The following is a 114889-nucleotide window of genomic DNA, read 5'->3' on the forward strand; positions in this document are numbered from 1 at the left end:
CACTCGTGCTTGAGTCCCACGCTCTCTCACATCACTCGTGCTTGAGTCCCACGTACTCTCACATCACTCGTGCTTGAGTCCCACGCTCTCTCACATCACTCGTGCTTGAGTCCCACGTACTCTCACATCACTCGTGCTTGAGTCCCACGCTCTCTCACAATCCGGCAACAATAAGCGTTCCCTCTCTCACTTCGCGTGAGTTCGGACGTCAAAAGGGGCACCATGTGGGGACAACGCCAAGCAGGGGGATGCGTCATGAATTCGGTCCGGAAGATGGCCGCGACCATCGCGGCAGCCGCCGTGGTGAGTGGCACGAGTATGGTCACGGCATGCGCGCCCCAACCAGCCGACGTCGGGCTTCTAACCGCCGACGGCGTGACCCGGGCTTCGGTCCACACGGCGGACTACTCTGCACAGCTTGAAGCCTTCAATGCCTCTGCACGCAAGCTCGGCACCACCTTGCTCGCCGATGGCGGCGACTCCTCCAATGGAAACGTCGTGTCGTCGCCGGCAAGCCTGTTGATCGCGTTGAGCATGCTCCGCGCAGGTGCCTCGGGTGCCACGGCTGCAGAGATGGACTCAACTCTGGGGTTGCCCGCCGAAGGGCGCGACGAAGCGATGAACGCGCTGCTCGCCTCCCTGGAAAAGTTCGACGGCGACCCCGGTTCGGTGGACGAGGACGACCCGCCGCGCAAACCGGTGATGCATGCTGCCAATGGGCTGTTCATTGATAAAGGCGTCCCCACCGGCGAGGACTTTCTGGCTACGCTCGCCAAACACTTCGGCACGGGGGTGTACCCGGTGAATTTCAAGGATGAGGCCGTCACCAAGCCGACCATCGACCGCTGGGTCAGCAGGAACACCGGGGGTCGGATCAAGGAAGCGCCCGCACCATACGACTCCGACAACACGTTCAGCCTGCTCAACGCTCTCTACTTCGCCGCCGCCTGGCAAGAACCCTTCGACGCGAGCGACACCTGGGACGCCCCCTTTACCAAGGCCAGCGGTGAGGTGATCAACACTCCAACCATGCACTCATCCGTCACCATGGCCTACGCGGAAGCTCCCGGATGGAAAGCTGTGGACTTGCCGTACGCCGAGGGCTTCGTGATGCGGCTGGTATTGCCCGACGGCGGTGCGTCGGGTTCCGATGGGCCGGCTGCGGTTTCTGCGGAGGTGCTGGGTGAGGTGGCGGGCGGATTGAGCAGCGCCCCTTTGGATATGGTCCACCTGCAGCTGCCCAAGTGGGACCACAAGACCACGTTCGACCTGCGAAAGGTCTTCGAAACACTTGGACTCAACCAGATGCTGGCCACGGACAAGGACTTCAACGACATCCAGCCGGACATGAAAATGACACAGGCTGCGCAGGCCGCCAACATCACGGTGGCGGAGAAGGGCACGGTCGCCTCAGCAGTGACGCAGTTGAACGCAGCGGCTTCGAGCGCCCTGATTCCGGAACGGGAGCTGATCCTCGACCGCCCGTTCCACTACCAGATTGTGCACGTCGAGACGGGAATGCCGCTGTTCACAGGCTGGGTGGCTGACCCGCGCTAGCGGACCAACCGCTGCACCAGCACCGCCGCGGCTTCGACAACACCGTCGGCCTCGCGCTTGGTGGCGCTGAGGGCTACTTCCTGCCCTGCCACGGTGACGATGTCCGTGATGACAGCCACCGTGAGCCTGCCAAGGGTGTCGTCGCTGGCACCCAGGAGCACGGTATTTTGCCGGACCCACTCGCGTCCGCGCTCGCGTCGCAGTACCTCGAAGCCCGGGGGAGTGTCGCCTTCAATGAACACCCGCTCCAGATCACGGTGCTTCCAGGTGTAGTCGAAGTAGCTGCGGCTGCCTACGTTGAACAGGGCCAGGGGGTCGTTCTCGCCGTTTTTGCGGGCTTTGGCCACGGCCGCGGCCACCAGGCGCTCGTGTTCGTTTTGATAGTCGTCCCACAGTGCCAGGAAGAGTTCTGTCTTGCCGCCGAAGTGGTGATAGAGGCTGCCTACGCTGGATCCAGCGCGGGCCACGATGTCCGAGATGCTCGCGCCGGTGAAGCCATGCTCGACGAATACATCGCTGGCCGCATCCAGCAGGTTGCGTTGGGTTGCCGCGGTGCGGGTCCATTTCCAGGAGCCGGCATGGCTGGCTACTTCGGAAGTCTTACGGACCACGCTTGGGCTCCCTTCGCGGCAGGACGTAGATCGGAGTGTCGGACGGCTATTTTTTGGAATCCTACCTCCCAAGGAATCCAGATAGCCAACAACAAGCCTTGACTGGCTCATGAAACGCAGGAAATAATTCTGGAAGTCTGTTCTAGAAATACGTATTGCGGCATGTATCCGAATGCTGCGATTTTTGACGTCGAACGCCCCGAAACCCGGGTGCCGTTTTCACCGTCGGGCCGCAACTGGTTGAATCGCTGTATAGCGCCAACTGGTCGCAGCCAAACAAGCCAGAGAGGAACGCGGCCTGATGTCCGTTTCAAGCAAGTCGTCCGGGATCACGTCGAACAGGTGGTTCAAACCCGTCGTCGTCACCGCAGGAGCTTTGGTGGTGGCACTGATTCTTGTGCTCGTTGCGCAATGGCTCCGGACCCTCCAGCCGGTCAAGCAATTCCTGACGGACTACCCCGGGCACTCGGCCGTTCCCGAGGGCACTCCTACCGGCTTCCCCGCGTGGCTCGGCTGGCAGCACTTCCTCAACATGTTCTTCATCGTCCTGATCATCCGTTCGGGATGGCAGGTGCGGACCACCACCCGCCCGGCGGCCAACTGGACGCGGAACAACAAGGGCTTCATCAAGACCAAGAACCCGCCTACCAAGATCAGCCTGGACCTTTGGTTCCACCTGACGCTTGACGTGCTCTGGGTCTTGAACGGCATCATCTTCATCGTGTTGCTCTTCGCCACCGGGCAGTGGTTGAGGATCGTGCCGACCAGCTGGGACGTCTTCCCCAACGCAATTTCGGCCGGCCTGCAGTACGCCTCGCTGAACTGGCCCGTCGAAAACGGCTGGAACAACTACAACAGCCTGCAGCTCCTCACCTACTTCATCACGGTCTTCATCGCGGCCCCGCTGGCCATCATCACGGGCCTTCGGATGTCCGGGGCATGGCCAAAGAAGGCCGCGATCAACAAGTTCTATCCCATTGAACTTGCCCGCAAGATCCACTTCCCGGTGATGATCTACTTCGTCGCGTTCGTGATCGTCCACGTCACCCTGGTGCTGGCGACAGGCGCACTGAGGAACCTCAACCACATGTACGCGGCCAATGACGACAACAACAGCTGGTGGGGCTTTGGGATCTTCGCAGCTTCCATCGTCTTCACGGCAGCCGCCTGGTTTTTGGCCCGTCCACTGTTCCTGCGCCCCATCGCCTCGCTCATGGGCAAGGTCTCCCGCTAAGCCGCACGCAAAAACAGCCGCCTCGGAAGTGTTTCCGGGGCGGCTGTTTTTTTGCGTGACGCAGAGGCTAGGACAGAGCCCCGCCCTGCCACAGCGCATCAAAGGGAGCCCCGGAGGACACGCGGTTCTTGATACCCGCGGTCACGAACGCCTTCGCCGTACGGGCTGCTTCAAGCGGCGTGGCACCCTTGGCCAATTCGGCGGTCACAGCCGCAGCAAGGGAGCAACCGGCTCCGGACACGGCAACCTCGCCCACCTTCGGGGCACGCAGGACTTCCAGCGTCTCGCCGTCGTAGTAAACGTCGACGGCGTCGGGGCCTTCCAGCCGAACCCCGCCTTTGGCGAGGACTGCTGCGCCGCTGATCTCGTGGATGCGGATGGCGGCGGCCTTGAGCGTCTCTTCGTCAGTAATGGTGAGGCCGGACAGCGACTCGGCTTCGAAGTGGTTCGGAGTGACGAAGGTGGCCAGTGGCAGGATCTGCGCCTTCAACGCCTGGTCCGTGTCCAGGGCGTGGCCTGGTTCTTGTCCCTTGCAGATGAGGACCGGGTCCAGCACCACGTGCTTGAAGGATCCGTCGGTCAGTGCCTTCTCCACGGTGCTGATGGTTGCCGGGCTTCCGAGCATACCGATCTTCACGGTGTCCAACACCGACGGTGCGCCGGAAGCGGCACCATAGGCCGCCGTCGTGGCTTCCAGCTGGTCTGCAATGACTTGCTGGTCCACCGGCACAAAGCGGTGGTTCCAGTTGTCCTGTGGGTTGAAGGAGACGATGCAGGTGAGGTTCGCGATGCCGAACACTCCGAGCTCCTGGAAGGTCTTGAGGTCCGCCTGCGCGCCGGCGCCTCCGGTCGCTTCGGAGCCGGCGATGGTCAGGGCAATGGCAGGGGCAACGGCTGAAGTCATGTCTTCATTTTGGCAGTTGCTCCTGTTTGACTCCTAAACGGGGCTAGCCGTGCAGCGCCCGGTAGGCAGCCTGTGCAGCCGGGTGCAACGGGACGCCGGCGGTGTTAATCAGTGTTTCTGGGCTGAGGAACTGCACGCCCGTGCTGGACTTCGGCACCAGATCCTGGGCTTGTTCCACCAGGAGTTCCACGGTTTGCCGGACAACGTGATCGGCCAGGTCCCTGCGGCACAAGAGCAGGTTGGCCACGCCGACGGTCCACACGGCGGGCGCGTTGCCGTAGCTGTTCGCGGGGATGAGGACGCGGTCGTAGAAGAAGCCCGATTGCGCCCGGGTTGCCGGGATGAACTCTGAAAGGTCGAGGAGACGGACGCCTATTTCCTCCGCTGCCGCAGCGATGGGCGCTGTCGGGACGCCGCCTGACTGGATCATCACGTCAATGGAACCCTCCCGCAAGGAGGCCAGGGCTTGGTTCAGCCCTAAGTTGGCTTGCTTCAGTGCCCGTTCCGGCCCGGCCGTTTCAGGAGAGAGCCCTGCGGCAGCAATGATGCGCCCGGCCGTGAGAGTGGTTCCCGAGCCCACCTCACCCACGCCCGCAGTCTTCCCGGCGAGGTCAGCGAAGGTTCGGATTCCGCTGTCTTCCCGAACGATGCAGTGGACATAGTTCTGGTACACCTTTCCCAAGGCCACCAACTGGCTTTCACCCTGGCCGGGAGCTGCTTGGGCTGCTGCGTCGGCCAGCGCGACGGCGAGCGTGGCCCCTCCGGACAAGACCCGCTGAATGTTCTCGAGGCTTCCGCCGGTGGTCAGCGCAACTGACCTTTCAGCGACCCCTTCCCGCTGCAGCAAGTCGGCGAGCAGGCTGGCGAACTCAAGGTAGAAGCCGCCCGATTCGCCGCCGGCAACGGTGAGTTCCTGAGGGCGTTCCTCTGTGGTGCAGCCTGCTGTTGAAGCGAGCAGGCTGCCGCCCAAGCCAAGCGCTACGGCTGTCTGGAGGACACTTCGCCGCGAGACTTTGAGGGGTTCAGGCATGCGTGTCCTCCTCCGGTTTCACGAACTCGAGGCGTGCCGTCAGGCCATGGGGCTCGCGGGATTCCAGGACCAGCCTCGCGCCATTTGCTTCTGCCAGCCGCTCCACGATGGTCATCCCCAGCCCGTTGCCGGCAATACTGCTGTGCTGCGGCGCCCGCCAGAACCTGGTGGTGGACGCGGCGAGCTGCTCGGCCGGGAGGCCCGGGCCGTCGTCGGAAATCACGACGGCGGTGCCTCCTTGCGTCTGCAGGGTCGCCACCGTGATGGTGGCCCCCGGCGCGTATTTGATGGCGTTGGCGAGGAGTTCGCCCACCATGTGCGCGAGTTCGTCGGGATCGCAGACGATCCGGCTTTCTGACGCAGGGCTCTCCAACGTGAGCTCTGACCCGGCACGGTGAGCGGCCGGCGTCGCCCGTTCAACCTCGCCCTGCAGAATTGGGTAAGGGTCGATGACGGCCAACCGTTGGTGTTCCGCTGCTTTTTCAGCCCGGGCAGACCCCTCAAAGGCGCGATGTTCCGCCGTCGCGAGCTTCAGCACGCCGTCGAGCATTTCTTCCACCCGCTCAAGTTCCGCCACGACGCCGGCGGCCGCATCCTTTTCCGGCTCCGAACGCAAGGCGAGTTGGAGCAGATCGATTCGCAGTCGCAGGGCACCAACAGGGTTCCGGAGTTGATGTGATGTGTCGGCGATGAGTCGGCGCTGCGACTCCATACTCTCGGTCACCGTATCCGCCATGGCGGTGAAGGATCGGCTTAATTCCCGCAGTTCCGGCGGTCCTGCATCGGGAAGCTGGCTGGTTTTCCCCGTGGCTTCGAGCTCGTGGACTGCTTTGCTGAGCCGGTGGACCGGGCGCAAGACCCACGCCGTGATGCGCGACGCCGCCACGAGCAGCAGCATGCCCAGCGCAACCGCAGCAAGCCCCACCACCAGCCACCGTTCCCGCAGCTTCTGCCGGGCTGAGTCGAGGTTGACTTCCACAACTACTTCGCCGAGCACCTGGCTGGCCGTGCCGAAGGACCTGGAGATGAAGTCGTTGCCGGTACCGAATGCCCGGATGGGGTTCAGGGTGGTGTCGCTCAGGTTGAGGCTTGCCCGGTTGAGGGCGTCCTTGACCTCCGAATGGCCCTCGCTTAAACCGCCGGAGCGGAGGGTTTCTTGCTGGAGGCGGATCAGGATTCCTTCGCCATAAAGCTCGGAATAGCGGTCCATTTCCCGCTGTAGTTGGGTGGTGTTGCTGTCCTCCGCTGCGTCGCTGGCCAGCTGCGCGAAGCGGTTGAGGGCTGCCACACGGTTGATCTGCAGTTCCTGGGTGAGCTCCCGGCTGGCTGATGTGAGGATCACGCTGGACACCGTCACCACAATAATGACCACCAGCAGGCTCAGGATGCCGAGGACCCGGACTTTCACGGTTGCTCTACGCGGTAACCGACGCCCCGGACGTTGATGATGAACCCGGGGAGCTGAAGCTTGGACCTCAGTCCGGTCAGGTGAACGTCCAAGGACCGTGAATGAGCCAGGAACGCATCGCCCCAGAGTGCGTCCAGGATCTGCTCGCGGGTAACCACGGAGCCGGCGTTCCTGACGAGGAGGCCCAGGAGATCGAACTCCGTTGCCGTGAGGGCCAGTTGTCGTTCGCCGACGACGGCAACGCGACGGTGGAGGTCTACCTCGAGTTCTCCGAGGACGATGTTGTGCGGTGCTTCCTGGCCCGATCGGTGAGTCCTCCGAGTGACAGCTTCGATTCTGGCGAGCAATTCCACGAGCTTCACGGGTTTGACCAGGTAGTCGTCCGCCCCCGACCGGAGGCCCAGCACCACGCTGCGCTCGTCGTCGCGTGCCGTCAGGATCAGGATCGGGATTTGGGTGACCTGCCGGAGTTTCCGCAGGACGTCCAAGCCATCCATATCGGGGAGCCCAAGGTCCAGAAGGATCACCTCGTGCTGCCTGTGCGCCAGCAACGCATCCTCGCCGCGGGACACCCGGGTGTGCTTATGCCCGGCAGAGGCGACGGCAGCGCTCAAGGCCGACGCCATGGCGTCGTCGTCCTCGACGATGAGCACGTGCACTGTCAGGGTCCTTTGTCTTGCTGGGCTGATTGGCGGGTCTGTTCCGCTACTAGAGCTTAACGTTGTGAGGCCCGCTCTGCGCCCTTCAGAGTATCCAAAGGGGGCAGAGCGGGCCTCACAAGGCAGCCAGGTTAGGCGTTGACGAGGTCCTTCTTGTCGTCGTCGTCCTTCGCAGCGCCCTTGGCCGCGCCCTTGGCCGCGAAGGCGTTGCCCTGCTCCGCGTCCAAGTGCGTGGGCTTTTTGTTTTTCAGCGCGAAGATGTAGACCAGCAGCGAGATGAAGATCGCGGCGGTGACGTAGGTGAAGAACATGTCCACCTGGCCCGACTTCTGCAGCGCTGCACCAATCAGCGGAACCGTGCCGCCGAACAGCGAGTTGGCAATCGCGTAACCCAGGCCGACGCCAAGGGCGCGGATGGATGCCGGGAACAGTTCAGCCTTCACCAACGCGTTGATGGACGTGTAGCCACCCACCATCAGCAGTCCACCAAACATCAGCAGGAACGCCACGAACGGATCCTTGGTTCCAGCAAGCGTGGAGAGCAGCGGCCACGTGAACAGCACACCGGTCACACCAAACCAGATCAACAACGGTTTCCGGCCGATCTTGTCAGAGAGCATGCCGTATACCGGCTGCAGAAGCATGAAGATGAACAACGCCCAGAAGTTGATGACGGAGGTATCTGTCTTGGCGATGCCGGAAGTATCGTTCATGAACTTCAGGATGAAGTTGGTGTAGGTGTAGAACGCAACGGTGCCGCCGAGGGTGATACCGATGCAGATCAGCAACGGCTTCCAGTGCTTGGTGAGCAGGAGCTTCATGGTGCCAGGCTGTGCCTCGCCCTCAACCTTGACGTGGGCTGCGCGGAGCTGATCGGAAGACAGGGTCTCTTCCATGGAGCGGCGAAGCCAAAGGACAACCAGCGCAGCGGCACCACCCAGAGCGAACGGAATCCGCCAGCCCCATGCGGTCAGGTCTTCCTTGCTCATGGTGTTCTGCAGGATCACCAGAACCAGCAGGGCCAGCATCTGCCCGCCAATCAGCGTGACGTACTGGAAACTGGAGAAGAAACCACGTCGTTTGGCCGTTGCAGCCTCGGACATGTAGGTGGCACTTGTTCCGTACTCGCCGCCCACCGAGAATCCTTGGATCATGCGGATAAACACCAGCAGAATCAGCGCCCACAGGCCGATGACGTCCTGCGTTGGCAGAATCGCTATTGCGAAGGATCCGGCTGACATCATGGTCACACTCAATGTCAGTGCAGCCTTGCGGCCCTTGCGGTCCGCATAACGGCCAAAGAACCAACTGCCGATGGGACGCATGAGGAACGACGTCGAGAAGACGGCCATCGCCTCAAGGCCTGCCTGCAGGTCGTCCGAGGAGTTGAAGAAGTGCGACTGAAAATATGCAGCGAAAACCGTATAGACGTAGAGATCGAACCACTCCACGAGGTTGCCTGCGGAGCCTTTGAGGATGTTGCTCACGGCTTTACGAGTCTGGGCGGCTTCGCTCAGAGGTGCAGCTTGTTGGGTGCTCATCAATGAACCTTCCTGGACGGCAGCGTTTTGCAGCGGCCGTGTCTTGCATGAGTTCGTTCTGTCCATGAAGCTGGTGCTCATGGCGTCCTTGCGCATGGCTCTTCGTTGACTAAGAAAGGCCCTCCGGGGTGAAGAGGACATGTTCCAAACTATGGGTGATGCACGGCACAGCCCTAGCTCGCGGGGGATTTCCTAACACTTCCTTAGGTTTCGGCCGGTACGGCTGGTATCACGGGTGCCGGGTGAGGTTCGACGGCGGTTGGGACCGGAGGGCGGTTGGGACCGGACGGCGGGGCGAAGCGTTAGCTGGCGCGTCCGGACGCACGCTCTCTCACTTCCCTCGGGCTTGAGCGTGTCGCTCGCTCACATCCCTCGGGTTTCCAACGGATGCTCTTTCACTTCCCTCGGGTTTCCGACGGACGCTCTTTCACTTCCCTCGGGTTTCCGACGGACGCTCTTTCACTTCCCTCGGGTTTCCGACGGACGCTCTTTCACCACCCTCGGGTTTGGCTGGCATTGGTCTTGGGCGTGACCCAAGTCTTCGATGAGTCAGGGGCAAACTCCATGGTGAGCGAGCCCGCGTGGCCGAGACCGGGAGCAGACGTTTAGCGAAGAAAAGATGACGGCCCATCCTGGTACTTGGATGCCCATGAGGTGCAAAATGTCACGTGCGCTACGGCGATTCCCGCAGTCAGTCCACTGCCGCTGGGTACCACCCGGCCCTTGGATCCGTATCGCCAGCCTCCCGACGGGCTCCGCGTCGCCAAAGAGTGCTTATCCTCGTCACTCCATGGTGCCTGGCTCACGGTTTTCCATCTGGGTAGTGAAGGAGCATCCGGTTGAAGGGGCGATTATGTGAGCAAGCGTCCGGCTGAAGAGGCCATCATGTGAGAGAGGGATTGATTCGTACCAGTTTCCAGATGGCTATGCGACCAACGCCGGCTGCGACGGCTATGGACAGTGGGAACAGAAGTGGACCAGTCGGGGAGAGTCCGCCAAACGGCGCACACATGAGCAAAGCCCCGGTAAAAAAGCGGCAATGTGAAGCCACTGATTCCGGACTCGACGCAGGGCAAAACCGAGAAGTGACCCCACGGCGGCACCAATGACCCAGACCGGGAGCAGACTGTAAACGAAGAAAATGATGGCCCATCCTGGTGCTTGGATGCCCCATAAGGCGCAGAATGTCAGGTGCGCCACGGCGATTCCCACAGCCAGTCCCTTGCCGCCGAGCACCACCCGGTCCTTGGGTCCGTATCGCCAGCCTTCCGACGGGCTCCGCGTCGCCAGCGCGAATTCCTCCTTGTCTGACCAGGGTTCCTGACTCATGAATACCTCCGGGGGATGTGAGAGACGGTTCGCTTGAAGGGGCGGGGATGTGAGAGATGGTTCGCTTGAAGGGGCGGGGATGTGAGAGATGGTTCGCTTGAAGGGGCGGTTATGTGAGAGAGCGTGGGCGGTTCGCGAGCTGGTTGAGGGCGCCGGCAAGGCAGGGGTAATCAAACGCGAAGCCCGCGTCGAGGAGCTTTCGGGGCTCAACCCAGCGGCTCTTCAGCACCAGCTCGGTCTGGGTCCGGATGAGGACCGCGCCGGCTTCGAGCAGCCAGGCCGGCGTTGGGATGCCGAACGGGACATTCGTGCTTTGCCGAACCAGTGACATCAGTTCCCGGTTGTCCACGGGATAGGGCGACGCTGCGTTCACCGGGCCGGTCAGCTCCGTACGCTCGTGGACGAACAGGACAACACGGAACAGGTCCTCCACATGGATCCAGCTGAACTTCTGCGTGCCAGGACCCATGTGTCCGCCCAAGCCAAACCGGGCGAGATTCCGGAAGGGACCCATGACGCCACCGGCCCCCAACACGATCGCAATGCGCAGCGGCACCTTCCGCGTTGCCGGAACAACAGCCGCCGCCAACTCATCCTCCCAGGCACGGGCCACGTCCACGGAGAACCCGCTGCCCAGCTCACCAGAGGCCTCAGATTGTGGGTGATCTTCGGCGTGCCGGTAGATGGTTCCAGTACTCGAGTTGATCCAGGTCTGGGGCGGTTCGGAGCAGCGCGCCACAGCCCTGCCCAACGCACGCGTGGTCAGAACCCGGGAGTCCACGATCTCCCGCCTGTGCCGCTCGTTGTAACGGCAATTCACCGATCGTCCGGCAAGGTTCACCAGCAGTTCGGCGCCGTCCAGCGCTGTGGTAATGGCGCCGTCGTCGTTCCAGTGGGCGTCAGCCGACGCGTCCCGCCCAACGGTCCGGACCTGCCAGCCTTCAGCAATAAACCGTTGCGTGAAGTAGCTGCCGATGAAACCAGTCGCGCCGGCGATCACCACGGTCCGCGGCTTCACGAGTCCTCCTTGACGTTGCGGACGAGTCCCAGGACGTCGTCGAAGACTTTGCTGACTCCTGGAATCTTCGCGAGCGACAGGCCGCGAGCCACGAGTGGGGCGGCGCCGTCGATCAATTTTCGCGTGCGGCGCTGGCCCTCGGATTGGTCGTAAACCCAGAACAGTGCGACGCCCATGTAGGCCAGCCACAGCAGTTCGGGCAGGTCGCCGCGTAGCTTTTTGGCGACGGCGGGGGAGGAGCCTTCGACGGCGGACCGGAAGATCGCGAGCGAGGCCTCGCGGGCGGCGGTGGACGCCTCGCCGAATGGATTGACGGGCGACGTCGGCCGGATCGCCGTCGCGATGAAGTCGGAACCGAACTGGTGGTACGGCGCCATGACATCGATGCCGGTGTGGAGCACAGCCTTGAGGCGGCTTGCGAGATCCTGAACGCCGTCGAGTGCCTTGGCAGCGACGACTGCGTGCTCGTCCTGGACTTGGATGTACAGCTCCTGGACGAGCTCGTCCTTGGAAGCGAAGTAGTAGTAGGCATTGCCGACCGAGACGCCGGCTTCCTGTGCGATGGCGCGCATGGTGGTCTTCTCGAAGCCGACTTCGCGGAACATCTTCAGTGCGACGTCGGCCACGAGTTGCCGGGTCTGCTCGCTCTTTGCTGCCATGGGCTGCTCCTGGCTTAAGTTTTGAACGTGTTCAAAAGGGAGTATGACACGTTTTCTGAACATGTTCAAAAAGCGGGAGGTGAGAGAGGGACGGCCGGAAGCACGTGGGAGGTGAGAGAGGGAGGGCCGGAAGCACGTGGGAGGTGAGAGAGGGAGGGCCGGAAGCGCGCGGGATGTGAGAGAGGGAGGGCCGGAAGCACGTGGGATGTGGGAGAGCGTTGGGTTCAAGCCCGAGGGATGTGAGAGAGCATTGGGGTGGAGGAGTGGGAGAATGGAACCGGTGCCGGGCCACATGCCCCACCAAACACAGTGCTAATACAGCGGGGCGTCTCACGGAGAAGCGCCTGCGCGAACCACTACGAAATGGATGACCCATGCCCTCGCCCTCAGGCTCCAGTACTTTGAGCAAGCCCGCCCCGCGCTTCGCTTCGATCGGCTCCCCGTATTTCGGCATCATGCTGGCCATCATGGCCGTGGTGCTGATCCTGTCCAACATAGGCGCTTCCAAGGGCGTCGCACTCGGGCCAATCCTGACTGACGGCGGGTTCTTCCTGTTCCCCATCGCTTACATCCTGGGCGACGTGATGAGCGAGGTGTACGGCTTCAAGGTGGCGCGCAAGGCCATCATCACCTCGTTTGCACTCTCGGTCTTTGCCTCTCTCTGCTACTGGATCATCATCGTGCTGCCCGGTTTCAATGACGACTACAGCACCGCCAAGCAGGCAGCCATCGAGGGCGCCCTTGGACCCGTGCCGCTGATCGTCCTTGGTTCACTCCTTGCCTTCCTGGCAGGTCAGACCATCAACTCGTGGATCCTTGTGAAGATGAAGGCCCGCACCGGCGAGAAGTCCCTATGGGCACGCCTGATGGGCTCGTCAGTGGTGGGCGAATTCGTGGACACCCTGATCTTCTGCAGCATCGCCGCATCCGTCATCGGCATCACGGACTTCGGCTCGTTCCTGAACTACGCCCTGGTTGGCTTCGTCTACAAGACCGCCGTGGAGTTCCTGTTCGTCCCCGTCACTGTGCTGGTGGTGGGCTGGATCAAGAAGCGCGAGCCCAGCTACGGGGTAGCCGCAGCCTAGGCGCGGCGCCGAGTTCGCTGGAACCGTGTGAGTTCGCCGGAAGCTTCCGCACGCGCACGCACCCTTCCGGCGATCTCGGCGCCTACGAGTAGTACCGGCCCAGCGTCTCCGCCTTGAACTCGAAGAAATCCCCGGATTCGATGGCCAAGCGGGCGTCGTCCACCATCTTCACCACGAAGCGCTCATTGTGGATGGAGATCAGGGTGGCAGAGAGCATTTCCTTGGCCTTGAACAAGTGATGGATGTAAGCCCGCGAGTAGTTCACACAGGTGTAGCAGTCGCAGCCGTCCTGCAAGGGTCCGAAGTCCGTCTTGTACTTAGCCCCGGACAGGTTGAACCGGCCAAACGGCGTGTAGAACGCGGAGTTTCGGGCAACCCGGGTGGGCGAGACACAGTCGAAGGTGTCGGCGCCGTTCTCGATGGCCGTGAAGATGTCGTCCGGCTCGGAGATACCCAGGAGGTGCCGCGGCTTGTTCTCGGGCAGCTCCTCGTTGCACCAGCGCACGATGGTGCCCAGGTTTTCCTTTTCCAGTGCACCGCCGATCCCGTAACCGTCAAAGGGCATGGCACCGAGATCCTGGCACGCCTTGCGCCGCAGGTCCTCATACTGCGCACCCTGGATCACGCCGAACAATGCCTGGTAGGGTTTGCCCACGCGGGAAGAAGTCAATGACGCGTGTTCCTCCAAGCACCGCAGCGCCCACAGCCGCGTGCGCTCCAGCGACTCCTCCTGGTAGGCCCGGGAGTTTTGCAGCGTGGTGAGCTCGTCGAAGGCGAACATGATGTCCGCGCCGATCTGGTGCTGGACCTGCATGGAGATCTCGGGGGAGAATCGGTGCCGGTCCCCGTTCAGGTGCGATTTGAACCAAACTCCGTCGTCATCAATGTGCGCCAGCCGTTCCTTGCCCGGGGCCACTGCGTCATCCGGTCCGGAGCTGTCCACGTTCTTCATGTCGATGACCTTCTTGAACCCAGAGCCCAGGCTCATTACCTGGAATCCGCCGGAATCGGTGAAGGTAGGTCCAGACCAGTTCATGAACGCGCCCAGCCCGCCTGCGGCATCCAGGATCTCCGGCCCCGGCTGCAGGTAGAGGTGGTACGCGTTGGCCAGCACAGCCTGCGCACCGAGGTCGGCGATGGACTCGGGCAGCACTGCTTTCACTGTGGCTTTGGTCCCGACGGCGATGAACGCGGGCGTCTGGATAGTTCCGTGCGGTGTGGTGATGGTTCCGGTGCGGCCCAGGAATGCGCCGCCGTTGGCGTCCACTTGGGCGTCCGACGGCGAGCACGTTTCAGTCAGGCGCTTGCCTACCGAAAAGGAAAAATCCGCTTGTCGGGAAGTCAGCCCGGGCAAATCAGGCAGGAGGGGAGTAGGGGAAGACACAGACGCGGAAGCAGAAACGGAAGCTGGCACGCTACCAAGTGTGCCAGCTTTACCGCGGGTAACCCGCGGAACGGGCCCTACGACCCGTAGTTCTCAGCCTTCCAGTTGTCCCACGAGGACCGGATGTCCGCCAGCGTGTGGGCCCCCAAATCGTAAGTGGACGCAATCACCATGGACCCGCCGTCGGGCCTTTTCTCCGGAATGGGCAGTTGCTCGGCGACGATCAGGAGTCCGTCCCCGTGCTCGGCGTAGCTGTGGACGGTAAGGCCAACCTGGTGCCGGCTCTTGAACCAGACCTTGCCGGAGATCTTCTCGCCCGTTGCAAGCGTGAGCGAGTATTCCTCCCCAACGGGCGGCAAATCCCCGAGTCCCAGCTTTTCAATCGCCGGTCCGCCCTTGCCCGGAAGCGAAATGAAATGCGTCCGGCGGTGCCCATGTGGGTGGCGTTCCAAGGCGAAGCGCAGCTGATGCAGGAATGTGAGCCAGCCCTGGGTGATGTCCTCGTCCCATTCAGCCCACTCGGAATTGTGGTCCAGGGCCGCCCTGGTGACCCGCACTTCCGTCCCGCCGGAGACAGGATGGAGCTCAAAGACATCGCCGCCATTGACGGTCAGGCTCGTATGATCGGGCCCCTCCACAACATCGGTGTTGAAATAGATCTGTTTGATTTCGTCGGTGAGATCGTCGGCTTCCCAGCCGTGCCATTGAGCCACCAGCGACGGTTCACGCAGCATTGTCCAAACCTGCTGCGCGTCGGCATTAATCACAACGCTCAGATTGTTCGTCATGGCCCCGAATCTACCGCCGTTGGCGCCCACATAACAGGTCTTGAAATACCCGAATCGGCCGGTCCCGGAATCTAGGCCCGCACTGACTCGAGTTCGTTGCTGATCCGCCGGGCCAACTCGTCTTCGCCGATGGTCTTGGAGCCGCCGTGGGCGCGCAGGAACATGAGCGCTTCAAGCCGCAGGAACCGCCAATCACGTTCGGCTTCGTGGTTGCCGCTGTCGATCGCGCGGAAGATTTCCTTGTCGTACAGGTTGGGTTCGTTGAGCGAGCGCTGGCGGACCCGGGCGTTGATCCGGGCCTTGAACGGGTCCTCTTCCTGGGACTCGGGAGCGCGCAGCAGTTTCTCGTAGACCGCGGCCCGTTCGGCTTGTCCGGCTTCGCGGCAGATGAAACTGGACAACGCCAGCGCCCGCTCGATGGACGCCCACCGGTCCAGGTTCCCGTCGAAGGGGAGCACGTTGAGCAAGTCAGCAACTGCCAGGGCATGATCCGGATCGCGCAGCACAATGCAGAGGTCGAACGCCAGGTTGCTGAGATCCCGGAGGCAGCTGCCGGACTTCGTGTTGATGCCCTTCGCCAGGCGGTCAGCCAGGACCTGCACACCGTTTTTGCCCTTGTGGTTCGCCGCAGCGGCGCTCACGACGGCCTCCGGGGTGCCATCCGGTTCGGGGATCAGGGCCAACTCTTCGGCGCTGGGGCGGGTGTACGCCGGGGGCGTTTCCGGGCGGGGAGGCACGACGACGGCGGGTTCGGTGGGAGCGCTGGCGTTGGCTTCTGCGGAGGTACTGGAGTCGCTTGGGTCTGGAGTGCTGTCCTCGGTGGTGCTTTCTTCCGAATTGACCGCGGGAGCGTCCGCGCCGGAGCCGGCCGGAACTCCGTCGCCCACGGGAACACTGGACCCGACAGCGATCCGCACCGTGCCGCCGTCGACCATTGTCACCAACAGCAACGCGGCAACGCCGTAATCGTCCTTCTGCACCTCGATGCCGGCGATTTCAGCGGCTGGCCCGTCGCCGGGTGGATAGACAAAATCTCCGGGCCGCAGGTCCCCAGCCTGCTTTTCTTTGTACTGCTGTGTGGCTGGGCTGTGAGTCATCGGAAGTCCTTTGGTTCTCTTGGGGTCCGCCGTCCAGTCTACAAAGGGCGGCTGGTGCAGGTGCGGGGACCCGCTAGAGAACGATGCCCGAAAAAGCCAGCGCCTGGCGCACGAGGTTCCCGCGTCCGCCGTCGAATTCCTGCTGGACGTTCTCGCCCAGCACCTCTTGCGGCGTCATCCACGTGAGTTCCAGTGCGTCCTGGCGAGGTTCGCATTCACCGGTCACCGGGATAACGTAAGCCAGCGAGACTGCATGCTGGCGGTCATCCGTAAAGCCGGTTTGGGAGGGGGCCGGGAAGTATTCGGCCACGGTGAAGGGAACGGGGCTGATGGGCAGCTGCGGAAAAGCCAAGGGGCCGAGGTCTTTTTCCATGTGCCGCAGGAGGGCTGCGCGGATGGTCTCGCGGTAGAGGACGCGGCCGGAGACGAGGTAGCGGACCATGTTGCCGTCGGCGTCGCCCTGAAGGAGCGTGCCCACCTCATTCACATAACCGAGCGGATCGAGCCTGACCGGAACAGCCTCCACGTAGACCATCGGAAGTCGGCCGCGGGCTTCGAAGAGGTCTTCATCTGAAAGCCAGCCTGGATACGGGTCGGGTGTACGTACGCTCATGGTTAAGTTCTACCCCATCCCCAGCCGAACTTCCTTGGTGGCGTTCCGGTGGCTGCGAGGTTACGCTCTCGGCGGTATTAGAGCGCCAGAATGGATTCGAGCGGCTCCCGGGATGCTATGCGGGCAAGGATTTTTCCAGGGATGTCATCAACCGGCCCTTCTCGTTCGCAGCCGCCAAGGGCTAACTGGCGTGTGCGGCCGGCGTCAGCTGTTCCGGTGCTTTCTCTACAACAATCGATGCCGGCGCCGCTCCGCCCGCAGCATCCGGGTTGGCGACGTACAGGACATCGTCGCTGATTCTGGCCTCTATCTTCGCCGCAGTGAGCCGGTGCAACAACGGTTCCAGCCCGCCGTCGTACTCGAAGGAGAGATCCCCGTTGGCGCTGTCCGCGCCGTGGATCGCCCGCAGGATGCCGCCGTTCTTGGCGGTGAACGTGGCTGATTCGTCGTCTTCCGAGCGCGGCCGGGCGCCGATATTCCGCAGATCGTTGGCCGCGAGGCCCACGAAGGGGCTGGTCCAGTTGCCTACTATGGCCAGCGCTGGGTCGGCCTCCGTGGACGTGGCCCAGGTGCCATCCGCTGCCTTGGTCGCAGGGAACGCGAAGAACTCGAAACCGTCCTCGGCAGAGATCCGCACGGTGGGTCCGTCCTGGGTCTCGTTCCAGTCTGCCTGGGTGCCGTCTGCCTCGGTGCGGCGCGCAAATTCCGCCAGGTTCCCCACCTCCACACCGAAAATCGTCGAGCCGTCCAACGGATGACCGTGCTCCACGAAGCCCACCGCGAGGCGACCCGAACCGGCGTCGAACTCCCACCATCCGTCATCGTCCACGGTCTTCACCAGCCCCAGCGCTTGGAGGAGAGTGGACCACTGATCGGTGCGCGACGTGTAGTGGGTGGGGCGGGCTCGCAGCATGGGTCCTCCTGGGCTGGGTAGTCACTTCCCAGCCTATGCCGCGTGGCCTTGCCTGGGGCCGCCCGTTACGCAGCAGAATAGGCTCATGCCCATTGAGCTTCCGGAACTCCTTCTCAAAGACGGCGCCGCGTGGCGTGACTGGCTCTCGGCGCACGCTGCCGAGAGTCCGGGAGTGTGGCTGATCCTGCACAAGAAAGGCGGCACGGTCACGGAGTTGGACTACGACGCAGCCCTGGATGAGGCACTGTGCTTCGGCTGGATCGATGGTCAAGCGAAGAGCCGCGACGACGAAAGCTACATGCAGCGCATGACGCCGCGGGGCCGCAAAAGCATCTGGTCAGCCAGGAACGTGGGCCACGTTGCCAGATTGGAATCCGAGGGCAAGATGACGGACGCCGGACGTGCCGCCGTCGAAGCCGCCAAGGCTGATGGCCGCTGGGAAGCTGCCTATGCAGGTCCCGCGGACTCCGTGGTTCCGGACGATCTGGCTGCAGCCATCGCCGCGGTGCCGGAAGCGCAGGCGATGTTCGAGGTCCTGACCTCCCAAAACCGCTTCGCGTTGATCCACCGCATCAACGGGGTGAAACGTGCAGAGACCCGGGCCCGCAAGATTGCCGGGTTCGTGGAGATGCTCGCCCGGCACGAAACGCCGTATCCGCAGAAGAAGCGCCCGGCTGCCAGCGGCGGTTAGAGCGTGGCCGCAGCTTCCAGAGTCATCCAGGCTTGAAGCTGCGTGGAAAGTTCGACGGCGGCGCCCACCGGATACGTCTCGGCCGCCGGCCGCAGGGGATTAGGCGAGAAAATGAGCGCCGGGGCTTCGGTGGGGGCTTTGGCGCGCCCTGGTTCCGGCGCCTCACGACGCGTCAGCCAGAACGCGCCGGCCGTAGCGTGAACCAAGGCCCGGGCAGTGTCCCGCACCGGTGCTGGCAACCGTTGGTCCCGCGCGGCAAGTGCGAGGTAGCGGACCAGGATGCCGGTGAAAAGTCCGCCGTCGCCGGTGCCGTCGCCATGGATGACACGTGTTCCGGGGACCGTCAGTTCACGTGACACCGACTCAACCAGCCGCGCAGCACGATCCAGGTTCTCCTGGCCACCAAGTTCCAGCAAGGCGCCAAGGATTGGACCTTGGTTGTAGGTGTAGACGGCCTCCTCGAGGACGGTCTCGCCATTGCGGATGCGAAGTCCATCCAAGTAGACACCCCGTTGCGGGTCGAAGAGCCTGCTGTTGAGCCACGTCACCAGCGACTGCGCCCGTTCCCTGTGCCCAGTCCGCGCAAAGTAGAGCGCTACGGGAGCTGTAGCAGGGGTGTTCTTGAAGTCCCGTTGGGTGCTCCAAAACGTTCCGCCGCCCAGATCGTCTGTGGAGGCCGAGTGGAACTGCAGGGTCAGCTTCTTGCGGACGTACGCATTGCGCCGACGACCCGGTTTCCTGGTTTCCTCCGCCAGCTTCTCCAGCCGGTGCGTGGAGAGGGCGAGCCACGCCATGTCGTCATAGAAGTGGTTCTCGAACCTCAGCAGATTCCGTAACCGGATGGTGGTGACCAGCCGTGAAGCGAGCCTGCCCGCACTGGGGCGGGAGACGCCGTCGAACTTTGTTGTCGTGGCCAGCTCACGGCGGCCGGCGTCCACCAGGCAATCGACATACTGCGCCTGCCACCAGTAATGCCAGGGACCAAAGACGCTGCCGAGAGTGGTGGCAGGAAGGCTGACCGCCCCGATGTGCGTGCCGGGAAGGAAAAGCAGGCGCCGGCCGAAGGTCCGCGTCACTGATCGGGCGGCCTGGTTGGCGCGCCTTGCCCACTCGTTCTGGTCAGGGAGGGGGAGCGGCTGGTCGGCAGCGAAAGCGTCGGCGGGCATGGCCCCAGCCTACCGAGGGTGCGCTGGCCCACAATTCCAGTTAACATGCATTAACGGATTTTGGGTCTGCATCAAGGAGGATGAATGGACATCGAGGGCACGGTCGCGCTGATTACCGGTGGGGCATCAGGGCTGGGGGCCGCCACTGCGAGGCGGTTGTTCGAGGCCGGAGCGTCGGTGGTCCTGGTGGACCTGCCGCAGTCCGCAGGGGATACGTACGCCGCAGAACTGAACGCCTTGGGTGCAGGTTCTGGTCCCAGGGCGGTTTTTGTCCCCGCGGACGTCACCAATGAAGCGCAGGTTCAGGCTGCCGTCGATGCTGCAACAGCCCTTGGCCCGCTGCGGATCGTCGTTAACTGCGCAGGCATTGCCACACCCGGCAAGGTGCTGGGACGCGACGGCGTGCTGCCCCTGGAAACGTTCAACAAAGTCATCCAGATCAACCTCGTGGGAACCTTCAACGTGATCCGGCTCGCAGCCGCAGCCATGGTTGAAACGGAGCCGGTTTCCACCGAACTGGGCGGGCCCGAGCGCGGCGTCATCATCAACACCGCATCCGTGGCAGCGTTCGAAGGGCAGATCGGACAGCCCGCCTATGCTGCCTCGAAAGGTGCCGTGGCGGCCATGACCCTGCCATTGGCCCGCGAACTCGCGCGTTCTCTGATCAGGGTGACCACCATAGCGCCCGGCATCTTTGAAACACCCATGATGGCCGGTCTTCCGCAAGCGGCACAGGATTCCCTGGGCCAGCAGGTCCCGCATCCAGCGCGGCTGGGCCGTGCGGCCGAATACGCACAATTGGCCGCGCACATCGTGGAGAACGCCATGCTGAACGGTGAAACCATCCGGCTGGACGGCGCCATCCGCATGGGAATCAAATGATGGGCGACTACAGCGGCGGCGCGGATTCCCCGTCTTCCGGGACGGTGCCTCCGGGCTCCGCAAGTGTGATGGCTTCCTCGGTGGCGGGGTTGCCCACCGCGGACTTCTTCGACTTCGAGTCGCTGCTCAGCGTCCAGGAACAGCGGAAACTCAACGAACTCCGGGCCTTCCTTGCCTCGGAAATCGCCCCCTACGCCGGGCAGTGGTGGGAAAAGGCCGAGTTCCCGGAGCACATCCTGCCGAAGCTCGCGGCGCTACGGCTCAGTGCGCCGGCCCAACGGGGGTACACGCACCTGTTCGCTGGCCTGGTGATCGCTGAAATGACCCGGGTGGATACCTCGATCGCCACGTTCTTCATGGTCCATCACGATCTCTTCGTTGAGTCGTTGTACGACTTCGGGAGCGACTCACAACAGGACCGCTACCTCGACGACGCCTCAAACCTGCGCACCACCGGCGCCTTCGCGCTCACCGAGCCGAACCATGGGTCCGATGTGGCAGGTGGCATGGAGACCACGGCGCGCAGGGTCCAACGGGAAGCCTCCGACGGCGGTGACTACTGGGTGGTCAACGGCGCCAAACGCTGGATTGGCAACGGGACGTTCTGCGACTACATGTTGGTGTGGGCCAAAGACGAAGCCGACGGAGCTATCCGCGCTTTTATCGTTGACGCTTCCCTGCCTGGCATCACCCGCAGCCGCATTGAAAACAAGATCGCGCTGCGGACGGTGCAGAACGCCGACATCCGGTTCGTGGACGTCAAAGTCGCCGAATCGGATCGCTTCGCCGGGATCAGCAGCTTCTCCGACACCAACCATCTGCTGCGAGGCTCCCGGATCATGGTTGCCTGGCAAGCCGTAGGCCAGCAATTGGCGGCGTTTGACGTTGCCCGACAGTACGCCGTCGAGCGGATGCAGTTCGGGAAGCCGCTCGCCAAATTCCAACTCATCCAACAACACCTGGTAGACATGCTGGGAAACGCTGTAGCCAGCATGGGGATGATGGTGAGGATCGCCCAGCTGCAGGAAGACATCTCCACGGATGCCCAAGGCATTCGGCATGGCGGAGCCGACATGGCCCAGGTGGCCCTCGCCAAGGCCTACTGCAGCGCCCGGATGCGGGAGACAGTGGCTATGGGCCGGTCCATTCTGGGCGGAAACGGAATTGTCACCGACTACCGGATCGCCAATATCTTCGCCGACGCCGAAGCCATCTACACCTATGAGGGCTCCTACGAGATCAATTCGTTGATCGTTGGCCGCGCAGTGACGGGGGTTTCAGCAATCACCTAGCCGGGGTGGCCTTGGCGGTCCGTAATTTAGTCTTGGGGGAGTTTCTCGCCGGCTTCCACGCGTACATCGATCGAATTGCCCCGCACCGGCATGGGGCATGTGCCGTACGGGGTGAAGGCGCTGGGGTAGTTGATGCTGCGGTTGAAGTCGATCACAACGGACCCGTCCGGGCGGGGGCGGGGAATGAAGACTTTTCGCCATTCGTCCGTGGTGGCGCCGTTGGTCTCATCGTGGAAGGTCACATTGAGGGCGCCCAGCTTCTCTTCCTCTGCGTGGAGCCGGATTTCATGGGGGACGCCCGGTACCCGGAAAACGACCTCTCCTACTGAGCGATGGACCCCGTCCACCAAAGGATTAGCCGTGCCGATGGGAACATCGCGAGGCTCCCCGTACGCTTCGAAACGTCCTTGGATGACCCACTCGGGGTTGTAGTCGTAGCTGGGAACGCCTTGGAACTCCGTGAGAACGGGAGAGCTGTTGTCCCGGGTGCGGATGGCGTACTTGTCCGCACGCATGGCAAGTTCCACCACAACTTGTTTACCGTCGACGCCACCGTACTGAACCCACATCAGTGACTCTTCATCCTGCAGGACTGCGCTCACTGTCCCGTCCACGGGCCCGCCGGTCTGGACGAACGTGAGGCCATCCGCTGCGCTCGCCGAAAGAAAAGCGGTAGAACCGTCAGTTGACCAGAGGCCAGGGGCGAGTTCCACCTCGGCCGGGTCCGACTCCAGCCACTGGAACGAGGTCAGGGTCAGCCAGCCGTGCTCGGTTGCCAGCGCCGTGTGCCGGCCTGCGCGGAACCGCTCCCAACGGGCCAGCTGGGCATCGGTTGCTGTGGTGGGCGAGCTCATGGGTCTCCTCGGCTTGTCTAAGCGGCACGTGGCGTGATTGCACTTTCCTCAACTATGCGCCGGGCGAGGGCATTCCCTGAATTCGAGTCGATGCCGCGGGCGCAGCTGCATTGGAACGGCTCGCGCTGGCCCCCAACCCATGCCAGCGCGAGCCGAGATTGAAGAACCGGCTGATGGGCTGGACATCAGATGCCCCGCCCATCAGTCGATCCCGCCCTCAGCAGGCCTTGTTAGTGCGACCTGCGGCCGGACCGGCGTGATCCCGCGAAGGCGAGCAACGATCCGACAGCCAGGAGCGCGGCCGCTACGAACGCGAATGCCACTCCCTGCGTGCCCGTGTTTGCCAGCGGTTCCGCAGGCTCCTCTGCCGCAGGCTCCGACGGGTTTTCCGTGGGCGCCACAACCAGGGGTTCGGTGGTCACGACAATCGGCTCATCCGTTTCAGTGGGCATGGACGTGGCGGTGGGAGTGGTGGTGCTGGGGCTTGGTGTGGGTGTTGCGGTGGTGGTGCTTGGGCTTGGTGTGGGTGTTGCGGTGGTGGTGCTGGGGCTTGGTGTGGGTGTTGCGGTGGTGGTGCTTGGGCTTGGTGTGGGTGTTGCGGTGGTGGTGCTTGGGCTTGGTGTGGGTGTTGCGGTGGTGGTGCTTGGGCTTGGTGTGGGTGTTGCGGTGGGCGTGGGGGTTGCGGTCGCCGGCGGCGTGGGCAGGGGTGTGCCGTTGCCTGTGCCACTTCCGCTGCTCCGGCGGGTCTGGGCCGCCACAGGTGTTTCCTGCCCCGAGATTGTGACAGTTCCGCTGTTCTCGTAGACGTTCAATGCAGCATCGGTCACGTAGGTCACAACGTAGAGCTCCACATGAAGACCTTCGGGAAGGCCAGTCCAGCTCGCCGTGAGTTTCTGCGGAGTGCAGTCGAGGGTTGCAGGGTACTGCTCGTTGGCATAAGGCTCGGTGATGTTCCCGTCGTCGTTCAAGACGCGTCCAACGCGGGGTGTGACCCGGCTGCAGTCGATCTCCATGCCTGCAGCCGGGGTATCGGTAACCACTACATCGTTGGTCTTCGCAGCCATCGGCGGCATGTAGAAGATCGACTCAAGAACTGTCTGGGCGGGATCAACCCACCACATGGCCTTGCCTGCTTCTGTCGGGAGGGACGGACCGCACTCCGACGTGCAAGGCTGAACAGCCACTGGTACGCGCAGCACTGTGGAGCCGACATTAAAGCTCAGTTCTTCAATTTCGCTGTCACCGGGATCAACCGAGTACTGGGTGCTGAAGGAACACGTTCCTCCGACATTGAGGGGCTGTTCTGCCACAAAGTCCGTCAGAGTGAAAACCACCAGGCCTGAGTCGTTTGCCATTGCGGTGGCCACTGTTTCGCCGTCAGGATTCTGCAGATCAAATTCTGTGACGCCAAACCACCGCAGTTGCGGGGGCAGCTGGATGCTGAAGGTGTCACCTGGCCGGGAGTTGTCCGGCACGGACCATTCACACGTCAAATCCACTTGGTCCCACTGACTGGAAACTACTGATTCCGTCCTCAGGGTGATTTCCGCGTCCGTCAGCTCTGCAGCGTTGGCGGGCAAGGCAGACAGGCCCAGCCCCAGGACGGCCATGACAACCGCCAGAAGTGCGGCCACCAATGACGCGGTTTTTAGATGGATCTGATTTTTCATGTGCTGGATAATCCTTAGAATCCGTGGTGAGATGCTCCGTCAGTAGATGAGTGTTGGGCCATGGTGGTTCGTGACGGCGTCAAACGGGAGCCGGCCTACTTTGTTTCGCAGGATGAATCCTGAGCTGCTGTTGCCGTGGCGGCGGACACTGCTGCAGCAGCAGAAGACAGCGGGTAGAACCGCAGCCGAGCAGGGCCCAGGGTGCCATCCCCCAGAGCTTCCAGCGCGGCTTTGCACTCCACCAGCCTGCACAGGTTGCTTTCACTGAAAGGGAACAGCACATGCACGGCGGAGTTTTGGTACATGGCCATCGCTCCGGTGCCATGCAGTTGCCCTTTAACGGCTTCTCCCAGCCGGGCCAAGAGGGTCCAGCAATGGCTCCGGCTGTCTCGAGGCCCGGCGATGGAGATAATGGCCATGGCATGCGCGGCCTGGCAATCGGGCCCGGTCCCCATTGATGAGACTTCATGGATCCGTCTCTGGAAGTGTGCTTGCGTAGCCAGTCCTGTGTAGACATCCGTGCACGAGATCGGCGGTGCCGTTTCCGCAACCTCGGCCCAGCCTTCCGCCACTGACTGCAGGGCATCGACGTCCAGCGTCCTCTCCGCGGCTGAAAAGAGTGCCCGGAAATCAGTCATGGTCTCACCGATACCCACGCCATTCCTGGCCCGCGCGGCGCCGAGCGATTTTGCTGCAGGTGCCGGAACGGATGCGCTGTCCGCCAGTGAGGTGACGACGGTCCGGACTTCGGGCAAGAACCAGTCGGCATGGAATCGCCACCCTGTCTGGTAACTGGTGGTCTGCCATCTACGCAGCAAAAGGTGCCGCGAGAACGTGCACTCTGCGAATGATTTTGTCCGGAACGATGTCATATCCGAAGAGTGTGCGGAGAAGCCGTTTCGTGACGAAGCGGACGGCAAAAATCGTTGCTAAAGACAGTGTATAAACCGCGTCACGTCTTGCCGCCTACCCCCACTCAATAGATATGGGCAGAATTACTTACGGTTTGGGGGTGCCTTAGATGGCACGAAGGTCACAAGTGGACAGTCAAGTGGACGTCGATGTCGACGTCGATAGCGACGCACACCTCATTGGAATGGTCCGTGCCGGTGAGATGTCCGCATTCGACGGGCTCTATGCGCGCCACGTTTCCATCGCCTCCGCCGTAGCCAAGCGCAACGTGGACAATCCGAGCGATGCCGAGGACGTAGTTGCTGAGGCGTTCCAGTCCGTGTTGCAAAGCCTGGTGGCAGGGAAAGGACCGGATACCTTCTTCCGGGCGTACTTGTTGTCCACGGTAACCCGGCTGTCCCACCAACGGAATCGAAAAGCCGGCAAGGTACTGCCAAGCAGTGACGAGTCTGTCCTGGACCAAACGCTGGCCGAATCCGATTCAGCAGTCAGCGCCTTCGAATCACAAACAGTGGCCAAAGCGTTCCGTGCCCTGCCGGAACGGTGGCAGGCTGTCCTGTGGTACCTGGACGTTGAGCGCATGAAGCCGGCGGCCGTCGCTCCTATTCTTGGGCTGTCTGCCAACGCGGTTTCCGCACTGGCGCTCCGAGCACGTGAGGGGCTGAGGCGGCATTACCTTCAATTCCACATCGCAGATCAGCCTGATGATGGGTGTGCTGCGTTCGTCACGAAACTGGGTAACTACATCCGGGGCGGACTCTCCACTGCTACGGAGCGCAAAGTTCGCGAGCATCTGAACGGCTGCTCCAAATGCACTGCAGCCCTTGCAGAACTGAAGGACGTCGAAAACAGCATGAGGGTGGTACTTCTTCCGCTGGTGACGGGTATCCCAGTGGCTGCGTGGGCGGCGAAAGGGGGCGGGCTGGGCATCCTTGGCGGGATGGCGCCGGCAAAGGCGGTGCTGGTTGTTCCCACCCTTGCCAAGCCCGCCGTGATGGCCGTCATTGCAGCGGCAGGCGTGGGGCTGGTCTTGGGAGCAGTGGGAATAGTGGACCAACTAACCCCTGACGCCTACATGGAAGAGCGTGCCGTCGAAACCGGCGCCCCTCCCTTGAAGACGGGCCCAGCGCTCGTTTCACCTTCAGCGTCCCGAACCAGTACGCCGGCCCCTACTCCGTCGGCCGTGGTTCAACCGGCGCCGGCGGAGACCAGCCCTCCGGTGTCAGTGCCGGAGCCGTCAACGGAGCCCGTGGCACCACCAATTCCGGAGCCGGAGCCGGATCCCGTTCCGACGTCCACCCCCACCACACCTGCACCAGTTCCCTCCGCGGTGCCCTCGCAATCTGAACGGGCACAGGTCTCCGGTACCGCCAGGCGCACCTCTGAGGGCTACTTCCGCGGCACTGCCATGGAAATCGACTTCAGTGCCTCAGGCACCCGGCCCTTGGGCGCAGGTACGGCTGTGTTTGCAGTGGGCCGGGATTCACGAATCCTGGAAAGCTCCATTGAGGCACCGGAAGGATGGTCGTGTTCCATGGCGGGTGGCACGGAAGTTACGTGCAACACGGCTTCAGTCCAGCGCAGCGATCTGCACTTCCACGTGACTGTGCAATCCAAGCGCCATAAGTCCAACGGCGTACTGAGGTACTCACTGAGCGGAAGCGGCCTGGCCACGGGGGAGTTTGAGTACCGCTATTAAACGGATTCATAGGCAGCGTCACGAATCTCCTTCCCCGCCCACTACTTCTACGGCGGTCTCCGGAGATGGGAGCCGTGCTAATTCGCTACGCATTATGGGGGCATTATGGAAGCAACGCTGTTCTCCGTTGCTGGTTTGTTGGGGATTCTGGTGGCTGGCTGGGCTTTGGTTCCAGCCGGCCGGAACTGGTTTGCACGGAAGTTCAGTTCACCGAACAGGCTCCGTTGGACGTTGGCCGGTTTGGGAAGTTTGCTGCTGGTAGCCCTTGCGGGGTGTGCAGTCGGACGGACGCATCCTTCCTGGCTGAATACGGTGGTTGTGTTTGCCGGCGCAGGGCTGATTGTTGCCTGCCTTGCTGCTCCGGCGTTTCGGATCCGCTATAGGGTGGCTGCCCGGCCTCGAAGGGTGCTCGCCATCGGAGCGCACCCTGATGATCTGGAATTGGCCTGTGGTGCCACGCTGGCCAAGTTGTCCGACGCCGGCCATGACGTCAGGACAATGGTGATGAGTACCGGGAGCAAGGGCGGAGACAGCAGAGTCCGCGTAACCGAGGCTGCTGCAGGCTCGGACTTCATGGGCGCCACTGCAGTGCAGGTCCACCATTTCCAAGACACCAACTTGTCCGAGCATGGGCAGGAGATGGTGAAGGCGATCGAGGAAGCCATTGAGGACTTCCATCCGGACGTTGTCATCACGCATTCCCGCAATGACTACCACCAGGACCACCAAGCGGTCCATAGTGCCACTATGCGGGCGGCGCGGCGGCACTCCTCCATTCTGTGTTTTGAGAGTCCGTCATCCACTCGGCAGTTCGACCCCAGCGTTTTCGTGGACATTGCCGGGTATGTGGACGTAAAAATCCATGCCGTGGGCATGCACCGGAACCAAAAGGGCAAGCCGTACATGAGCGCTGAAAGGGTCCGCAGTCTCGCGGCCTTCCGGGGCTCACAGGTCAAGACCAGTTATGCAGAGGGCTTTGAACCTGTCCGGTTGCTCGGCTCTGCCGTAGGGGAGTTCTGATGGTACGCGTGCTGGTGACGGGTGTTGGCGGGCCGGCAGGGTATTCGTTGGCACGTCAATTGGTGGACCAAGGACATTGGGTTCTGGGCGTCGACATGAAACAGGTCAACGCTTCGGCGGCGGACGCAGTGTCTGTGGTGTCACCCTCAAGTGCACCCGGCTACTTATGGGAACTGCGCGGACTCGTAGCCGCTCATGAGATAGAACTGGTGGTGCCAACCGTCAGCGACGAGCTGGTGATGGTGGCTGAGGCCCGGGATGATTTCGCTCCGGGAGTCGAGATCCTGATCGCGGACCCGACTCCAGTTCGGATCGCGAATGACAAATACCTCACCATGAAGTGCCTTTCCGACGCCAATGTGGGAGTTCCGGATTTCGCGTTGCCAGGGGATTTCAGTTCAATCAATGAGGCGATGGCCCGTTTTGGCGGATCGTTGGTGGTCAAGCCGCGGGTATCGCGTGGTGGACGCGGAGTCCAGGTCCTGGAAAGGGCTGCCGACGGCGGAAGAAACGCCGCGCGCGTATGGTCCTCATTGGATGATTCCTGGATCGTGCAGCGCTTTGCGCCGGGCACAGAGTACGCGCCTGTGGTGTTTCGGCCCTGGCAGGAGTCGGAGCAGGACGATCTTGTGGTCGTGCTGGAGAAGACAGAGCTTAAACAGGGCCGCGTCGGCAACGCGCTCTCGGTCAGGAGAGTGGATACGCCGGAGGCTCCCGACATCGCCCGGATAGCGGCTGCAGCCTCCGCCGCACTGGGCCTGGCTGGTCCCGTCGACGTTGACGTTCGCCGCATGTGGGACGGAACTCCGGTAGTTCTGGAGATCAACGCCAGATTTGGTGCCAACAGTGCCTACGCCCCGGAACTCCTGGAACGGGTCCTGCGGAGTTATGCCCCCGGGCCAATGATGGGACGGGCTGTGTGAGTTTGGTTGACGCGGCCATGGTGTTCGTCCAGTGTGGTGGCTTGGTGATCCTGAGTTTCGGAGCGGTCAAGATCGCCTACGTTCCACTGGCCTTGTATTTCAACTGGTTCCACCGCTCCAAACCTCCAAAGCATCGCTATTCGGTTCTCAGCCAGCGGCCCTTGGTGTCGGTAATCGTCCCCGGCTACAACGAAGCCGTGGTCATCACCAAATGCGTCGAGTCGATCCTGGCGAGCAGGTATCTGCGGCTTGAGGTCATTCTGGTAGACGACGGCTCCACCGATTCCACCGCACGCATCATGGCGGGACTTGCGGAGCAGTATGACAGGGTGCGCTTCCTGTCGCAGACGAACGCCGGAAAGGGTGCCGCGCTCAACTATGGAATCGCCGCAGCGCACGGCGACATCCTGATGTTTGTTGACGCTGACGGGATCTTTGCCCCGGACACACTCATGAACATGCTGGAAGGATTCGACCATCCAAAAGTGGGAGCGGTGTGCGGCGATGACCGGCCTGTGAACCTCAACCGTGTCCAAACCATGATGCTTGCCGTCCTGAGCCACGTTGGCACTGGCCTGGTCCGCAGGGCCCTTTCCTTGTTGCACTGCCTGCCCATTGTTTCCGGGAACATTGGCGCCTTCCGGAGCGAACTCGTGAGGCAAGTGGGCGGATTCCACGAGGACACCCTTGGCGAAGACCTCGAACTGACGTGGAGGGTCTACAAGGCTGGCTACCGGGTGCGATTCCAGCCCAGCGCGCTGGTCTACGCTGAGTCGCCCTCCACCGTGGGAGGGCTCTGGCGCCAGCGCGTACGGTGGTCCCGCGGGTTGCTGCAAACACTCCGGATGCATGTCGGGATGCTCGGACGGCGTCGATACGGCCTGTTTGGCATGTTCCTGGTGTTCAACGCCATCACTATGGTGGTGATCCCCGTGCTGCAACTGGCCATCTTGGTGGTCCTGCCCTTCCTCTACATTGCCGGTGAAGGCCCGGTCCCTGGCCAGGTCTTCGCGATTCTTGGTTGGTTGGGCCTTTTCGTGTCTCTGGCCTTGGTGTGTTTTTCCATTGGCCTTAATCGGTCCTGGCAGGATTTGCGGTTCCTTTGGACTTTGCCGTTGTGGCCCTTCTATTCGGTGTTCGTAGGACTGGCGTTGGCCAGCGCAATCGTCAAGGAGATCCGTGGCACCCCGGCTAAATGGAACAAGTTGCAACGCACCGGTGTCATCAGCGTGATTGCTGCCGAGGCCAAACTCGGGAAAGAGGTGAGCGCGTGAACCGCGCAGCCTCAGTGATCGCAGGCGCAGTGCTGGCCTCGGCCATGACGATGGCCTCGTGCGCCGGGGAACCACTTCCCAAGCCTGCGGACCGTATGGTCAACCTGGGCTTTGAGGACGTGGTGAACAGCGAGCCCGGCTACCTTGCCAAACTCTCAGAGCGTTTGGACTCAGTGAATGCCACGGCGGTGTCCATCTCCGTTGGACGCACCGATTGGACAGCCTTCCCGTGGCCGGACCAATCCGGGGCGGAATCCAGCGAGGTTTCCCAGTCAGGCCGGGACTTCGTGGCAGAGTCCATCACGGCGCTGGAGACTGCGGATGACGGAAGCAATCGCGATGTGATCTTGACCATCGACGTCCTATTGGACCGTGCGCTGAAGGAAGATCCTGCCTTGGCCGGGATGGACGTTGAGGGGGTGGCATCCGGGTCCTTTGCGAGTGTGTGGTCATTGAGGCACGGTGCGGCCGGTACCCGGCTGGCTTCCCTCGCCGCTGCTGTCGCAAAGAAGTACAGGCCCTCGGCCGTGAACCTTACAGAGCTCATGTTCGACGACTTCACTTTCGGCGGCAACGATCTCAAGGACTTCAAAGTCACCACCGGCTCCACGGACTGGCCCCGCAACGGTGATGGAACCATCGACACTTCAGACCCACGCATCCATACTTGGCGCAGCGAAGCCATGGCGGACATCGTGCGCAAAGTGCGCGCCGCCGTCGAACCTTTTGGTGTCAACCTGGACATGGATGTGCGCTCGCCGCGCGATGCGCCGTCCGGAGACCGGGCGGACAGCGGACATGACTACGATCTCCTACTCAAGCTGGTAGACCGGCTTCACGTGTGGGAGTACGTCGGGCTCAACAGCGAACGGTCTCCGAAGACCCGGGAGTTGGCTGAATCCATGAACCGCCGCGCGGGCTCCCGTATGTCCTTGTCGGTGGGTCTTTGGTCCAATGAGGGCCGGATATCGGCGGGAGAGTTCGGTACGGCTTTGCGGGAGGCGGCGCTCGGCGGGGTCACTTCGGTGTCCGTGACACCTGCCAGCCTCATGGAGGACCAGCACTGGGAGGAACTGAGGAAGGCTTGGGCTGGGTAGGTGAGGACTGTTGAGCCGATTCCCCGCGGAGTACGCTGACCGCATGGGGATGGACGCAGTCATTGCAATCCTGGTCAGTGGTGCCCAGATACTCGGCTCCATTTGGGCCGGCACGGGTCTTGTTCAACGGGGCGTCCCAGCGAAAGGTGCTACAGGCACGCTGGGGAGTGTCCTCTCCATGATTGAACCCGCTACCGGTGCGCCTACCAGGGTAGAGGCGGCTGCTGCGATCGAAGAAATGCGGCAGCGCAGGCACGAGAAACTCTCCGCGGGGCCCGGTTTGGTGCACGACGAGCTGATGAGCGGGAAGGTGGTCCTGCCTGGGCGGGCCGATCCAAAACGTGATGCCAAAATCTGAGACGCATTCCATGGGTCGAGTTCGGGGCGGGTAAGATCCCGTAGGAAACCCTAGTAATCCGGCTCACAGTATCCAGCGCAGTGTACGGGCCAAAACCAGATCCCGAAGGTATGCATCCATGGTTCACACTGCCCCTCAAGACACCGATCTCGCTGCCGAACTGCGCGCTGACGTGCGCCGCGTTTCCACCCTCCTGGGTGAATCGTTGGTTCGCCAGCACGGTCCGGAACTGCTTGCCCTCGTGGAGCAGGTCCGCCTGCTGACCAAGGAATCCAAGGAAGCCGCGCGCGGCGGTGCTGATGCCACCGGGCCTTGGAGCGCGCACGACGTCGTTGCCCAGGTCCGCGAGTTGCTCGCCTCCCTGCCGCTGGACCAGGCGACAGATTTGGTGAGGGCCTTTGCGTTTTACTTCCACCTCACCAATGCGGCGGAACAGGTCCATCGTGTCCGTGGCCTCCGCACCCGGCAGGAAAAGGACGGCTGGTTGGCCAAAGCCGTTTCCGAGATCGCCGGCCAAGCGGGTCCCCAGGTCTTGCAGGACGTGATCAACGAACTCGATGTCCGCCCCATTTTCACGGCACACCCCACGGAGGCTTCACGCCGTTCCGTGCTGGATAAGGTCCGCAAACTCTCCGATGTCCTTGCCGAGCCCACTGCGGATGGCACGTCCGCGCGGCGCCGGCAGGACCGGCAGCTCGCCGAAATCATCGACCAGATGTGGCAGACCGATGAGCTGCGCCAGGTCCGCCCCACGCCTGTGGATGAGGCACGGAACGCCATCTACTACTTGAACAGCATCCTGACCGACGCCATGCCGGAAATGCTGACAGACCTGTCTGAGCTTCTGGCCGAGCATGGTGTCGCACTTCCAGTGGCCGCCGCGCCGCTGCGGTTCGGTTCGTGGATCGGTGGTGACCGCGACGGCAACCCCAACGTCACAGCTGCTGTCACCCGGGAGATCCTGCAGCTGCAGAATCAGAACGCCGTGCGCATCAGCATTGCCTTGATCGACGAACTCATTTCGGTCTTGTCCAACTCCACGGCACTTTTTGGGGCCGACCAAGTACTGCTGGACTCGATCGCCGAGGACCTCAAGAACCTTCCGGGGCTGGACAAGCGCATCCTTGAACTGAACGCCCAGGAGCCGTACAGACTCAAGCTGACGTGCATTAAGGCCAAGCTCATCAACACTGGACGCCGCGTTTCCGCGTCGACCTATCACGAGCCTGGCCGCGACTACGCCGCTACCTCCGAGCTGCTGGCAGAGTTCGGGCTGTTGGAGGACTCGTTGCGGAACCACTCAGCCGCGCTGGTGGCAGATGGTGCTCTGGCCCGTGTTCGCCGGGCTATCGCTGCCTTCGGCCTGCATCTGGCAACGCTGGATATCCGTGAGCACGCCGATTACCACCACGACGCTGTTGGCCAGCTTGTGGACCGACTCGGTACGGAGAGGCCGTACGGCGACCTCAGCCGTGAGGAGCGCTTTACTTTCCTGGGCGCAGAACTGGCCTCCCACCGCCCCCTCTCCGGGCACCCCATCAAGCTGGAGGGTACTGCCGACGGCACGTATGACGTCTTCCGGAGCATCCGGCAGGCACTCCACACGTATGGGCCGGACGTAGTGGAGACCTACATCATTTCGATGACCCGGGGCGCTGATGATGTCCTTGCCGCGGCCGTCCTGGCCCGTGAAGCCGGACTGATTGACCTTTTCGGGGCCAAGCCACACGCCAAGATCGGGTTTGCCCCGCTGCTGGAAACCGTGGAAGAACTGCGCGCTTCTGCTGAGATCGTGGACCAGTTGCTGTCCGATCCGTCATACCGGGAACTTGTCCGTCTCCGCGGCGATGTCCAGGAGGTAATGCTGGGCTACTCCGATTCCAACAAGGAATCCGGCGTGATGACCAGCCAATGGGAAATCCACAAAACCCAGCGTAAACTGCGCGATGTTGCGGCCAAACATGGTGTGCGCGTCCGCTTGTTCCATGGCCGCGGTGGTTCAGTGGGCCGCGGTGGCGGACCGACATACGATGCCATCATGGCGCAGCCGAACGGCGTCCTTGAAGGTGAAATCAAGTTCACGGAGCAAGGTGAGGTCATTTCGGACAAGTACTCCCTGCCCGAACTGGCACGCGAAAACCTTGAGTTGTCCCTTGCGGCGGTGATGCAGGGCTCGGCCCTGCACCGGACTCCGCGTACTTCGGAGGACGAGCGCGAGCGCTACGCGAACGTCATGGAAACCATCTCCGACGCAGCATTCGACCGCTATCGCACACTGATCGACGATCCCGAGTTGCCGGCCTACTTCCTCGCCTCCACCCCGGTAGAGCAGTTGGGTTCGCTGAACATCGGATCGCGCCCGTCCAAGCGTCCGGATTCCGGCGCAGGCCTTGGGGGGCTGAGGGCTATCCCATGGGTCTTCGGTTGGACCCAGTCCCGGCAGATCGTTCCGGGTTGGTTCGGTGTGGGTTCAGGCCTGAAGGCTGCCCGCGAGGCAGGTAACACCGACCAGCTCCTGGAGATGATGGACCGCTGGCACTTCTTCCGCTCGGTCATTTCCAATGTGGAGATGACGCTGGCAAAGACTGATATGGAAATCGCCGGCCACTACGTTTCGTCGCTGGTCCCGGAGGAACTTCACCGCCTGTTCCACATGATCCGTGACGAGTACGAGCTCACCGTGGCCGAAATTGAGCGGCTTACAGGCGAGATCGAACTCCTTGATGCCCAGCCCACGCTCAAGCGTTCCTTGGAAATCCGCGATCAGTACCTGGATCCCATTAGCTACCTGCAGGTGGAACTGCTCCGCCGCGTGCGCGAAGAGTCCGTGTCCGGAACCGAGATCGACGAACGGCTGCAGCGGGCCATGCTCATCACGGTCAACGGTGTGGCCGCGGGCCTGCGCAACACCGGCTAACAAACGCTCACTCACATCCCTCGGGGTTTCAAGGATCCCTCGCTCATTTGGTGAGAGAGGGATCCGCCCAAGGGCGCGGGATGCGAGAGACGGTTAGGGTGGTGGAATGCCGTCGTTCCAAACCAAGTTGAAGATCACTGGCCTCAAACCGGGGAATGCGCCTGAGTCAGTAATGGCCGCAGCGGTGGAAGCCCTGGAAACCCGCCACCACGTGGAGTCCAACCAGCTGGATATCGTGGGCGGCGTACCCCAGATCAGCCTGCGCTTCACGGTGGGCGACCGCGATTACTCAGGTGAGAACGACGAAGCCCGGACATCTGCAGCCATGATGCGTGACGCCGTCGAACGCGTGGCCATCACGGGCAGCCTTTACGTACTGCGCCGCAGCCGCGGACGCTGGTCACCGGTCTAACACGCTGCCCTCCGGTCTAAATCGGGGAAGTTACTCGGGCTGGGGTACGTCACCGGGTTTATCGGCGTCGTACGGTTCGTCAACGGGTGAGCGGCTGCCGCGGCGCCGCGTGACGATCAGCCCCACCACCACGCCGATCACCAGGCCGACGCCCACGCCGATGAGTGAACTGGCCCAAAACGGCAGCTTGGTGGTGGAGCCGGTGAAGTAGCCGAGGCCCACTTGCCAGACCGCCCATAGGACCGCTCCCAGACCGGCGCAAAGGCTGAAACCGCGGACGGAAACGTTGGCAATGCCCGCTGCCGAGGATGTTGCGAGCCTGCCTCCGGGGATGAACCGTGCGCCGATGATGGCCCCGTAAGTGGAAGAGCGTCCGGCTTTGGCGATGGCCTCGTGGATTCCGCGGTGTAGCCGGCGGCCCCACGACCACCGGTCCAGGACATGGCTGATGCGCCGTTTGAAGAGGATAAAAACCGCCATGTCGCCTAGCCAGGATGCCAAGGCGGCGAGGAACAGGATCAGCCAGAAATTGGCGTGGCCGTCGGCGGCGAGGGCGCCGCCGGTGATCACCACCATTTCCGAGGGGATGGGCGGGAAGATGGCATCGCCCAGCACAATGGGGACGATCCACAGGTAAATCGCGGATCCCCACGTCTCAGGGGCGGTGATGTCCATGGGCACAAGGTACCGCACTTGCCGCATCGGCCGCTCCAGCGCAAGACTGACGCCATGCGAATCGACATTTTGAAGGGGGACATCGCCACCCGCCCGGTGGACGCGATCGTCAATGCCGCCAACTCGTCTCTGCTCGGTGGCGGGGGAGTGGACGGGGCCATCCACAGGGCCGCCGGCCCGGAACTCCTCGCCGCGTGTCGCGAGGTGAGGCGGACGTCGTTGCCGGACGGGCTGCCGGTGGGCTCTGCCGTCGCGACCCCCGGGTTCCGGCTGCCCGCCCAGTGGGTGGTGCATACGGTGGGTCCCAACCGGCACGCGGGGCAAACGGATCCGGCGCTGCTCGCCTCGTGTTTCCACGGAAGTCTGAACGTGGCGGCCGGGCTGGGTGCCCGGTCCGTCGCCTTCCCGGCGATCAGCGCCGGAATCTACGGTTGGGACGCCCGTCAGGTTGCCGAGGTAGCGCTCGACGCCGTGAGGTCGTTTTCGTCGTCATCTTCCGCTGGTGCCGCTGCGGAGAGCCCGGTGGAGGTAGTGGAGTTCGTGCTGTTCTCGGAGGATACGACGGCGGTCTTCCGGACGGTGTTCGGTTCCTCCCCGGGGTCGGATGCCTGACGTTTGCGCCGCTGCACCACAAAGAACAGGACCGTGACCACCGCCAACGACGGCAGGCCGAAGACCAAGGTCATATTGAAGGCCGAGGTGCCCAACGTACTGATGCCGATGGCGAGCATGAGCACCGCGCCAAGAATGGTGCCCACGGGGTAGAAGCGGGTCTTGTAGGAGAGCTGCGTGCCGCTGCGTTTCATGCTGCGGCGGAAGAACCAGTGGGTTACGAAAATCATGAACCAGGTGAACATGGCCCCGAACATCGAAATGGCCATCATGAGGGTGAAGGCTGTCTCAGGGAACATCGCGTAGACCACCGTGGCAATGGCGATTCCGGCGGTGGACAGGACCAGCGCATTGACGGGGGCGCCGTTGGAGCGCAGCTTTCCGAACACGGCCGGAGCGTCGCCGCTGCGGGAGAGGCTGAAGATCATGCGGGTGGAGATGTAGAGCTGGCTGTTCATGGCGGAGAGCGCAGCGATGATCACTACAAAGGTCAGCAGGCTGTCGGCGAAAGGAATGCCGAGGTTCTGCATTACCGTGACGAAAGGGCTGCCACCGGCGAGGATTTGGCTGACGGGTGCAATCGCAAGGATGAGCGCCAGCGTGACGATGTAGAACAGGAGCAATCGGGCGATAGTGGTGCGGAAAGCCTTCTTCACAGCTGTTGCGGGGTCCTTGGCTTCGCCCGCCGCGATGGCGATCATTTCAATGCTGAGGTAGCTGAAGATGGACACGATCACGGCGAACCACGTGCCTGATAAGCCGTTGGGGAAGAAGCCGCCCTCTGCGGTGTAGTTCTGGAAGCCGGTGCCCTCGGTGCGGGCGCCGAACACGATGTACGCACCGAGCACAATGAATGCGATGATCGCGAAGACCTTGATGCTGGAGAACCAGTACTCCAGTGTTCCGAACACCTTGACGTTCATGGTGTTGACCCCGATCAGGACCGCGGAGAAGAAGATCACCCAGAGCAGTGACGGCACGTCAGGGAACCAGAGCTTCATGTATTCACCCACAGCGGTCACCTCAGTTCCCACCGCCAGCACTATGCACGACCAATACATGTACTTCACCAGGAACCCGGCCAGCGGGCTCACGTAGTGCTCTGCGAAAGCTCCGAACGAGCCTGACGTGGGGTGTGCCACCGTCATCTCGGACAAACTGCCCATGAGCAGCAGTGCGATCAGCCCGCCAATGGCGTAGCTGATGATCACGCTGGGACCGGCAAGGCCGATGGCAAACTTGCTGCCCAGGAACAGTCCGGTGCCGATAGCACCGCCCAGCGCGATCATTGTCATCTGGCGTGAGGTGAGCTGCCGTTTGAGCCCACCTTCACGTGCCTGGATCTTGTCGAAACTGCCCATCGCGACCTCCTCGTCGATTCTGTAAATCGCTTCAAGTTAGAATCCAACTCAAAGAAGTACAAAGGATTTCGAAGCATCACAAAAATAATGGAGGTGTGCTCGTGTCGGATTCACCTGCAGCCCGTTCGCAGGGGGCTGTGCCGAACCGGGTTCGGCTCGACGAAACCGACCGGCTGATCCTCAAAGAACTCATGGCTGACGCCAGGATCCCCAACAACGTGCTCGCCTCGAAGGCGGGCATCGCCCCGTCCACGTGCCTCGGACGGGTCCGGGCTCTGCGGGACGCCGGGATCATCCGGGGCTTCCACGCTTCGGTGGACCTGGAAGCTCTGGGGTTCATGGTCTATGCACTGATCTCAGTGCGCGTGAACTCGCAGGCACGGAACAAGATGTTGGCTATCGGCCAACGGTTGCGGGCGCTTCCGAATGTGCAGAGCGTTTTCCTGCTGGCCGGAGACCAGGACTTCCTCATGCATGTGGCCTGCGGGACGCCCAAGGAACTCCGGGACTTCATTGCGGTTCACCTGGCCTCGGATCCGGCCATCGCAAACACGCAAACCAACCTGGTCTTCGATCACCTGACGCCGCGGGACTGACGTTCAGGGGAGGCTCAAGCGTGGGCTTCGCTGAGCTCCAACTGGCTGCGGTATTCCACGGGTTGTTTGGTGATGGGGTCAACGAACCGGATGCCGCGGGCCAGGAGTTGGAGCGGCTTGCTGTAATCGTCCGGGGCCTTGTCCAGCAGGTCCGGGTAAAAGGCATCGTTGATGATGCCCAGGCCCAACGACGCCATATGGACGCGAAGTTGGTGCGTTTTTCCGGTGTGCGGTTCCAAGCGGTACAGCGCGCGCTGGTGGGTGCCGGCGTCGAACGTTGTTGTTTGTTCTATGCGCGTTTCGGCGTTCGGTTCGCCGTCGATCACTTCGGCGAGCAGGTAGCTGCGGGACTTGGTCATGCGGTTGCGGACCACGGCGGGGAATTCGACGGCGGGATAGCCTGCGGCGGGCGTCGCGGCGGACACGCACTCGTATTCCTTCTGGACCTGGCGCTTCTCGAAAAGGACCTGGTATTTTCCGCGGGTCTCCGGGTTGGTGGACAGCAGGAGGAGGCCGGCGGTCATGCGGTCCAGGCGGTGCATGGGGATGAGGTCCGGGAGGTCCAGCAGGTTCCGGAGGCGGACCAGCGCAGACTCCTGGATGTAAGTTCCGCCGGGGGTGGTCGGGAGGAAGTGTGGCTTGTCCACCACCAGGATGTGCTCGTCCTGGTGAAGGATGTCGATCTCCACGGGAAGCCGGGTCTCAGGCGGCAGGGTGCGGTAGTACCAAATGAAGGTGTGGTCCTCCAATTTGGTGCTGCGATCAAGGGGAACCCCGCCTTCGCCCACGATCTCTCCGGCGTCGAACCGATCCTCGATGCCTTGCGGGTCAATGTGTCCCCAGCGGTGCATCATGTAGTCCATTGCGGTGGTCCACGGGCCCTCGTCCGGCAGGCGCAGGCGGGTAGCGTTCACGCCGTCGCGCACGGGGAGGGGGGATTGCATCACCGGTCAATTCTACCGGTGCTGCGTTGTGGGGCCCGCTCTGCGCCCTGATTGGCGCGCGAGGCACGCAGAGTGGGCCTCGCAACCCAACGCAAACCGACGAGAAAAAAGTTCTTGACAAGAAAAGTTGTCGGTGACCATACTTGGAGCATGTTGGACATCGAAGTGATTGAGGATCCGGCCGCGGCGGAAGCGTCGCTGGACCCGATCCGCACCCGCATCCTCCACGAGCTCGCCGAGCCTGCGTCCGCGACGCAGCTGGCGCTCAAGGTCGGCTTGCCGCGGCAGAAGGTGAACTACCACCTCAAAGCGCTCGAGCGCCACGGCCTGGTTGAACTGGTGGAGGAGCGGCGCAAGGGAAACGTCACCGAACGCGTTGTGCGTGCGACGGCGGCCTCATACCTGATCTCACCCGTCGCCCTGGCGTCGGTGGCGCCGGACCCGCGACGCTTCGCCGACCGCTTCTCCGCGTTTTGGCTTCTCTCCCTTGCCTCGCGCACCGTGCAGGAAATGGGCAAGCTCATCTCCGGCGCAGCCGTGGCGAAGAAAAAGCTGGCCAGCTTCGCGATCGACGGTGAGATCACCTTCCGATCTGCGGCGGAACGCGCAGCATTCGCCGAAGAGCTCGGCGTAGCGGTGACCCAACTGGTGGATAAGTACCACGACGGCGGTGCTGCCGCGGTGGCGGGCGGGGCGCGCAAGCACCGGCTCGTCGTCGTGCTTCATCCCGCACTTAAGACGCACCAAGAGCCATCAACAGATCCAACAGCAGAAAAGGACCAAGGCAATGACTGACAAGAAGAACTTCGAAATTGTGGCGGACACCGAGCTGCCTGGGACTCCCGAGCGCGTGTGGCGGGCTGTCACGGCGGACACCGCGGCTTGGATGTTCCCCACGGATCAGTGGCCCGACGTGAAGACCACCGAGGAGTTTCCTACGCATTTGGTGTCCCGGATGGATGGCCCGGACGGCTGGTTCAACCAGTTGGAGCACGTCTTGGAGCCGCTCGACGGCGGCCGTGCCAAGCTGCACTACGTCCACAGCGGCATCTTCGCCGATAACTGGGACGAGCAGTACGACGGCGCCAGCAAGCATACGGAGTTCTACCTCCACACGTTGGGTCAGTATCTGCAGTACTTCGACGGCAAGCCCGTGGTGTTCACCGACATCCAGGCGCCCGCGGCCTCGCAGACTCCGGACGGTTTCACGCAATTGAAGAAGGCGCTCGGCGTTGAGGGGCTCGCGGCTGGATCAGCCGTTGACCTTGACGTCGACGGCGTGGGACGGCTGAGCGGTGAGGTGGACTTCTCCAACGAGAACTTCCTGGGACTGCGGACCGGCGACGCCCTCTACCGCTTCTTCGGCCGGAATGCTTTCGGCGCTCCGGTGGGCATGACCGTGCACGATTTCAGCGGTTCCAGGGACTCAGAGCTCACAGCCGAGGCCTGGAGCGGGTTCCTGGAGAAGGTCTACTCGTAGACGGGCCGGGTTAGGCGGCCCAGGCCCGTGCTACGGATTCCAGGGCCGCCTCGTAGATTCCAGCCCAGTCCGCTGCGGGGTCATTCATTTGCGCCAGCTCGAGGCTGACCAGCCCGTGGACCTGACCCCAAATGGCCATCGCCACAATGGTGGGATCGTCGCTTCGGAGCCTGCCGGCTGACTGGGCAGCCATCACCGCCTCCACCAAGGGGAGCATGGAATCCGAGGCGACGTCCGGCGTCGGGCTGCAGTCAACGTAGGCGGCCAATGCGCCGCCGAACATAAGCCGGTACAACGCCGGATGCTCCAAGGCCCACACCCGGTAGGCGCGCCCAAGCTCCAGCAGTCCGCCCTCGGCAGCTTCCTTTTGGGACTCGCCGAAGGATCGAAAACCGTCGTCGACGGCTGCCGTCAGCAGCTGCGCCTTGCCGCCGAAGAGCGAGTAGATGGCCGTGGTGGAGGTCTCTGCCGCGGCGGCAACGTCCCGAAGGGTGACGCGGGCAGGTCCTTCGCGGTCCACCAGTTCCGCGGTGACTGCCAGGAGCCGTTGCTGGACGTGCTGGTCATGAACGATGGGTCTTGCCATGCCATCAAGTGTTTCATAACATTGTTTCATAACAACGTTATGAAACCGGCATTCAGGACTGCATTCAGGAAGGCTTAATATGGCACAGGAGATTTTCCCCGGCCGCTTCACCGCGGACATTGGGCGCGATACCGTGACCGTTTTCCTCATCGGGATGCGCGCCAACCGGTGGTGGAAGATGGGCCGGGTGGCGAAGGTTGCCTCAGCCATGCCCACCATGATGCGGCACCTCGCAGAAAACCCCGAGGCCGGACTACTCGGCAGTGAGCAGTGGTTTGGGCGGACCACCGTGCTGCTCAGCTACTGGGAAAGCCCTGGGCATCTTCGCAAATTTGCTGCCGACAAGGATTCGCCGCATCTGGGTCCGTGGCGGAAATTCATGAAGGAGATTGCGGGCAGCGGCGACGTTGGCGTGTGGCACGAAACGTATCAGGTTCCGGCGTCGGGCATTGAAGTGGTGTACAACGGGATGCCGCTGTTCGGGCTGGCCAAGGCAACCTCGCATGTCCCCGTGGGCCCCGGCAGCAACACGGCGAAGCAGCGCATGGGCGGGACCCGGAGTGCGGCGGCTTAGGCAACCGCGACGACGGCGGGTCGCCCGGCTTTGAGGGTACGGCGCAGGTGGGGGGCGGCGTCGAGCTTGTCCTGGGCGGTGCGGAGTGCGCCGACGGCAAACTCCAACTGCGCGGGCGGCAAGGTGTAGGGCACGCGCAGGTAGTGCTCGAACGCTCCGCCCACTCCAAAGCGCGGACCGGCGGCCAATCGGACCCCGAAGTCGGGTGCGAGGACCGTCAGTGCCGTGCTGCACGGCGAGGGGAGCCGGCACCAGGCGGTAAGTCCGCCCTGTGGTCGCTCCACCTCCCACGATGGCAAGTACTCCGCCAGCAACCCCAACAGCGATTCCCTGTTGTGCCGGAGTTCCTCCAGCCGGGCGTCCAGCGGTTCGGCGAAGGATCTGACCAGACGGGCCGCAGCCAGCTGTTCCACCACGGGACCGCCCAAATCCATGACGGTCCTCGTCGCAACAAAACGGGTAATCATCGCTTCATCGGCCCGGATCCACCCGGTCCTGAGGCCTGCCCAATGCGATTTGCTCAGCGACCCAATGGAGACTACCGAGGGACTGAAGGACGACATCGGAGCCGTGCGGACACCGTCGAGGTTCAAACCCCGCAACGTTTCATCCACCACCAGCACCGTCCCGGACGCAGTTGCAGCGCGCACCAACCGCCGCCGCTGCAGATCCGACATGATGCGTCCTGTTGGATTGTGGAAGTCCGGGACGAGATAGGCCATGGCGGGTCGCTGGTGGTTCATCGTGGACACCATCGCGTCGATGTCCCAGGCAGGAGAAATGCCGGCGGGCAGGGCGACTGGCAGCGGTTTGCAGCCGGCGGAGCGGATGGCGTCCAGCGCGTTGGGATAGGTGGGGTGTTCCACCAGGACCCGGTCCTGTTTTCCGGCGAGCGTCCGCAGCACAATGTTGAGGGCATGCTGGGCGCCGGAGGTGACCAGGATCTGGCCGGCTGTGGTGGGCACGCCCTCGGCGGTGTATTTTTCCGCGATGGCTTCACGCAGGGCGGGGACGCCGACGGCATCGTACCCGAAGCCCGGCAAGAGTGCCGGCAGCTCGGTCAGTGCCTCCGCGAACGCCCGATGCACCACTTCTCCGGCGGCGGGCAGCGATGCATATGCGAGGTCCAGCAGCCCGTCCGGAACGGCAAGCCCGGGCGCGCTGACTGGCACCGTGCGGTGCGGGATGCAGGTCCTGCCGCGGCTGCCCTGCCCGGCAGTGAGGAAGCCCTGCTCCCGCAGGCTCGCATAGGCGGCGGTGACGGTGGTGCGGCTGAGGCCGAGCGTTTGGGCGAGTGCCCGTTCGCTGGGTAGCGCGACGTCCAGTGGGATGCGCCCATCCATCACCAGTAAACGCACGACGTCGGCCAACTCGCGGTAGGCGGGCAGGGCCCCGGAGTTCCAGGTGCCCAGGAGGCGGACGAGGGCAGTGGGATTCAGTGAGCCGGGCATAGGACCAGTATTCCAAACTGGCTATGGAATGCAAGGCCAGTTAACTTGGATGATGGACATCATGATGACCCGAAGAATCACACAACTGCTGATCGGCCTCGCGATGTATGGCATCTCCTTGGCCATGTTCATCCGGGCAGGTCTTGGCTTGGACCCCTGGGATGTGTTCCACCAAGGTGTGTCCCAGAAGACCGGCTTCAGTATTGGCATTGTGGTCATCGCGGTCAGCTTCCTTGTCCTGCTCCTCTGGATTCCGTTGCGGCAAATGCCAGGGATCGGAACCATCGCCAACGCGGTGCTCGTGGGACTCTTTGCCGACCTTGGACTATGGCTCATCCCCGGGTTCTCCCACTTGGGTGGCCAGATCGCCATGCTTGCCGGAGCCGTGATCCTCAACGGTATTGCTTCTGCCTGCTACATCGGCGCCCGGCTCGGTCCCGGTGCCCGCGATGGCCTCATGACAGGCCTGGTTCGCCGCACCGGATGGTCCGTCAGGCTGGTGCGCACCGGCATCGAAGTGGTGGTCCTTGCCGTGGGCTTCCTGCTGGGAGGCTCCGTAGGTGTGGGAACCGTGGTCTATGCCTTGGCGATTGGCCCGATCGTGCAAGTGCTGCTGCCGAAATTCATGGTTCCGGAACGGGCCAAGGCAACGCTCGGCACGCCTTCCGGTTCGGCAACGGAACCCTCAGAAGCCGTGCCGGCAGCGCCCGCCGCCTAAGCCGCGCCGCCTAAGCCCCGCCGCTTGACCGGCGGAACCTAGCGGCACACACCCAAATCCTCGCCGTACCGTAACCAACCCGGCAGGTCCTGCGTCAGGGCATCGCGGATGGCGGGCGTTCCAGCGCTACGCCAATCCACGTCGTCGTTGATTTCGATCTCATACTTCTTCCACTCGAACCAGTTGATCATTTTCAGTTGCGGAAACTGTTGGTGGGTTTCGGGGGAGAAGACCTGGCGCCACCAGGCCCGTTTGACGTCCAGCTCTGACGCTCCACCGCGCGCCGGCGTGAAGATCGCCGCCGTCTCCGGAATCCCTACCGGCTTCTGATGGTCCACTCCGTAGACCTTGTAGAAGTCCGGGACGGCGCTGTCATCGCCGGCGGTTCCGTTGTAGGTTCCGGTCAGCATGGCCAGGAATTTGCCCGGCTCGGAGATGTCGTTGTTGCCCCAGGGCCGCTGGTTGCCCCAGTGATACAGCGACACGCCCACCCAATCCACGGCGTCGTCCCCGGGGTAATAGGGGGCGTACGTGTCATCGTTCATGGTGAGCGTACCGTCATGGTCAGTGTCCAGGGTGGCGAAGTCCGGGGTGCCCGGTCTGGCGGCGAATTGGCCGCCCGTAAAGGGGTAGCCGCCGCCGTAGTTCGGTGCCCACATCATGGACGTACCCGGCGCTTGGGAATGCACGGCCGCTGCCACCTTTCGGAAAACCTCCACGTAACGCAGCGGCTGCTGGCCCCAGGAATACCAGGAACCGTTCATCTCATGCGCAAAGCGCACGACGACGGGCGTCCCCTGATCATTGATGGCCCGTAAGTCGGTGGCCAACTTGGCGATCACTTCGTCGCTCATGGTTGCCAGGCCACCGTGTGGTTCCAGCGTCAGGAGCAGGACGCCGCCTGTGGGACGGACCTGGGTGACGGCGTTGGTGGTGTGGGACCACGTTTCGTCGTCGTACGGGATGTCCGAAAACTGGACCACCACCGCCGGATCATGCCCGAGATTGGCCTGGTGTTCCGCCAGGGTTTCAGAGTTCCAGTCCAGGTTGACGCCCAGCAAGACCCCGTCCTTGGGCACGACTGTGGAAGCATCCACAGCCCTGCAGAGGGAGAGCGCCTGGACCACCGGCACCACCTCCTTGGACGCGAAACCCAGTCCAGTGGCGGCGAGGGCCGTCACCACCAAAGGGATGAGCAGGCTGGCCCGCCGGCGCTTTCGATTCGGATGGCCGCTAAAGGTGGGAGGTGCCGGGGCCACTGTCATCCCCATCCCAAGGTGCGGCGCGGACGCCCGAAGAGCCCACGCCAGCGTGACTGCGGCGCGAGGTGACGTGCCCCCGCCAGGTTCGTACCGGCGTCGAGCGCTTCCTGGCGGGTGGCGTAGATGCGGGCCACGTGCCCCAGATGGGCTTGGAGCAGTGTTTGGTCGAGGGCGGTGGACGTGCCGAAAAGACGTAAATCGCCGCCGCGGGCGCGGAGCACATGCAGTACCTCAAGCAGGCCAACGACGCCGGACGCGCCTACTGATGTCACGTCGGCAACATTCAGCAGGACCACTATGGGGCCGTCGGCCGCGGCTTCCGCGGAGAGGTGGCGAACATCCAGGACGCTCAAAGCGTCCAGGGGGCCCGCGATGGTCAGATCGATTGCTGTCAACAAGGTGGGGATGGAATTCGGGGCATGGGAAAGAACGGACATGGGGCGCTCCTGGCTGGGGGTTGGAACGGCTTTATTCAGGTTTGTTGTCAGTGAGGTGTTGGGCGTGAACCCTGAGCGGATTCGAGGACGCGGGTAAGCTCATGCGGGGTGGGAACCGGGGCCACCAGCTCCTCGCCGGGACCGCGGTATCGTGCAGCCCCGATCACCACGCTTAAGAGCGCCAGGTCCAAAGCAACCCAGGCCAACGTGATGAGCGTGGGATACAGCGGAGCTTCCCCGGTGGTTACGCGGGCGAGGCCAATGACCGCGGAAATAACCAGCAACGCCATGGCTGCTACCTGCAGCCTGACGTGCTGGAAACCACGTCCCGTGGCCTGTTTGCTCTTGGCCGTGACGGAGAAGGTGAGGTGCTTGCCGAGGAATACGGCCGCCGCTCCTGAGCAGGTGGCGGCGATCCAGGTGGGAAAGAGCGCGAAAGACCATTGCTGGCCACGCCACAGGCCCTTCGCGCCATTGCCCGCTACCTGGAACAGCACCTGGCACGAAATGAAGAAAGGAAGGAACAGGCAGAAGAACACCACGGGGCTGGCCGTCAACGGATAGGTGCCGGCCCAGAGGAAAACCACCGGCGCTGCGATATAGCTCAGGGCGGCAAATCCGTTGAGGTAGCTGGTCATGGTACCCAGATACATCAGGCGCTGGGCCACCGTGAGGCCACGAAGCAACAGCGGGTTGTCATTGAAAAACACCTGCATGGTTCCGGCTGCCCAGCGATGACGCTGGGAAAGCATGGTGGACACATCCTCAGGCGCCAGGCCGTGGACCAGGACCTCGTGGTGGTAAACGCTGCCCCACCCCATCGCGTGAAGGTGCATGGCGGTGGCCATATCCTCGGTGATGGTGGTGGTGTCCATGGGGTGGATGGCCAGTGCTTGATCTGTATGCGCCACATCCACCGACTCCAGGACGGCGTCGAGTTCGGGCACCACGTCATCCATGGCATCAGGTACTGACAATGCGGCCGTATGGAAAGCGACGCGAAGCTCGAAGGTGATCTCCGCCAAGACATCGCCCCTGCGGAGCTGGCGCTCCGCACGCGCCATCGCTTCCAACGCCTGTTCGACCACCGGCATTGCCGCGGGATGGCGCCTGCCAAGTTCACCCAGGAGATCCTGCAGCCTTGAGCGGCCCTTACGCAGGGAACTCCACGTCTGTTCCGTGGCTGTGCGGGTGTAGCGGGTCAAGCCCAAGGCCATGAGGGCTTCCCGGCGCAGGACAGCATTCGAGCCGCAGAAGAACGCCGCGTCCCAGCCATCCTTGCCTTGTTGGATGGGGCCGTAGAACAGTTCCGCCTGGCTGCCCAGGGGATCCCGGTCTGTGACGTTCCAAAAGTGCTGCGGGGTCTGGACGAAGGCCACCTCTTCAGCATCGAAATAGCCCAGGACGCGGTCCAGGAAACGGGGTTCCGGGACCTGATCGGCGTCCAGGATGGCCACGAACTCGCCCGTGGTCAAGGACAGGGCGTTGTTGACGTTGCCCGCTTTTGCGAAGCGCTGCCTGCCATCCCATTCGGGTCCGCGGGTGATGTACCCGACGCCTATCTGCCCGGCTGCCGTCGCGAATTCGGTGCGGTTGCCATCGTCCAGAATCCACGTTTGGTGGGGGTACTCCATCTCCCTGGCGGCGATGGCCGTTTTGAGGACCAGGTCCAGTGGCTCGTTGTAGGTGGCGATGAAAACGTCCACCGTCCTGCCCGGAAGGGCAGTCGGGGGAGGCGGCCGTCGTCGTGCGTTCCACATGGTTACTGCGTACAGCGCGGATTCGCCCAGGCTGTATGTCTCCGCGGCCACGAGCGGCAGCGAAATCCACCACGCATCCCATGCGACCGTGCCGGACCATCGCCAACTGATGTAGATCAATCCAAAGGAAACCACCAGAACTGCAAGAATCCTTACCAGTATTTGTCTGTAAATGCCCATCTTTAGCCTCCGGTAACTGCTGGGGAAAAGGCCAAGGCGCGGCAGCATGCCCGAGCACATTCGGATTGAAGGCTGGGAGGACACGGCTGACGCGCCTGGAGCATGCATCGTCGATGCTCAGAGGAAGGAATTCGGCTGCGAACGGAATTTCCCTATGCCATCCGGGGTGACATCATTTTCGTCACCCAAATGGTTCCTCATTCCACTTTCCCCCGCTTCTATTTCATCGCTGTTACGAAAAAGAAAAGTAAAGTCGCGGTGATTATTTCCAGGCCGTGACGTTTTGTGTGTCGTCCTGAAAAGGCTTGCGCGCGGATTGCCGCACCGTCAGAGTGGCAACCATGAAGCGAAGACTCATGCCCCTGACGATGCTCGTCGCCGGCCTGACCCTCGCAGCTGCTGTCATAGCTCCGGAGCCGTCCGCAATGGCCGCCGCGGGCATGCCGGCCCCGGGTGCCTTGGTGTGGAGTGACGAGTTCAACGGCCCTGCCGGCACCGCGCCGGACCCCGGAAAATGGTCCTACGACACTGGAGGATCCGGCTGGGGCAACGGCGAACTTCAGTACTACACATCCAGCCCCAGGAATGCCGCAGCAGACGGCAGGGGAAACATGGCCATCACGGCACGCAAGGAGAATCCTGCCAGCTACCAGTGCCACTACGGCTCATGCCAATACACGTCCGCACGCCTCCTCACCGCCGGAAAATTCAGCCGGACGCAAGGTCGGTTCGAAGCCCGGCTCAAATTACCTCAAGGGCAAGGTATGTGGCCCGCATTCTGGATGCTGGGCAACAACGTCTTCACCGACGGTTGGCCAGCCAGCGGGGAACTGGACGTCATGGAAAATGTCGGCAAGGAACCTGGAACCGTGTGGGGAAGCATCCACGGCCCTGGCTACTCGGGGGCGAGCTCGTCCAACGACAGCTACACCCTGCCGAACGGCAAACCCTTGGGCGACGAGTTCCACACGTTCACTGTGGACTGGGGGCCCGAATCCATCACGTGGTACATCGACGGCACTCCCTACTCACGGAAAACCAAAGCAACAACTCCGGGCCCTTGGGTCTTCGATCACAACTTCTTCCTCCTGCTGAACCTGGCCGTCGGCGGCTACTGGCCGGGAGCTCCGGACGCAGGCACAGCATTTCCGCAGTCCCTCCTGATCGATTACGTCCGGGTCTATGAACTCGCTGCCCCTCCGTCACCACCTGCAAGCGCGGCCGGAACCCGGATCCAGGGCTACGCGGGCAGGTGCATCGACGTCGCCGGGAGGCAAGCCGTGGACGGTGCTCAACTCCAGCTATGGGACTGCGACACAGCAGCCTCGGAGCAGTGGACTTTCGCCGCCGACGGCACCATCCGCTCACTGGGCAAATGCATGGACGTCGCTTGGGGATCCACATCCAACGGCGCACGCATTCAACTCACCGGGTGCAACGGCAACGCAGCGCAGAAGTTCGTCCTGAACGATGCCGGAGACCTGGTTAATCCACAGGCCAATAAGTGTGTTGACGTCGCCGATTGGAATCCATCCAACGGTGCACGGCTGCAATTATGGGATTGCGCCGGGTCCGCCAACCAGAAGTGGTGGCGGATGGCGTAGGAAAGCGTCCGACGGCGGCGCGCGCCTTTGCGGGGCTTGGTCGAGTATTGCTGGGGCGGCTGGGGAGCTTCCTGGAGTAGTCGGCCGGAGCCGTGGGTGTGCGTTGTCGTCGCGGCGGCTGGTGGTTCGCCCGGCCGGGTTGGTTGTCACGGACCCGGCCGGCGGGCTACGGCGGGGCTGGTTTTCCGCTGGAGTGTTTGCCGTTTCCGCTTTACGGGGCCGGCTGGCATCGCGGGCAGAAGTAGATGTCCCGTTCCTCGGTTCCATCCGGGCCGGCCAACAGGCCACGCCGAACCGTGGCGCCACAGCGCCTGCACGGTTGTCGTTCCCTGCCGTAGACCCAATACCCGGGCCTCAAGGCGCGTGGGCCCAGAGTGGTCCGCCGGCCTGGGCCAAGGTTTTCGCCGAGGAGGCGTTTGGCATCGTTGATCGTCTTTGCCAGATCCGGAACCTCTCCCACCGGGAGGGCGGGGTGGATCCCGGAGAGGTAGCAGGCTTCGCAGCGGTAGATGTTGCCGATGCCTGCCAGTTTCCGCTGGTCCAACAGCGCAAACCCTACGGTGACGTCCGGCTCGGCCCGCAGCCTCCGCAGAGCCTCGTCCTCGTCCCAATCAGGGCCGAGCAGGTCCGGTCCCAGATGTCCAACTATCTTGTCTTCCTCGGCGGTGGGCACCACTTCCAGGATGCCCAGCGAGAACCCCACTGCGTCAGCCGTGGCTGTGCGGAGCACACAACGTGCCGTATGGCCGGGCTTGGTCCATCGACCACCCGGCGGATAGATCATCCAGTTCCCCTCCATTTTCAGGTGGGAGTGGATGGTCAGGGCACGCGGCCTTTTGCTGGCGCCGGGTGCCTCGTCCACGGGGCCGGTGAGGCGCATCAAGAGGTGTTTGCCTCGGGGGACCACCTCGGTCATGGTCCAGCCTGCGAGGTTCAGGGTGGCGAAGCGTGGCACACGGAAGTCGGAGGCGGTAATGGTTTGCCCGGCCAAGGCCTCGTTCAGCCGCGATGCAGCGCGCCAAATGGAATCACCCTCAGGCACGGATCCGGAGTCCCTTCGGAGTGGAGTAGGCGCCGGCTGCTGCCAGGGCAACGGCAATGGGGGTTTCGAGGAGGTCGTGGCCGTTGACCTTCTCCATGAAGAGCTTGTCCACGGCGCCGCGGCGCACCACATCCACCAAAGCCTGGGCCGCAAGTGTCAGCACGGCCTCGTCTTGGTTGAACGTGAGCAGCGTCTTGCCGCCGCGTTCCACGTAAAGGACCAACGCGCCGTCGACCATCACCACCAGCGCTCCGGCCTTCCGACCGGGACGGTGCCCGGACCCGGCGTCGACTGACAAAGCAGGCCACGGAAGGGCCGCGCCGTACGGATTGGCCGGATCCGTTGCGGCCAAGGCCAAAGCCGACGGTTCTGCCTTGGAAATGCGGGCATCCTCTGTGAAGGACCTCAGCCGGTCCACCGTTGCCGGGACTGCGAACTGGGCAGCACCCAAATGCTCGATAAAGTACCCGCGGCGGCACCGGCCTGCCTCCTCCAACCGGGCAAGCACTTTGTACATGAGCCCGAAGCCGCCAATGATGTTCTCCGCCATGACTGAACCGCGGGTCACCACGCCGTACCTGTCCAACAGCAGTTCGGCCGTGCCGCGGGCATGGATGGTGGGATCCAATTCCGGGGCAGGCAGGGCCGACCAGCGGCCCACAGCAGACGGCGGTGCAGCAGCAATTCCGCCTGATACCGAGCCGTAACGACCGCCGGTAAGCCCGGGCGAGCCCAGCAGACCGGTCCCGTGCGAGCGCCCCAGCCTGCTGAGGCGGGGAGCCCGCGCCCTCGGGGCCTTGGCCACCTGCCGGTGTGCGGTTTTGCCGCCGGCGATCATGGCGCGCACCGGGGCAAAAGTATCTCCTGTCACCCGGCCGGCCCAGACCAGGTCCCACAGCGCAGAGACCACGGCGTCGTCGCTCAACACCGAATCCATGCCGCCTGCCACGTCAGTGAGTTGCCGGAAGAAGTAGCCACCGCCTGCGCTGAAGTGCTCCAGGAGCCGCTGTTGTGCGTCTCCGGGTTCGAACTCGGGGGAGGGGTTGAGGGTCAGCTCGGCGGAATCGGCCACGTGGAGGCTGATCCAGCCGTCGTTTCCCGGGAGGGAACCGGCACCGGACCACAGGAGCTCGCCCGCGGCCATCAGTTCGTCGAGCATGGCCGGTTTGTAGTCCGCCACCCGGCTCGCCAGCACCAAAGGCTCCCAGGCTGAGGCGGGGATTGGTACGCCGGACAGCTGGTCCACGGCCGTGATGATGCCGTCTAGTCCGCGCAACGCCTGGCTGCGCGACTTGCCCGGTGGGGTGACGTTTTGCCAAGCCGGCAGGAACCGCCCGTAAGCGGCGGTGTCCACGGGCTCCACTTCGGCGCGGAGGGCAGCAAGGGAACGGCGGCGCAGCTTGCGCAGAACTTCGGCATCGCACCACTCGCTGGACGGCGGGGCGTCCAGGGTCATGAGCTCGCGATCCGCTCCTTCCGCCATGGGCTGGGGTTCGGCCACAGCGTGTGGACGGAACTCTCCCTCCACCACCCGGCCGTCCCCGGCCAGGCGTTTCAGGGCCGTGTTGACCACCGCTACACCGAGTCCCAACCTTGAGGCTGCTTCCGACGCCGTGAACGGTCCGTGTGTGCGTGCATACCGGGAGACGAGGTCACCCAAAGGATCATTGACCGGCTCAATGAACGCCAAAGGAACACCCATCGGCAAGGGAACGCCGATTGCGTCGCGGAGTCTTGCGGAATCCTCCACCGCAGCGAAGCGTTCGACGCCGCCGATGGTCACCTTAAGCGCTCGGTTGGCTTTCTGCAGGGCAGCGAGGTGGGATCCGGCGTCGGTGACGGTGCCCGGTGGCGCGGCCGGCGGAGCTTCCTCCAGGTGTTCGGCGCCGTCCGGATGATCTGCGCTGACATGCTGCTCCAGTGTTCCGGGCTGCAGCATTGTTTCTGCGGGCTCCACGCCTTGAAGCCGTTCCGCCACTTCTTCGACGCTGAGCGGACCCAACAACCGCAGCAGGTCAGCCACACCCTCCATCCCACGCACTCGCCTGTCAGGGGCCAGCCGCTGCAGTTCCCTTTCCGTGGAGTCGATAACTGCCGCATCCAGGAGCTCGCGCAGTTCCACACGCCCCAGGAGTTCGTTGAGGAGAGTGGAGTCCAACGCCAGGGCAGCGGCCCGGCGTTCCGCCAAGGGGGAGTCGCCCTCGTACAGGAACTGGGCCACATAGCCGAAGAGCAGCGACTTGGCGAAGGGGGACGGCTGCTGCGTGGTGGTCTCCACGATCCTGAGTTCACGACGCTCCACAGACGCCGCAATGTCTTTGAGTGCGGGCAGATCGTAAACATCCTGCAAGCATTCGCGCACCGTTTCGAGCACGATAGGGAACGAAGGATACTTCCTGGCGACGTCCAGCAACTGGGCCGAGCGTTGCCGTTGCTGCCACAGCGGCTGGCGCTTGGCGGGGTTTTGGCGCGGCAGCAGCAGCGCCCGGGCTGCGCACTCGCGGAACCGGGAGGCGAACAGCGCGCTTCCCCCTACTTCGGCGGTGACGATTTGTTCCAGTTCCTCCGGGTCAAACAGGAACAGCTCAGCGCCGGGCGGCTCATCTTCCATCATGGGCACGCGCAGGACGATGCCGTCGTCGGCCGCCATCGCGGAACCGTCCAGTCCGTAACGCTGCTGCAGACGTTGCCCCACGGCCAGCGCCCAGGGGGCGTGGACGGGCATGCCAAAGGGGCTGTGGAGGACTACCCGCCAGTCGCCGAGCTCGTCATGGAAGCGTTCGACCACCAAGGTTCGGTCACTGGGGACGATCTCCGTGGCTTCCTTCTGTTCCCTGAGGTACTGAAGCAGGTTGCTTGCCGCGAAGGCGTCCAGGCCGCTGGCTTGGCAGCGTTCCATGGCGGGAGCCTCGTCCGCTGCGGAGAGTTCCCGGATGAACGCGCCCAAGGCCCGGCCCAGGTCAACGGGCCTGCCGAGCGAATCACCCTTCCAGAAGGGGAGCTTGCCGGGTTGGCCGAAGGCCGGGGAGACCAGGACGCGGTCGTGGGTGATGTCTTCGATTTTCCAACTGGTAGCGCCCAGTGCGAAGACGTCGCCCACCCGGGATTCGTACACCATTTCCTCATCGAGTTCACCTACACGGCGGCCGCCCTTGGCCGCGCGGGCGGAGGCAGTGGGTTCGCTCCCATCCCCGCTGCCCGGGGAAGCTGAGCCTTCGACTTCCGTACCGATGATGTACACGCCGAACAGACCCCGGTCCGGGATGGTGCCACCGGAGGTTACTGCCAGGCGCTGGGCCCCGGGCCTGCCTTCGATGGTTCCTGCATGCCTGTCCCAGATGATGCGCGGCCGCAGCTCGGCGAACTCGTCTGAGGGGTATCGGCCTGCCAAGAGGTCCAGGGTGGCCTCGAACGCGGATCGCGGCAGGCTGGCGAACGGTGCGGAACGCCGGACGGTGCTGAACCAGTCTTCGACGTCGATGCTCCCCAGCGCAGTTGCCGCCACCGTCTGCTGGGCCAGGATGTCCAAGGGATTCGTGGGGATGCTCAAGCGTTCGATTTGCCCGCTCAGCATGCGTTCCACGGTGACACTCGTGTGCAGGAGATCCGCCCTGTGCTTGGGGAACAGCACTCCTTCGGAAATCTCACCCACTTGGTGTCCGGCGCGTCCTACCCGTTGGAGGCCACTGGCAACCGACGGCGGAGACTCCACCTGGATGACCAAGTCCACCGCACCCATATCGATGCCCAGTTCCAGTGACGAAGTTGCCACCACGCAGCGGAGCCTGCCGGATTTGAGGTCGTCCTCGATCATGGCCCGCTGGTCCTTGGAGACCGAGCCGTGATGGGCCCGGGCCAGGACAGGATCGGCGCCGGTGGTGTTGCCGGCCTGAGCCATCATGTGGGCCGGGGTGGCTGTTGATGCCGGAACTGCCGGAGCTATGGACCCCGACGCGCCAGGGCTGGCCTCCGGTGCTGCCCACTCTCCACCGCCCACTGCCATCAATTGCCGTTCGGCGTAGATTTCATTGAGCCGTGCTGTCAGGCGCTCTGAGAGGCGTCGGGAATTGGCAAACACAATGGTGGATTGCTTGGACAGGACCAAATCAACAATCTGTTCCTCCACATGGGGCCAGATGGACGCCTGGGGCTGCAAGCCCGACGCCGGCCCGGAATCAAATGCTCCCGCGGCACCCGGGAGGTCTGACATGTCCTCCACAGGCACGGTGACTGTGAGGTTCCAGTTTTTCTTGGACGGTGGAGCCACGATTTCCACTGGAGCCTGGCCCGCCAGGAACTGCGCCACCAACTCACGCGGTTGGACGGTGGCCGAGAGCCCGATCCTCTGCGCAGGCTTGGGAAGCAAGGCATCCAGACGTTCCAGCGAGACGGCAAGGTGAGCCCCGCGTTTGGTACCCGCAACGGCGTGCACTTCGTCGATGATGATGGTGTCCACTTCGCTGAGCGTCTCCCGGGCACGGGAGGTCAGCATGAGGAACAGGGATTCGGGCGTGGTGATCAGGATGTCCGGCGGGTTGGTCAGCAGCGTTCGGCGATCTGCCGCCGTCGTATCTCCTGAACGCACGCCGACTGTCACGAGCGGTGCAGGCAGCCCTAGTCGCTTGGCCGTCTGGGTGATGCCTATCAGTGGCGCACGGAGGTTCCGCTCTACGTCCACCCCGAGTGCCTTGAGTGGGGAGATATACAGGACGCGGGTTTTGGTCTTGGGACGTTTGGCGCGGCCCTTGCCGTTGGCGGGGACAGCCTCCAGCCCTGGGAGGGTGTCCGAGGGTGTGGAATGCAACCGATCCAAGGCCCAAAGGAACGCTGCGAGGGTTTTGCCGGAACCAGTGGGTGCCACCACCAGCGCATGCGAGCCTGACGAGATCGCGTTCCACGCCCCGTCCTGCGCTGGAGTGGGCTCGGAAAAAGCGCCGAGGAACCATTCTCTGGTTGCCTGGCTGAAACGGCTGATGGCGCCATCCGACGCCTGCGGCTCCTGCATTCATCCATCATGCCCCACGGCCCCGACAGAATAAGACGGCGCCGTGGGGGACAGTGTCAGACTGCCTGGAATGCGGTGATGGTCAGGAGCTTGATACCGGCGTTGCTGCAGGCATCGTGGGGCTCGGCGACGAACAGCGATGCTGTGTCGTTTGGCGGGTAGATCCGGAAGCCGGCGGCAGGGACCTTGGTGCAATCGCCGTAGTTGCCGGCCTGCGTGTAACGGATTTCAGCCCACGCAGACTTGCCCGGGGCCAGCTCGATCTTGGTGACCGGGGTGGTGGTCTCGCGGGTTGCCGGTTCGCCGATCGGTTCACCATTGGCATCGGCGGTCAGCGAGACGCCGGCGAAGCCTTCGAGGACACAGGGGGTTGTGCCGGAGTTCGTCAGGATCAGCTTTTCGTAGATGCTGCCTGCTGCTCCGCCGCCTGTTGAATCGGTAGCCGCCGTCAGCGACGCCGCTTTGCACAGGGTGGCGTCTGCTGGCGCGGCGGACGTGGCGGTCGCCGACGGCGATGGCGTCGTTGTGGCCGTTGCCGAAGGTGAACTGGGTGTCGACGAGGCCGACGGAGTTGAGGAAGTGGGCGGGGCACTGCTGGTTCCCGCCGGGCTGGGGCTTGGCCCGCAAGCCGCCAGGAGCAGCAATGAAGCGGCTGCCGTCGTCGTGACAAGTCCGGTTTTAATGCGCTGAGTCCACATGGGCACCAGCCTTGCCCCGGTCATGACGGGAGTCAATTGAGCCACGGTGAAGAGCCTGGATTGGCGCCCGGATCGTAATCTTCCGGGCGCCAACCCGGGGTTAACTACTTGGAGGAATCAGCCTTGATCACTGCGGGCTTGGCAGCGCGGCTGCGGAAGAAGGCAGCACCGCCCAGGCCCAGGCCAGCGATGCCGGCGATCAGACCGGCCCAGCTGCGTGCCTGCGAGCCGTCGTCAGGGGTCACTGCGGAGGCCTGCTCAGTGGAGACGGCGGTTGCAGCGTGGTGGTCACCTTCCGCGACGGCAGGAGTGATGGTGACCGACGGCGCTGGCGCCTTGAGATCGTGGGGGTCCTGGCCTTCCTTGGCGATCTCGGACCAGTCGGTCTGGCCCTGCTCGCAGGTCTGCAGCGTGGGGAAATAGAGGGTCTTGCCGGCGGCGTCCGGCAGCTTGACCGACAGGACCAACGCGTCACGCAGGTGAGGGTCAAGCGGAGCCTTGGCCGTGTACACAATCTGGCTTGTGCGTTTGGTGATGGAGGTGCCGTCATCCAGCTTCTTGGGCTCGGCAAGGGTCTCCGTGACTTTCTCCACGGTCCAGTTCGGGTTGACGGTCGGCTGTGCGTCATTCAGCTCTTCGGGGAGTGAAATGGCAACTTTTGTGGTGCCGAACGTGTCGCAACCGTGGGGGATGCCGAAGGTGACCAAAGCGTACGAGTTGGCAGCGGTCTTGTTTGGGTCGGCGGAAACGTGCGCGGAAGCTCCGGCCAGACCTGCCATCATCAGGGCGGCGGTTCCACCGGCCACGGCGGTAGCAGAAAGGGTGCGACGGAGGGCGGACTTGTTCATGGGATTGCCTTTCAGGGGCGCCGGCTGAGGCGGCGCGGGGGTACGGGTTGAAGGCCCGTCACCATGCAAAGGCTTTGCGTTTGCGGCGCGCTCTTGCGTCGCCTTGGTGCCGGGCGGAACTAGGGAAGTACGACGACGGCGGGCGGGCCGCGTCGGCTGTCTTGCCTGAGGTTCCGCCAGGGGCGGGGGATGAAGACATCTGGTGCGCCAACTGCGGCAGGCGAGGCACCGGCGTCGGGCCTGAACACCAGGGTGGGCAGGGCGAGCAGCGGCCGCAGCCAGGCCGCCAACTGCCAAAGCGCATCTTCACCTTTGGTGAGGACGACCGCAGAAGCAAAGGTAGCAAGGACGTGGCCCACCAGCATCAGGGTGCCGAAAGCCGTCCCGAGCTCATGGGTGTGCGCTGCTGCGATGTCCATGCCGGGGCTCAAGGAATCGCCGCCGACGTGGTGGTTTGCTGCCGGACCCATGGCCGTGATGGGCCCCAAGGCGGTGAAGGCCTCGTGCAGCACCAATTGTCCCGCGCCCAAGAGGCCCGCCATGGAGACGAGGTTCAGCTTGAAACGGGTAGCCAGTGTTGCCACCAGAGCCGTCAACACCACGAGCGCCAACAGGACCGGGGCCGTGGGAAGCGTCCCGCCGCCCGCAATGTGGGCACCTGCTGCGAGGAGAACCACCACAAGAGAGACGGCGCCCGACCGCAGCGCATGGAAGGGAGCCCTGGTCCGCGATGTGCGCACGTGGTCCTCCCTGATCTCATCTGTTGCTTGATTGTCGGCGTCTCGATTCTATCGGGAGTTCGGCGCCGGTCTGGCCTCGGATGGGTGGCTATGTGGATAGGTGCGTCGAGGGGTTGGCTCTCGGCACTTTGGCAGCGACGAAAGAGGTGAGAGCTAACCCCTCGCCCGCCGGACGAAGGTTGGTTGTGGGGGCTGGGGCACTTTCGCTATCGACGTGGAACGACGACGGCGGAGCTCCAGTTTGAGGCTCTCCTCGCCTCGCGCCATGGCCCAGTGATGGTTGGCCGAGAATGCGGGTTTGAGCAGCCAGCTCAGCCAACGGAGCAGTGGCTTGGCCGCGCTGACCCGCCAAACGTAGGTGATGACCACCTCCGGGCCGTCGGTTTCGAACGTCCAGCGGCCTGTTCCGTTGAGATCGCCAGCGGCGGTGAGGGCGAAGCCGTCGAGGCTCACGGGCTCTGTGATGGTCAGACGCCAACGCAGGGTATACGGAAGCCAGCCCTTGGTGTGAAGGTCGAAGGCGGCACCAACGCCCTCGGGTCCGCCGTCGGCCACGGGAGTGACCGTGAGATAGACAGACGGCCACCATTGCCTGAGCGCCGCTGCATTACCAAGGATGTCCACCACTTCCTCGCGGGTTCCCGCTACACGCCACACGGTGACGAACTCGTAATCGGTGCTTTTGCTGGTTCTTTTGGTGGTCCCGGCCATTGTTGCCTCCGCGGTCCGCGCTGGTTCCGAGGGTGTCTTGTGGCATCCGAGGCTAATCTACTCCTGGCTTCGCCGAAGGGTTAGCTCTCGCCCCTTTGACAGCGTGAAAAGGGTGAGATCCCGCCCCTCGGCGCATGTGAGAGGGAGCTACTCGCCCGAGTTCTCCCGGGATGTGATGCCGAACGGCGCGGACTGGAGCTCGGTGAAGTTTCCCACGCTGGCCCGGACCGTACATTGCGGCGTGATCTGCAGGGCTGTGACAGTGAGTCCTGAGCTGTCCACCGCCAGCGCTCCGCCACAACCGTCGGCGAACCGCACTCCCTTTTCACCGCCGGTGACTGCGTCGAGCATCTGCGATGGCTTACCCGAGGCCGGGCTGACGTAGAGGGGATTGAGTTCATCGGCGCCTCCGGCCCACACTGGAACCAGCGTGATTTTCAGGGGACTGGGCGTGACAACGCGGGCAGGGGTGCGGACCTCTACGCCCTTGAGGCGTTGCACCGGGTACGCGGTGCCTTTGACGGCAGGGTTTTGCGTGGCAGCCGTGGTTGCAGCCGATGAGCTGCGAAGCCAGGCATCCATTGCCTTCTGGTCCGCGGGCTGCACAGGTACCTTGGCGGTCAGTTGTACAGATCCTCCGGCGGGAATCTCCACCCCGGACAGCTTCCAGCCGCATTCAACATCCAGGCCGGTGATGGAAGCCTGGTTACGGCTCACCGTGCCACCATCCCACGTCACAGCCGGGCATGCTTCGCCGTCGGCAAGTCCGGGGATAACCTCCAGGAACTCACCGGACAAGGGCGCTTTCTGCGCCGAGTAGGACACCGTTAAACGGACCTGGCCGGACGAAGGCTCATACGCTGCGCTCCGCGAAATGGCGAGGCCTGTCGGAAGGGCAGGGTCCTGCAGTTGCGCTGACAGCTGCTGTCCGGGAGGCGGGGGTGCTGCCTGCTGGGTGGTGGGGGACAGGAGAATAAAACCCACCACCATGGCCACGATCAGGAAGACCGCGCTGGCGGCCAGAAGCAGCGCCTTGCGTGTCCGCCAAAACGGGGTCGAGTCTTTTTCCTCTGCCTTTTCCTCCGCTTGGGGAAGGACCTCGCGGCGCGGCATGGGGCGGGCAATGGTAGCGCTGCCGGCCTGCCCCAGGTCCGGAGCCTCAACATCGACGCCGGAAGGTGGGACCGCTGCAAAGGCTGCGAGTTCGTCATCGGTAAAGGCGCCGCGGACGACGGTAGCGGGACGTTCGACGTCGTCGAACTCTTCGGGCGCTGTCCCGCGGAGCAGGGCGGCCTTGCCCGCAAGACCAGGCGCCAGGCGTCGGAGGGTCGACGCAGCCTCAGCGGCCGTTGGTCGTTGGTTGGGGTCTTTGGACAACAGCCGATCCAGGACGCCCCACAAGGCGTCATCCACGGGAATACGGGGTGGGCGCGAAGAGACATGGCGGTAAGCCACGCTGAAGTCCGTCCCCGGACCCGCGAACGGCGTGCGGCCGGCAAGGAGTTCGTAGAGCAGGACTCCCGTGGAATAGACATCTCCGGCGGGCCCGGACCGGCCTTGGCTGATGAGTTCGGGAGGCATGTACTGCGGAGTGCCGATCAGGCCTGTCGTCTGGCGGATTTTCTCGCCCACGACGTCGGAAATGCCAAAGTCGGACACACGCACGTCGCCGCTTTCACACTCGGACCACGGGCGGGCCAGGAGCACATTGTCCGGCTTGATGTCACGGTGCGTCACGCCCCGCGAGTGGGCGAACGCGAGGGCATCGAAGATTTCGGCGGCAACTTTCACTGCTTCTTCGGAGGGCATCGGGCCTGCGTCCTTGACGACGTCGCGCAGCGAGCCGCCCGCGATGTAGTCCATGACGATGGCCAGCCGTTCGCCCTCAACCACCATGTCCCGTACCGTGACGATGCTGGAATCCTGCAGACCAAGCAGCACGGAGCGTTCGCGGACGAACCGCTCTACCAAGGAGGGGTCATCGGCATGCTCCGGGCGCAGGACTTTGGCCGCCAGGGTGCGGCCGTCTGTGGACGTGACCGTCCAGACTTCGCCCACAGCCCCTGAGCCCACCCGCTCCCCAAAGCGGTAGGACGCGCCTAACGCCTGACCCGTTTGTGCCAATTGCATGTCCGTACTCTCCAAAGCTGTCGATCTGATGTCCGGGCCCGTCCCGCGGACCCCTGCAAAGTGTCTGCTGTTGGGTTAGCTCCCGGGGCTCAGGGACTGGATCAATGACATCTGTCCGCCCACACCGAGGTATCCGCGTCCGGCGGTGAGCGCCACGGGTGCCTTCCGCGGAAGCGTGGCACCCAGCAGCTCGCCGTCGTAATTGACGTCGGGCTGGAGCACGACGCCCAGACGGGATTTGCGGATGGACTTGGTCCAGTGACTGTAAAGCCCACGGAGGTCAGCGGCCCGCCCGGAGGCAATGATGCAGAGTCCCGGTGGCCCGGAGGCTACGATCCCCGCAATGGACTGATCGGTGTCCTCGAAGCGTTCGGCGTCGTCGATCAAGAGGAACACCGGGCCGCGGTCGATCCGCAGTGAAGCCAACAACGCAGGCACTTCGTCTGTGCCTACGGCTATCCGGTCCAGATCAGCAGTGGCCAATGGGGAGCGGCGGTCGCAGATTCCCCAGACCTGGGCCGGGCCCCGGGAGGTGGATACGCCACGGACAGCCTCGGCCAGAGCCAGCAGCACGGTGGATTTACCGGAACGGGCCGGCCCGGCAATCAGGGCGTGCTCGCCCTCATAAATTTCCAGGAAGGCCGGTGAGAGGTCTGTTTCGCGGATTCCCACGGGGATGTGCCACGGCTCGGTCTCGAGTTGTGGCTTCACGCCGAGATCCGCCATGGTGACGTTGGTGGGCAGGCTCCTGATCGCCGTGGTCTTGGCAGGCGCATCTCCCCAGCCTTGGCGGACACGGTCCACAGCGGCTTCCAACCCGATGCCGGGAGTAGCAACGTGCATCTGCAGGGAGGTCCGCGGATCCACGCAACGTCCGGGGAGGGCGGCCGGGACATGTTTTGCCCGCACCCCAAGCGACGAGTAGTCGTAGGTGTCGGCAAGCCGGAACAGCCACTTCTGCAGCGTTACTTCATTCATCACAGAAGGAACTGCTTTGGCTCGGGTCGTGGTCACGGCGAAGGAGAGCCCCAGCGCCGGCCCGTCGGCATAGGCCCGGTACAGGAGGCCAAGGAGTTGCTGCCCTTCGAAGTCCTGGAATTCGTCGCGCAGTGATGCCAGGCCGTCAAGCAGGACCACAGTGCGGCGATGCGTACCCGGTGCTGCCCTGCGACTTTCCAATTCGGTGTTCAGGTGCCGCAGGAAACGCGCTTGTTGCTCCTTGGCGCCGGCACCGGTTCCCACATATGCCACCGTGTGCGGCAGGCGTTTGAGCATCTCAAGGTCACCGGAACCCATGTCCAGAATCATCAGATCCAAGTCGGCCGGATCTGAATTCTTCGCAAGCGTCAACGCGATGGACGCCAAGGTTGTGCTGGTACCTGAGCCCGCCACGCCCATCAGCATCAGGTTGCCCACCGACAGATCCCATCCGGCGGCAGACTGACGCTGCAAGTCAGGCTCGTCCAGCAGGGTCACCAGGACGGTGGACCCGCGGACACGACCCACTGTCGGAAGTACCCGGGGGGACTCATCCACAGAATCGGCTTCCACCGCGAAACCCTCAAGCTCCACCCGCTCGCCCAGCGCCTCCGGCCAGACCTGCCGCGGAGGGGCGTATCCGGCCTCGGCATTGGCATCCACAACGGCGTCGATAAGGAGATCCAGATCGTTTTCGTCCATTGCAGCGGACCGTGGAAGTACCGGCGCGGGAGCGGGGACACCGAACTGCCGGATGTCGCGAACATCGACGGCGGGACCGCCGTCGAGCTGTGCCTGTCCGGTGACCAGCGCGGTCTGGACGGGCGTGATGTCGTCTTGGCCGAGTTTCACAAAGGCGCGGCCCATCTGGGCCCGGCCGATCGCTGAGGCGGCTGGGACGCCAATAACGTTGTTGGAGTCGTCGCGACTCTGGACGCGCAACGCTACCCGAAGGTTGGTATTGGCGAGAATGTCATCGCTCACCACACCGGCGGGGCGTTGCGTGGCCAGGATCATGTGCACTCCCAAGGTGCGGCCCACGGCGCCAATGCTGACGAGGGCTGTCAGGACATCCGGGAAATCCTTGGCCAGCATGGCGAACTCATCGACCACCAGCAGGAGGCGCGGCATCGGCTCGGCGGGGTTCGTGGCCAAGTAGGCATTGAGGTTGTCGATTCCCTCGCCTGCCTCGGCGAAAACCCGCTGGCGGCGCTCCATCTCTGCTTCCAGGGCGATCAGGGCCCTGTCAGCCAGTTGTTCGTCCAGGTTGGAGATGGTTCCGATGGTGTGCGGGAGGCGCTCACAGGCCTTGAAGGCTGCCCCTCCCTTGAAGTCCACCAGAATGAAGTTCAATCGGGTGGGATCGTTGCGGGCGGCGAGGCCAGCTACCAGGGAGCGCAGGAATTCGGACTTTCCGGAGCCGGTGGTGCCGCCCACCAGCCCGTGCGGTCCGTCCTTGACGAGGTCCAGGGTCAGGGGTCCGTTTTCGCCGGTGCCTATCGGTGTGGAAACGCCGGTGGGGGCCTCCCACAAGCGTCGGATCGTCGCTGCATCAGGACGCTCGTAGCCCAGCAGGCCCGGCATCCGTACCAGTGCGGGCAAGGAGGCCCCGGGAACGCTGAGTTCGGGATCATCGAAGTGTGCCAAGCGTGTGGCGCAGCGCAGGGCTTCTTCCTGGTCGAGACCTGCCAGGATGACGTCCTCCACGCGGGTCAGGTCCTCAGGCTGGTCAACGGTGGCTGCAGCATCCGTCCCAACCTTGATGATGGTGGTGCAGGACGCCGGCAGTTGTTCCTCGGACGTCGCTATGACAATGCCCGCCACGCGGGGTGGCCGCTGCTGCGGGTTGATGTGGCCACCGGGAACGGAACGCCCCATGCCGAGCAATGCGCGGGCAGGGGCGTCCCTGCCCTCTGTCAGTACGTCGGAATCGAGGACCACCATAAGCGCCGGGGTGGGCAATTCCTCCACTGAGTCCTTCAGCATGCGCAGCATGGCCAGGCTGGTCTCACGGTGCGCGGACATCCAGCGATCGCCCGTGCTGCTGCCGGTTTGGCGTGTGTGGGGGAGCCAGGAGGCCCATTCCCATTCATCGGCCCGGCCGGCGTCGCAGAAAACGCCGATCGTCAGATCTGCCGGACCGACATGCACCGCGGCTTGGGCTACCAGTGAACGGGCCAACGCCATGGCGCCTTCCCGCGAGCCAACAATGCCTACTACGCCGGCGTCGGTCAGGTCCACCAGTACGGGAGCTGCCAGGAGACGGGCTGCCGTGAGGGTTTCCTTGACTTTTTCGTCCGGGCGCGAGCCCGCAGCACGGTCGACCTCGGGCTTCCACGGCACGTCACCCGTGCCCGCATGCAGGACCAGGAAGTCGTCCGAGTCAGCACGGCGCTGCCACAGTGATGTCGCCGGAAGTGCCGGACGGCGGACCACCGTAGCGGGATCGGGGACCATCTTGTGCCGGCGGGCAGTTTCCACCTCGGCGGCTGTGCGGATCTGTTGCTCAAACTCCTTGAGCGCTCCGTCGAAGCGCTCTGCTTCTTCCTTAAGGCCCCGGGCATGGCGGCGCTTTTGCTCGAACCACATGCCCACCGCCATCACCGGACTGAGCATGGCGAACATCGCGAAGCGCATGTCCCTCAGGATCATCACCATCGCAACGGCCATGACCAGCGGCGCCAGCACCGTGATGTAACTGAACTTGTTGGCTGGCGGAACGTCCTTGCGGCTCGGCGGGACCAGAGGATCCCCCGCGGGTGCGCGGCCGGGGCGCGGTGGCCTGTTAAAGGGAGCAGTGGCTGCCGGGGTCAGGTTGTGCAGGCTGCCTGGCGCGGGAGCGGGGGTCTCATCCAAGGCGGGGCGGAGGAGAAGGACCGTGCCACCTGCCGTGATGGTGGCCGTTTGAGTGACCAAAACCCCGTCCTCGCCAACAGGTTCCCCGTTGACCAAGGTGCCGTTGGTGGAACCGCCATCCACCACCCGGAGCCCCTCCTCTTCGCGGCGAAGGCGGAAGTGATCCCATGACGCGCTTTCGGTAGGGAGGCTGAGATCCGCATGGGGTGACCTGCCGATGAGCATGTCACGGCCTTCCGGAACATCCACCACCCCACCCGTACGCTGACCGCCGGCCAGGGTCAGGCTCCAACCACGGACACGGTGCGGCGCGGGCCACGGCGCGCGTGAGATGCGGCTGCCTTCCAGCAGAATCAGCTCGGACAGTGGAGTGGCGCCCCGGACCTCTGTTTCGTTGACGAACACAGGTTCCTCAGGGGCAACACGGGGTCCGCCGGCGGCTTCCACTAAGTCGGACAACGTGGTGGCGGGCGCAGCATGGGCAACCTCGCACTCGAAACGACGATCGTCCAGGTCGATCAGCACACGCACCGGGCGCTCCTCCTGTAGTGGAACTGTTCCCCTCAGGTCTGGGGACAGAAAGGGTGGTTAAGGGCTGGCTGGTGCCGGTACCCAGACGAGCCGTGGAGCGTTCTCGTCTGCCGGACGAAGACCGAGGTCCTGAGGGGACGCGAAGACGGGGATCGCATCGGCAGTCAGTGCTTGGGATTGCGAGAAGTCCAGTGGCGGTCCGGCGAGGCCTTCCCCGGGGCCGAAGGACAGGGTGCGCAGCGACGCTGCGACCTTCGATGGTTCCTTGCTGCCGGCCAGTGCAGCTGCCCGGACCAGGGCCACCACGGCGTCATGGCTTCGGGCGTCCGCGGCCCAGGCATCGGCGGAGAAGGGAGTATCGTCCGTCAGGTTTTTGATTTCCGGATTCCCTCCAGCCAATCTGATGCCGGAGAGGAAGGCGGACATGCCCCGCCCTTGGGCGTCCTGCTGAAGCGCGATTGCATCGCCGGTCGCCGGCGCGACGCTGACAAGTTGTCCTGAAGCGGTGCCGTCCAGTTCCGAGAGCGAGGCTGCGAACGCGGGGGTGATGGCGCCGTCGGGAAGTACCAGCGGAACGGAAACGTCGCGTGACTGGAGAGCTTGGACCAGCCGTGCCAGGCGCTGCGGCGTTGCTGCCGACACAACAACAGCGTCGGCAGGGTTGGCAATCCGTGTGCCTTCAGCATCCGCCGGCGCGTCCTTGGCCGGAGGTCGGAGCTGGTCGCCCGTACGGATGGCTGCTTCCTGGGCAAGGTCGGCTACCTCGGTGAAGCCCTCCAGCGTCAGTGTGTCAGCGGGAGTGACGGATGCCGGAACCTGGCCGCCGTCGCTGACCAGCAGCACCCGGCTCTTGCCGGCAAGTGCGGTCCCCAGAGCGGCTTGGACAGAGGCTGACGTTGGTCCAGTGGTCCACGTCGTTTGGGTCGGTTCCGACGCCTCGCCGTAGGGCAGGATGACCGGGAGGTTGCGCTCCTCAGCTGCTTTCGCGGCGGCAAGGGCCTGAGGCCCAGTGCTTGCAACAACGACGCCGGACACACCCTGCTCGGCAAGGGCGCCAACTGCGGCACGAGCGCCTTCTTCGGTGCCTTGGTCATTCTGGGTCGGCAGGGCGACTGTCGCCCCGCCTTGGGCGAAACGCTGCGCTGCCACCACGGCACCCTGTGCTGCGCGGTTGTATTCGGTGCCGGGCTCACCGGACTGGCCGAATGTCATGACGACGCCGATCGAAAAGTCCGCCGGCAGGCCGTCAGCTTTCAGGGCAACAGGAACTGTTGCGGCCACAGGATCGGGCCGGGGAGCTTCCGTGGGGCGGTTCAGCGTCATCACCAGGACTGCCGCTGCGGCAATAACGACGGCGGCTCCCGCAGCGATCAGTACGAAGAGACGTGCGCGGGGGCTCATACTGCACCACCGATCTTCAGTGTGTAGAGCGTCTGAGACGTCGCACCGGCCGGCACTTCGAGTTGGAACGGCGGCAATTCATCCACCGCAGTGAGCGAGGCCTTGAACTGGGCCTGGCGCAGGAGAAGTCCTGCAACGTCGCGGGAGCGTATGTTGGCGTAGCCTTCGGCGTTCTGGGAGGCAAGAGCCAACTGGAAGTCCGCGGTGTCCGCTTTCGCCGCGCTGGTGGCCATCGAGCCGAGCAGGCCCGAGCCATTGACCGCCCGGTCACCAAGGTCCAACATCACTTTGTTGAGGCTGGAGGCGAGAAGGGCGCTGGCACCTTCGACGTCGCGGGTGGAGCCGGACGTGCTCGATGCGATGTTGTCCAGTGAGGACTGTGTGCTCTTGGACAGGGCGGCAGTCAGGTCACCGCTCTGCCCCAAGAGTTCGTCACGCTGCTTGTTGACAGTTCCCTCGGCGTCCTTGACAACATCGTCCGAGGTGGACTTGAGCCCGGAAATGGACCGGTTGAAGGCTGTGGTCACGGATTCAGAGCTGGCATCGCCGATGTCGGCAACCTGCCTCACTTGTTCGTCCACGGTTTTGTAGACCTCGGCAGCAGTTTCGGCCGAAACGTCGCGGAGTGATTCCTTGATCTTTTCGCCCAGCATGTCCTGCTGCTCTTTCAACTTCGCGAGTGCCGTGGTCACTGTGCCGGAGGAGTCAATCGCGTCAGCGAGTGCAGTATCGAGCGCCTCAAGTCCCTTTTTGGTGCCGTTGACGTTTCCTGTTGCGGCGCCGTCGAGCGCCTTGACGGTGGTCTTGATCGCTTCCAGTTTGGTGTCGGCGTCGTCGAATGTCTTTTCGAGAGTCGTGAAGGCCTGGCCGATTGCCTGATCGGCGGCAGCCGTGTCGGTGGCTGCAAGGACTTCGTCCCAGGCAGCTGACTGACCTTCGAGCCGCACGTCCAAAGGCTCCTTGAAGCCCGGCGGCGGATTCAGCGCGGGTGAGGGGTTGCCGTCTTCATCAGTCGGTTCGCACGGCACTGATGTGAGGTAGGAACGCAGCCGGTCAACGTCCTTTGCGGACAGCTTGCCCTTGCCCGGGATGAGACCGTCGTCGGACAACTTGCAGAGCTCGTCGGCCAATTTCTGGTTTTGCTGCACCATGGAGCCGTTAAGCCAGGTTCCCTGACCGAGTTCGCCCTTTGCTGCCTTGGCATTGGCAGCGATGGCGAGGAGTTTCTGCCGGAGGGCGTCAACGCTGTTTTGCGCTGCGGTGGCTGCTTTTCGGGTCGCGGTTGCAGAGTCGGCCGCAGACTTGATGGCTGAGTCCAGTGCCGCGAGTGCCTTGCTGTAATCCTCGGACGTTACAGAGCCGTCAAGCATCGCACCGAGGTCGGTGCGCACTTTTTCAAGTGCGACGGCGGAAGTTGCCTGGTCTTTGATCGCGCCTTCGATGACCTGCGGCTGGAGACCGGAGACGAGCTCGTCGCCCTTTTGCACCAGGCCCAGAAGCGCTCCGGTAACTGTCACAGCCGAACCATAAAGGGAACAGGTCATGGAACCCTGTTCAGCGCACTCCGCAGCGGTGGGGTTTTCGGGTCCCATGGTCGCTTTGAGTGCACCGGCAACAGTGTCACGGCAACTCGCGCTGACCTTCGCGTAGGCGTCCAGCTGTGAGGACATGGTGAGAACGCTGGAGTACACGGTGGCTGCCGGTGCGGCCTTGGCCACCTCGGCGGTGCAGCCGTCACCGGTGATGGGGGTGACCGGCGGTGTCGCGGAAGTGTCACCCAGCATTGCATCCACGGCGGAGACCGTCAGTTTCAACTGCGACATGGTGGTGGACTGGGTGGCAGTGGTTGAAGACTCCAAATCAGAGCCGAGAACCTGCAGCTGCTGCTTCAGGTCCGACATCGTCGCGGCAAGGGCCTGGGAGTTGTCCCGCAGTTCACCGGCTGTCTTCGCGCCAAGAGTCTGTGAGGTTGCCTGCAGGTTCCGGCGGACATCGGTGATGGTGGATCCGGCTTTCGCCAGGACGGTGTTGACATCAGATACCAGCGAAATGGTGCGGCGCTGCAGCTCCATCTCCGAACCGGTTCCGGAGGAGAAGGCGCTGGAGAGCACGCCGTTGGCACTGAGGTCTGTATTGAGGCCAGGCTGGACTGCGACGTCGAACTCGGGAACCTGGAAGTCCTTCACGTCGGCGCTGAGGCGCAACGTGGTGCTGGCGCCGGAACGCGGGGGAGCCAGTACAGTAGCCCACTGGACTACAGTGGCGCCGTCTTCAGTGCTGCTCAGGACTCCGTTGGTACCTGTAGTGCCGTCGGCCGAGCCGGGTGTTACGTCGTCCGCCCGGATGCCCGGGAGCTTGGTGGACGCAGCGATGGTCAGCGGGGCGCCTACCAGGGCGGTGTCAGAGCGGGCCTGGCCGGCGGCGTCGTACTGGATGGTCTGTGGTTTGACGGTGAGGTTCTCAAGCGTCAGATTGATCTCCACCGGGCCGGTGTGGCCTTTCAACTCGGCAAGGTCGGAGCCCGACTTCTCGCCGGCACGATACTGGAGGCTCACGCGCACCGGGAGTTCGCCCACTACCTGGGCGGTGTCATAGGTGGTGTTTTCCGCCGAAGAGTCACCCGCAGCGGACACGGAGATGGTGGTGCCTTCGATCTTCTGCACTCCGGCGGCTGGGGACAGGCCCACGCGGACGCTCTGCAGGAGTTTGACCGGGTTGGACACCGGCTCTGGCTCGGGAGTCTGCGTGCAAGACGTGGTCGCGATCAGTCCCAGTGCTATCAGGGCGATGCCCAGTGCGCGGCCCGGTGGGATGCGACGCCCTGGTTGGTGCTGCCTAAAAGTTGCATGCCTGGGCATGGATCGTCCCCCTCATTCCGTTCACGGTGCCTTGAGCATCATAGAGGATTGCACCGACGAATGGACTAATCTCACCCTGTTGGGCATCCGTGCAGGTCACGAACAGTCTCACAAGCCGCATCGGTTTGTATTTTTGTTGGATTAATTGGCCGCGGTGCTGGTAGCTTAGTGTCCGTCTGGTCGCCGGGGGTTTTTCCTGGTGTTGCGATTGTTCTTATTGGGAGGAAAGTTCTATGTCGCGTGTGTTGTCTACTGAGCAGGCCAAGGCTGCTATCGGTCAGGTGCAGTCGATCATTACTGGTGGTTTCACGGATCAGATTTCTGCGTTGGATGCCCAGGGCCGTGTGTTGTCGGATCCGAATGTGTGGGATGGTCCGTTGGCTGCTGAGTTCCGTGGTTCGACGTGGCCGGAGACGAAGGCTGCGTTGGATAAGGCCAAGGAAGAGCTGGAGCAGTTGCGGGGTCAGTTGCAGAAGATCTCGCAGGATATTTTCTCTGCTGGTGGCGGGGCCTGATTCTTTTCGTTGTTGAGGGTGTGAGGGCCGGGTGATCGTGCCGCTTTGGTGAGCGGTGTGGTTGCCCGGCCGTTTCGCTCTTTCCTGGTGTGCTGCTCTTCCTGCTGCGCTGCACTGGTTTGTGTGCTGGTTTGTCTGGTTTTGTCCGTGTTGTGGTCCGTGGTCGTGTTCTTGTTCTGTGGGGGGCTTTGGTTGTGACCGAGTTCGTTGAGATGCCGTTGTTGCCTGATTCCGGTGCTGGCCATGGTGGCCGGTTTGTGTATGGGACTGCGGAGGCGGTGAAGAGTGCTTTTAGGTCCGCAGCGTCGCGGGTTGAGGAGCATTCGGGGTCGCGGGGACCGTTGGTGACCGGTGCGGGGGAGGATTTCCGGGGGCATTTTTCGGAGGTGTTCGCCGCGAACGCGGCTACGGCGGCCCGGGACGCGTCGGGGTTGGCGTCGGCGTTGCGGACGGTCGCGGATTATGTGGGCACGATGATCGACGCGGCGCGGGAGGAGGATGCCCGGCGCCGGGAGAACAACGAGTGGGTCCGGCGGCATAACAACCGGAACTGGCTTGAGCAGTTCGGTGACAGCATTTGGGGTGAAGAGGCCCGGCCGAACATGGAGCCGGGGAACGCGCCGTCGTTCCCGTCGGCGTCTGCATCTTCGGGGGCGCGGGATACCCCGGGCCCGGGTGGCGGGTATGGGGGCGGGACGTCCTCGGCCCGACCGGAGGCGTTGCGGTCTTTCGCTGCTTCCTCGCGGGGTCTGGATGACGGGCTCGCGTCAACGCCGGGGTCGTTGGAGGGGCATTTGTCCTCGTTTGAGGGGCAGTGTTCGTGGGGCCGGATCGAGGCTTCCGGGGTGATCACGGCGTTCCGGCAGTACTTGGCGGCTAATGAGAATGATGCGGCGTGGGCGGTGGTGGTCGCGGATGCGTTCGCTGCTGCCGGCAGCGAGGGGGCGGTTTCGACCCTCTCGGACGCGGCGGTGAACGAGGCGTTGGCAGCGGCGGGGGTTTCCGGGACGCGGACGGGCCTGGTCATTGACCCGCCCACGGCGGCCGGGGCGATGCCGACGTCCGGGTACGCGAATGATCCGGTGAACACGGCCACGGGGAATTTCATTGAGCCGGAAACGGATCTGGGGTTCGCCGGGGCCGCCTCGAACCTGGTCTTGACCCGGATGTATAACTCCCTCGGCTCCGGCCTGACCGGTGACGGGGTGTTTGGTCCGGGGTGGGCGTCGGTGCTGGACCAGCACCTGGTCATGTCCGATGAGGGTTGCCGGTGGGTGATGGCCGACGGCCGTGCGGTGGACTTCCCCCGCGAGGGTGCAGGCTGGGCCCGCGCCGTCGGAGAGAATTACTGGCTCACCCGCGAAGATGCCGGCACACCGTTCTTGGCGGAACTGACCTCGGTCCCTACAGGTGTCACTGAGGTGTTGGTGGTGGCCGATAACCAGGGTGGCTGGTGGGCTTACACCACTGCCGGGGCCTGGCTCGGGACCGGAGCAGGGCCCGGCCGGACCGTCTCCGCGCACCGCAGTGACGCGGTCGACGGCGGCGGGTCGGGTGTGGTGTGCCGGTTGGTGCATGTGCGGGGCCGGTTTGTGGAGATCGATTACGTTGACGGTGTTGTCGGGGTGGTTCGTTCATCGGATGGGCGCCGGGTCCAGTACGGGTACGACGGCACGGGCCGTTTGGTCACCGTCGGCACCGAGACTGGTACGAGGGTGTACCGGTGGAACGAGCAGGGCTTGATCGCTTCGGTGGTTTCTGCTGCGGGGGTGGTGGAGGCCGAGAACACGTATGACGAGTCCGGCCGGGTCATCCTGCAGGTCACTCAGCATGGGCGGCGGACGAGGTTCGCGTATTTGCCGGGCCGGGTCACGGTGGTTTCGGACGAGGACGGGTCGCGGTCCAATTCCTGGGTTGCTGATGGCAAGGGCCGCCTGGTGGGGGTTCTGGACGCGGAGGACCGGCGCCAGTCCATGGCGTATGACGGGCACGGGAATTTGGTGTCGGTGACTGAGCGTGACGGGTCTGTCACGGTCCACGGTTACGACGGCCGGGGCCGGAAGATCCGCACCGTGACCCCGGAGGGCGCGGACCTGAGCTACGGCTGGGACGACCGGGACCGGATCACCACCTTGGTCAGCGCGTCCGGTGCCGTCGTGGCGTTTGAGTACGCCGATGAGCTGTCCCGGGACCCGTCCGTTGTGGTGGACCCGCTGGGTGGCCGGACCGAGCTGATGTGGCGGGACGGGCTCCTGACCCAGGTCACCGACCCTGTCGGGGTCACCATCGGTTTTGAGTACGACGGGTTCGGGGACCTGGTCGGGACCCGTAACGCGGCCGGTGATGTTGCGAGGATTGTGCGGGACCAGGCCGGGCGCCCGGTGACCGCGGTGACCCCGTCCGGGGCTGAGACCCGGTTCAGTTATGACGACGCCGGTGTGCTGGTTCGGCGCCAAGATCCGGATGGGGCGGTGTGGGCGTTTGAGCATGACCCCGCGGGCCGGACCACCGCGATGGTCGCCCCGGACGGGGGCCGGACCGAATTCCAGTACGCGGCCAATGGTGAACTGGTCCGCACCACCGACCCGCTCGGACGGGTCATCGAGCGGGTCTTTGATGAGCTCGGGAACCTCACCGCCGCGGTGCTGCCCGACGGCGCGTCGTGGGGGTTCACCCATGACAACCTCTCCCGGCTCGTGGGGATCACGGATCCGGGCGGGCATGACTGGGTGCGGGAGTATGACACGGTCGGTGCCCTCACTGCTGTGGTGGATCCGACCGGGGTCCGCACCGCGGCCGTCACGGACCGGGGGACCGGGACCGCGACCCTGACCGACGCGTTCGCGTCGTCGACGTTCAGTTTTGATGAGTACGGCCGCCCCACGAAAGTCGAGTCCGTGGATGGGTCCGCGGAGCTGGTGTCCTATGACGGGGCGGGGAACCCGGTCGAGTTGGTTGATGGTGAGGGCGGGCTGACCGTCCTGGGCCGCGACCTCGCGGGGAAGATCACCACTGTCACGTCCCCGTCGGGGGTGGTGACCCGGTACGAGTACGACCATTGCGGGCGCCCGTGGAAGAGTGTCGACCCGGTGGGGGCGGTCACGGAACTGTCCTACGACGTCGACCAGCGCCTCACAGCGAGGAGACTGCCGACCGGCGAAACCGAAACCTACCAGTACGACGCCTGTGGCAGGTTGACCGCGAAGCACACCCCGGGGGAGGGCACGGCCCGGTACGGGTACGACTCGTGTGGGCGGCTGAGCTTCTCGCAGGATTCCTGGTACGGGACCCGCCGCTTTGAATACAACACCGCCGGAGAACTGGTCTCCACCACGAACGGGGTCGGTGGGAAGACACGATTTGAGTACGACACCCGCGGCCGGCTGGTCAAGGTCACGGACCCGGCCGGTGGGGTGACAACGCGCACGTATACGGCCACGGACCAGGTCAATAGTGTGACGGACCCGCTCGGGCGGGTCACGACCGCGACGTATGACCCGGCCGGGCGGCAACTGTCCCAGACGGACCCGGACGGTCACACCACCACCTGGACCTACGACCGTGCCGGCCGGGAAGCGTCCACCTCGGTGGACGGTGCCCTGATCGCCGCGATCGAACGCGACCTCGCCGGCCGCCGCGTGGTCATCACGGACCACACCGCTGGGGCCGGGTACGCGGTCGAGCAAGAACTGGTGTTTGACCGGCGCGGACTCCTCACCAGAAAGTCCAACGGGAACCGGACGTTGGGGTGGGAGTATGACGGTGACGGGAACCGGACCGGCTTCACCGACCCCACCGGGACCACCACCCGCTACAGCCGCGACCCCGCAGGCCGGGTCGTGAAGGTCTCGAACCCGTTGCTCGGGGACGCGTCCTTCACCTATGACGCCTCCGGCCGGGTCACCACCGCGACTGCCGGCCAGTACTCCCAGGAATGGGTCTACCGGGACGGGAACCTCTCAGAGCACAGCCGCGTCCATGCCAATGACCCGGGCACAGCGGATGTGACCCTCATCGGCCGTGAGGACGGCGGCCGGATCACCGCCCTGACCCGCAACGGTGCCGTGACCCGGTACGGGTACGACGGTGCCGGGCAAATGGTCTCGGCCACCACCAGCAGCAGTTCGTTGGAGTGGGAGTACGACGCCGGCGGTCGGCTGCTCCGCGAAACCACCCCCACCGGGGCGCGCACCTACAGCTACGACGCCGGAGGCCAGCTGTCGTCCGTGACGGAACCTGATGGTTCGGTCACTGAGTTTGTGTATGACGGGCTGGGCCGCAGGGTGCGGGTGATCGGGGAGGACGGGGCCTGGACCGAATACGCGTGGGGCCCCACCGGGCACTTGGCCGGCACGGTCGAGAAGGACCGGGACGGGGCCGAGGTGTCCCGGCACTGGCTCCACGTCGACGCGCTCGGTGAACTCGCCACCGTGGACGGAGCCCCGTTGTGGTGGGACACCGCAGCACCGGTCCCGACCCTGACCGGGATCAACACCACCCAAATCCTGTCCTTGCCCGGCGGGGTCACCGGCATCGGCGACGCTTTCACCGCCCCGGGCTGGCGGGCCGCGCGCCCGACCGACCAGCATGACCCCTGGGCCGTCTTCGGCACGCCCACCACTCCCACCCCCGGCAGCCCTGCAGCTGCTGGTATGGGTGCGGGTGTGGGTGGTGTGTTGCCCGCCGGGATCACCCTGACCCAAGGTGGCGGGCTCGACATCGCCGGACTCGAATGGCTCGGCGCCAGGGCGTACGACCCGGCGACCAGGGGATTCCTGTCCACCGACCCCCTCGCCCCCGTCCTGGGAGCGGGCTGGGACGGCAACCCCTACTCCTACGCCGGGAACAATCCCCTCAACACCACCGACCCCACCGGACTGCGGCCACTCACCGACGCGGACCTGAAAGCCTACGACGGCTCCTCCCGCGGCGCCCTCGCCGCCGCAGGGGAATGGCTCGGCGACAACTGGGAGTATTTGGCTGGTGGTGCGATGGTGATCGCCGGTGGTGTTCTGATGGCCACTGGCGTCGGTGGCCCGGCGGGGATGATGCTCATCGGAGCGGGCGCCGACACAATCATTCAGAAGGCAACTACTGGAGAGGTAAATTGGGGCCAAGTTGCCCTCAGCGGAGCCCTCGGAGGTTTCGGCGGCGCCAGCATCGCCGCTCGCGCTGGTTTGAACGGGATGAAGGCGACCTTGGTGGCCGGGGCCAGTTCGGGCGGCATTAGCGGCGGTATCCAAAGTACGTATGGGTACTACTCAGGCCCTGGCCCGCACACCATAGCAGGGGCCCTGGGAGCCACTGCCCAAGGGACAGTTCTAGGTGCTGCTACTGGCGGTGTCGGTGGGGCGGCCGGCCAAAGGATCAGCCAGGGAATCATGGGGGCAGTCACAAGGAATGCCGGCGCAGACACTGTAGTCATGGGTCGGATGATGGATCAAAGAGTGCATCCCTACGGCAGCGCCCACGGCTATGGGACCTACACGGCGCTTCCTGAAACGGTCTACAACTTCACTTACCGACATCTTCCTAATTCGGTCCATGATGGAATCCATCTTTGGGCCAACAAGAAGTGGATTAACTATCAAATGATGCAGGGCCACCAAATTGTGGACATTGGAGCGCCCAGTCCTGCCCTGAACCCAAGAGGACCAGGCGCCTTGCCCTCCAGCAATTACTACGACATGGAGCAGGCACAGGTAGCTGGATATTCGGGCTATAGCCAGGATCTGCAACCTGCGTGGGATCTGAGATAGGAACATTGATGTACATCGAGGGAAACATATATCTGCGATTGGTTGCTGTTCCGGTTCGCAAGGGTTTGCTCCTGCGGGGAGATCATATGTACGAGGTATTGACATACCCCGGACATCCCCGAGTCGTATCGGCAAAGGAGTTGGCGGGTGCCGTTGGGGTAGATCCGCGCGGTCCTTGGAACGATTTGCAGGAGTGTCAGCGGGTTGCGGATCGGCTATATCGGGAAGGGAGGAAGGGCGAATGGGTCGAGTATCATACTGCGATCATCGTTCCGGACATCCCTGCTGAGGGTGACGCTGGGATTTGAACTTGCGCGTGAAGTCATGATAGGTGCCGGTCACCGCTCCCGTCGCGCAGAAGGACATCGCGAGGGACATACTCACGCTCGGCTCGGCAGGGCTGCCCGATAACGTCCATACCGCCGCTGACCTCAACGCAGGACACGTATACTCCGGTCATGCGCGCGACAAGATACCTGGCGAAACCGAAAGCGGTGACCAGCGGGCCTGGACTGGCCGGGAAAACAGCCGTGACCACCACGTGAACCCGATCAAACCGGAGTTTGGTTCCCACGCCTTCGGCACTGATACCGGCGGCGACGCCGGACGGCCCGTCACCGACCACAACGGTCTCATGTCTGATGGTGGCGAACAGGCCGGATATTTTGACGAGCGAACAGAGTCTCTAAAAAATGTAGCCTGGGCAATCAGGGGAGAAATCGAGAAGATCACCCCGTATGTCCCGCTGGGGCCGACTGATCTGCAAAAGGCCCGACTGGAAGGAATGTCGAATGCCAGCGGTTAAGACGTATTTTAGGATCCTCATGGCCGTGACGGCCGTGCTAATGATGGGAATGACAATAACCGCATGCGCTGAGAAGGAGCCAAACGCGACAATGTCAGACAAAGCGACACCGGAAAAGACAATCAGCGCAAGGGAAGGGCGGGACCGGGCGGTCGAACTCGTCGTCAACACCACCAAGCAGCTCGACGTCACTGGCTGGTGGCCCCGTAACGGCGTCGCGTGGGCGCAGGAGTGCTCCCTAGGGTCGGGCGAGAAGGGAGCCAGCTATGGTTACGACCGCTGGGCACCCCAAGGAACGAACCATGTTGAAGACGCCAAACGCGTAGCCGAGTATTGGAAATCACTGGGCATGACCGTACGCACCGTAAATCCAACGACACACCCGACCGTCTTCGCAGAGGGCGGTCCCGTAGTTCGGGCTGAGTTCGACACTGATGCATCTGACAAGTCGTACAGCATAGGTGCTACTGCCCCGTGCTCACTGGGCGACGCAGTTACTTTGAACGACGAAGACGAAGCAGAACGCAAACAAGGCAAAGTACTCCCCGGAGACGAAGGCCTAGTCGTTCGAGAAGGCCTCACGCAATAACTCCAGGCGGCGACCACACCCGATGTTCGCCATTCAGTCCTTATTGTCGGTCACTAGCCGTTCTCCTGTTTATAGCGTTCTCCTTATGCCTGAAGACGATAAGCCGAGCCCGCGATTCCTGACGATTGAGCAGGTAGCGGAGGAATTGGCGACCAGCGAGGTTCAGATCCGCGCCATGCTCAAGACCGGCCAGATCAAAGGCATCCAAATCGGTGGGCGCAACGTCTGGCGCATCGGACGCCAAGACCTAGAAGACTTCATCCATGACGCCTACCGACAAGTCAGCGAATGAATCGCCGCTGGCAACCTAGAAGATGCGCCTTCGGATGGTGACGTATGAGCACAGTTACACCCGCAAGAGCTTCGAAGACTGCACCTTCCGGGGCGGAAGCTTCTCGCGAGGATCTGGTGTTCCCCGGTGAGGACGGGCACCATCTACGGCTGGCCCGCGTGCACGAGGACAACATGAGTTGGTTTGCTGGCGCCGTGAAGCGTTCCGGGATTCCCAGGATCACTCCGCACGATCTCCGCCACTCCGCCGCAAGCTTCGCTGTATCCGCCGGCGCCAATGTGAAGGCGGTGCAAAAGATGCTCGGACACAGCTCGGCCGCGATGACGCTAGATGTCTATGCGGATCTCTTTGACGGGGACCTGGACTCAGTTTCAGACGCTCTAGATCACGCCGTCTCTCAGGCGAATGTGCCCAAAATGTGCCCACCAGCCTGATTCTGGCAAAAGAAAAGGCCCTGCTTCCCTTGTAAACAAAGGGAAGCAGGGCCTTTCTCATTGGCGGTGACGGTGGGATTTGAAACCTCTCCGAGCTGAGTCAGGGCAAGAGGAACCCCGAGATTACGCCGAAATACACCATGTTGTATAACGATGATTCACTGTGGTTGTGGGCAAACTGTGGGCACTAGGCCCTCTTGGGAATCCTTGGGCGCTGAGCCTCTCCACGCCTGGGGATCCGCGGCGCCCGCCGCGGGGATTCCTCTGGGGCTGACGACTTCCGGTTCATCGACTGGATTGCGTCAATGTCCCCTGAGGTGAAGCGGAGGCTCCCGCCAAGCATGATGTGCGGCCAGTTCTGGGATTTCTTTAGCCTGCTGGTTGCGGCGGGCCCGGTGGGGCTGCGCAGGCAGACCAGGCACCATCAGCAACTGCCACGCCCACACCAACCCCCGCTGCCTCCGTTGCTCAGTTCGCGAGCATCATCACTGAACGAGAAGAGGCCTGGCGGGAGTACGAAGACAACATTGTTGAGTGTGCCTTGGCGTCGATAGGGGACACTGCCATTGATTTCGCCAAGCGGACCACTTGCGGCTATACGGTCAGTACGGTTGCTTTGACTGCCAAGCAAGCAGCGGCCCAGATGCGAAAAATGCCTACTCCTCCTGCGGAGGTGCAGAGCCTGGTTGCTCGCACTCTCACCAATTTGGATGTCTTGGCTAAGAACCCAGCGCCGACCGCCTGCGAGGACAAACAGAGCGAAGCGTGCGACGCCGCAATAACTCAGGCGAATGGGGAGATAAGGCCGCTCATCACCGTCCTTGACGCCTGGAGGCCATACACGCGCTAATCGATAGCGGCCCGAAGCGACGGGCAGCTCCGACGGCAAGACACCCAGGAGACCCACCTGGCCAGGCCGTCAGGTTGGCGTGCACGTTCTCCCTGATCAGAGCCGATTCCGCGCTGCAGGTTCTCCGTTCCAAAATGGCGGTTTTCCGGATGACGCCGTGAACTATGCCGGTGACGAAGGTGAGAACTTCGTCAGACGAACTGTCGTATCCGGCCCCGAAAAATTCGTTATGGGAATCACCACCGGCAAATATGAGATAAGCCTCGGAGGAAATACTCGTTGTGTTCCCGACTCGGAAAAGAAACGGCTCTACTTTGCGGTCGGAGAGGGGCTGGGGTTGGAAGGGGCCCCGTAAATTTCGGGATACAGCTCCTTGTAGATTGCGGTTTGGTCTCCGGCGATGCAGACGGTGTCCATGTCGAGGCTGGACCCCTTGAGGTTTGCAGAGAACGACAGAAGGTGTCCGCCGTTTTTGTCAGCGTAGAGGCGGATGACGCCTGGATCCTGGGGGTTGGTTTCGGTACGGGTGGTGAAGCCCTTGGATTCCCAAAAGGATTTCACTGATTTTACAGAGTCGTCCAGGTCAAGCGTTTCCGTAGTATCCATGATTACCCTGTAGTTGACACCTTCCTTTCCATCATTGGTTCTACATCCGCCGTTAACTGGGTTCTCAAAGGGCGCCCATTTTTGGGCTCCGATAACCCTTTGTGTTTCGGTCTGGAGAGCCTGGACGTCCCTGAGGGCTTGTTTGAGTTGCTCGACCTGGGCTTTGACGGTTGCAGGATCGCTGGGATTGGCTGAGCCGGTCATAGGGTTCTCCATGGTGGGTGTGCAGGCGCTCAGTGCAACGGCCGCGCAGAACAACGCGATAGTCACGCGCAGGGTTTTCAGTCTCGTCCGGGGTTCATGGTGCATGTAGTTCACTCTTTCTGGGCTATTTGTATGCCGCAGCTCCAACATAGGGCGGTTCAGGTCTTTCCCCTGGCAGGACTCGGTCTCCGTGACCTGTTGTTGTGAGGGCCGCCTCATATAGTGCCGTGGTGTTCTTGTCGAGGTACCCGTAGCCGTCGCCGTCTTCTCTGTGTACGAGGGAGTTGTGTTCTGTGATGCCTTGATACTGGGTCCCGTCGATGGTTGCCTCTTCTGAGGAGAAGACTTTTGCGTCAAAGGATTCCATGCGCGGATCCTGGCGCAGGTGGCGACCCCACCTAGCTAGGCCGTCGCCTTCCGCTTCACTGGCGTAGACCTGCCCGGCGGGCACGTGGAGATCTCCGGCGTTCTGGATCTCTTTTTCTATGCCTGCGGAGCCGAGCATCGTGAAGGAGGCGACGTCCAATTTCGCGGCGGCAAGGGCGTTGGACGTCACAGTGGTGCCGTAGGAATGGGCCAGTACGTGCAGGGTCTCCGGGGTCCTGTTACCCAAACCCTCTCTGACGGCGTTGAACCCATGAAGGTCCGCGATAAACCGGCTGGCACCGGCCTGGGCGGCATCGCCGCTGTTCACGGTCGGGACAGTGGGCGGTTCATAGTTGATCCACGCCACCACGGCAAAGGACTTTCCTGGATCAACGTCGCGCTGTTTAGCCCGTAGGTCATAGGCGTTTTGAGCCCAGTCGTTGAAGCCGCTTTGGGGTGTAATGAGCATGCCGGACACGGCGTAGGTAACGTTGTCAGCCGTGTCCGGGTTACCCGCAGAAACCTGCGCCTTCGGAGAACCATTAGTCAGGTCGAAACCGAGCAGGACAGCATCGCCAGAGGCTCCGGCGTTGACAAGAGCCCCACGGATGCCGTCAAGGGCTTTCTGCTGGGTTTGCAGCAGTGTCCAGGCCGGGTTGGTGATGGACAGGCCTTGGCTGGCGGGCAGGAATCGAGGCGTACTGGCCAGTTCAGCGTTGATTCGGTCCTGCTCGGTGAAGAGACGCTTGAGATTGGCCTCATGCCGGGCAGTCGCGGTGATTCCGTTCAGGTTCCCAAGAACCGCCGGGAGGGCGTCGATCAGGAGCAACTGAGCCTCGCCGGGTTCCATTGCCCGGCCGACCATTTTGTGGCCCAGACCGGCCCACCACTTTGCTATCGCCCCGGGGTCCAGGCCAGGTTGTTGCAGGAGCCCTTGTAGCTGGTCTTTGTTCGCAGGCGCGGCGAGCCAGGCTTTCAGTTGATCGACGTTTAGGGCCCCGATGTCGGTCAAACCGACTTGCCCCGGTGGTGCGTACTGTATGAGGGCGCTGTTGAGCATGATGTCGGCCATGGACCCGCTGCCGGCTGTTTCGAATGCCGCGGCGATGTGCTCAAGCCACACCGCGTCAGCGGCATTCTCAGCCAGCAGCTGCTCGAAGCCGGACACGAACGTGACAATGCCGCTGTTCACCCAGGAACACGCTGCGGTGAATGCGCTCCACGCGTTCCGGATTCTCCCCAGCTCTGCGTCCAGGATGTTCGCGGAGGCGCGGGACTGGGACACGAACCCGCGCAGCTTTCCAGGATCAGCCGAGCTTGTTCCGCCTCCCGATCCACCGGCGAACCGGGCCCGGTCGTGTGCGGAAAACACCGCTGAAATCGTCGGTGGCGCGACCCGCGTTTCCTCGGGTTTCGGATCATTTACCTTGCTCAGCAGGGCCACGGACTGGCGGGCTGGGTCGAGGGACGCCAGTTCCCGTTCACGGGCATCGGCGCGTTGCCGCCAGGCGGTGAGCTTTTTTAGCCGGGACTTCTCCTCCTGCGCTTTGAGCTTTGCTTGCCGGACGTCCTCGGCCAACATCGCGAGAACACCGGCAAGCCTGGCGCGGTCATCAGCCCTGATGGCACAAGCCTGGGTGAATAGCTGCGCGCATCCGCCTTTGAAGTCCTCCACGGCATGATCCATGGCCCCGTCCAGGAATCCACCTTCGCCACGCAGAACCTGATCCGCTGAATCAGCAGCACTGATCAAAGCGTCGGCAGCGCCATCATTAAAGACGATCCCGACAGTCGCGCTGTCATTAAAGGTAAAACTCATGCCCGTACCCCCATAAAGCGAACAATTAATCCAACGATTAGCATAACCCGTGGAATCCGGCCAACGGACTCCACCGCTACAGGACTTTAGGATGGATGAATGCCCCATGAAATCAATAAGCGCCGTTTCCTGACGATTGAGCAGGTCGCGGAGGAGTTAGCGACCACTGACGTTCAGATCCGCGCCATGCTCAAGACGGGCCAGCTCAAAGGCATCCAGATCGGGGCCGCAACGTCTGGCGCATCGGACGACAAGACCTTGAAGACTTCATCCAAGACGCCTACCGACAAGTCAGCGAACGAATCTCTTCGACGGTGATCTGGACTCAGTTTCGGACGCTCTAGATCACGCCGTTTCACAATCAAGTGTGGGCAAAATGTGGGCAAGCTCCTGATTCAGAGATGAAGAAAGGCCCTGCTTCCCTTGTAAACAAAGGGAAGCAGGGCCTTTCTCATTGGCGGTGACGGTGGGATTTGAACCCACGTTGGCTTTTACACCAAACAACATTTCGAGTGTTGCACCTTCGGCCGCTCGGACACGTCACCAACTGAAATAGGCTACCCGAGATTGGCCCGGTTCCCCAAAACGAGCCCCTCTGGACCCTGCCCAATAAGCAGGTGGCGCACCCTTCAATCCACGCCAACTTCCGTCCACAGCTCCGCACCGATAGATTCGTAAGCATCATGACGATTTCTCAGGAACACGAACGGAAACAAGAGCACGAAGCCCACGCCTATTGGGTCACTGAGACGGGCGATGGTGAGCTGCGCCCGGAAGACCTGCCAGCAAGGCAAGAAGGAGAAGCCCTCGTCAGGACCCTGTACTCAGGTGTCAGCCGAGGCACGGAGCGTGTGGTCCACGAAGGTCGGGTCCCGGAACGCGTTGCTGACCTGATGCAGGCCCCGCACCAGGAAGGTGACTTCCCAGGCCCGGTGAAGTACGGCTATTTGAGTGTGGGGACGGTAGAGCAAGGACCGGAAGAGTGGGTAGGAAAAACCGTCTTCAGCCTTCATCCCCATCAGGACTTCTACATCGTTCCCACAAGCCAGCTCACGGCCATCCCCGAGGATGTCCCTGCCCGTCGCGCGGTGCTCACGGGCATCGTGGAAGTCGCCATCAATGCCCTCTGGGAAGCCGGACCGAGGCTGGGTGACCGTGTCGCCGTCGTCGGGGGTGGCCTGGTGGGTGGGGTCTTGGCGACGCTCCTGCGGAAGTACCCGCTCGGTCGCCTGCAAATGGTTGACGCGGACCCGGAAAAGCAAAAACTCGCGGAAACACTCGGCATCGATTTCGCCCTTCCCGAAAACGCACAAGCCGACAACGACATCGTCTTCCACTGCTCAGCCTCCAACGACGGCCTCAAGCTGAGCCTTCAACTGGCCGGCGACGACTCGGACGTCATCGAGCTCTCCTGGTTTGCCGACAAGGAAGTTACCCTCCCACTCGGCGAGGACTTCCACGCCCGCAGGCTGAACATCCGTTCCAGCCAGGTGGGTGCGGTAGCCCTGCCTAGAAGGCATCGCCGGAGCAACGCCGAGCGCCTGCAGGAGGCTGCAAACCAGCTCAAGGACCCGATGTTCGACACGTTCCTGAGCAGCGAATGCCAGTTCCAGAACCTGCCCACCACACTTGTTAAATTGTTCAAACGGCCCGGCGGTTTCTGCCACGTGGTCGCCTATCCCACCCCGGAGGATTAGTACATGTTCAGCCTGACCGTCCGACGCCACTTCATGATCGCTCACAGCCTTCCCCGCGAAGCGTTCGGCCCGGCCCAAGGCCTCCATGGTGCAACGTTTGTGGCCGAAGTCAGTTTCCGTCGCCCGGATCTCAACGACGACGCAATCGTCCTGGACATTGGCGCAGCGGGCGGCATCCTTGAGGAAATCCTGGAGGACCTGAACTACAAGAACCTGGATGAGCACCCGGCGTTCAAGGGCAAGCTCTCCACCACCGAGGCCCTCGCCAAGCACATCGCCGACGCCATGGCCAACCGGATCCAGGACACCGCCGACGGACCGGCACTCAGCGGCATCGACGTCATCCTCCGCGAAAACCCCGATGCCTGGGCCGGCTACTCGCTGGAGCTCCCGGCCAAGTAGATGCACGTGCGCTTCCTGGTCCCGGGGAACGTCCGGCACGGCTCCGGCGGCAACAAGTACAACGCCAAGCTTGCCGAGCATCTGATCGCCTTGGGCGCGGACATCGAGACGGTAGTGGTCGACGGCGACTGGCCGGTTGGCAGCCCAGCGGACCGGCAGCGATTCGCGGAAGCGCTCGACGGCGGCGCAACGGTGATTGCCGATGGCTTGGTGGCGGGTGGGGCACCAGATGAAATCGCCGGCGCCGCGGGTAAAGGAACCAAAGTCTGGATCCTGTCCCACATGGCGTTGGCGGACCACGATGACCTTGAGGCCAAGGCGCTGGCTGCGGCAGCGGGAATCATCTGCCCCAGCGCCCATTCAGCAGCGGAGCTTGCGACGAAGCACGGGACGCAGAACCTTGTCATCGCCCCGCCCGGGGCCGACAAAGCAGACCCCGCCAAGGGGTCGCAGCCAGGGCACATCGTAGCCGTGGCCGCACTGCTGCCGAACAAGAGCCAAACACTCTTGGTAGAGGCACTCGCCGCCCTGCGAGACCTCGAGTGGACCGCCGCCCTCATAGGCTCGGAGGACGTAGACCCGAGGTACGCAGCTGAGGTGAGGGCCGCCGTCGAGCGTTACGGCCTTGAAAACCTCATCACCGTCACCGGCGAGCTGACCGGCAAAGCTCTCGAGGATCAGTGGAACGCGGCGGATCTCAGCGTCCTCATGTCGCAATCCGAATCTTTCGGCATGGTGGTCACAGAATCCTTGGCCCACGGCGTCCCGGTGATTGTCCGGCAGGGGACCGGGGCAGTCGAGGCCCTCGGTGACACAGGAGCGGGTGCAGCGCTGGACCTCAGCGACCTCAACACCCTGACAATGACACTCCGCGCCTGGCTCACTGACCCCGCCCTGCAGCAGCGCTGGCGCAACAATGCCCTCCAAGCCCGCCAGCACCTCCGCGGCTGGGACGCCACTGCCGCGACGGTCCTGAAAGCCATCACGTAGCAGCGTCCGAGGGTGCAGAATGGGCGCATGACCGCCACAGCGCCCGCCGCAGCCACCCTCACTCCCGAGCCGGCCGCTGACGCCTTCAAGGACCAACTCAACCCGAACCGTACGGACGGGTGATGGCTTCCAGGAAGTGCCCGTCCGGATCGGAAAAGTAGATGCCGCGGCCGCCGTCGTTGTGGTTGATCTGGTTCGCGCGGGAACGGGCAGGGTCCGCCCAATAAGGAACGTGCTCGGCCGTGATCCGGAGGAAGATCTGGTCAAACTCCTCTTCGCTGACCAAGAAGGCGTAGTGCTGGGGCGCTATCTCCCCGGACGCCTCAAGGAAGTCCAACGCGACGCCGTTCTCCAGGGAAACAGTGACAAAGGACCACATGGGCTGCGGCTTTGGAAGTCCGAAGATGCGCGCCAGAAATTCGGCTGAGGCGTGCTTATCCGTTGCGTAGACGATGGTGTGGTTGAAGGCGACTGGCATTGCTACTCCTGCAAAGAAGAGGATCAGGCCGGGTAGTTACTCCCGCCGGGCACGCGATGAGAGGCGAAGAACTCCTTCAGCAGGGCCGCGCATTCTCCCTCCCGCACACCCGCGTAGACCTCCACCCAGTGATTGAGACGGCGCTCGCGGAGGATGTCGAACACGGAACCCACCGCTCCCGCCTTCTCGTCCCACGCGCCAAACACGACGCGGGGGATCCTGGCCAGGACGATGGCCCCGGCGCACATGGCACACGGCTCAAGGGTTACCACCAGGGTGCAGTCCTCAAGCCGCCAACCGTCACCGTCCGAGCCCGCCTCCGCCGCGCGCTGGCGCAGCGAAGCAGCCGCTTGGCGGATCGCAACCACCTCAGCGTGGGCCGTCGGGTCCCCGTGCGCTTCGCGTTCGTTGCGTCCGGAACCCAGCACGCCGCCGTCGGGCCCCATCACCACGGCGCCGATCGGTACGTCGTCCGTTTTCAGCGCCAACCGGGCCTCGTCGAGGGCAAGGCCCATCCAGGCCATGTGGTCTGCGTGATACGGCTCGGTGGCGCTCATGTCTCAATGATAGTTTTGGGGGATGCGCACACTCGTCGTGGACCACCCGCTGGTCGCTCACAAGCTCACCGTACTGCGGGATAAGAACACCCCTTCACCGGTCTTCCGGCAACTCACTGAAGAACTCGTCACCCTCCTGGCTTATGAAGCCACCCGCGAGGTCAAGACGCAGCCAGTCGAGATCGAGACCCCCGTCACCACCACCATCGGCACGGCTTTCACCAAGCCCACTCCGCTGGTTGTCCCCATCCTCCGCGCAGGGCTGGGCATGCTTGAGGGCATGACCAAGCTGGTCCCCACGGCCGAGGTCGGCTTCCTGGGCATGGCCCGCGATGAAGAAACCCTGGACATCATCACCTACGCCGAGCGCCTCCCTGAAGACCTCACCGGTCGCCAGATCTTCGTCCTGGACCCCATGCTCGCAACCGGCGGCACCCTGCGTGAGGCCATTAAGTTCCTCTTTAAGCGAGGCGCTTCCGACGTCACGTGCATCTGCCTGCTGGCCGCTCCTGAGGGGTTGTCCAAGCTTGAGGAAGAGCTCTCCGACGCCAACGTGAAAATCGTCCTGGCCTCGATTGACGAGAAGCTCAACGAAAAGTCGTACATCGTGCCGGGCCTGGGCGACGCCGGAGACCGCCTCTACGGCGTGGCCGGTTAAAGGGAGACCCCTACCGGTTTCCGGCTCGCCCCGTTAGCCTGTGGCGCATGGACTGGAAACTTGAACTGGTATTTGTCCCTGTCTCAGACGTCGATCGCGCGAAGGACTTCTACGTCAACAAGGTTGGTTTCAACGCGGATTTTGATGAGCGTCCCACGGACGGCATCCGCTTTGTGCAGCTGACTCCTCCGGGTTCGGCGTGTTCCATCGCCATCGGTGAAGGTCTCACCGACGCCCCTCCGGGTTCTGCGCCCAACCTGCAAATGGTGGTGGCGGACATCAACAAGGCCCACGAGCACCTCAAGGCCAACGGCGTGGAGGTCAGCGACGTCGACGTCCAGGATTGGGGTCACTTTGTTTACTTCGCTGACCCTGACGGCAACCAGTGGGCGGTGCAGTACCTTCCGCAGCGGCCGAACGGCTAAGTCATACTTCAGCACCATCCCATGAGCGTGCGGCAGGATGGAACCATGAGCCATCCTGCCGAGCCCGTCTCCCAACCATCAGTGCTGACCGTCCGCGCCGTCCTCTTCGACATGGACGGCACACTGGTCGATTCCACGGCCATCGTGGAGCAGGTGTGGTCTGAGTTCGCTGGCCGCTACGGCTTGGACATCGAGGAGATTCTCCGGACCTCCCACGGTGTCCGTTCCGGCGATACGGTGCGCCGTTATGCTCCGGCGGGTGCCGACGTCGTGGCTCTGACTGCTGAGTTGGACGCCATGGAGCGCACGCGGACAGACGGCGTGATTGCACTGCCGGGCGCCGAAGCGCTGTTGAGTGCCTTGCCGGACGAAGCGATCGCGCTGGTCACCTCAGCCGACCATATCCTCGCGGGCATCCGCATGAAGGCTGCCGGGCTTTCCATGCCAACCACCACCGTTACCTCAGAGGCCGTAACCCTCGGCAAGCCGCACCCGGAGGGCTACCTCAAGGCGGCCACCCTGCTGGGAGTCGACCCGGCCGACGTCGTGGTCTTCGAAGATGCGCCAGCCGGTATCGCTGCGGCGCGCGCAGCCGGGATGCGGACCGTGGTAGTAGGCGACGCCGGTCATCTTGAAGACGGCATGTGGCGCATCCCGGACTACTCGGACGTGACGGTCACCTCGGTAAAGGACGACGACGGCGGGCACCTCCTCACGCTCACGCTGTAGTTCCGCCGGGGCTCAGTCAGCCGCTGTCCGCAGAGGGTGTTCCAGTCGGTGAACCGGGCGTAGGCTGTTCGCATGTCTGCGATGCCGGAGACGTACGGTGCCGCACTGGAGCGGGCCATGGCCCACGCCGGTGATTGGCTCGCGTCGGTACCCACACGTTCAGTCCGCCCGGATTCAACCGCCGACCAGGTGGCTAAGAGTATCCTGCCCCGCCTGCCGGATGAGGCCACTGATCCGGCAGAGGTTGTGGATGAGCTCGCTGCACTGGCTGAGCCGGGCCTGATGGCCATCCAGTCCGGACGCTTTTTTGGGTGGGTCATGGGTGGAACCCTGCCCGCTGCCATGGCTGCCGACTGGCTGGTCTCGGCGTGGGACCAGAACACAGGTCTCCGCTTTGCAACCCCCGCGGCTGCTGCCATCGAGGAATCTGCTGCCGCGTGGTTGCTGGACCTACTCCACCTTCCGGCAAGTGCCGACGTCGGATTCACCACCGGCGCCACCACCGCCAACTTCGTGGGGTTGGCAGCGGGCCGCCAATATCTGATGGACGAGGCGGGTTGGGACCTTGAGGCGCTGGGGCTGACAGGCGCCCCACGCATCACCACCTTTGCGGGCAGGGAGCGGCACGCCGCAGTGGACCTGGCGTTGCGGTATCTCGGATTGGGTGCCTGCGTGCCCGTAGATGCCGACGAGGAAGGACGGATTCTCCCCGACGCACTTGCCGAGGCCATGGACCAGCAACCAGGACTGTCACTGGTCTGTCTGCAAGCGGGCAACCTGCATTCCGGCGCCTTTGATCCCATGGAGGAAGCCATTGCGGTGGCCCACGATCGCGGCGCATGGGTGCACGTGGATGGTGCTTTTGGTTTATGGGCCGCCGTTAGCCCGACGCTGCGGGCCCGGCTGGCGGGAGTAGAGGAAGCAGATTCCTGGGCCACGGATGCCCACAAGACGCTGAATGTTCCTTACGACTGCGGCTTGGCCATCGTTGCGAGGCCGGAAGCCTTGAGGCGTGCTTTCAGTGTTCACACAAGTTACCTCATTGCTACGGATGCCGGCCCGGGAGATCCTTTCGAGAAAGTGCCTGAGATGTCCCGCCGTGCCCGGGGCATCCCTGTGTGGGCGGCGCTGAGGCAACTGGGCCGTAACGGGGTGATCTCTATGGTGGACCGGCTCGCTGCGAATGCCCGCGCGTTGGCCGAGGGACTCGCCGCTATCCCGGGTGTCGAGGTGCTCAACGACGTCGTGTTCACGCAGGTGTCGGTGAGCTTCGGCAGTGATGACCGCACACACCGTGTCACGCAACGGCTGATGGCTGAGGGCGCGGTGTGGATGTCCGGGTCCTCGTGGCGTGGCCGTGAAATCCTCAGGATTTCGGTGAGTAATTGGACCACGGATGCAGGGGATGTTGCGGCGTCCATCGCGGCGGTGCGCGGCGCGGTGGAGGCCGAACCGGAGTTTGTGTAACGCGAAAACCGCGCCGGTTCCCGCCATCCGCTCCAGTCTGTACTGGTGCGGGCGGTGGCAACCGGCGCGGTAATCAAGCAGTCTGGCTTAGTACCAGTTGTTGGCCAAGTGGAAGCCCAGGGCGGCCGACGGGGATCCGTAGCGTTCCTTGATGTAGTTCAAGCCCCACTTGATTTGGGTCTGGTAGTTGGTCTGCCAATCAGCGCCCGCGGTTGCCATCTTGCTAGCCGGCAGCGACTGGACAATGCCGTAAGCACCGCTGGAAGCGTTGGTGGCGGTCGTCCTCCAGTTGGATTCCTTCTCCCACAGGGTGTTCAGCGCAGTCATTTCGCTGGCGCTCCAGCCGTAGTTGCCAAGGATGCTGGCAGCGTAGGCCTTGGCAGCGGCGGGATCGTCCACGGCCTTGGGGGCGGCAGCAGCAGCTGCAGCTTCGGCAGCGGCGGCGGCAGCAGCGGCGTCGGCGGCCTGCTTGGCTGCAGCATCGGCGGCGGCCTTTTCGGCGGCGGCCTGGTCCGCAGCGGCCTTCTCGGCGGCAGCCTTTTCACCGGCTGCCTGGTCCGCCGCGGCCTTCTCGGCTGCGGCCTTTTCGGCTGCGGCCTTGTCCACGGCTGCCCTGTCAGCGGCGCCCTTTGCGGCGGCTGCATCCAAGGAAGCGGAGATTTCAGCTGTCTTGTTGTTGCTGACCTGGGCATTCGCCTGGGTCTCTGCAACGCGGCTTACCTCGGGAAGGGTCAGGGCGGCGTTGGCAGCAGTACCGAGCGATGCAACGCCCAGCGCAGCAGCTACAACACCGGCAACAACCGACATGCGGTGGCCGGACTTGCCCTGGCGGGCAGCGTTCTTGAGGACAGCCTGCGACTTGGTCAACGGTGCGTTGTGCTCATCGCGGTGACGCGCGGAAGGGCGCGTCTGATCATTAAATTCAGACATGTGTGATTACCTCTCAGCGCCTGCGGAGTTAGCTGTCGGGTTCGGATGAGGTCATCCGGCCGCGCATCACGCTGCGGCTTCACCCCAAGGGTCCGGCATAAATGCCTGGACCCGGAGACTCTGGGTCCCCCGTCTCTGCCTCGGAGTAAGTACGGACTCCGGGAAGTGGCAGAGCTCGGCGCATCCCGGATGCGGGTCAGTTGGGGCGACCCACCTTTTCGACGGTACAGGAGGAATTCGCAGAAGTCACATTTAGGTAACAGAGATCACGACGACGGTGAGTCGCCTTGCTGGGTTCGTAACTTCTGTTCGGTGGCGACGGCAGGGAATCGAAGGGTGAATTCCGTGCGCCCTGGACGGGACGCCACGTGCACGCTGCCGCCGTGCGCTGCCACGATGGATTCAACGATCGACAAACCCAGCCCTGACGTGCCCTCAGACCCCGATCTCGCGGCGTCGGCGCGGGCAAAGCGGGAGAAGATCCGGCCTTGGAAATCCGCTGGAATGCCGGGCCCGTTGTCCGTTACGGACACCACTGGGCTGCCGTCGGCGGAGAGCGTGACGCTGGTGACCACCGTGGTGCCGGCGTCGGTATGTTTACGGGCATTGGAGAGGAGATTGGCCAGGACCTGGTGCAGTTGCGCAGCGTCGCCGCGGACCGTGACGGGCTCATCCGGGAGTTGGAGTTGCCAGATCTGCTCCGGTGCCATGATTTTCTCATCGCTGACAGTTTCAATCACCAACTGGGTAAGGTCCACGTCCGTGATCCTGAGCGGCTGGCCTTCGTCCAGCCTGGCAAGCAGCAGCAGATCCTCCACCAAGGTTGTCATCCGTTCGGACTGGCTCTGGACGCGTGCCAGCGACTTTCGGCCGTCATCGGTGAAGTTCTCGGTCATCCTCAGCAGTTCGGTGTAACCGCGGATGGCCGTAAGCGGCGTTCGGAGTTCGTGCGACGCGTCCGCGACGAACTGGCGCACCTTGGTTTCGCTTTCCTGGCGGGCTTCCAAGGCACTGGAGACGTTGTTCAGCATCTGGTTGAGGGCATGGCCAACGCTGCCGACTTCCGTTCCGGGATGGGCGGCCGACGGCGGGACCCGCACCGCAAGTGCCACCTCACCGGCGTCGAGAGGGAGGCGCGAGACTTTGGTGGCCACCTCGGAGAGCTGCTCCAACGGCCGCATGGTCCGCCGGATGATGACGGTGCCCGCGAGGCCGATCACAACCAGTCCGCCCAACGACACCAACACCATGGTCCACACCAGCGAGGCCTCGGCGCTTTGCTTGTCCGCGAGCGGCAGCCCGGTCACGATCACGTCGCCGGCAGTTTCGACAGCCACGAGCCGGTAATCCCCATAGGAGAGCGATCGGTCCACAGGCCGGTTGTCCCGGGGCAACGACAACAGAATCTGCTTGTCGTCCGCCGAGAGTTCGGCCCGCTTGCCAGAAGCCTCAAGAATGCCTGGATTGATCACGGTCGTTCCATCAATCCGTGCGTTCAGCGTTCCAGCGGCCTGGCCGCGCGCTTCCAGCGGGTCCGGCCTTCCGGAGGGGGAGGACGGGAAGTTCGACGGCGGCCTGCCGAAGCTGGTCGCGCGGCTTGACGCCTGCTCCAGCTGCCTGTCGAGCTGCTTATTGAACACCATGTCCATGGAGGCGTAGCTAACCACTCCCACGGCAGCGCAAATGGCGACCAGCAAGGCCATGGCGACCAGGACCAGCCGGGTGCGCAGGTGCCACGTGGAGGGGCTAAGCCATCTGCGGTGGGACTTTTTGGCCATTCCTGAAGGGGTGCTCAATGCCTAGTCCGCGGGCTTGATGACATAGCCGGCACCGCGGATGGTGTGGATCATCGGGGGGTGGTTGGCTTCGATCTTCTTGCGTAGGTAGGAGATGTAGAGCTCTACGATGTTGGCCTGTCCACCGAAGTCGTAGTTCCACACCCGGTCCAGGATCTGGGCTTTGCTGACCACCCGTTTGGGGTTTTCCATGAGGTACCGCAGAAGTTCGAACTGGGTGGCGGTGAGGGAAATGTCCTCCCCGGCACGGGTGACTTCGCGGGTGTCCACGTTCAGGGTGAGGTCGCCCACCACCAGCTCGGCAGTGTCCATGGCGGCCACGCCGGAACGCTGGACCAGGCGGTGGAGGCGAAGGAGGACTTCTTCCATGCTGAAGGGTTTAGTGACATAGTCGTCGCCGCCGGCGGCCAGGCCAACGATGCGGTCCTGCACGGCGTCCTTGGCTGTGAGGAAGAGCGCGGGTACTTCCGGGGCGAACGCACGGATGCGGTTGAGGACCTCCACACCGTCGAATCCGGGAAGCATGACATCCAGGACCAGGACGTCGGGCCGGAACTCCCTGGCAAGCTTCACGGCCTCTGGGCCGTCGCCGGCAACTGCTACTGACCACCCCGCCATTCGCAGGCCCATGCTCATAAGTTCGGAGAGGCTGGGTTCGTCATCCACCACCAAGGCGCGGATCGGAGAACCGTCCGGGTGGGAGAGTTGGGGGAGATTGTTGGTCATGGAATGCGGGGAGGCCATGGGTCAACTCTCTGTAGTGCGGGTTAGCGGCCGCTTTGCCTGTCCTGTGAGGATGCTGTGAAGTCAACACTAGACGGGTGGGAGTCTGGAAGCATTGGGACTTAAGAACGACGTTTCTACAGCTTGTAGCAGATTTTCGGCCCAAAATTCCCGAACTTGGCCCCCGGCGATTGGACAACGAGTGTTTCAGATCGTGAGATTCCGCAGCTGGGTGCTTCACGGGAATGTGGGTGCACATCATGCCCGATCAGCCGAATAAAATTCAGTGAATGGCGAATATTTCTTGTGTTTGTCGAATGAAATGGCGTTCATTTATCACCGCGGCTGAATTGTGATTTACGGCACAATAGACCCCTCCGTCTCAAAATGTGGACGGTTCGGCGCTTTGTTACTTGCGTGTTGCCATTGTTACGTTGCACACTTCCAATGTGAACAAGAACTCAACAGCACCTGCAGCCGCAGCAACCTGGTCCAGCACACCCGCTGGCCATGATGACCGCTGTTGTCGAATGCAAGCCTAACTTTCCACCCCAAGAAGTTTCAGGCATTCGCCCCCTAGCCCGCGTTGGGCGCCCCTCCCCAAACTCATTGCGGGGACAACCAGCATTCGAAGCCGCGATGACGGCTATTCACTTTTGAGGTAAGCACTCCATGTCAGTTGCATCTGGATACGTCCACATCTCCGTCCGTAACGCCAACAAGGCCGCGTCGAACGCAGGGCTCCGCCCCGGCTTCGGCAACCGCCCCGGCTACGCCCCCGCCCAGCAGGGCGCAGGCCAGCAGGCTCCCGGTTACGTTCCGCAGGGTTACAACCCCAACTCCTATGGCCAGTTGCGCGCCGTACCTGCCGCCGAGCCGGCACCCATGACTGCGCCCACTCCGGTGATTGCCCAGTCCGACAGGCTCCGCCCCGTTGCCAATGACAATGTGGCCCGCGGCTTTGTGCTCTACATGGGCATTGACGAAGAAACCGCAGCGGCAGCCGGCACCTCCATTGCCAAGCTGGCCCAGGAAATCCGGGCCTATGCGCAGTCGCTTGTGACCGGTGCTGAGAGCTATGCTGCCGTGGCAGTCGCCCCAGCCGGCGCGCCTGGGTCCGCACTCGACGTCGTGCGTTCCACGTTCGGCGACCCCACCGTCGCCGCACGCCAGCGCACCGAAGCTGCCCGTCCGACGCCCCAGCAGGAAGCGCGGCCCTCCGGCGTGCTGATTGACCTCGCCCGCCGCGAAGTGCACCTCGACGGAGAATCACTGAACCTGACGTTCAAGGAATTCGAGCTCCTCAACTACCTCGTCGAGAACGGCACCCGCACCGTGGGTCGTGACGAACTCCTTGAGGGTCTGTGGCGCAACGCCGAAGAGGTGCCGAACGAGCGCACCATCGACGTTCACATCCGCCGCCTCCGCTCCAAGCTTGGCCGCCTCGCCAACACCGTCCGCACGGTCCGCGGCCAGGGCTACCGCTTCTACGAGCACCCCGAAGTCATTGTCTGGGCCGCTCCGGAATACTCGATCTAAGCAACGCTTCAGCCGAAAGCGCTCGTCCTGTAGGGGCGGGCGCTTTCGCGTTCCTGGCACCTTTCCTACTGCCGGCGGCGGTGCGCGTGGGGGTACGCCGTATGCGCAGGCCCCGGGCGGATAGGGTTGGTTCATGAGCGACCACCACATCAAGCGCCTCGTGATCATGCGGCATGCCAAGGCTGATTGGCCCATGGGTGTGCCTGATCGTGAGCGTCCCCTCGAAGAGCGTGGGCATCGGGAGGCTCCGCTCGCGGGCAAATGGTTGCTCAAGCAGGGCGTGGTGCCGGACTTCATCCTGTGCTCGTCCGCGTTGAGAACCCGTCAGACGTGCACTTGGGTCTGCGATGAGCTGGGTGACAAAGCGCCGACGCCGAAACTCGAGGACGGCCTGTACGCCGCCTCCGCGAACCGCATGTTGACGGTCATCAATCATGTTCCTGACACGGTGACCACGCTGATGGTCATCTCGCACATGCCCGGCGTCCAGGATCTCGCCATGCACCTGGCTTCGCGCGATTCGGACCACGACGCGTACATGGATGCCGCTACCCGATACCCAACGAGTGCGTTGACGGTATTAGAGACGGAGAAGTCCTGGGCTGAGCTGGACGGGCAGGATGCGCGGCTGACGCACTTCACAGTGCCCCGCCACTGACCTGGGAGCAGCCTCTAGTGCTGGTTGCTGGAATCCCCGTGGGCCAGCTGCGGCATGCACATGCAACGAATCTCGAAAACGGGCAGGCCCGCTGCTTCGTCTCCGTGCCCCGTTGCGATCAGATATTCGCCGTCGAACATGTACACCGGCAGCTGCGGTGCCATGTATTCGTTGTAGCGGCTGGGGTACACCCATTGTCCGCGGATATCGAACGCCGGTAATGCGTACGGATCGCGCCGGTTGTGGGCGCTCGGATACAGTCCGTCGTCGATCATGATGTAACTCGCCAGGCCATAGGTGTGATGGTGGTTCATGTCCGTGGGAAAGAGGATTGCTTCCACAGTCGGGCCCCTTCGAATGTTTCGACGATCGCGCTCCGGGTGGCGCGGACAGCTAGGTAAGGTTAGCCTAAGCTAACAATCGGCTGGTCGTCGAATGTTCCCCTCTGTGACGTTGATCGCTCCTGTTTAGTCTTGGGGCAGGGGTAAGTCACCGGCAACCTCGCGAAGCATCCTGACGGCGTGACGGATGGTGGGGCTGGCGGTCATCGTTTTCCGGTACACCACACCAACTGAACGTTGCTGGACGGGGTTCATCACCGGAATGGCCGCGACTCCCGGTGGGAGCAGCGGCCTTCCCAGCCGCGGCACAAGCGCCACGGCTACCCCTTGTTCCACCATGGCGATGTGCGTGGAAAAGTCGGGATCGTAGATGCGGATGTCGGGAACCCGCCCCAGCCCGGCGAAGATCTGCAGCAGGGCCTCGTTGCAGATAGCCCCCGCCGGGGTGCTGATCCAGGTCTCGTTGAGCAAGTCTTCGCGCTCGACGGCGGTGCGGGACGCGAGTGGGTGGGTGCTGTTAACCAGGACATCGGCTTGGTCGATGCAGAGGTCCTCGTGCACGAGGTTCTCCGGGATCACCAGGGGCACGGAGTTCCAATTGTGGACCACCGCCAGTTCCGCCTCGCCGGATGCCACTCGCTGCACGGCTTCGCGGGGGTCCTCTGCCAGCACGGTGATCTCCACGGCGGGGTGGGTGGCCGCCATGCGCCCGAGCATGGGTCCCACCAGCCCCCGGCATGCGGTGGAGAAGGCCACCAATCTCAGCAGGCCCGACGGCTTGGCGGGATCAGCGAGCAACGTTGCCTGGAGTTCCTCCAGTTCACCCATGATCCGGCGGCCATAACCGGCCAACGCCAGTCCTCGCTCGGTGAGGAGCACGCCGCGGCCATTGCGCTCCAGGACGGCAACGCCGGTTTGTTTTTCCAGTTTCTTGATCTGCTGGGAGACTGCGGAAGGGCTGAATCCCATCACATCGGATGCTGCCACTACCGAGCCATGCTGTTCCACGGCAACAAGCGCCCTGAGGGCTGAGATGTCGATCATGAAGCAAATCTACGCGGTTGCGTACAGAATTCAACGCTGGTGCTTCACGCTGGAGGGAGTCAGAGTGTACTTGTGAACCTTCGCCACTCTGCCCTCGCCGTCTTGGTCGCCCTCTTGTGGGGCATCAACTTCGTAGCCATTGACCTCGGACTGCACACGAACGGCAGGGAAGTCCCCCCGCTGCTTTTCGTTGGTATGCGCTTCCTGCTCGTCGTTTTTCCGTTCATCCTGTTCATCCGTAAGCCGGAGGTGGGCTGGAAGGCGATAGTCGGCGTCGGACTCTTCATGAGTGCCGGTCAATTCGGTCTCTTGTACCTGGGCATGGCGCTCGGGATGCCGGCGGGCTTGGCCTCGCTGGTCCTCCAGGGGCAGGTCCTGTTCACCATCCTGCTGGCGTCGAAGTTCCTGGGGGAGAAGCCCAGCCGGCGTCAGATGGCCGGCGTAGTGCTCGGCATCGTGGGCCTGGGCGTGGTGGCATTGGGGCGCAGCGCTGTGGCGCCGGTCCTTCCGCTCATGATCGTTTTGGCCGCGGCGTTGTCCTGGGCTGTTGGCAATGTGGTGGCCCGGCATTCCAAGGCTGCTTCCGGGCTTGGCCTGGTGGTGTGGTCTGGTGCAGTGGTTCCTGTTCCCTTGGCGGGGTTGTCGTTGGCAGTTGACGGGCCTGACACAGTCTGGGCAACGCTCACGGACCTGCAACCGGCCACCATCCTCAGTGCGATTTACACCGCGGTATTTGCGTCCCTGATCGGTTATGGCATCTGGAACCGGTTGTTGTCGCTGTACCCGAGTTCCGACGTCGTGCCCTTCACGCTTTTGGTCCCTGTGGTGGGGATGACGGCGGCTTGGCTGGTCTTGAATGAAATTCCTACCCTTGCCGAAATCATGGGCGGGTTGATCCTGCTCCTCGGTGTGGCCACGGCCGTGCTCGGGGCTGGCCGAAAAATCCGTCCCGAAGTGAGCGTTGTGGGGCCCGCTCTGCGGCTATAAATCCCGCGGAGGCATGCAGAGCGGGCCTCACAACGGAGCCCAACGGGCCTCGCAACCGAGGAATCAGCGCAGCGTGAAGATGGTCCGGTGCCAGTCCTTCTCGATGACGCCGTCCAGCTCCACCATCACGTGCTTTACCTGGGTGTACTCCTCAAAGGAGTACGCGGACATGTCCTTGCCGAATCCGGACTGCTTGAAACCTCCATGGGGCATCTCGGAGATGATCGGGATGTGATCGTTGATCCAGACGCAGCCCGCCTTGATCTCGCGGGTGGCGCGCATGGCGCGTTGGAGGTTGTTGGTCCAAGCTGAGGCCGCCAGTCCGTAGACGGTGTCGTTGGCGAGCTGGATCGCTTCGTCATCCGTGTCGAAGGGAAGAACCACCAGGACCGGGCCGAACACCTCGTCCTTGACGATCTCCGAGTCGGGTGCCGCGTCCACCACCAGGGTGGGCCGGTAGAAGGCGCCCTTGCCCAAGCCCTGATCAGTGGGAGCGTAGCCCCCGGCCACCACTTTGCTGTAACCCCGGGCCCGCTCCACCATTCCCGCCACATGGTCCCGCTGCTTGAAGGAGACCAGGGGGCCAAGGTCCGCGTCGGTAACTCCGGGCGCGCCAAGAATGATCCCCTCGAAGCGCTCGGCTACCTTCGCCACGAATTCCTCGTACACGCTCCGGTGCACAATGGCGCGGGTGGCTGCGGTGCAGTCCTGTCCGGTGTTGATGAGCGAACCTGCCACGGCGCCATGCACGGCGGCGTCCAGGGTGGCGTCATCGAACACCACAAAAGGTGCTTTTCCGCCCAGTTCAAGGTGCACGCGCTTGGCGTTCACGGCCGCAGCTTCCAGGACTGTCCGGCCAACAGCGGTAGAGCCAGTAAAGGACACCATGTCCACGTCGGGGTGCCGCATAAGCGCAGCCCCCACGGTGGTTCCGTCGCCCACCACCACGTTCACCACGCCGTCGGGCAGTCCGGCATCCGTGAGCGCCTGCGCGAACATGAGCGATGTCAGTGGTGTGATCTCGGCAGGCTTGAGGACAATGGTGTTGCCGGCCGCGATCGCGGGCAGTATCTTCCATGCCGCCATCTGCAGCGGGTAGTTCCACGGCGCAATGGACCCCACCACGCCAATCGCCTCGCGGCGGATGGAGGAGGTGTGCTGGGGTGAGTACTCAGCTGTGGCTTTGCCTTCGAGGTGGCGGGCGGCTCCCGCGAAGAAGTCGATGTTGTCGATGGTGCCGGGGACGTCGAATTCGCGGGTCAACCGCAATGGCTTGCCCGTCTGTGAACTCTCCACCCGGGAGAACTCCGCGGCCCGTTCCTCCATGATCCGGGCGAACTTTTGCAAAATTCCGGCTCGTTCTCCAGCGGTGGTCCGGGACCACGCCGGGAAGGCTGAACGGGCTGCTGCCACCGCGGCCTCGAGGTCCGCCGCTGAAGCGAGGCTCACGGTTTGCACCACCTCCGACGTCGCCGGGTTGATGACGTCCAGGGTGTCTTCCGAGGTGCCGGACAGGAGTTTTCCGTTAATGAACTGATGCATGTGGGTGCCGTGCTTTCCCTGCCGGGCGTCGGTGTCCGGGCAGTGATGAAGGAACGACGCCGGGTGGCGGCGTGCGTGCGGTGAAGGTGGGTTGGGTGCGTGGCAGGCTGTCAGGCCTGCGGCGTCTGTGCGCTTTCGCGTTCGGCGCTGTCCAGGATGGCTGCGAGACCAGCGTGGAATGCCTTCAACGAGTCGAGGTTTTGCAGTGCGGCATGGTGCTTTTCCAAGAGGGGATGCCCGGTGATGCGCGTGAAGACCCTGGGGTTGAGCCAGGGATCGTGGCCCTCGGAGTCCGGGAGCCGCTGGATTTCCACCGCAATGCCGGCACCGAGCGCAAGGGTGTAGCTTTCCAAGGCTGCGTAGTAGTGCACTACGCGGGCCTCTTCGAGCCCGGCGTCGGTGAGGCATTGCAGGACGAACTCGATGGCCTTTAGCTCGCCAGGGCCGTAGGTGTCCGTGGCGAATGACTCGCTGCCCAGGGAGGGGTGCTCCATGAAAGCCCTGAGGAGCTCGTCCAGGTACGCCTCGAGCCGGGCGCGCCAGTCCTGATGGCGCGCCACGGCCAGCGTGCGCTCCACTGATGTCATGAACAACTTGTCCAGTGCTGCCCTGACGATTGCGTCCCGGTTCCGGAAGTGACGGTAGACGGCGGTGGCGTCTACTTCAAGTTCCTGCCCCAGTCGTCGGACGGTCAGCCGCTCACTGGGTTCCTGGCTGGAAATCCTTAGGACGGCGTCGATGATGGCGGCGGGGTCAAGACGGGTGCGACGGTCCGTCGACTGTGCTGGCTGCACCATCTGTTGTCCGCCTTCCATGCGATCCCCGGTTGATTATCAACCTACATGATCCATGGCCACCTCCTTTCGAGGACAAGTCAAAGTCTTTGTCAGCACTGATGTCAACACTGTTGACTTTAATGTGATCCGGCTCATAGCCTGTCTCCCAGAGTTGAATTTCCCCACGAAAGGACTCGATCGTGCACGCAGAGATTTTGTTGGAGAACGGATGGGTGTACACCGGCAAAGGCGCCGGACCCGTTCGGGCAGATGTAGCAATAGAGGGCGGCAGGATTATCGCCGTAGGCGGGCCGGAGGACCTGGAGGCAACGGTGTCGCCGGAAACGCGCCGGGTAGACCTCCAAGGCCAACTGGTGCTTCCCGGGTTCCAGGACGCCCATATCCACCCCATCTTCGCCGGGATAGAGCTGCTCCAGTGCGACCTGACGGAGGTGGCCAGCGCAGAAGAGGCGGTGGCAACAGTTGCCCGCTACGCCGCGGACAACCCGGACGAACCGTGGATCCTGGGCGCAGGATGGTCCATGGATTTCTTCCCCGGTGGCACCCCCGGGCGGGAGTTGCTTGATGCCGTGGTCCCGGACCGGCCTGTGTACCTCGTCAACAGGGACCACCACGGCGCCTGGGCCAACACTGCGGCGTTCAAAGCCGCCGGGATCACCAAGGCCACACCTGACCCGGACGGCGGCCGGCTGGAACGCGAAGCGGACGGCACGCCGGCAGGCACCGTCCACGAAGGTGCCATGGACCTCTTCAACGCGGTCAAGCCGGCAGTGTCATACGAGTTGGCTTACCAAGGCCTCCTCGCATCCCAGCAATTGCTGCTCGCCCAGGGCATCACCGCCTGGCAGGACGCCTGGGTTCCCATCCCGGAGGGCGAACATGCCGATCACCTGAAGGTCTACCAGGACGCAGCAAAGGCCGGGGATCTCAAAGTCCGGGTCACGGCATGCCAGTGGTGGGACAGGACCGCCGGTATGTCCCAGCTGGAAGCAATCGTGGAACGCCGGAACAGCGTGGCCGAAGCATTCGACCCCCTGCAGCTCAACGCCAACACGGTCAAAGTCATGGTGGATGGTGTGGCCGAGAACTACACAGCTGCCATGCACCACGTCTACTTGGACCACCACGGCCACCACACGGAGAACCGCGGCATTGAGTTCTTCGAGCCGGAGCAGTTGAAGGAGTTCGTCACCGCCATAGACGCCGAGGGCATGCAGGTTCACTTCCACGCCCTTGGTGACCGCGCTGTCACGGATGCCCTGGACGCGCTGGAGACAGCCCGGAACAGCAACGGCGCCAACGATCACCGGCACCACCTTGCGCACCTGCAGGTGGTCCGCCGCGAGGACGTTACCCGTTTCCCGGAGCTCAATGCCGCCGCCAACGTACAGGCTCTGTGGGCCTGCCACGAGGAACAGATGGACACGCTGACGCTGCCGTTCCTTGAACCGGGCGCAGAGGACAGGCACTATCCCTTCGGCGAGCTGGCTGCTGCGGGCGCCCGATTGGTGGCGGGCAGCGATTGGCCGGTCTCCACTGCCGACCCCATTGCGGCCATACATGTGGCAGTGAACCGCAAAGCCCCGGGAGAAAACCTCCCTCCGCTCGGCCCGGCATCGCACAAGCTCAGCCTCAAACAGATCGTGGACGCCTACACCCACGGCACTGCATGGATCAACCACCTGGACGCCGCAACGGGAACCCTGGAACCCGGCAAACTGGCGGATCTCGCCGTCCTGGACGTCAATCTTTTCGATCTTCCCGAAGAGGAACTGCACCGGGCAGAGGTGACGCAGACGTGGATTGGGGGCGAGTGCGTCTATGACCGGGCGGCAGCTCAAAGCCGACTCACGGAATCAACCCGCAGCCACCTGTCGGCGGTGACCCAGTGAGGCTGCCAACTGCGGGTGGCGCCATGCGCCGCAAACAGCGGACGACGCCGTCGCGCATCACCGCGGTGACGCTGGCCGGCGTCGTACTCGGCCTGGTTCTGGGCGGCTGCGGCGCGCGGCCCGCCAGCGTGACCGACGCCGCGGGCGGTACCAAGTACACCCTGTCCGACTCCACAGAGGCGCCCACCAAGGAGATCGACAACTTCAGCTGGGCCATGTATGCGGAGCCGTTCTCCTTGGACTACGCCTACGCGTTCGACTACCCGGACAACACCGTCCTGTCCAACGTGTGCGAATCGCTGTTCAGATGGAACGCTGACCTCTCAACCTCGCCCGGCCTGGCCACGGGAGTAGAGAATCCTGATCCCCTGACGTGGATTTACACCATCCGCCAAGGGGTGAAGTTCCACGACGGCACCGAGATGACGGCGGATGACGTCGTCGCTTCCCTGAGCCGCCACCTCGACCCGGAAGTGGGTTCGTTCTGGGCGTCGTCCTACCAAAACGTGGAGTCCATCGAGAAGACCGGCGACTACGAAGTCACGGTCACCACCACGCGTCCGGACTACGTGTTCAACTCTTCCCTGGTGGGCGCCCCGGGTGTGGTGGAGTCCGCAGCAACCATTGAGGAAGCAGGCAAGGACTACGGCAACTCAAAAGCGGGAGTGAACTGCACGGGGCCGTTCCAGTTCGATCAGTGGGAAGCGGGGGAGAGCATCACCCTCAAACGCTTCGACGACTACTGGGATCCGGACCTGAAAGCCAAATCGAAGCAGGTCACATTCACCATGCTCCCGGACGCCACATCCCGCATCAACGCCTTCCAAACGGGCGAAATCGACGGCGGCTTCGCGATACCGTCCAACGCGATCGACATCCTCAAGGCCAACAAGGATGCCGGCTCCCTGTACTTCGGCAATGACACCTCCGTCCAGAGCATGGTCTTCACCAACCTGGCCGGGACCTTCCAGGATGTCCGGGTCCGCAAGGCACTCATGATGGCCATCAACCGGGACGCGCTGATCAAGGCCGCGGAGCAGGGCTACGCGAAGAACACGGATGCACTGACCACCAGGAGTGTTTGGAAGGACGTCCCGGCGGCCACAGCTGATGAGGCCTTTGATGGGCTCCTCTCCACGCCCTATGACCTGGAAGAGGCAAAGAAGCTGGTGAAGGAAGCCGGGGCCGAAGGCAGCAAGTTCGTCTTTGCCACCGCCTCCCTGAATGCCGCGTTCGACATCACTGCACGGGCCATCGCGTCCGCAGCCAAGGAGATCGGCCTGGAACCGGAAATCCAGACCATGTCCAACGACAAATACACCACCCTGTTCTCGGACCCGGAGGCCCGCAAGAACGTGGACCTGCTGGTGACGTCCTGGTACCTCTCCAGCGCCGAGCCTTTGGAAATGTACAGCGTGCTGCGGACCGGCGACTTCAGCAACTACGGAGGCTGGAGCAACCCGGAATTCGATGACCTGGTGAACTCCGCGTACAGCGTGCAGGATCCGGAGGCCCGCGGCAAACTCACGGGCCAGGCCGCAAAGCTGGCCAGCGAAGAAGTGGTCTGGGGACCGCTCTACGAAACCGTCACCTCCATGTGGCTCGGCAAACGCATCACCGGTGCGGACCCGTCCATCAACTACATGTACTACCCGTGGGCAGCCCAGATAGGAGGTCGCTGATATGACCGCTACAGAACAAGTCCAAGCTGCCAACACGCCTGGCGCTCCCGGCCACAAGCGGGACAAACGCAGGTCGGACCGTCCGACGGTCTACATCGTGAAGAAGCTGCTCGCCCTGGTGCTGACGTTATTCGTTGCCTCCTTGGCCGTGTTCTTCTCCCGTTTCCTGGTCCCCGGAGACCCTGCCCGCTTCCTGCTCAGGGGACGCAGCCCCAAACCCGAGGCACTGGAAGAGATTACCCGGCAGTTCGGCTTGGATAAGCCGGCCTGGGAACAGTACCTGAACTGGCTCGGCGGCATCCTGCACGGGGACTGGGGCCGCTCACTGACTTACCGCCAGGACGTCTCCGACGTCTTGCTCGGACGGCTGCCCACCACCCTGCAACTCGTAGCCTTGGCCGCGGTGTTCATCACCGTCCTTGGCTTGTTTGCCGGGATCGTCGCCAGCCTGAACAAGGGCTTCAGCGACCGCTTCATCCTCGTCACGCTCACTGCGGCCGGGGCTGTTCCGCCGTTCGTTGCGGCCATCGCCCTGGTAGCGCTTTTCTCCGTGGGGCTGGGCTGGTTCCCCTCCTTTGGAAGCGGCGACGGCGGATGGGACAGGATCTGGCATCTCACCCTCCCGGCGCTCGCCTTGGGCGTCACCTACATCGCCATGGTGGCCAGGGTGACGCGGTCCTCCATGAACGAGCAATTGCTCCGCGAACACGTGGAGGTGGCCACCAGCCGAGGGCTCACCCGTGGGTCCGTAGTGGCACGCCACGTGCTGCGCAACGCTTTGGGTCCCATCCTGACCGTGAGCGGCGTGCTGGTGGCCGGACTCCTGGTCTCCAGCGCCATCATCGAGCGGACTTTCGGCCTCTCTGGCATCGGGCAACTCTTGGTGCAGTCCATCGACAGGCTCGACTTCGGTGTTGTCCAAGCGATCGTCATGGTGGTGGTTGCAGCCTTTGTCCTGGTCAACACCGTGGTGGATCTCGTCCAACCCCTCATTGATCCGCGGATCGCGGCCGGAACGGAGTCCCGATGACGTTAGCCATCCAGCTGCCACAGGCGGGGCTTCGCCGTTACGGCAGCCTCCTGTCACCCATGGCGTGGGGCGCGCTTGCCGTTGCCGCCGCCGTCGTACTTCTTTCCTTGTTCGCCCCGGTCCTGGCGCCGTACGACCCGGACTACGTAGACCTGAACAACGTTTTGGCCGGTCCCAGCGGGCAGCATCTGCTGGGGACGGATGCCTTGGGCCGCGACCTCCTTAGCCGGATCATGCACGGTGGTCGGACCTCGCTCCTGGGACCCACCATTGTGGTGATCGGTTCCACTGTGCTGGGTCTGCTGCTGGGCCTGGTGGCCGGCTGGTCCGAAGGCTGGCTGGGCAAAGTCCTGGGCCGTCTCTTCGATCTCCTCTTTGCTTTCCCTGCGCTGCTCATGGCCATGCTGGCCATCGCGTTGTTCGGTAAAGGGCTCTTCGCGCCCATCCTGGCCATGACCATCGCGTACGTTCCGTACGTTGCCCGGCTCACGCAGTCCTTGGTGGTGGCCGAACGCAGCAGGCCTTACGTACAGGCGTACCGGGTGCTCGGATTCCGGACGCCCTGGGTGGTGCTGGGACGGGTTCTCCCCAACCTCATTCCCACGGTTGGCGCCCAATCGACCCTGAATTTCGGCTATGTTCTGGCAGACCTCGCGGCGCTCTCCTTCATCGGACTCGGCGTCCAACCGCCCACCAGCGACTGGGGCGCCATGATCGAGGAATCCCGCGGCGCCCTGCTGGGCGGCTACCTCCTGCCCGCCTTCTGGCCCGCCTTGATAGTGGTCCTGGTGGTGGTGGCCGTCAACGTCATCGGCGAGGAAATCTCAGACCGCATCGGAGGAAAACTTTCATGAGCCAGCTCTTGCAGATCGAAAACTTTACGCTCGGGTTTCCGGGCAGGCCGCCACTGCTCGACAACGTTTCCCTGCACGTGAACGACGGCGAAGCGGTCGCCTTGGTGGGGGAGTCCGGCTCAGGCAAGTCCCTGACCACCCGGGCGGCGCTGGGGCTGTTTCCCGGCGGCTCACAGTCCTCGGGCCTCGTGTCCGTAAAGGGCCTCGACACCCTGACGGCCAGCAAGCAACGGCTGATGGAGCTGCGCCGCGGACATGCGTCGATGATCTTCCAGGACCCCAGAGCCGGGATCAACCCCGTCCGGACCGTGGGGGATTTCCTCACTGAAACCCTGCTTCGCTTTGATGGGTTGTCCCGTGCCGAGGCTACCGAACGCGCCGTGAAGCAACTGGAACAGGTGGGGCTTCGGCGCGCCCGGGAACTCATGGACCAGCATCCGCACCAACTCTCCGGCGGCATGCTCCAGCGCGTCATGATTGCCGCGGCCCTCCTGAACTCGCCGGATCTGTTGCTGTGCGATGAGCCCACCACCGCACTTGATGTCACCACGCAGGCCGGAATTGTGCGGCTCCTGCGGGAAGAACAACAGTCCCGCGGGATGGGCATGCTGTTCATTACCCACGACCTCAACCTGGCCGCGAGCCTTTGTGAGCGCGTCTATGTTCTCCGGCGCGGCGAAGTGGTGGAGCACGGGGCAACCCAGAATGTTTTCCTGACGCCCCAGCAGGACTACACACGGAAGTTGGTGGAGGCGACTCCTGTCATTGAGACAGGTGGTGGCCCTGCCGCGGCTGCGGCTCCCGGGGCCGAGCCGGCAGGGTCTCCTTTGCTGGAGGTCACCGGGTTGTCCAAGAGCTACCATCTGCCCGGCGGAGAAGTCATCAGCGCCTTGGAAAACGCCCATTTCAGCTTGCCTGAGGGCGGGTCCCTGGGCATCGTGGGCGAGTCCGGTTCCGGGAAGTCCACGCTCGCCAGGCTGGTGCTGGGGCTTGAAACCGCCACAGCAGGCGAACTCACCCTTCGCGGAGTCATCAGGCCACACCGGCCCCTGAAGGCATCCGAAAGGAAAGTGTTGGCCAAGGAAGTACAGATTGTTTTCCAGGATCCGTACTTGTCCTTGGATCCCCGCATCGCTGTTGGCAACGCTGTGGCCGATGTTTTCCGGCTGCACCAAAAGCAAGGACGCAAAGATTCCAAGCACAGTGCACGCGAGCTCCTGGCAAGGGTGGGGATCGGGCCCGAACGGTTCGACGCCAAGCCCAGGGCCCTCTCGGGTGGACAGCGTCAACGTGTCGCCTTGGCGAAGGCCCTTGCTGCACGCCCCCGTCTCTTGGTACTGGACGAAGCCACCAGTGCTTTGGACGTCTCCGTGCAGGCCCAGGTGCTGGAACTCGTGGAGGAACTGCGGCGCCAACTCGGACTGACCATCCTGTTCGTCACCCATGACCTGGCCGTGGTGTCACGCCTCTGTTCTGAGCTCATCGTGATGCATCAGGGACGGATCGTGGAACAGGGACCCACAGCGCGAATCCTTGAGGACCCTGGAGATGAGTACACGCGGAACCTCATCGCCTCCCGTCCCCGGCCCTTGTGGGACGCCGAGCCGGTCATCGCCTGACCGGCTAAGAGATTAACCAGTGAAACAGGAGAACCTCCCGTGAAGACCACCGTTTTCGAACGGAATGTCCCGCAGACCGCCGTCGTATCCCATGCGCTGGAAGGTGCCGCCCACCGGCCCTTCTGGATCGACGACCTGAAGGACTCAGCTACTCATTACGCACAGCTCGACGGCGATGCTGCCGCCGATCTCGTGATTATCGGCGGCGGCTACACCGGCCTTTGGACAGCGCTTCGCGCCAAGGAACGGGATCCCGGCCGGACCGTGATCCTGGTGGAGGCAGAACACGTGGCCTGGGCAGCGTCCGGCCGTAACGGCGGCTTCTGCGAGGCCAGCCTCACCCACGGTCATGAGAACGGCAAGAACCGCTGGCCCGACGAGTTGGAGATTTTGGACCGGCTGGGCATGGACAACCTGGACCGCATGCAGGAAGCCGTGGAGAAATACGGCATGGATTGCGATTGGGAGCGGACCGGAGAGCTCAACGTTGCCGTCGAACCGCACCAGGTGGCGTGGCTCCAGGAGGACGACAGCCCCGGCAGTGTTTTCCTGGACAAGGAGGCCATCCGGGCGGAGGTCAATTCCCCTACGTACCTGGCGGGGCGTTGGCACAAGGACTCCGTGGCGATGGTCCACCCGTACAAACTCGGCCTTGAACTGGCACGGGTGGCAACGGAGTTGGGGGTGGTGATCCACGAAGGAACGCGTGTGCGTGAACTCAAGGACCATGAGCACGGCGTCACGGTGGTCACGGAACGGGGAAACGTGGAAGCCGGGTACGTGGTTCTTGGCACCAACGTGTTTCCGTCCCTGCTCAAGCGGAACCAGCTGATGACTGTCCCGGTGTACGACTACGCCCTCATGACTGAGCCCCTTTCCGCCGATCAGTTGGCAGCCATTGGGTGGAGCAAACGACAGGGAATCGGCGATGTTGCCAACCAGTTCCACTACTACCGCATCACCAAGGACCACAGGATTCTCTTTGGCGGGTACGATGCCCTCTACTTCTGGGGCCGTCGAGTGGACCAGCGGCACGAATACCAGCCGGAGACCTGGGAAAGGATCGCCTCCCACTTCTTCACGACGTTCCCGCAGTTGGAGGGTTTGAAGTTTACGCACAAGTGGGCCGGTCCCATCGATTCGAGCACGCAGTTCTGCGCGTTCTTCGGTACTGCACGGAAGGGGCGGGTGGCGTACGCGGCTGGTTTCACGGGGCTGGGCGTGGGGGCCACGGCGTTTGCGGCGGACGTCCTCCTGGACCTGCTGGCCGGCCTGGACACCGAGCGAACCCGGGTGGAGATGGTCCGGAAACGGCCGCTTCCCTTCCCTCCCGAGCCGTTGGCCTCCTTGGGCATCAACCTGACCCGCTGGTCCATGGACAGGGCGGACCACAACCAAGGGAAACGGAACCTCATCCTCAAAGCGCTCGACGCCGTGGGGCTGGGCTTCGACTCCTGACCTCCCGTTGTGGGGCCTGCTTTGCGTGGTTAGCTCTGGTGTGGGGGCGCAGAGCGGGCCTCGCATTGTGGGGCGTTAACGTTTGGGGGCTGGCTTGCGTTGTCCGGAAGCGCTCGACGCCGGACGCTTGGCTGGCGCTGCCGGCGTACGGGGTGCGGGACGCTTCACGCCAGAGGCCTTCACGGCACCGGATGCGTTCGCAATACCGGAGGTCCTAGCTGCATTTGATGCCCTCGGGGCGGACGCAGCGGGGCGCTTGGCCTGCGCCGCTTGGCGGGAGGCGGGGGCCTTGCGCGGTGCCGGGGTTCGCTTGGCCGGAGTCGCGGGCCGCTGGACGGGGGCTGCAGACTGCGAACCAAACGACGGCACCACCGCGCCGAGGAACAGCACAGCCAGTGTCCCGACCCCGGCCGCGGCAGCCAGGTAGACGTAGATGTCGGAGTCCTGGGTGCTCCCGGCACTGCCCAAGGCGTTGGCATCCTGGTTGAAGGCGATTCCCCACATCCTCAGGAACGCGATGCTGCAGCCAATGAAGAGGCTGGTTCCCACTGCGCCTAGGAGGACCACGAGGTAGCGGCGGCGGTTGAAGACCTGGACGAGCGACGCCAAGTAGCAGACCAGCACGGCGCCCAGGAACAGGTACAGCACCAGCTCTTCCAAGACCACCGTGGCCAGTACCAACAGCCCGAGCGACACAAAGGCTGCCACTACCGCAAGCTTTCCGCTGTTCCCCATGTGACGCATGAGGTTAATCATCGCCGACCAACCGGCCACGCCACGCCGTCGTACATTGCAGTTGAATACCGTTGTGGGGCCCGCTCTGCGCCCTAAACACCAGTGGGAGCGTGCAGAACAGGCCCCACAACGGGCCGGCCAAAGCTACTTGATGACGTATCCGTGCATGATGGTCATCACGGCGGCCACGCTCTGCTCGCGGGTCCGTTCCGGGTTGTACGTCTGACGGTCCAGTCCTACCACGAAGATCGCTCCGAAGATTGCCGCCTCCAAGGACCCGCGGGCAATGGACTCGTTGACCTTGTACCCGGACGCAACGCTTTCCACGGCCGAACCAATCACCGCCAGGAGCTCAGCGCGGAGTTCGGCGAACACGGCGCTCCACTCACCGGGGGTGCGCCAGTTTTCGCTGACCCACAGACGGGCGAAGGAGGGGTAGTCGTCCATGAATTCCATGGCCTGGCCCACCATGTTGTTCATGGACTCCAGGGGGTCGCTGGCCTGTCCACGAACGTCTTGGAGCCGGACCAGCATGATGTCCACACCGTGCCGAAGCAGCTGGGCAATCAGGTCCGACTTACTGCCGAAGTTGTAATAGACAGTCCCCTTGGAGACACCAGCCGCAGCCGCGATTTCGTCCACCGTGACCCCAGCGGCGCCGCGCTCGCCGATCAATTCCATGGAGGCCTCGAACAGGCGCTGCTTGGTGGCGTTGGTGCGGCCGGGGCGGAGCTTCTTTTCTGAAGGACCGGTGGGGACGGGCTCGGTGGTGCTCATACTGCGATCTCCGGCTTCAGCGTCTTGAGGGTCCACACCTTGTGCTTGCGGACGGCGAGCGTGGACAACGCCATTCCCAGCAAAGTGTATCCAAGCAGGCCCAGGACGGTGGGCCAGATCATGCTGAGCTCACCTCCGTAGATCAAGTGCCGCATGCCGGTGACCACGTAGCCCATGGGCAGGACCTCGTGCACTACGTGCAGCGGCATGGGGGTGGTTTGCCACGGGAACGTTCCGCCCGAGGACACCAGCTGCAGGACCAACAGGATCAGCACCACGAACTTTCCGGGTGTCCCCATCAGCGCCACGATGCCCTGGATGATCGCGCTGAAGGCCATCACCGCAGCCAGCATGAACAGCCACATGCCGATGGGGTGTGCGGGGTTCAAGCCCAGGCCAAGGTTCACCACGAGTGTGAGGATGGTGGCCTGCAGCACCGAGACAACGAAGAACGGCAGCCAGCCTCCGACGGCGATTTTCCAGGCGGGGGCGTTCGACGCCAAGGCCCGCTGGGTGATGGGCCGCATGGCCTGGACCAGCATAAACACGCCGATCCACAGTGCCAGGGTCAGGAAGAACGGAGCCAGTCCGGCGCCGTAAGAGCCTGCCTTGGCCTGCGAGACGTTGTCAACCGCCACGGGATCAGCAATCACTTTGGACACGCTGCTCTTCTGCTCATCGTTCGGGTTGGGGATATCGCCCGCGCCCTTGGCAAGCTCGGTGGCGAGAGTGTGTGAACCGTCGGCTGCAGTCACTGCGCCGCTGGCAAGCTGGCCTGCGCCGTCATCCAGTTGGCGGGCGCCGTCGTCGAGCTTGGCGGCACCGTCCAAAGCGGTCTGCTGGCCGGCGGCGAGCGTTGCCGCGCCTGTGTTCAGCTGTCCGGCACCTGCGGCGGCCTTCGAAATCGCGTCGGTGAGTGTTGGCGTGGCTCCGGCGAGTTTGGCGGCTCCGGCGCTTACGGCAGCCGAGCCGTCCGAGAGCTGCTGGATCTTGGCGGCGTCGCCGGAAATCTTGGCCTTCGCGTCCGTCACGGGGCTCGACGCCGCGGCGGCGTCAAAGTCCGCCAGGACCTTTGCGGCCTGCTCCTGCGTCAGCACACCGGCCGCGACCAGCCGCGCGTTGGACTCGACCACCCGGTTCCGGAGGCCTTTGTCTGCCGCTTCAAGCTGCCCGACGACGTCCTGGACTTTCGCGTTCAGCTCGGCGTTTCCGGCGGCTACTTGGGCGGCGCCGTCGGCGAGTTTCCTGGAGTCCGCAGGCAGCGTTGCCGTCTTGTTTTTCAGCTCGGTGAGGCCTGAGCTCAGCTGGCTGGCGCCGGTGTTGAGCTGGACCGCACCGTCGCGCAGTTTGGTTTGCCCGGCCACGAGTTGGTCGGCGCCGGCTACCAGTTCGGTAGTGCCGCCGTGGAGGGTGGCGGCTCCGTCGCTCAGCTTTCCCACGCCCGTGGCCAGTTCGGAGGCTCCGTCTGCGGCTTTGACGATGGAGGCGTGGATGGTCCCGAAACCTGTAAGGAGCTGGTTTGCCGTTTCCTCGCCCACCTCCTTGGCCACCGTGGAGTGAACCGCTGTGGTGAGCTTGTCCACGATGGTGCTCAAAAGGTAGTTGTTGGCGTCATTGGTGGTGACGTGCAGCATGGCCTGGTTGGCGGAGTCGAAGCTGCCGGGCGAGACCAGGTTGGCGGAGAAGTCCTTGGGGATGCGGAGCGCGAAGGCGTACTCACCTGTACGGACACCGGCGTCTGCGTCCTCAGCGCTGGAGACCGGCTTCCAGTTGAAGACGTGCCCTTCAACCAGGCTGTCTGCCACCTTCTTGCCGGCCTGAAGTTCCGTGCCGTCCTTTGAGGTGGCGCCCGTGTCTTCAACCACCAAGGCGGCGTCGATCTGGTTCAGGTTGCCGTACGGATCCCAGTTCGCATAGAGGTACACGGCGCCGTACAGCAAGGGAACCATGGTCAGGGCGAGGATGGTCAGCTTGGGCAGGAGCCCGCCGGTCATGCGCTTGAGTTCGGAGCGGGCGAGCCGCAGAACAGTCACTTTGCAGTCCTTTGGAGGTTTTCGGATTTGGGGTGAGCGGCTGTCTGGGGCGCCGCTGGAGTTTGGAGCGTTTCCGGCTCTTCAGCCACCGGCTCGGCAGCATGTTTGGCTTTGGGTTCGACGGCGGCAGCCGGCTTGGGTTCGGAGTGCGCGGCATCCGCCTCCGGTTCGGGCGGATGCATCACGGAGTTGCCGATCACCGCGGCGGCTCCGGTCCAGTTGTCCGGAAGGGCACCGACGACGGCGACGACGGCAAGTGGCCGCCCGGCGTCGGACGCCAAAGCCTGAAGCCTGGGCAACCACGCTGCGGGATCTGCGCTGTGGCGATCGGGGGAGTCCACCACGAGGAGGTCCGTGGCCGGATCTGCGAGGGCGAGTGCGGTCAGGAGTTCGAGTCGGCGGACGGCGGGAATTTGTTCGATCCAAAGTCCCGCGATGTCCTCGAAGCTGTTGACCTTCAGCCACGGCTTGCTCAACAACGCGCCACGGTAGCGGCGGGGGATGAGGGAGAGGTCTTCGGTGACCAGGTCACGGACGCTGAGGTGCTGCTCGGGTTCGTTGACGCCGGGGGAGTCCACCAGGGCACTGGCAAGCCGGATCTTCTTGGTTTTGGTGGTGGTGTCCCAGCTGAGGACGCCGTTGCTGGGCTTCATGCGGCCGCTCAGGGCCAAGGCCAAAGCGGTCCGCTGGTCCTGGCCCTCTCCGGCAACGAGCAGAAGTTCGCCGCGGCGGACCTGAAGTGACGTTGCCGGCAGGAGATCGTCCCGGCGGCCGTTGATCTGGAGTTGCTGTACGGACAGCACAATGAAGCCTTTCGCAGAAATGGTGTCTGCTGAAAGTCTAACTAAACTGACTGGTCAGTTCAAATAGGGATTAGAGTCCGTACTTCTCCAGGAGCCGCAGCCATACTTCGCTGATCGTCGGATATGAAGGAACGGCGTGCCACAGACGGTCCAGCTTCACTTCACCCACGATCGCAATGGTTGCTGAGTGCAGCAGCTCTGCAACGCCGGGGCCCACGAAGGTGGCGCCGACAATCACCTGCCGATCCTCATCCACCACGATCTGGGCCCAGCCCTTGTAATCGGGGGAGTGCAGTTGGGAGCCGGAAACGTTGATGGGGAGTTCCACGCCGGTGACATTCTTTCCCTGCAATAAGGCCTGCTCCAGGCTCGGCCCCACGGAGGCCACCTCGGGGTCGGTGAACACCACGCTCGGGACGGCGTGATCATTGGCAGTATGGGCCCACGGGCTCCACGGTTTCGGTGTGCCCTGGAGCTTGCCATTGGCCCTTGCTACGATCGCGTCGCCGGTGGCGCGGGCCTCGTACTTGCCCTGGTGGGTCAGGAGGACTTTTCCCGCTGCATCCCCCGCGGCATACAGCCAGAGCCCGCTCGTGCCGTCGCTGGCCGGGCCTTCAACCAGGCCGCTGGCATCGGTCGCGAGGCGGAGCGGCTTGCCGTTCTGCGCCTCGACGCCAACAGTCTCCAAGCCCAGATTGGCCAAGGCGGGGTGCCGGCCTGAGGCCACCAAAAGTTTGTCAGCGGTGACAGTTTTGCCGTCGAACGCGACTGTCACTGTGCCGTCGTCGTTCTTTTCGACCTTCTGGACGTCGGTGTGAACGTGGACGGTGACGCCGTCAGCGCGGAGTCCGGCCAGGACCAGAGTGGCCGCCTCTTCCGGATAGCTGCTGAGCAGTCGGCCGCGGGCAATCAGGGTCACATCCGAGCCGAGCCGGGCGAATGCCTGCGCCATCTCCACGCCCGCCACACCCCCGCCGAGCACGGTGAAGCGCCTGGGGATTTCCTTGGCTGCTGTGGCTCCGCGGGTGGTCCAGAAGGGGGCATCCTTCAAGCCCTCGATGTCCGGGATGGTGGGGGTGGAGCCGGTCGCGACCACCACGGCATGGTGCGCCTTTAGTGCATAACTGTTGCCATCGAGGCCATCCACCTGAACCTCGCGCGGGCCTGTGATGCGGCCGCGTCCACGGATGAGCTCGATGCCCGCGCTGTCCAGCCAGTCAACCTGGCTGCCGTCCTGCCAGTTGTTGGTGAACCAATCCCTGTTCTTCAGCGCAGCCTGGGCGTCGACAACTCCGGTAACAGCCTCGCTCGCGCCGGGCACCACCTGTGCGGCGTGGAGCACGCTCCCCGGACGGAGAAGCGCCTTGGAGGGGATGCATGCCCAGTATGAGCATTCACCGCCCACTAGTTCGCTCTCGATAATCACCGCCGTCAGGCCGCCGCGAACCACCCGGTCCGCCACGTTTTCCCCTACGGCGCCGGCGCCGATCACGATTACATCGAATTCCCGGGAGGTCTCGGCAGTCATGGGAGAAGCCTACAACCGGCGCCCGTGCGTTGTGAGGCCTGCTCTGCGCGCCTGGGGTGGGTTTTGGTGCGCAGAGCAGGCCCCGCAACGCGCGGTGTGTCCAAATATTGGGATCTGTATCTCAAAATATGGAACATGCATCTAGGCTGCTGTGCATGGAAGAAGATCTGAGGCCTTTTGTCGACTGGAGTTGGTGCGCGGGCAACCCCGGGAAATTCGTTCTTGCAGATTGCCGCTGGTATCTGGACGGATCTTCGGGGATGGATGCCTTCGGGAGCGGCCATCTTCCTGGTGCTGTGTATATTGACCTGGACCAGTGGTTGTCCGGCCCCGCATCCCCGGAAACAGGGAGGAACCCGCTGCCCGATCCCGAAGTGTTCGCCGAAGGCATGCGGCAAGCAGGGATCAACGACTCGGACACGGTGATCGCCTACGACGACGCAGGTGGAGTCATCGCGGCCAGACTCGTGTGGATGCTCCGGTCTACGGGACACAACGCGGCGATACTCGACGGCGGCATGGCCGCTTACCAAGGTGAACTCACCAGGGATTACTCACCAGGCACCCGGGGGAGATTCTCGGCCCAGGCCTGGCCTGCGCATCTACTGGCGGATATCTCCGAAGCCTCGTCTGCCGCGTACCTGAGAGTGGACGCGAGGAACCGTGACCGCTTCGAAGGACTTCAGGATCCTGTTGATCCCCGCCCCGGGCACATACCCGGGGCCGTAAATGTGCCGTGCCGCGAGAACCTCGACTCCACGGGACACCTGATCCCGGAAGTGCAGGTTCGAACGAACTTCGAGCATGCCGGCGTCCTGTCCGCAGGGAACGCTGTCTCCTACTGCGGTTCCGGAGTGACGGCCTGCCACAACCTGCTGGCTATGGAGCATGTGGGTATGGGCCAAGGCAAGCTGTTCGTCGGCGGGTGGTCGCAGTACTCCCGCGCGCAGGAAATGCCAGTGGCTACTGTCTCACCGGAGCTGTGAGGCCTGCTTTGCGTGCCTGGCGTGAATTTTGGGGCGCAGAGCGGGCCTCGCAACGCGACAACTACGCGTGCATCGCACCCTTGAACCAGCCCGTGATGCTGGCCGGGTGCGTGATGGCGGTGCCGACCACCACGGCGAACGCTCCAGCGTCGAGGGCTTGCCGTGCGTGCGCAGGGGTATGGATCCGGCCTTCCGCAATGAGGGGCTTGCCCAACTCAGCGAAAGCGATCTGCTCCAAGAGCTCCAGGTCCGGGCCGTCAGTCTTGGGGCGCTCGCCGGTGTAACCGGATAACGTGGTGCCGATCAGGTCAGCACCCGCCTCGACGGCGGCAACGGCGTCGTCGAAGGACCCGCAATCTGCCATGACCAAGGCCTGGGATTCCGCGTGTATGCCGGCCACCGTGTCGGACAGGGAAAGCCCATCCGGGCGGGCCCTGCGCGTTCCGTCAATCGCCACA

At 63.4% G+C, this 114889-nt stretch carries 96 protein-coding genes, 1 tRNA gene, 1 pseudogene and 1 riboswitch (1 of these 99 cut by a window edge); of the genes and pseudogenes, 45 read left to right on the forward strand and 53 right to left on the reverse strand.

All coding sequences use genetic code 11. The features are described 5' to 3' along the window. Nucleotides 1–255 precede the first annotated feature (255 nt). Nucleotides 256–1557 carry a serpin family protein gene (locus ABIE35_RS16530; RefSeq protein ID WP_354516589.1) on the forward strand — a complete coding sequence of 434 codons (1302 nt, stop codon included), beginning with the start codon at nt 256–258 and terminating at the stop codon, nt 1555–1557. On the opposite strand, the gene ABIE35_RS16535 is transcribed toward ABIE35_RS16530, so the two are convergent. Further along, nucleotides 1554–2168 carry a TetR/AcrR family transcriptional regulator gene (locus ABIE35_RS16535; protein ID WP_354516591.1) on the reverse strand — a complete coding sequence of 205 codons (615 nt, stop codon included), beginning with the start codon at nt 2166–2168 and terminating at the stop codon, nt 1554–1556. The genes ABIE35_RS16530 and ABIE35_RS16535 overlap by 4 nt on opposite strands. Before the next feature lie 301 nt (nt 2169–2469). Between ABIE35_RS16535 and ABIE35_RS16540 the strand changes: the two genes are divergently transcribed. Then, nucleotides 2470–3402, forward strand: a complete 933-nt coding sequence (locus ABIE35_RS16540) for a cytochrome b/b6 domain-containing protein (RefSeq protein WP_354516593.1) — start codon at nt 2470–2472, stop codon at nt 3400–3402. 67 nt (nt 3403–3469) lie between these two features. On the opposite strand, the gene ABIE35_RS16545 is transcribed toward ABIE35_RS16540, so the two are convergent. The 7 genes from ABIE35_RS16545 to ABIE35_RS16575 all read right to left on the reverse strand — a co-directional run bounded on the left by ABIE35_RS16545 (nt 3470) and on the right by ABIE35_RS16575 (nt 11950). Beyond that, nucleotides 3470–4306, reverse strand: coding sequence for a hydroxymethylpyrimidine/phosphomethylpyrimidine kinase (locus ABIE35_RS16545; protein ID WP_354516595.1), 837 nt, complete (start codon nt 4304–4306; stop codon nt 3470–3472). 43 nt (nt 4307–4349) lie between these two features. Beyond that, nucleotides 4350–5336: a TAXI family TRAP transporter solute-binding subunit gene (locus ABIE35_RS16550; protein WP_354516597.1), complete on the reverse strand. Its 987-nt coding sequence runs from the start codon at nt 5334–5336 to the stop codon at nt 4350–4352. After that, nucleotides 5329–6744 carry a sensor histidine kinase gene (locus ABIE35_RS16555; RefSeq protein ID WP_354516598.1) on the reverse strand — a complete coding sequence of 472 codons (1416 nt, stop codon included), beginning with the start codon at nt 6742–6744 and terminating at the stop codon, nt 5329–5331. The genes ABIE35_RS16550 and ABIE35_RS16555 overlap by 8 nt, the downstream gene beginning before the upstream one ends. Further along, nucleotides 6741–7403: a response regulator transcription factor gene (locus ABIE35_RS16560; RefSeq protein ID WP_354516600.1), complete on the reverse strand. Its 663-nt coding sequence runs from the start codon at nt 7401–7403 to the stop codon at nt 6741–6743. The genes ABIE35_RS16555 and ABIE35_RS16560 overlap by 4 nt, the downstream gene beginning before the upstream one ends. A gap of 131 nt (nt 7404–7534) precedes the next feature. Then, nucleotides 7535–8944 (reverse strand): MFS transporter, encoded by a 1410-nt coding sequence (locus ABIE35_RS16565; protein WP_354516602.1) that lies wholly within the window; start codon nt 8942–8944, stop codon nt 7535–7537. Nucleotides 8945–10382: 1438 nt separating this feature from the next. Beyond that, nucleotides 10383–11291, reverse strand: a complete 909-nt coding sequence (locus tag ABIE35_RS16570; protein WP_354516604.1) for a TIGR01777 family oxidoreductase — start codon at nt 11289–11291, stop codon at nt 10383–10385. Further along, the gene (locus ABIE35_RS16575) at nt 11288–11950 is read right to left on the reverse strand and encodes a TetR/AcrR family transcriptional regulator (protein WP_354516606.1); all 663 of its coding nucleotides are present in this window, start codon (nt 11948–11950) and stop codon (nt 11288–11290) included. The genes ABIE35_RS16570 and ABIE35_RS16575 overlap by 4 nt, the downstream gene beginning before the upstream one ends. A 374-nt stretch (nt 11951–12324) precedes the next feature. Here ABIE35_RS16575 and ABIE35_RS16580 point away from each other — a divergent pair, with 374 nt between their 5' ends. Further along, nucleotides 12325–13035, forward strand: coding sequence for a queuosine precursor transporter (locus ABIE35_RS16580; RefSeq protein ID WP_354516608.1), 711 nt, complete (start codon nt 12325–12327; stop codon nt 13033–13035). Between the two features lie 82 nt (nt 13036–13117). On the opposite strand, the gene tgt is transcribed toward ABIE35_RS16580, so the two are convergent. The 5 genes from tgt to ABIE35_RS16605 all read right to left on the reverse strand — a co-directional run bounded on the left by tgt (nt 13118) and on the right by ABIE35_RS16605 (nt 17830). Further along, nucleotides 13118–14449, reverse strand: a complete 1332-nt coding sequence (tgt, locus tag ABIE35_RS16585) for a tRNA guanosine(34) transglycosylase Tgt (RefSeq protein ID WP_502921389.1) — start codon at nt 14447–14449, stop codon at nt 13118–13120. Nucleotides 14450–14496: 47 nt separating this feature from the next. Then, nucleotides 14497–15207 (reverse strand): SRPBCC family protein, encoded by a 711-nt coding sequence (locus ABIE35_RS16590; RefSeq protein WP_354516610.1) that lies wholly within the window; start codon nt 15205–15207, stop codon nt 14497–14499. Nucleotides 15208–15278: 71 nt separating this feature from the next. Then, on the reverse strand, nt 15279–16304 hold the full coding sequence (locus ABIE35_RS16595; protein ID WP_354516612.1) for a DUF6707 family protein: 1026 nt from the start codon (nt 16302–16304) through the stop codon (nt 15279–15281). 73 nt (nt 16305–16377) lie between these two features. Then, nucleotides 16378–16917, reverse strand: coding sequence for an NUDIX hydrolase family protein (locus ABIE35_RS16600; RefSeq protein ID WP_354516614.1), 540 nt, complete (start codon nt 16915–16917; stop codon nt 16378–16380). A gap of 181 nt (nt 16918–17098) precedes the next feature. Continuing rightward, nucleotides 17099–17830 carry a hypothetical protein gene (locus tag ABIE35_RS16605; RefSeq protein WP_354516616.1) on the reverse strand — a complete coding sequence of 244 codons (732 nt, stop codon included), beginning with the start codon at nt 17828–17830 and terminating at the stop codon, nt 17099–17101. 85 nt (nt 17831–17915) lie between these two features. Here ABIE35_RS16605 and ABIE35_RS16610 point away from each other — a divergent pair, with 85 nt between their 5' ends. Continuing rightward, complete coding sequence (locus tag ABIE35_RS16610; protein WP_354516618.1) at nt 17916–18521, forward strand: YdeI/OmpD-associated family protein; 606 nt, start codon at nt 17916–17918, stop codon at nt 18519–18521. Here the strand turns inward: ABIE35_RS16610 and ABIE35_RS16615 are convergent. Then, nucleotides 18518–19687, reverse strand: a complete 1170-nt coding sequence (locus tag ABIE35_RS16615; RefSeq protein ID WP_354516620.1) for a glycoside hydrolase family 76 protein — start codon at nt 19685–19687, stop codon at nt 18518–18520. The two genes, ABIE35_RS16610 and ABIE35_RS16615, sit on opposite strands and share 4 nt — an antisense overlap. A gap of 84 nt (nt 19688–19771) precedes the next feature. Here ABIE35_RS16615 and ABIE35_RS16620 point away from each other — a divergent pair, with 84 nt between their 5' ends. Both ABIE35_RS16620 and ABIE35_RS16625 read left to right on the forward strand, forming a co-directional pair. Then, nucleotides 19772–20569 carry an SDR family NAD(P)-dependent oxidoreductase gene (locus ABIE35_RS16620; RefSeq protein ID WP_354516622.1) on the forward strand — a complete coding sequence of 266 codons (798 nt, stop codon included), beginning with the start codon at nt 19772–19774 and terminating at the stop codon, nt 20567–20569. 68 nt (nt 20570–20637) lie between these two features. Next, a complete protein-coding gene (locus tag ABIE35_RS16625) occupies nt 20638–21861 on the forward strand; it encodes an acyl-CoA dehydrogenase family protein (protein ID WP_354516864.1) in 1224 nt (407 codons plus the stop codon). Nucleotides 21862–21887: 26 nt separating this feature from the next. Here the strand turns inward: ABIE35_RS16625 and ABIE35_RS16630 are convergent, their stop codons facing one another. The 3 genes from ABIE35_RS16630 to ABIE35_RS16640 form a co-directional block, all read right to left on the reverse strand. Beyond that, complete coding sequence (locus ABIE35_RS16630) at nt 21888–22715, reverse strand: DUF1684 domain-containing protein (protein WP_354516624.1); 828 nt, start codon at nt 22713–22715, stop codon at nt 21888–21890. Nucleotides 22716–22945: 230 nt separating this feature from the next. After that, nucleotides 22946–24385, reverse strand: coding sequence for an Ig-like domain-containing protein (locus ABIE35_RS16635; RefSeq protein ID WP_354516626.1), 1440 nt, complete (start codon nt 24383–24385; stop codon nt 22946–22948). Between the two features lie 95 nt (nt 24386–24480). Then, entirely contained in the window at nt 24481–25257 is a 777-nt protein-coding gene (locus tag ABIE35_RS16640) for a hypothetical protein (RefSeq protein ID WP_354516628.1), read from the reverse strand. Nucleotides 25258–25424: 167 nt separating this feature from the next. Here ABIE35_RS16640 and ABIE35_RS16645 point away from each other — a divergent pair, with 167 nt between their 5' ends. The 8 genes from ABIE35_RS16645 to ABIE35_RS16680 all read left to right on the forward strand — a co-directional run bounded on the left by ABIE35_RS16645 (nt 25425) and on the right by ABIE35_RS16680 (nt 34997). Then, entirely contained in the window at nt 25425–26996 is a 1572-nt protein-coding gene (locus tag ABIE35_RS16645; protein ID WP_354516630.1) for a sigma-70 family RNA polymerase sigma factor, read from the forward strand. A 105-nt stretch (nt 26997–27101) separates the two neighbouring features. Then, nucleotides 27102–28016, forward strand: coding sequence for a PIG-L family deacetylase (locus tag ABIE35_RS16650; RefSeq protein ID WP_354516632.1), 915 nt, complete (start codon nt 27102–27104; stop codon nt 28014–28016). Continuing rightward, the gene (locus ABIE35_RS16655) at nt 28016–28939 is read left to right on the forward strand and encodes an ATP-grasp domain-containing protein (protein ID WP_354516634.1); all 924 of its coding nucleotides are present in this window, start codon (nt 28016–28018) and stop codon (nt 28937–28939) included. The genes ABIE35_RS16650 and ABIE35_RS16655 overlap by 1 nt, the downstream gene beginning before the upstream one ends. Continuing rightward, nucleotides 28936–30213 (forward strand): glycosyltransferase family 2 protein, encoded by a 1278-nt coding sequence (locus ABIE35_RS16660; protein ID WP_354516636.1) that lies wholly within the window; start codon nt 28936–28938, stop codon nt 30211–30213. The genes ABIE35_RS16655 and ABIE35_RS16660 overlap by 4 nt, the downstream gene beginning before the upstream one ends. Then, entirely contained in the window at nt 30210–31310 is a 1101-nt protein-coding gene (locus ABIE35_RS16665; protein ID WP_354516638.1) for a hypothetical protein, read from the forward strand. The genes ABIE35_RS16660 and ABIE35_RS16665 overlap by 4 nt, the downstream gene beginning before the upstream one ends. A 43-nt stretch (nt 31311–31353) precedes the next feature. Then, nucleotides 31354–31668, forward strand: a complete 315-nt coding sequence (locus ABIE35_RS16670; RefSeq protein ID WP_354516640.1) for a hypothetical protein — start codon at nt 31354–31356, stop codon at nt 31666–31668. Nucleotides 31669–31786: 118 nt separating this feature from the next. After that, a complete protein-coding gene (gene ppc / locus ABIE35_RS16675) occupies nt 31787–34585 on the forward strand; it encodes a phosphoenolpyruvate carboxylase (protein ID WP_354516642.1) in 2799 nt (932 codons plus the stop codon). Nucleotides 34586–34691: 106 nt separating this feature from the next. Next, nucleotides 34692–34997: a hypothetical protein gene (locus ABIE35_RS16680; RefSeq protein WP_089593699.1), complete on the forward strand. Its 306-nt coding sequence runs from the start codon at nt 34692–34694 to the stop codon at nt 34995–34997. Nucleotides 34998–35027: 30 nt separating this feature from the next. Here the strand turns inward: ABIE35_RS16680 and ABIE35_RS16685 are convergent, their stop codons facing one another. Then, nucleotides 35028–35672 (reverse strand): DedA family protein, encoded by a 645-nt coding sequence (locus ABIE35_RS16685; protein ID WP_354516644.1) that lies wholly within the window; start codon nt 35670–35672, stop codon nt 35028–35030. A 54-nt stretch (nt 35673–35726) separates the two neighbouring features. On the opposite strand from ABIE35_RS16685, the gene ABIE35_RS16690 reads away from it, so the two are divergent. Next, nucleotides 35727–36284: an O-acetyl-ADP-ribose deacetylase gene (locus ABIE35_RS16690; RefSeq protein WP_354516646.1), complete on the forward strand. Its 558-nt coding sequence runs from the start codon at nt 35727–35729 to the stop codon at nt 36282–36284. A 101-nt stretch (nt 36285–36385) separates the two neighbouring features. Here ABIE35_RS16690 and ABIE35_RS16695 read toward each other — a convergent pair. Continuing rightward, nucleotides 36386–37645, reverse strand: a pseudogene (locus ABIE35_RS16695) (amino acid permease); the annotation flags it as partial. Nucleotides 37646–37746: 101 nt separating this feature from the next. Here ABIE35_RS16695 and ABIE35_RS16700 point away from each other — a divergent pair. Beyond that, entirely contained in the window at nt 37747–38241 is a 495-nt protein-coding gene (locus tag ABIE35_RS16700) for an Lrp/AsnC family transcriptional regulator (protein WP_354516648.1), read from the forward strand. A 14-nt stretch (nt 38242–38255) separates the two neighbouring features. Here ABIE35_RS16700 and ABIE35_RS16705 read toward each other — a convergent pair whose 3' ends face one another. Next, nucleotides 38256–39185: an RluA family pseudouridine synthase gene (locus ABIE35_RS16705; protein WP_354516866.1), complete on the reverse strand. Its 930-nt coding sequence runs from the start codon at nt 39183–39185 to the stop codon at nt 38256–38258. A 150-nt stretch (nt 39186–39335) separates the two neighbouring features. On the opposite strand from ABIE35_RS16705, the gene ABIE35_RS16710 reads away from it, so the two are divergent. Next, nucleotides 39336–39980, forward strand: coding sequence for an ArsR/SmtB family transcription factor (locus ABIE35_RS16710; protein WP_354516650.1), 645 nt, complete (start codon nt 39336–39338; stop codon nt 39978–39980). Beyond that, nucleotides 39973–40665, forward strand: a complete 693-nt coding sequence (locus tag ABIE35_RS16715; RefSeq protein WP_354516652.1) for an SRPBCC family protein — start codon at nt 39973–39975, stop codon at nt 40663–40665. Before ABIE35_RS16710 ends, ABIE35_RS16715 begins: the two co-directional genes overlap by 8 nt. A 10-nt stretch (nt 40666–40675) precedes the next feature. Here the strand turns inward: ABIE35_RS16715 and ABIE35_RS16720 are convergent, their stop codons facing one another. After that, the gene (locus ABIE35_RS16720; protein ID WP_354516654.1) at nt 40676–41251 is read right to left on the reverse strand and encodes a TetR-like C-terminal domain-containing protein; all 576 of its coding nucleotides are present in this window, start codon (nt 41249–41251) and stop codon (nt 40676–40678) included. Between the two features lie 79 nt (nt 41252–41330). On the opposite strand from ABIE35_RS16720, the gene ABIE35_RS16725 reads away from it, so the two are divergent. Then, nucleotides 41331–41825, forward strand: a complete 495-nt coding sequence (locus tag ABIE35_RS16725; RefSeq protein WP_354516656.1) for a DUF4188 domain-containing protein — start codon at nt 41331–41333, stop codon at nt 41823–41825. Here ABIE35_RS16725 and yczR read toward each other — a convergent pair. Next, the gene (gene yczR, locus ABIE35_RS16730; RefSeq protein ID WP_354516658.1) at nt 41822–43276 is read right to left on the reverse strand and encodes a MocR-like transcription factor YczR; all 1455 of its coding nucleotides are present in this window, start codon (nt 43274–43276) and stop codon (nt 41822–41824) included. The two genes, ABIE35_RS16725 and yczR, sit on opposite strands and share 4 nt — an antisense overlap. Before the next feature lie 61 nt (nt 43277–43337). Here yczR and yczE point away from each other — a divergent pair, with 61 nt between their 5' ends. Further along, complete coding sequence (gene yczE, locus ABIE35_RS16735; protein ID WP_354516868.1) at nt 43338–43994, forward strand: membrane protein YczE; 657 nt, start codon at nt 43338–43340, stop codon at nt 43992–43994. A gap of 38 nt (nt 43995–44032) precedes the next feature. On the opposite strand, the gene ABIE35_RS16740 is transcribed toward yczE, so the two are convergent. The 3 genes from ABIE35_RS16740 to ABIE35_RS16750 are packed head-to-tail and all read right to left on the reverse strand — an operon-like array spanning nt 44033 to nt 47633. Continuing rightward, a complete protein-coding gene (locus ABIE35_RS16740) occupies nt 44033–45259 on the reverse strand; it encodes a glycoside hydrolase family 26 protein (RefSeq protein WP_354516660.1) in 1227 nt (408 codons plus the stop codon). Beyond that, nucleotides 45256–45693, reverse strand: coding sequence for an STAS domain-containing protein (locus tag ABIE35_RS16745; RefSeq protein ID WP_354516662.1), 438 nt, complete (start codon nt 45691–45693; stop codon nt 45256–45258). The genes ABIE35_RS16740 and ABIE35_RS16745 overlap by 4 nt, the downstream gene beginning before the upstream one ends. A gap of 47 nt (nt 45694–45740) precedes the next feature. Next, nucleotides 45741–47633, reverse strand: a complete 1893-nt coding sequence (locus ABIE35_RS16750; RefSeq protein WP_354516664.1) for a glycosyltransferase family 2 protein — start codon at nt 47631–47633, stop codon at nt 45741–45743. A 341-nt stretch (nt 47634–47974) separates the two neighbouring features. Between ABIE35_RS16750 and ABIE35_RS16755 the strand changes: the two genes are divergently transcribed. After that, complete coding sequence (locus ABIE35_RS16755; RefSeq protein ID WP_354516666.1) at nt 47975–49237, forward strand: ricin-type beta-trefoil lectin domain protein; 1263 nt, start codon at nt 47975–47977, stop codon at nt 49235–49237. Between the two features lie 211 nt (nt 49238–49448). Here the strand turns inward: ABIE35_RS16755 and ABIE35_RS16760 are convergent, their stop codons facing one another. From ABIE35_RS16760 to ABIE35_RS16805, 10 genes are all read right to left on the reverse strand, one after another. Beyond that, entirely contained in the window at nt 49449–50279 is an 831-nt protein-coding gene (locus ABIE35_RS16760) for a DNA-formamidopyrimidine glycosylase family protein (RefSeq protein ID WP_354516668.1), read from the reverse strand. After that, nucleotides 50272–55284 (reverse strand): Lhr family helicase, encoded by a 5013-nt coding sequence (locus ABIE35_RS16765; RefSeq protein WP_354516670.1) that lies wholly within the window; start codon nt 55282–55284, stop codon nt 50272–50274. Before ABIE35_RS16765 ends, ABIE35_RS16760 begins: the two co-directional genes overlap by 8 nt. 56 nt (nt 55285–55340) lie before the next feature. Then, nucleotides 55341–55982, reverse strand: a complete 642-nt coding sequence (locus ABIE35_RS16770) for a DUF4232 domain-containing protein (protein ID WP_354516870.1) — start codon at nt 55980–55982, stop codon at nt 55341–55343. A 104-nt stretch (nt 55983–56086) separates the two neighbouring features. Beyond that, nucleotides 56087–56830, reverse strand: a complete 744-nt coding sequence (locus ABIE35_RS16775) for a YcnI family copper-binding membrane protein (protein WP_354516672.1) — start codon at nt 56828–56830, stop codon at nt 56087–56089. Between the two features lie 119 nt (nt 56831–56949). Continuing rightward, complete coding sequence (locus tag ABIE35_RS16780) at nt 56950–57570, reverse strand: hypothetical protein (protein ID WP_354516674.1); 621 nt, start codon at nt 57568–57570, stop codon at nt 56950–56952. Between the two features lie 153 nt (nt 57571–57723). Continuing rightward, on the reverse strand, nt 57724–58281 hold the full coding sequence (locus ABIE35_RS16785; RefSeq protein WP_354516676.1) for an SRPBCC family protein: 558 nt from the start codon (nt 58279–58281) through the stop codon (nt 57724–57726). A 147-nt stretch (nt 58282–58428) separates the two neighbouring features. Then, a complete protein-coding gene (locus tag ABIE35_RS16790) occupies nt 58429–60411 on the reverse strand; it encodes a serine/threonine-protein kinase (protein WP_354516678.1) in 1983 nt (660 codons plus the stop codon). 75 nt (nt 60412–60486) lie between these two features. Beyond that, the gene (locus tag ABIE35_RS16795; protein ID WP_354516680.1) at nt 60487–64776 is read right to left on the reverse strand and encodes a type VII secretion EssC family protein; all 4290 of its coding nucleotides are present in this window, start codon (nt 64774–64776) and stop codon (nt 60487–60489) included. 57 nt (nt 64777–64833) lie between these two features. Beyond that, nucleotides 64834–66177: a type 1 periplasmic-binding domain-containing protein gene (locus tag ABIE35_RS16800; RefSeq protein WP_354516682.1), complete on the reverse strand. Its 1344-nt coding sequence runs from the start codon at nt 66175–66177 to the stop codon at nt 64834–64836. Further along, nucleotides 66174–69035 carry a hypothetical protein gene (locus ABIE35_RS16805; protein WP_354516684.1) on the reverse strand — a complete coding sequence of 954 codons (2862 nt, stop codon included), beginning with the start codon at nt 69033–69035 and terminating at the stop codon, nt 66174–66176. Before ABIE35_RS16805 ends, ABIE35_RS16800 begins: the two co-directional genes overlap by 4 nt. Nucleotides 69036–69268: 233 nt before the next feature. On the opposite strand from ABIE35_RS16805, the gene ABIE35_RS16810 reads away from it, so the two are divergent. The 6 genes from ABIE35_RS16810 to ABIE35_RS16835 all read left to right on the forward strand — a co-directional run bounded on the left by ABIE35_RS16810 (nt 69269) and on the right by ABIE35_RS16835 (nt 77429). Next, nucleotides 69269–69550 (forward strand): hypothetical protein, encoded by a 282-nt coding sequence (locus ABIE35_RS16810; protein ID WP_026547649.1) that lies wholly within the window; start codon nt 69269–69271, stop codon nt 69548–69550. 194 nt (nt 69551–69744) lie between these two features. Beyond that, a complete protein-coding gene (locus ABIE35_RS16815; RefSeq protein ID WP_354516686.1) occupies nt 69745–75309 on the forward strand; it encodes a DUF6531 domain-containing protein in 5565 nt (1854 codons plus the stop codon). A 331-nt stretch (nt 75310–75640) separates the two neighbouring features. Continuing rightward, on the forward strand, nt 75641–76114 hold the full coding sequence (locus ABIE35_RS16820; RefSeq protein WP_354516688.1) for a hypothetical protein: 474 nt from the start codon (nt 75641–75643) through the stop codon (nt 76112–76114). A 91-nt stretch (nt 76115–76205) separates the two neighbouring features. Continuing rightward, on the forward strand, nt 76206–76703 hold the full coding sequence (locus ABIE35_RS16825) for a hypothetical protein (RefSeq protein ID WP_310202670.1): 498 nt from the start codon (nt 76206–76208) through the stop codon (nt 76701–76703). Nucleotides 76704–76788: 85 nt separating this feature from the next. Then, nucleotides 76789–76995 (forward strand): helix-turn-helix domain-containing protein, encoded by a 207-nt coding sequence (locus ABIE35_RS16830; RefSeq protein WP_354516690.1) that lies wholly within the window; start codon nt 76789–76791, stop codon nt 76993–76995. A 44-nt stretch (nt 76996–77039) separates the two neighbouring features. Next, on the forward strand, nt 77040–77429 hold the full coding sequence (locus tag ABIE35_RS16835) for a site-specific integrase (RefSeq protein ID WP_502921390.1): 390 nt from the start codon (nt 77040–77042) through the stop codon (nt 77427–77429). Nucleotides 77430–78588: 1159 nt separating this feature from the next. Here ABIE35_RS16835 and ABIE35_RS16840 read toward each other — a convergent pair. Both ABIE35_RS16840 and ABIE35_RS16845 read right to left on the reverse strand, forming a co-directional pair. Then, nucleotides 78589–79155, reverse strand: a complete 567-nt coding sequence (locus ABIE35_RS16840) for a hypothetical protein (protein ID WP_354516692.1) — start codon at nt 79153–79155, stop codon at nt 78589–78591. Between the two features lie 58 nt (nt 79156–79213). Continuing rightward, entirely contained in the window at nt 79214–81274 is a 2061-nt protein-coding gene (locus ABIE35_RS16845; protein ID WP_354516694.1) for an alpha/beta hydrolase, read from the reverse strand. A gap of 99 nt (nt 81275–81373) precedes the next feature. On the opposite strand from ABIE35_RS16845, the gene ABIE35_RS16850 reads away from it, so the two are divergent. Next, nucleotides 81374–81592 (forward strand): hypothetical protein, encoded by a 219-nt coding sequence (locus tag ABIE35_RS16850; RefSeq protein ID WP_354516696.1) that lies wholly within the window; start codon nt 81374–81376, stop codon nt 81590–81592. Between the two features lie 137 nt (nt 81593–81729). Here the strand turns inward: ABIE35_RS16850 and ABIE35_RS16855 are convergent. Beyond that, nucleotides 81730–81819: transfer RNA gene (locus ABIE35_RS16855), tRNA-Ser, on the reverse strand. A gap of 138 nt (nt 81820–81957) precedes the next feature. Here ABIE35_RS16855 and ABIE35_RS16860 point away from each other — a divergent pair. The 3 genes from ABIE35_RS16860 to ABIE35_RS16870 are packed head-to-tail and all read left to right on the forward strand — an operon-like array spanning nt 81958 to nt 84363. Continuing rightward, on the forward strand, nt 81958–82971 hold the full coding sequence (locus ABIE35_RS16860) for a zinc-dependent alcohol dehydrogenase (RefSeq protein ID WP_354516698.1): 1014 nt from the start codon (nt 81958–81960) through the stop codon (nt 82969–82971). A 3-nt stretch (nt 82972–82974) separates the two neighbouring features. Continuing rightward, nucleotides 82975–83373: a 6-pyruvoyl trahydropterin synthase family protein gene (locus ABIE35_RS16865; protein ID WP_354516700.1), complete on the forward strand. Its 399-nt coding sequence runs from the start codon at nt 82975–82977 to the stop codon at nt 83371–83373. Then, complete coding sequence (locus ABIE35_RS16870) at nt 83374–84363, forward strand: glycosyltransferase family 4 protein (protein WP_354516702.1); 990 nt, start codon at nt 83374–83376, stop codon at nt 84361–84363. 97 nt (nt 84364–84460) lie between these two features. On the opposite strand, the gene ABIE35_RS16875 is transcribed toward ABIE35_RS16870, so the two are convergent. Together ABIE35_RS16875 and ABIE35_RS16880 are read right to left on the reverse strand one after the other, a co-directional pair. Continuing rightward, nucleotides 84461–84841, reverse strand: a complete 381-nt coding sequence (locus ABIE35_RS16875; RefSeq protein WP_354516704.1) for a VOC family protein — start codon at nt 84839–84841, stop codon at nt 84461–84463. Between the two features lie 23 nt (nt 84842–84864). Continuing rightward, nucleotides 84865–85398 carry a nucleoside deaminase gene (locus ABIE35_RS16880; RefSeq protein WP_354516706.1) on the reverse strand — a complete coding sequence of 178 codons (534 nt, stop codon included), beginning with the start codon at nt 85396–85398 and terminating at the stop codon, nt 84865–84867. Nucleotides 85399–85420: 22 nt separating this feature from the next. Between ABIE35_RS16880 and upp the strand changes: the two genes are divergently transcribed. The 4 genes from upp (at nt 85421) to ABIE35_RS16900 (ending at nt 88677) form a co-directional block, all read left to right on the forward strand. Further along, nucleotides 85421–86056, forward strand: a complete 636-nt coding sequence (gene upp / locus ABIE35_RS16885; RefSeq protein ID WP_017198151.1) for a uracil phosphoribosyltransferase — start codon at nt 85421–85423, stop codon at nt 86054–86056. Between the two features lie 47 nt (nt 86057–86103). Further along, nucleotides 86104–86481 carry a glyoxalase superfamily protein gene (locus ABIE35_RS16890; RefSeq protein WP_354516708.1) on the forward strand — a complete coding sequence of 126 codons (378 nt, stop codon included), beginning with the start codon at nt 86104–86106 and terminating at the stop codon, nt 86479–86481. Nucleotides 86482–86526: 45 nt separating this feature from the next. Next, nucleotides 86527–87210 carry an HAD-IA family hydrolase gene (locus ABIE35_RS16895; RefSeq protein WP_354516709.1) on the forward strand — a complete coding sequence of 228 codons (684 nt, stop codon included), beginning with the start codon at nt 86527–86529 and terminating at the stop codon, nt 87208–87210. Nucleotides 87211–87282: 72 nt separating this feature from the next. Continuing rightward, nucleotides 87283–88677 carry a pyridoxal phosphate-dependent decarboxylase family protein gene (locus tag ABIE35_RS16900; RefSeq protein WP_354516711.1) on the forward strand — a complete coding sequence of 465 codons (1395 nt, stop codon included), beginning with the start codon at nt 87283–87285 and terminating at the stop codon, nt 88675–88677. A gap of 87 nt (nt 88678–88764) precedes the next feature. Here the strand turns inward: ABIE35_RS16900 and ABIE35_RS16905 are convergent, their stop codons facing one another. The 3 genes from ABIE35_RS16905 to ABIE35_RS16915 all read right to left on the reverse strand — a co-directional run bounded on the left by ABIE35_RS16905 (nt 88765) and on the right by ABIE35_RS16915 (nt 92147). Beyond that, nucleotides 88765–89607 (reverse strand): aggregation-promoting factor C-terminal-like domain-containing protein, encoded by an 843-nt coding sequence (locus ABIE35_RS16905; RefSeq protein ID WP_354516713.1) that lies wholly within the window; start codon nt 89605–89607, stop codon nt 88765–88767. Nucleotides 89608–89612: 5 nt separating this feature from the next. Then, a riboswitch (cyclic di-AMP (ydaO/yuaA leader) is annotated at nt 89613–89774 on the reverse strand. 99 nt (nt 89775–89873) lie between these two features. Continuing rightward, nucleotides 89874–91385, reverse strand: a complete 1512-nt coding sequence (locus ABIE35_RS16910) for a sensor histidine kinase (protein WP_354516872.1) — start codon at nt 91383–91385, stop codon at nt 89874–89876. Between the two features lie 21 nt (nt 91386–91406). Continuing rightward, entirely contained in the window at nt 91407–92147 is a 741-nt protein-coding gene (locus ABIE35_RS16915; protein ID WP_354516715.1) for a response regulator transcription factor, read from the reverse strand. A 651-nt stretch (nt 92148–92798) separates the two neighbouring features. On the opposite strand from ABIE35_RS16915, the gene ABIE35_RS16920 reads away from it, so the two are divergent. Together ABIE35_RS16920 and ABIE35_RS16925 are read left to right on the forward strand one after the other, a co-directional pair. After that, complete coding sequence (locus tag ABIE35_RS16920; protein WP_354516717.1) at nt 92799–93665, forward strand: winged helix-turn-helix domain-containing protein; 867 nt, start codon at nt 92799–92801, stop codon at nt 93663–93665. Nucleotides 93666–93798: 133 nt separating this feature from the next. Next, nucleotides 93799–94323, forward strand: coding sequence for a SixA phosphatase family protein (locus ABIE35_RS16925; RefSeq protein WP_354516718.1), 525 nt, complete (start codon nt 93799–93801; stop codon nt 94321–94323). Nucleotides 94324–94337: 14 nt separating this feature from the next. Here ABIE35_RS16925 and ABIE35_RS16930 read toward each other — a convergent pair whose 3' ends face one another. Beyond that, complete coding sequence (locus ABIE35_RS16930; RefSeq protein WP_354516720.1) at nt 94338–94664, reverse strand: hypothetical protein; 327 nt, start codon at nt 94662–94664, stop codon at nt 94338–94340. A 126-nt stretch (nt 94665–94790) separates the two neighbouring features. Next, on the reverse strand, nt 94791–95708 hold the full coding sequence (locus ABIE35_RS16935) for a LysR family transcriptional regulator (protein WP_354516722.1): 918 nt from the start codon (nt 95706–95708) through the stop codon (nt 94791–94793). 72 nt (nt 95709–95780) lie between these two features. Here ABIE35_RS16935 and ABIE35_RS16940 point away from each other — a divergent pair, with 72 nt between their 5' ends. Further along, complete coding sequence (locus ABIE35_RS16940; RefSeq protein ID WP_354516724.1) at nt 95781–96695, forward strand: EamA family transporter; 915 nt, start codon at nt 95781–95783, stop codon at nt 96693–96695. Nucleotides 96696–96758: 63 nt separating this feature from the next. Here ABIE35_RS16940 and ABIE35_RS16945 read toward each other — a convergent pair whose 3' ends face one another. Continuing rightward, entirely contained in the window at nt 96759–98237 is a 1479-nt protein-coding gene (locus ABIE35_RS16945) for a gamma-aminobutyraldehyde dehydrogenase (RefSeq protein ID WP_354516726.1), read from the reverse strand. A 110-nt stretch (nt 98238–98347) separates the two neighbouring features. After that, on the reverse strand, nt 98348–99034 hold the full coding sequence (locus tag ABIE35_RS16950; protein WP_354516727.1) for a TetR/AcrR family transcriptional regulator: 687 nt from the start codon (nt 99032–99034) through the stop codon (nt 98348–98350). 179 nt (nt 99035–99213) lie between these two features. On the opposite strand from ABIE35_RS16950, the gene ABIE35_RS16955 reads away from it, so the two are divergent. Genes ABIE35_RS16955 through ABIE35_RS16980 form a run of 6 tightly spaced genes read left to right on the forward strand, consistent with a single transcriptional unit; the run spans nt 99214 to nt 107569 of the window. After that, nucleotides 99214–100926, forward strand: a complete 1713-nt coding sequence (locus ABIE35_RS16955) for an amidohydrolase (protein WP_354516729.1) — start codon at nt 99214–99216, stop codon at nt 100924–100926. Between the two features lie 23 nt (nt 100927–100949). Further along, nucleotides 100950–102608 (forward strand): ABC transporter substrate-binding protein, encoded by a 1659-nt coding sequence (locus ABIE35_RS16960; RefSeq protein WP_354516731.1) that lies wholly within the window; start codon nt 100950–100952, stop codon nt 102606–102608. A 1-nt stretch (nt 102609) separates the two neighbouring features. Beyond that, complete coding sequence (locus ABIE35_RS16965) at nt 102610–103638, forward strand: ABC transporter permease (protein ID WP_354516732.1); 1029 nt, start codon at nt 102610–102612, stop codon at nt 103636–103638. Then, nucleotides 103635–104492, forward strand: coding sequence for an ABC transporter permease (locus ABIE35_RS16970; protein ID WP_354516734.1), 858 nt, complete (start codon nt 103635–103637; stop codon nt 104490–104492). Before ABIE35_RS16965 ends, ABIE35_RS16970 begins: the two co-directional genes overlap by 4 nt. Then, nucleotides 104489–106111 (forward strand): dipeptide ABC transporter ATP-binding protein, encoded by a 1623-nt coding sequence (locus tag ABIE35_RS16975; RefSeq protein WP_354516736.1) that lies wholly within the window; start codon nt 104489–104491, stop codon nt 106109–106111. The genes ABIE35_RS16970 and ABIE35_RS16975 overlap by 4 nt, the downstream gene beginning before the upstream one ends. A gap of 39 nt (nt 106112–106150) precedes the next feature. Beyond that, entirely contained in the window at nt 106151–107569 is a 1419-nt protein-coding gene (locus ABIE35_RS16980) for an NAD(P)/FAD-dependent oxidoreductase (protein WP_354516738.1), read from the forward strand. Nucleotides 107570–107644: 75 nt separating this feature from the next. On the opposite strand, the gene ABIE35_RS16985 is transcribed toward ABIE35_RS16980, so the two are convergent. The 5 genes from ABIE35_RS16985 to ABIE35_RS17005 all read right to left on the reverse strand — a co-directional run bounded on the left by ABIE35_RS16985 (nt 107645) and on the right by ABIE35_RS17005 (nt 113445). Further along, on the reverse strand, nt 107645–108304 hold the full coding sequence (locus tag ABIE35_RS16985) for a hypothetical protein (protein ID WP_354516740.1): 660 nt from the start codon (nt 108302–108304) through the stop codon (nt 107645–107647). 144 nt (nt 108305–108448) lie between these two features. Further along, nucleotides 108449–109081, reverse strand: a complete 633-nt coding sequence (locus tag ABIE35_RS16990) for a TetR/AcrR family transcriptional regulator (RefSeq protein WP_354516742.1) — start codon at nt 109079–109081, stop codon at nt 108449–108451. Next, on the reverse strand, nt 109078–111114 hold the full coding sequence (locus ABIE35_RS16995; RefSeq protein ID WP_354516744.1) for a YhgE/Pip family protein: 2037 nt from the start codon (nt 111112–111114) through the stop codon (nt 109078–109080). Before ABIE35_RS16995 ends, ABIE35_RS16990 begins: the two co-directional genes overlap by 4 nt. After that, nucleotides 111111–111917 (reverse strand): P-loop NTPase family protein, encoded by an 807-nt coding sequence (locus tag ABIE35_RS17000; RefSeq protein WP_354516746.1) that lies wholly within the window; start codon nt 111915–111917, stop codon nt 111111–111113. The genes ABIE35_RS16995 and ABIE35_RS17000 overlap by 4 nt, the downstream gene beginning before the upstream one ends. Nucleotides 111918–111987: 70 nt before the next feature. Next, on the reverse strand, nt 111988–113445 hold the full coding sequence (locus ABIE35_RS17005; RefSeq protein ID WP_354516747.1) for a dihydrolipoyl dehydrogenase family protein: 1458 nt from the start codon (nt 113443–113445) through the stop codon (nt 111988–111990). 155 nt (nt 113446–113600) lie between these two features. Between ABIE35_RS17005 and ABIE35_RS17010 the strand changes: the two genes are divergently transcribed. Further along, nucleotides 113601–114431, forward strand: a complete 831-nt coding sequence (locus ABIE35_RS17010) for a sulfurtransferase (RefSeq protein ID WP_354516748.1) — start codon at nt 113601–113603, stop codon at nt 114429–114431. 61 nt (nt 114432–114492) lie between these two features. On the opposite strand, the gene ABIE35_RS17015 is transcribed toward ABIE35_RS17010, so the two are convergent. Then, a protein-coding gene (locus ABIE35_RS17015; RefSeq protein WP_354516750.1) for an N-acetylmannosamine-6-phosphate 2-epimerase crosses the window boundary here: on the reverse strand, nt 114493–114889 show its 3' portion. Its footprint extends 290 nt past the window's final position; 397 of the gene's 687 nt are visible here — the last part of the coding sequence; the start codon falls outside the window, past its right edge; its stop codon occupies nt 114493–114495.

The sequence above is a fragment of the Paenarthrobacter sp. 4246 genome, from assembly GCF_040546855.1.
In the GTDB taxonomy this organism is placed as follows: Bacteria; Actinomycetota; Actinomycetes; order Actinomycetales; family Micrococcaceae; genus Arthrobacter.

Excerpts from the sequence above, each read along its gene's own strand:
- ABIE35_RS16845 (WP_354516694.1), bottom strand. The coding sequence starts at position 81,274 with ATGAGTTTTACCTTTAATGACAGCGCGACTGTCGGGATCGTCTTTAAT.
- ABIE35_RS16945 (WP_354516726.1), bottom strand. The coding sequence starts at position 98,237 with ATGCATCAGTTCATTAACGGAAAACTCCTGTCCGGCACCTCGGAAGAC.
- ABIE35_RS16725 (WP_354516656.1), top strand. The coding sequence starts at position 41,331 with ATGGCACAGGAGATTTTCCCCGGCCGCTTCACCGCGGACATTGGGCGC.
- ABIE35_RS16630 (WP_354516624.1), bottom strand. The coding sequence starts at position 22,715 with ATGAGCTCGCCCACCACAGCAACCGATGCCCAGCTGGCCCGTTGGGAG.
- ABIE35_RS16850 (WP_354516696.1), top strand. The coding sequence starts at position 81,374 with ATGCCCCATGAAATCAATAAGCGCCGTTTCCTGACGATTGAGCAGGTC.
- ABIE35_RS16925 (WP_354516718.1), top strand. The coding sequence starts at position 93,799 with ATGAGCGACCACCACATCAAGCGCCTCGTGATCATGCGGCATGCCAAG.
- ABIE35_RS16890 (WP_354516708.1), top strand. The coding sequence starts at position 86,104 with ATGGACTGGAAACTTGAACTGGTATTTGTCCCTGTCTCAGACGTCGAT.
- ABIE35_RS16615 (WP_354516620.1), bottom strand. The coding sequence starts at position 19,687 with ATGCCCGCCGACGCTTTCGCTGCCGACCAGCCGCTCCCCCTCCCTGAC.
- ABIE35_RS16920 (WP_354516717.1), top strand. The coding sequence starts at position 92,799 with ATGTCAGTTGCATCTGGATACGTCCACATCTCCGTCCGTAACGCCAAC.
- ABIE35_RS16805 (WP_354516684.1), bottom strand. The coding sequence starts at position 69,035 with ATGCCCAGGCATGCAACTTTTAGGCAGCACCAACCAGGGCGTCGCATC.
- ABIE35_RS16875 (WP_354516704.1), bottom strand. The coding sequence starts at position 84,841 with ATGCCAGTCGCCTTCAACCACACCATCGTCTACGCAACGGATAAGCAC.
- ABIE35_RS16655 (WP_354516634.1), top strand. The coding sequence starts at position 28,016 with ATGGTACGCGTGCTGGTGACGGGTGTTGGCGGGCCGGCAGGGTATTCG.
- ABIE35_RS16880 (WP_354516706.1), bottom strand. The coding sequence starts at position 85,398 with ATGAGCGCCACCGAGCCGTATCACGCAGACCACATGGCCTGGATGGGC.
- ABIE35_RS16680 (WP_089593699.1), top strand. The coding sequence starts at position 34,692 with ATGCCGTCGTTCCAAACCAAGTTGAAGATCACTGGCCTCAAACCGGGG.
- ABIE35_RS16970 (WP_354516734.1), top strand. The coding sequence starts at position 103,635 with ATGACGTTAGCCATCCAGCTGCCACAGGCGGGGCTTCGCCGTTACGGC.
- ABIE35_RS16985 (WP_354516740.1), bottom strand. The coding sequence starts at position 108,304 with ATGGGGAACAGCGGAAAGCTTGCGGTAGTGGCAGCCTTTGTGTCGCTC.
- yczR (WP_354516658.1), bottom strand. The coding sequence starts at position 43,276 with ATGCCCGGCTCACTGAATCCCACTGCCCTCGTCCGCCTCCTGGGCACC.
- ABIE35_RS16870 (WP_354516702.1), top strand. The coding sequence starts at position 83,374 with ATGCACGTGCGCTTCCTGGTCCCGGGGAACGTCCGGCACGGCTCCGGC.
- ABIE35_RS16765 (WP_354516670.1), bottom strand. The coding sequence starts at position 55,284 with ATGCAGGAGCCGCAGGCGTCGGATGGCGCCATCAGCCGTTTCAGCCAG.
- ABIE35_RS16910 (WP_354516872.1), bottom strand. The coding sequence starts at position 91,385 with ATGGCCAAAAAGTCCCACCGCAGATGGCTTAGCCCCTCCACGTGGCAC.
- ABIE35_RS16580 (WP_354516608.1), top strand. The coding sequence starts at position 12,325 with ATGCCCTCGCCCTCAGGCTCCAGTACTTTGAGCAAGCCCGCCCCGCGC.
- ABIE35_RS16595 (WP_354516612.1), bottom strand. The coding sequence starts at position 16,304 with ATGACTCACAGCCCAGCCACACAGCAGTACAAAGAAAAGCAGGCTGGG.
- ABIE35_RS16975 (WP_354516736.1), top strand. The coding sequence starts at position 104,489 with ATGAGCCAGCTCTTGCAGATCGAAAACTTTACGCTCGGGTTTCCGGGC.
- ABIE35_RS16710 (WP_354516650.1), top strand. The coding sequence starts at position 39,336 with ATGTTGGACATCGAAGTGATTGAGGATCCGGCCGCGGCGGAAGCGTCG.
- ABIE35_RS16750 (WP_354516664.1), bottom strand. The coding sequence starts at position 47,633 with ATGGGCATTTACAGACAAATACTGGTAAGGATTCTTGCAGTTCTGGTG.
- ABIE35_RS16530 (WP_354516589.1), top strand. The coding sequence starts at position 256 with ATGAATTCGGTCCGGAAGATGGCCGCGACCATCGCGGCAGCCGCCGTG.
- yczE (WP_354516868.1), top strand. The coding sequence starts at position 43,338 with ATGATGACCCGAAGAATCACACAACTGCTGATCGGCCTCGCGATGTAT.
- ABIE35_RS16950 (WP_354516727.1), bottom strand. The coding sequence starts at position 99,034 with ATGGTGCAGCCAGCACAGTCGACGGACCGTCGCACCCGTCTTGACCCC.
- ABIE35_RS16650 (WP_354516632.1), top strand. The coding sequence starts at position 27,102 with ATGGAAGCAACGCTGTTCTCCGTTGCTGGTTTGTTGGGGATTCTGGTG.
- ppc (WP_354516642.1), top strand. The coding sequence starts at position 31,787 with ATGGTTCACACTGCCCCTCAAGACACCGATCTCGCTGCCGAACTGCGC.
- ABIE35_RS16905 (WP_354516713.1), bottom strand. The coding sequence starts at position 89,607 with ATGTCTGAATTTAATGATCAGACGCGCCCTTCCGCGCGTCACCGCGAT.
- ABIE35_RS16720 (WP_354516654.1), bottom strand. The coding sequence starts at position 41,251 with ATGGCAAGACCCATCGTTCATGACCAGCACGTCCAGCAACGGCTCCTG.
- ABIE35_RS16965 (WP_354516732.1), top strand. The coding sequence starts at position 102,610 with ATGACCGCTACAGAACAAGTCCAAGCTGCCAACACGCCTGGCGCTCCC.
- ABIE35_RS16625 (WP_354516864.1), top strand. The coding sequence starts at position 20,638 with ATGGCTTCCTCGGTGGCGGGGTTGCCCACCGCGGACTTCTTCGACTTC.
- ABIE35_RS16785 (WP_354516676.1), bottom strand. The coding sequence starts at position 58,281 with ATGGCCGGGACCACCAAAAGAACCAGCAAAAGCACCGATTACGAGTTC.
- ABIE35_RS17010 (WP_354516748.1), top strand. The coding sequence starts at position 113,601 with ATGGAAGAAGATCTGAGGCCTTTTGTCGACTGGAGTTGGTGCGCGGGC.
- ABIE35_RS16705 (WP_354516866.1), bottom strand. The coding sequence starts at position 39,185 with ATGCAATCCCCCCTCCCCGTGCGCGACGGCGTGAACGCTACCCGCCTG.
- ABIE35_RS16740 (WP_354516660.1), bottom strand. The coding sequence starts at position 45,259 with ATGACAGTGGCCCCGGCACCTCCCACCTTTAGCGGCCATCCGAATCGA.
- ABIE35_RS16755 (WP_354516666.1), top strand. The coding sequence starts at position 47,975 with ATGAAGCGAAGACTCATGCCCCTGACGATGCTCGTCGCCGGCCTGACC.
- ABIE35_RS16770 (WP_354516870.1), bottom strand. The coding sequence starts at position 55,982 with ATGTGGACTCAGCGCATTAAAACCGGACTTGTCACGACGACGGCAGCC.
- ABIE35_RS16605 (WP_354516616.1), bottom strand. The coding sequence starts at position 17,830 with ATGCTGCGAGCCCGCCCCACCCACTACACGTCGCGCACCGATCAGTGG.
- ABIE35_RS16690 (WP_354516646.1), top strand. The coding sequence starts at position 35,727 with ATGCGAATCGACATTTTGAAGGGGGACATCGCCACCCGCCCGGTGGAC.
- ABIE35_RS16900 (WP_354516711.1), top strand. The coding sequence starts at position 87,283 with ATGTCTGCGATGCCGGAGACGTACGGTGCCGCACTGGAGCGGGCCATG.
- ABIE35_RS16610 (WP_354516618.1), top strand. The coding sequence starts at position 17,916 with ATGCCCATTGAGCTTCCGGAACTCCTTCTCAAAGACGGCGCCGCGTGG.
- ABIE35_RS16960 (WP_354516731.1), top strand. The coding sequence starts at position 100,950 with ATGCGCCGCAAACAGCGGACGACGCCGTCGCGCATCACCGCGGTGACG.
- ABIE35_RS16600 (WP_354516614.1), bottom strand. The coding sequence starts at position 16,917 with ATGAGCGTACGTACACCCGACCCGTATCCAGGCTGGCTTTCAGATGAA.
- ABIE35_RS16810 (WP_026547649.1), top strand. The coding sequence starts at position 69,269 with ATGTCGCGTGTGTTGTCTACTGAGCAGGCCAAGGCTGCTATCGGTCAG.
- ABIE35_RS16540 (WP_354516593.1), top strand. The coding sequence starts at position 2,470 with ATGTCCGTTTCAAGCAAGTCGTCCGGGATCACGTCGAACAGGTGGTTC.
- ABIE35_RS16640 (WP_354516628.1), bottom strand. The coding sequence starts at position 25,257 with ATGACATCGTTCCGGACAAAATCATTCGCAGAGTGCACGTTCTCGCGG.
- ABIE35_RS16745 (WP_354516662.1), bottom strand. The coding sequence starts at position 45,693 with ATGTCCGTTCTTTCCCATGCCCCGAATTCCATCCCCACCTTGTTGACA.
- ABIE35_RS16715 (WP_354516652.1), top strand. The coding sequence starts at position 39,973 with ATGACTGACAAGAAGAACTTCGAAATTGTGGCGGACACCGAGCTGCCT.
- ABIE35_RS16865 (WP_354516700.1), top strand. The coding sequence starts at position 82,975 with ATGTTCAGCCTGACCGTCCGACGCCACTTCATGATCGCTCACAGCCTT.
- ABIE35_RS16800 (WP_354516682.1), bottom strand. The coding sequence starts at position 66,177 with ATGAGCCCCCGCGCACGTCTCTTCGTACTGATCGCTGCGGGAGCCGCC.
- ABIE35_RS16825 (WP_310202670.1), top strand. The coding sequence starts at position 76,206 with ATGTCAGACAAAGCGACACCGGAAAAGACAATCAGCGCAAGGGAAGGG.
- upp (WP_017198151.1), top strand. The coding sequence starts at position 85,421 with ATGCGCACACTCGTCGTGGACCACCCGCTGGTCGCTCACAAGCTCACC.
- ABIE35_RS16935 (WP_354516722.1), bottom strand. The coding sequence starts at position 95,708 with ATGATCGACATCTCAGCCCTCAGGGCGCTTGTTGCCGTGGAACAGCAT.
- ABIE35_RS16565 (WP_354516602.1), bottom strand. The coding sequence starts at position 8,944 with ATGAGCACCCAACAAGCTGCACCTCTGAGCGAAGCCGCCCAGACTCGT.
- ABIE35_RS16670 (WP_354516640.1), top strand. The coding sequence starts at position 31,354 with ATGGGGATGGACGCAGTCATTGCAATCCTGGTCAGTGGTGCCCAGATA.
- ABIE35_RS16990 (WP_354516742.1), bottom strand. The coding sequence starts at position 109,081 with ATGAGCACCACCGAGCCCGTCCCCACCGGTCCTTCAGAAAAGAAGCTC.
- ABIE35_RS16590 (WP_354516610.1), bottom strand. The coding sequence starts at position 15,207 with ATGACGAACAATCTGAGCGTTGTGATTAATGCCGACGCGCAGCAGGTT.
- ABIE35_RS16620 (WP_354516622.1), top strand. The coding sequence starts at position 19,772 with ATGGACATCGAGGGCACGGTCGCGCTGATTACCGGTGGGGCATCAGGG.
- ABIE35_RS16635 (WP_354516626.1), bottom strand. The coding sequence starts at position 24,385 with ATGAAAAATCAGATCCATCTAAAAACCGCGTCATTGGTGGCCGCACTT.
- ABIE35_RS16790 (WP_354516678.1), bottom strand. The coding sequence starts at position 60,411 with ATGCAATTGGCACAAACGGGTCAGGCGTTAGGCGCGTCCTACCGCTTT.
- ABIE35_RS16575 (WP_354516606.1), bottom strand. The coding sequence starts at position 11,950 with ATGGCAGCAAAGAGCGAGCAGACCCGGCAACTCGTGGCCGACGTCGCA.
- ABIE35_RS16915 (WP_354516715.1), bottom strand. The coding sequence starts at position 92,147 with ATGGCCTCCCCGCATTCCATGACCAACAATCTCCCCCAACTCTCCCAC.
- ABIE35_RS16685 (WP_354516644.1), bottom strand. The coding sequence starts at position 35,672 with ATGGACATCACCGCCCCTGAGACGTGGGGATCCGCGATTTACCTGTGG.
- ABIE35_RS16775 (WP_354516672.1), bottom strand. The coding sequence starts at position 56,830 with ATGAACAAGTCCGCCCTCCGTCGCACCCTTTCTGCTACCGCCGTGGCC.
- ABIE35_RS16835 (WP_502921390.1), top strand. The coding sequence starts at position 77,040 with ATGAGCACAGTTACACCCGCAAGAGCTTCGAAGACTGCACCTTCCGGG.
- ABIE35_RS16550 (WP_354516597.1), bottom strand. The coding sequence starts at position 5,336 with ATGCCTGAACCCCTCAAAGTCTCGCGGCGAAGTGTCCTCCAGACAGCC.
- ABIE35_RS17005 (WP_354516747.1), bottom strand. The coding sequence starts at position 113,445 with ATGACTGCCGAGACCTCCCGGGAATTCGATGTAATCGTGATCGGCGCC.
- ABIE35_RS16830 (WP_354516690.1), top strand. The coding sequence starts at position 76,789 with ATGCCTGAAGACGATAAGCCGAGCCCGCGATTCCTGACGATTGAGCAG.
- ABIE35_RS16860 (WP_354516698.1), top strand. The coding sequence starts at position 81,958 with ATGACGATTTCTCAGGAACACGAACGGAAACAAGAGCACGAAGCCCAC.
- ABIE35_RS16545 (WP_354516595.1), bottom strand. The coding sequence starts at position 4,306 with ATGACTTCAGCCGTTGCCCCTGCCATTGCCCTGACCATCGCCGGCTCC.
- ABIE35_RS16895 (WP_354516709.1), top strand. The coding sequence starts at position 86,527 with ATGAGCCATCCTGCCGAGCCCGTCTCCCAACCATCAGTGCTGACCGTC.